The organism is Pseudomonas sp. GW821-FHT11G12 (genome assembly GCF_058808055.1).
The window spans coordinates 1-115,343 of the sequence record NZ_JBXARH010000005.1 but is presented as its reverse complement, the minus strand read 5'-3'; the positions used below and the strand labels follow the sequence as shown (position 1 = coordinate 115,343).

The following is a 115,343-nucleotide window of genomic DNA, read 5'->3' as shown; positions in this document are numbered from 1 at the left end:
CAGGAAGCCAACAATCAGCTGGAGCGTCGGATTACCGAACGCACCGCCGACCTGCGCGCCAGCAATGACCGGCTCAAGAGTCAGATCCGCGAACGCCGTCAGGCCGAAGAAACCTTGCGCCGCGCCCAGGACGAACTGGTGCAGGCCGGCAAGCTCGCGGCCATCGGCCAGATGTCCACCAGCATCGCCCACGAACTGAACCAGCCATTGGCAGCGATGCGCACCTTGTCCGGCAATACGATTCGCTTTCTGGAACGTGGTCAGCTCGACGTCGCCAGCACCAACCTGAAAACCATCAATGACCTGATCGACCGCATGGGTCGGATCACCGCCAGCCTGCGCTCGTTCGCCCGGCGCGGCGACGACAAGGGTCGCGCCAGCCTCGGCAAAGCCGTGGACGCCGCGCTGCAAGTACTCGGTGCCCGTGTCGAAAAAGCCGCCCTGCAAGTGCATCGTCAGTTCATTGATGAGCAAGTGCAGATCGACCAGACACGGCTGGAGCAGATTCTGGTCAACCTGATCGGCAACGCCCTCGACGCCATGCAGGCACAACCGCTGCCGGAGCTGTGGCTGGAGGGCGAAGAATTCGACGGCAAATATCGCCTGCGAGTACGCGACAACGGCCACGGTATCGACGCTGAAGCGCGCAAGCATCTGTTCGAGCCGTTCTTCACCACCAAACCCGGCGAACAGGGTCTGGGCCTCGGCCTGACTCTCTCCGCCAGCCTGGCCGCCGCCACCGGCGGACACCTGGGTGTCGAACACCCGGCCAGCGGTGGTACCACCTTCGTCCTCAGTTTACCGTTGGTAAGCCCTACTCCTGCCGAGCCAATATGAACAACGACCTTAGTGTGCTGATCGTCGAAGACGATCCCCATGTGCTGCTCGGCTGCCAGCAGGCCCTGACCCTGGAAGACATTCCCTGCATCGGCGTCGGCAGTGCCGAAGAAGCGCTGGAGCGGGTCGGCGACAATTTCGCCGGCATCGTCATCAGTGACATTCGCCTGCCCGGCATCGATGGCCTGGAACTGTTGACCCGTCTCAAGCAACGCGACCGCAGCCTGCCGGTGGTGCTGATCACCGGTCACGGCGACATCTCCATGGCGGTCGGCGCGATGCAGAAAGGCGCCTACGACTTCATGGAAAAACCGTTCTCCCCGGAACGGCTGGTGGACGTCGCCCGGCGTGCGCTGGAGCAACGCAGCCTGGCTCGCGAAGTCTCGTCTCTGCGCCGGCAACTGGCCGAGCGCGACTCCCTTGAAGGACGGATCATCGGTCGCTCGCCAGCCATGCAGAACCTGCGCGAACTGATCGCCAACGTCGCCGACACCTCGGCCAACGTGTTGATCGAAGGCGAAACCGGTACCGGCAAGGAACTGGTCGCCCGTTGCCTGCACGACTTCAGCCGCCGCCACACCAAGCAATTCGTTGCGCTGAACTGCGGCGGCCTGCCGGAAAACCTGTTCGAAAGCGAAATCTTCGGCCACGAGGCCAACGCCTTCACCGGCGCCGGCAAGCGGCGGATCGGCAAGATCGAACACGCCGACGGCGGCACGCTGTTCCTCGATGAAGTGGAAAGCATGCCGCTGCCACTGCAGATCAAATTGCTGCGGGTGTTGCAGGAGCGCACCCTCGAACGCCTCGGCTCGAACCAGAGCGTGGCGGTGGATTGCCGGGTGATCGCGGCGACCAAGTCCGACCTCGACGAATCGAGCAAGGCCGGGGAATTCCGCAGCGACTTGTACTACCGCCTCAACGTCGTGACGCTGGAGCTGCCGCCCCTGCGCGAGCGCCGCGAAGACATCCTGCAACTGTTCGAACACTTCACCCAGCAATCGGCCCTGCGCTTCGACCGCGCACTGCCGGAGCTGGACAACCAGACGCTGTCGAGCCTGATGAGCCACGACTGGCCGGGCAACGTGCGTGAACTGCGCAACGTCGCCGAACGCTTCGCCCTCGGTTTGCCAGCGTTCAAGAAGTCCGGTGCCAGCAGTGGCGGCCAGGGCCTGGCGTTCGCCGAAGCGGTCGAAGCCTTCGAACGCAATCTGCTCAGCGACGCCCTGCAACGCAGCGGCGGCAACCTGACCCAGGCCAGCCTGGAACTGGGCATGGCCAAGACCACGCTGTTCGACAAAGTGAAAAAATACGGCCTGAGCCATTAAGCGAGAACGATGTGGATCTGATTTTCAAGGCAATGATCGGTGCGGCGGTGGTGGTGATCCTCGCCATGCTGGCCAAGACCAAAAACTACTACATCGCCGGCCTGGTGCCGCTGTTTCCGACCTTCGCCCTGATCGCCCATTACATCGTCGGCAAGGGCCGTTCGGTGGAAGACCTGAAGACCACCATCGTGTTCGGCATGTGGTCGATCATTCCGTACTTCGTGTACCTGGCGACGCTGTACGTGATGGTCGACCGGATGCGCCTGGAAGCTTCATTGGCCGTGGCGGCTGTCGCGTGGCTGATGGCGGCGACGGTGCTGGTCAGCGTCTGGGTACGCCTGCACGCCTGACGGCCGCCGTATGGGAGAGGGCCTGGCCCGTCCCTTGCATTTACCCCCGAAAGCCCGCCCGGCCGGCGCTCATGTTCGATGAGGCCGGTGTCTGGGAGGGTCTGCCAAGGGTGAATTGCGACCTTGAACATTTTAGATCTCGACCACAGCCTGACCGGTCAGGCGTCCATCGCGCGGCTGCTCGACAGCGGCCGCGCCCAACGCCTGGACCTGCTCGACCTCGGCCCGAAACTGCGGCTCTGGTCCAGCGAACGGACCTTTCGCCGCTTTACCGAACGCCTGCGTGAGCGGCCCCGGCACAGCGGCCCTGCACCGGAAATCTTCTTCGTCGGCTCCGGCGACTATCACCATCTGACGCCGGCCTTCCTGACTGACCTGCCCGAGCCGGTAAGCCTGATCCACTTCGACAATCATCCCGACTGGGTTCACTTTGCCCCCCGTCGCCACTGCGGCTCGTGGGTCAATCAGGCCCTGAAACTGCCGAACATCGAACGTATCGTCACCCTCGGGCCGTGCAGCGACGATCTGCAAAATCCGCAGATCAAGGGCGGCAATCTCGGTGCCCTGAAACGCGGTGTGTTGCAGCTGTTCCCGTGGCAGCACCCGCCGTCGAAAGTCTGGGGCCGGGTCGGCGATGGCGCCGGTCATCAGCAACAGGAGAACCTGCTGCACTGGCACAACCTGGCCGATCAGGACTGGACGGCGTTTCTCGACCGGATGATCGCCAGCCTTCCTACCAAAGCCGTGTGGATCACCATCGACAAGGACGTACTGGCCAGCGAAGACGCCGCGACCAATTGGGATCAGGGCCAGATGCGCCTGAGCCACTTGCTCCAGGCGATCCGCAGCCTGGCCGCCAGCAAACGCATCCTCGGCATCGACATCTGTGGCGAGTTCGCCCGCCCGGCCTTCAGCAACGCGTTCAAACGCTGGGAAGCCAAGTCCGACCAGCCGCCGGCCGAGCGCTGGAGCGAAACCGATCTGCTGCGCAACTCGGCGACCAATCAAGCGTTGATCGAGTTGTTCGAGGAGCTGTTCCCATGACCTTGACCGTGATTTGGCTGGTGGCGTTTTCCATCGTGCTCGACGTGATCGGCCAGCTCTGTTTCAAACTCGGCCTGGACCGTTTGCCTGAGCTTGAGGGCGGATTTCGGCTGGGCGCGTTCTGGGGCCAGGTGTTCAACGCGCCGCTGTTGTGGTGCGGAATCGGCGCCTACGTGATCGAGTTTTTCGTCTGGCTCGAAGCGCTGTCCCGGGCGCCGCTGAGCCTGTTGTTTCCCGCCGCCGCGCTGGCGTATTGCGGCGTGGTGCTGGCCGGCAAGCTGTTCCTCGGCGAGACCGTCAGCCGTCGCCGCTGGATGGGCACTCTGGTGATTACGGCGGGCGTGATGCTCGTGTGTGTCGGCCATGCCTGATTCTCAACTGATACTCAAAAGGAATGGCTCGATGGATTGGCTTCACGGCCGTCTCGGCACCGTGGTGCTCTGGGCGTTGCTGATTATTCTGGAAAGTGGCGGGCAGATCGCGACCAAGGTCGGCGGCGATCAACTGGGGCAAATGGACTTCACCCTGCAATGGCTGCTCAACGTCGCCCAGGCACCGGGCGTGCTGTTGGCGATTGCCTGCTACATCGGCGCGTTCTTTGTCTGGATGTTGATTTTGCGGCGCAGCAGCCTGTCCCTGGCGTTTCCGCTCAGTTCGCTGGTGTTCGTCGGCGTGCTGCTGGGGTCGTGGCTGGGGCTGGGAGAACAGATCAGCGTGCTGCACTGGGTGGGTGTGGCCGTGATCATGGGCGGCATTGCGCTGCTGGCCGAGGGCGAGGAAAACTGAGGAAATCGACGGTGGGAGCCTGCTGGCTCCCACGTTGTGTACGGTTCAATCCTTGTGATGATCCACCAGAAATCCGAGGCCGTGGGCCACCGGAATGTCCTTCACCCCCGCCTCCCGCTGCTGCTCGCCAATCTCCCGGTGAAACGCCTTGACCCGGGTCCAATGCATTTTCGGCCGATAGTGATGCTCGGCGTGATAGCCATTGTTCATCCACAACAAGTTGTAGAGCGGGCTGTAGGCGCTGACGCCCCAGGCAATCGGCGAATCCGGGTTGCCGCCAAAATGCTCGTAGTAGCCGTTGAGCGATGACAGCGCCTGACCCAGATACCAGAACGGCAACAACACCAGCACCGCCCGCCAGTCATACGCAGCCAGCCCCAGGTAAAACGCCACTGTCACGCCGATCTCCACTTTGACCCAGCGCGCATCGTCGGGACGCTTGCGACGCATCTCGTCGTAGATCGGCTTGGGGTCGTCGCGAAAGAAACTCAAAAAGGTGTAGGCCCAGGGATTCTCGGGCTGGCCGTCCTTGCCGCGCTGGTAGATCGACAGCGGATCGATGGTCTTGCCATCCGCCCCCGGCCGGTCCGAATTGCCCCGGTGATGGCGGTTGTGGATGTCGCGGTAGAGGGTCTGGGAGAAACCGATGGTCACCGACAGCAGCAGGTCAAAGGCTCGGTTGAGCCACGCCGGCGTGAAGTAGGCGTTGTGGATCTGGTTGTGGGAAATGCTGTTGATGCTCCACGACAGGCTCACCGCATAGCCCAGCGCCAAAGGCAGCAACGCCCACCAGGACAGCGCATGAAAGGCTGTGACCAGCCACACGACAAAAGCGAAATGGGCCAGGCCGAGGGCGATGGGAATCAGGTCCCACAGCGAGTGAGCCAGCAGACGATAAACAGGGCGAGCCATGAAGAACATCCTGAAACAATGGGTTCGACACGGCTGTCTGCAAAGGCCAGACCAGTTCCCGCCTGGCTCACTTGAATTTATAGGCGATCGCCATCTGCACCTCGCCCTGATTGGTATCGCCGACGCTTTTGACAATGCTGCTGTCGGCCGCCGAGTTCGTCAGGTGAATCCAGCTGGCGCTGGCCACCAGCGACCATTGAGGCGCGATAGGGAACTCGAAACTCTGGGTCAGCGCAATATTCTGCAAGCCGCCACCAGCGTTGTAGGCGCGGATGCCGGAGGCCAGGGCTTCCTTGTCGCTGACACCGAAGAACGTGTTGTTTTGCCGGGCATTGGCGAAATGCGCGGTCAGATTGCTGCTGCCGATCACGCCGCCGCCCAGTGGATAGCCGATCTCGCCACCGACCCGACCGAGCACGCCGCCCTGCCCGCCGCCACCGCCGATGGCCTGGCCAACGGACGCGAATACCCGCCAGAAGTCGGCCGGGGCGTACTGCACGAAACCACCGGCCTCGGCCATGTCGGGCACATCGCGCAACCCGCGCAATTCGCCGTTGGAGGTACGGCCCGGCAGGTAATTCACATAAGGGCCGGCGCTGAAACCGTTGGCCTTCAAGGCGCTCCAGGTCAGGCCGTCGTCGGTGCTGAGGCTGACATCGCCCCAGTCCAGATCGAGATACGGTATCGGCCGGGTTTCATAACGGCTGCCGCTGGGATCATGAGGCTGATAACCCAGGCCCACGCCCGCCTCCCCGGTAATCCCCTGCGCCATTGCGCCTGCTGAAAAAGCGCTCAGCGCCGCCAGTAAAAGCAGTGTCTTCCTCTTCATGAGGCCATTCCTTTAATTGAACATGCGCGCATCAATCCCCGGATGCCGCCCACCGCGCAAGCACTCATGTTGTTTGTAGCAAGCTACAAAAATTGTAGCTTCGAATCGCCAAAGCACCTCATCAGCCCCGCCAACAAAGGGGCCGAAGCACTTGGCACAGTCCCTGCTCTACCCCTCGGCAAGCGCACACAACGCGCTCTGACCAATAGGTAATGCAGATGATTGACTGGCATATCGTGTGTGATTTCGACGGGACCATCACCCGCACCGACGTGATCGACAGCATTCTCGAACGCTTCGCCGACCCGAGTTGGGAAGTGATCGAAAACCAGTGGCTGGCCGGTGAAATCGGTTCCCGTGAATGCCTCAGCCGCCAGCTCTCGCTGGTCAAGGCCACGCCCGGCCAACTGCTGGAATTCTTCGACAGCATCGAAATCGATCCGGACTTCCCCGACTTCGTCGACCACGCCATCGGCCTGGGCGCATCGTTCGAAGTGGTCAGCGACGGCATCGAACAAGGCATCGCGCGGATTCTTTCGCGCAACTACGTGACCCTGCTGCCGATCCTCGCCAACCGCCTGCGACAGCTGGATCACGAAAGCTGGCGCATCGACTTTCCGTATTCCAGCGATGCCTGCCGCGCGGCCTCCGGCAACTGCAAATGCAAATCCACGCCCGGCAACAAACGGGTGCTGGTGATCGGCGACGGCCAGTCCGACATGTGCGTGTCGTCCACCGCCGACTTCGTCTTCGCCAAGGGGCGCCTCGCCGAATACTGCGAACGCAACGCGATCCCTTACGCCCGCTTCGACAGCTTCGCTGAACTGCCGGCGCTGCTGGCCCTGCTGCCGAAGGCCAGTGCCGCCAACGCCACCTCTTTCAATGCCGAAGCTTTCAACTCGGAAACTTTCAATACAGAAACACAGGAACTCTTCCACCATGTCTGATATTCGAATTGCTACTGCGGAAGACCAGATTCTTCTGGAAAAAGAAGCCAAGTACTGCTCCTACGGCGACACCGTTCACTACATCGAACCGCCGCGCATTTTCAGCCGCTGCGAAGGCTCCTACGTCTGGGACACCGAAGACCAGGCCTACCTCGACCTGCAAATGTGGTACTCGGCGGTCAACTTCGGTTACGCCAACCCGCGCCTGAACAATGCGCTGAAACAGCAGATCGACACCCTGCCGCAGATCGCCAGCCAATACCTGCACAAAGGCAAGATCGAGCTTTCGGAAATGATCGCCGTGGACGCCAAGAAGAAGTTCGGCCTCGACGGTCGCGTGCACTTCAACGTCGGCGGTTCGCAGTCCATCGAGGACTCGCTGAAAGTCGTGCGTAACGCCAGCAACGGCAAAAGCCTGATGTTCGCCTTCGAGGGCGGTTACCACGGTCGTACCCTCGGCGCCTCGTCGATCACCTCCAGCTACCGCTATCGCCGCCGCTACGGCCACTTCGGCGAACGCGCCAACTTCATCCCGTTCCCATACCACTTCCGCGGCCCGAAAGGCATGACCAAGGAAGAGTACGGCAGCCACTGCGTGCAGCAGTTCGCCCGCCTGTTCGAAACTGAATACAACGGCGTCTGGGACCCGAAAGTCGGCCAGAGCGAATACGCAGCGTTCTACGTCGAGCCGATCCAGGGCACCGGCGGCTACGTGATTCCACCGATGAACTTCTACAGCGAACTCAAGCATGTGCTGGACCAGCACGGCATCCTGATGGTGGTCGACGAAATCCAGATGGGCTTCTATCGCACCGGCAAGCTGTGGTCGATCGAACACTTCGACGTCAAACCGGACGTGATCGTCTTCGGCAAGGCACTGACCAACGGCCTCAACCCGCTGGGCGGCATCTGGGCCAAGGAAGAACTGATCAACCCGAAAGTCTTCCCGCCAGGTTCGACCCACTCCACCTTCGCCTCCAACCCGCTGGGCACCGCCGTGGGCCTGGAAATGTTCAAGATGACCAGCGAAGTCGACTACGGCGCGATGGTCATGGCCAAGGGCAAATACTTCCTCGAAGGCCTGCAGGACCTGCAGAAACGCTACCCGATCATCGGCGACGTCGATGGCCTGGGCCTGGCCCTGCGCTGCGAAATCTGCGGCCCGGACGGTTTCACTCCGGACAAGGCCACCCTGGACTTCATGGTCGAGGAAGGCATGAAAGGCGACATCGAGATCGACGGCCGCAAACTGGGCCTGATCCTCGACGTGGGCGGCTACTACAAGAACGTGATCACCCTCGCGCCATCGCTGGAAATCAGCTACCCGGAAATCGACCTGGGCATCGCCCTGCTCGACCGTCTGCTGGCCCGGGCGATGAAACGATGAACGCGGCCGGGATCGATCTGGGCGAAGGCGACGCCGGTTTCGTTCTCGGCACAGGGGAGGTCGCGGTGTTGTTGATCCACGGCCTCACCGGCACCCCGACGGAGTTGCGTCGGGTCGCCGTGGGACTGGCCAAGGCCGGTTGCACGGTGTACGTGCCGACCCTCGCCGGGCACTGCGGCGGCAATGCCGATTTGCAGGCCACCGGCTGGCGCGACTGGTACGAAGGTGTGCGCAAGACTTTCGTCGGCATCCGTCGCCAGCACAGCAAAGTGTTTGTCGGCGGCCTGTCGATGGGTGCGGTGATGTCGATGTACGTGGCGTCCGAGCATCCGGGCCAGGTGGCCGGGTTGCTGATGTATTCCACGACCCTGAAATACGACGGCTGGAGCATCCACAAACTGGCGTTCCTGACGCCGTTGCTGATGAAAATCCCGTTCGGCGTGCACATCTGCAAGTTCGAGGAGAAACCACCCTACGGCATCAAGAATGAACGCCTGCGGGCCATCGTCGAACGGCAGATGAAGGAAGGCCACAGCAGTGAGGCCGGCCTGCTGACCATGGAGGGTGTGACCGTGCGCGAATTGCACCGGATGAACGCCGTGGTGCGCAAACGCATGCCTTCCATCACGGTGCCGGCCCTGGTGCTGCACTCCATCGAGGACGACATCACCAGCCGCTGGAACGCCGACTACGTGGAACGCAAGCTCGGTGGCGAAGTGGTGAAGATCCTGCTGGACGACTGCTATCACATGATCACGGTCGACCTGCAGTACCGACGCGTCGTGGAACTGAGTGTGCAATTCATCCAGAACCACCGCACCGACCTGCCGCTCACCGCTCCCTCCCTGTCGGCCGAGGAATACCGGCAGCGGGCGTGAGTCGACTGCAAAAACGATACGCCTTGCCGGTTAAGGAAACGACGTGATCACGGCCCAAGCCTTTTCAACCATCGAAGCGATTGATCGCGACGCATGGAATGCCTGCTTTCCCGAGGAGCTCGAAGACTGGGCCTATTATCGCGCCGTTGAACAGGCCGGCATCGACGGCTTCCAGTGGCGCTACCTGGCGCTGTTTGAAGACAACCACCTGATTGCGGCGGTCGTGGCCTTCACGACCGCCTATTCGCTCGACACCACCCTGCAGGGCACCGGCAAACGCTTGAGCCAATGGCTGCGCAGTTGCTGGCCGGGGCTGTTCGACATCCGCCTGTACGCCCTCGGTTCGCCGGTGGCGGAGCAGTGCCACGTCGGCACCCTCCCGTCTATTGATCCGACCCGCTGGCCTGACCTGTTCGCGCGCCTGCTGAAACTGGCTCGCGAGGACGCGGACCAGGCCGGAATCGGCCTGCTGGCGGTCAAGGATGCTTCCCACCGCAATCCGCAATGGCTCCAGGCCTGTCGCGAGGCCGGGTTGCAGAGCATGCCGGGGTTGCCCGGTGCCGAGCTGCCGATCACCTTCGCATCGGTCGACGCCTACCTCGGCACCCTGGGCAAATCCACCCGCAAGGACTTGCGCCGGACCCTGCGTGGTTCGGGCCCACGCATCGAATGGCGGCGCTCGGTCGACGACCTGCTGCCGACCATGATGCGTCTGTACGAAGCGACCCTGGCCCGCAGCGACCTGACGTTCGAGTGCCTGCCGGCTGCGTACTTTCGCCAGGTGCTCGAACACCTCGACGAGCGTGCCGCCTGCGTTTTGTACTGGGTCGGCGATGAGCTGGTAGCGTTCAACCTGGTGCTGCTGGACGAGCAAAGGCTGGTGGACAAGTTTTTTGCCCATGATCTGGCCCGGACCCGCGAGCACAAACTGTACATGCGCAGCTGGCTGGCCAATGTCGGCTACTGTATTGAACACCGCATCCCGATCTACGCGTGCGGCCAGGCCGGTTATGCCAGTAAGCTGCGCCTGGGTTGCTCGTTCGTCGGCAACACCGTGTTTTTCCGCCACCGCCATCCCGTGCTCAATCAACTGCTGCGGCTGGTGAAGTTATTCATCCGCCCGGATCGTACCGACCCGGCCATGGCGACTGCGATAAGCGAACAACAATAAGCGAGCATGATGATCAACGACCGACGCGCCACCGCCCGACCCTTCGCCCTCTCCGGCTGGAGCCTGCAACGCAAACTGGTGCTGGCGTTCTGGCTGGTCAGCGTGATCCCGACCATGATCGCCGCGGAACTGGCGGCCACCACCCTGTCGCAGATTTTCGACAGCAACGTGCGGATCTGGCTGCAGGAATCGACCAAGATCGTCGAGGACGAGATTCGCGAGATCGTGCGCGACAACGCCCGCGTCGCACAGTTGTTCCTGCGCTATACCCGCCCGCCCACGGACCGGCAGTCGTCCAGACGCGACAAGCTCACCGCTGACATCGCTGACTCCATGGGCATCGACGTGGTCGCCCTGGTGCGCAACAGCGATCACAAAGTGGTATTCAGCACTGCGGCCGATGACATCGTGCGGCAAATCAGCACCGCGCCCAAAGCCGTGCTGCAGACTCTGCAGGTCGGCGGCGTGGCGACCGGCGCCGTGGTTTCAACCTTCGAAAGCGATCAGGACGGCACCGACTACAAACTGATTGTCGTGACCTACCTCGATAACAGTTTCCTCACCAGCGTCGCCGACGTGCACTCTCTGGATCTGCGCCTGTACCTGGCCAAGGACGCCGACTTCTCGGAAATCTTTTCCACTCAGCGCTTTGAAGATCACCCGGCGATCGTGCCTGCAAAAATCGAGGACCAACTGCGCAGCACCAAGTTGCCGATCGAGCAGTCGACCAACCGCTACAGCGGCATCTACCGACCGATTCTCAACGAAAACGGTGAACTGCAAGGCGTGGTCTTCAGCGGTCTGCTGCGCCACACGACACTGGTCGGGCTGGTGAACCAGAGCAACCTGTTCATCCTGATCTTCATCCTCAGCTCGGCGGCTTCGCTCGCGGTGGGCTGGCTGGTATCCCAGCGCCTGACCATGCCGCTGCGCGGTCTGGCCAAAGGCGTGCAAGCGGTGATCGCCGGGGACTACCGTCAGCGCCTGCCCGTCACCGGCGGCGATGAACTGGCGGAACTGAGCAGCACCTTCAACCACATGAGCGAACGCCTCGGCGAGTTGCAGCACCTGGAATCGCAACTGCGACGCCGCGACCGCTTGCATGCGCTGGGTGAGGTCGCGATGGGCCTGGCCCATGAAATCCGCAACCCGCTGGGCATCATCAAGACCGCCACGCAGTTGCTGCACCGGCGCGCCGACCTGCCGGAGACCGACAAGCGTCATCTGGAATACGTGGTCAGCGAAGTCAGCCGCATCAACGACCTGATCACCGAATTTCTCGACTTCGCCAAACCCAGTGCACCGCTGCGCTCGACCCAACTGGCGCGGCCGCTGGTGGATGAGCTGGTGGGCTTCTGCGCCCCGGAACTGGCCAGCCACAATATCGATGTGCGGATCGACGACCGCGCCCCCGCCGCCACCCTGTATGCCGATGCCCGGCAACTCAAACAGGCCGGCCTGAACCTGATCGTCAACGCCATCGATGCCATGCCCGACGGCGGTCGCCTGACCCTGGGCATCCACAGCGATAAGCACAATACGGTCATCAGCGTCAGCGACACGGGCCAGGGTATCGAAGCAGACATGCTCGAGCGGATCTTCACGCCGTTCGTCACCACCAAGGCCTCCGGCACCGGGCTCGGCCTGGCCAAGGTGTACTCGATCATGGAAAGCCATGACGGGCGCATCGAATGCGTCAGCGAAAAAGATGCCGGGGCCACGTTCAGCCTGTACATTCCGGCCAACGGTGAAGATTTCGACGAGGACAGCGATGACACATAACGTACTGGTGGTCGACGACGAGCCCAAGCTCTGCGACTTGCTGGCATCGGCCTTGAGTCAGAACGACATTGTGGTGTTCACCGCCGGCAACGGCCTGCACGCGCTCAAGGTGCTGGAAGCCGAAGACATCGATCTGGTGATCAGCGACTGGCGCATGCCCGGCATGGACGGCCCGCAACTGCTGGCGGAAATCAAAAACCGTTTCCCGCAGTTGCCGGTGATCGTCATGACCGCCTACAGCACGGTGAAAAACGCCGTGCAGTCGATGCGCAACGGCGCCTTCGACTACATCGCCAAGCCCTTCGATATCGATGAACTGGACATCACCGTCAGCAAGGCCCTGCAATTTCGCGACATCCTCAAAGACAACCAGCGCATGCGCGCCGAGCTCGACGAACACCAGCAGATCGACAGCCTGGTCGGCGACAGCCCGAGTTTTCGCCGGGTGCTGAGCGCAATCGATTCGGTGCGTGAAAGCAACGCCACCATCCTGCTGACCGGCGAAAGCGGCACCGGCAAGGAAATGGTCGCCCGGGCCATCCACAAGCACGGCAACCGCGCCGACAAGCCGTTTGTCGCGGTCAACTGTGCGGCAATCCCGGAAGGTTTGCTGGAAAGTGAAATGTTCGGCCACCGCAAAGGCGCGTTCACCGGTGCGGTGGCGGACCGGGTCGGGCGCTTCCAGCAGGCGGACAAGGGCACGCTGTTTCTCGATGAAATCGGCGAGATGCCTTTGGCGCTGCAAGCGAAAATCCTCCGTGCCTTGCAGGAACGCATCATCGAACCGGTGGGCGATCCGCGCGAGCGCAAGGTCGATGTGCGGGTCATCGCCGCGACCAACAAGAACCTGCTGGATGCGGTGGCCAACAAGGAGTTTCGCGAAGACCTGTATTACCGCCTCAACGTGTTCCCGATTCCGTTGCCGGCCCTGCGTGAGCGGGTCGAAGACATCGCGCCGCTGGCCCGGCATTTCGCCCATACCCTGGGCGCTGCGGCGGGCAAACGCTTTACCGGGTTCAGTGCCGAGGCGTTGCAGGCGATGGCCCGCTATTCGTGGCCGGGCAATATTCGTGAACTGCAGAACTGCGTCGAACGCGCGACCATCGTGGCGTCCGGCGCAGAGATTGAAGAGCAGGACTTGCCGGCCTATCTGTTTGCCTCACAGCCGACCGAGCCCGGCGCCCTGGTCGCTGAAGGCAGCGTGCCGGCCGACCTGGAAGCGGCATTGGCCGAGGTGGAAAAAGCCTACATCCTCGCCGCGCTGGCACAGAGCAACGGCGTGCAGGCTGCGGCAGCGCAGTTGATCGGGATTTCCGAGCGCAGTTTCTGGTATCGACTGAAAAAACTGGGGATTCACGTGGACAAGATCGTCCGCTAGCCACGGTTCCCGGACAGTGCCCGGGAACCCTCGCAGCATCAGTTCACCGTGCCGCCCTTCGCCTCGCTCATGATCTGCCGGATCGCCCCGACAAAGGTCTCGACCGGCTGCCCGCCACTGACCGCGTATTGCCCGTTGAACACCACGGTCGGCACCGAGCTTACGCCGCGCGACAGCCACAATTGCTCTTCTTTGCGCACGTCGCTGGCGAATTCGTCGGATGCCAGAATCGCCTCGGCACGCTGTCGGTCGAGGCCGACGCTTTCGGCAATCTGCGCCAGTTGCGAGTGATCGGACGGGTTGCCGCCATCAGTGAAATACGCCTTGAACAGCGCCTCTTTCAACGGCAGCTGCAAGCCCTTCTCCCCGGCCCAGTGCAGCAATCGATGAGCATCGAAGGTGTTGTAGATGCGGCTGTTGGAATCGGTGCGAAAACTGAAACCGACATCGGCACCACGGGAGCGGATCACTTCACGATTCTTCTGTGACTGCTCTGGCGTCGATCCGTATTTTTCATGGATATGTTCGCCGATGTTCTGCCCTTCCGGCCCCATCTTAGGGTTCAGTTCGAACGGCTGGAAACGGATCTCGGCCTGCACCTCGTTGCGCAGAATCTCCAGCGCCCGCAGCAGACCGTACAGACCGACGACGCACCACGGGCAGGACACGTCGCTGACAAAATCGATTTTCAGGGCAGAACTCATGACTCACCTCGCGCGTTCAATCGTGGCCAAAGACCTGCACGATACACCCGCTAGAGCAGATTGCGCTCGGTCACCGGTTCGATCTGCGCCCAGTGCGAAGTGTCTTCACGGTGTTGCTGCAAATACGGCAACACCGCCGCCAGCAACGGCGCCTTGAACGCCTCCTGAAAGCGATGGGCCAGGCCCGGAATCAGCTTCAACTGGCTGCCGCGAATGTGCGCCGCCAGATGCACGCCGTGCATCACCGGCAGCAATGGGTCAGCCGTGCCATGAACCACCAGCGTCGGCACCCGCAATTGATTGAGCAATGCCACGCGGCTCGGCTCGGCAAGAATCGCCATGATCTGACGCTTCACGCCTTCGGGGTTGAACGCCCGGTCATAGGACACCGCCGCCTGATGCAACAGCATCTGACGATCATCGGTGACCGTCGGGCTGCCCAGCGCTGCCAGCAGATCGGCCTGTTGCTCCAGCGCCACTTCGCGATTGGGCGCGCCGCGCCGAGACAACAATTGCACCAGCGCCGCGCTCGGTGCCGGCAGGCCTTCGGCACCGGAACTGGTCATGATCAGCGTCAGGCTCTCGACCCGTTGCGGCGCCATGGCCGCCAGGTGCTGGGCGATCATCCCGCCCATGCTCGCGCCGAGTACGTGGAATTGCTCGACGTGCAACGCGTCCATCAGGCCCAGCGCATCCTCGGCCATGTCGGTCAGGCTGTAAGGCGCCGCTACCGGCAGACCGAGTTTATAGCGCAGCACTTCAAACGTCAGATTGGCCTCGGCCGGTGCCTGGCGCCAGGTCGAAAGACCCACGTCACGATTGTCATAACGAATCACCCGAAAACCCTGCTGACACAGGGCGATCACCACTTCGTCAGGCCAGTGAATCAACTGCCCGCCCAGCCCCATCACCAGCAACAACGCCGGATCCGACGCACGACCGATGCTTTGGTACGCCAGGCTCACCTGCTCCAGATCGACCCGTTCGGTCGGTACATTGACGTCGCAACGCGACGCCGCATAAGACGCCTGCCCGAAAAAAACCGCGGCCAACAACGCCGCGATTGCAAAAAATCCCTTGAACATGAAAAACACCGAAACGTAGAACCCCAGTAGAGCGCGAGTCTGATGAAGTTTGTTCAAGCGCGCTGCCACAGTTCGATGACAGTTTGATGAAGAGTGCCGAGCGGTCGAACCTGCGGGAGCGAAAAGACTCGCTCCCGCAGGGTTATGGGTTACGCCAACTGACTGCGCAGTTGCCGCGCTGCCGCGACCATGTTGATCAGTGCCGCTTCAGTCTCAGGCCACGCGCGGGTCTTGAGGCCGCAATCGGGGTTGACCCACAGACGCTCTGCCGGGATTCGTTTCACGGCTTTGCTCATCAACTTGACCATTTCGGCCGTGTCCGGCACCCGTGGCGAGTGGATGTCGTAGACGCCCGGGCCGATGTCGTTCGGGTAGTCGAACGCTTCGAAGGCTTCGAGCAGCTCCATGTCCGAGCGCGAGGTTTCGATGGTGATCACGTCGGCGTCCATGTCGGCGATGGCCTTGATCACGTCGTTGAATTCGCTGTAGCACATGTGGGTGTGAATCTGGGTTTCATCCTTCACGCCCGAGGCCGTCAGGCGGAACGCGTCCACGGCCCAGTCGAGGTATTCCTGCCATTGCTCACGGCGCAGCGGCAGGCCTTCACGGAACGCGGCTTCGTCGATCTGGACGATCTTGATCCCGGCGTTTTCCAGATCCACCACTTCGTCACGCAGGGCCAGCGCCAGTTGCTGTGCCTGGACTTTGCGCGACACGTCTTCGCGGGGGAACGACCACATCAGCATCGTCACCGGGCCGGTCAGCATGCCTTTCATGACCTTGTCGGTCAGGCTCTGGGCGTAGGTGATCCAGTCCACGGTCATGGCGTTCGGACGAGACAGATCACCATAAATCACCGCCGGTTTGACGCAACGGGAACCGTAGCTCTGGACCCAGCCGAACCGGGTGAACAGGTAACCATCGAGCTGCTCGGCGAAGTACTCGACCATGTCGTTGCGCTCCGCTTCACCGTGCACCAGCACATCGAGGCCCAGACGTTCCTGGACTTGCACCGCATGGCGGATTTCGCTGCGCATGGCATCGTGGTAATCGTTGGCCGACAGCTTGCCCTGCTTGAACGCCTGACGGGCCAGACGGATCGAGCCGGTCTGCGGGAACGAACCGATGGTGGTGGTCGGGAACGTCGGCAATTTCAGACGCGCCTGTTGTGCGGCGATGCGTTTGGCGAACGGCGAATGGCGCTGGCTGTCGCTGGCGCCGATCGCGTTGATCCGCGCCTGCACGTCGGCCTTGTGAATACGTGGCGAGCGGGCGCGGCTTTCTTGGATGGCGCGGCTTTCGGCCAGTGCGCGTTGCACTTTCGGCGCTTGCGGATCGTTCAGCGCATCACGCAAAACCGAGATTTCGCTGCACTTCTGCACGGCGAAGGCCAGCCAGCTTTTCAGTTCCGGATCGAGCTTGTCTTCACGCTCGACATCCACCGGGCTGTGCAGCAGCGAGCAGGAACTGCTGACCCACAGGTTGTCGCCAAAACGCTCCTGGGCCGGTTGCAGTTGTGCCAGCGCCTGTTCCAGTTCGCAGCGCCAGACATTGCGACCGTTGACCAGGCCCACCGAAAGAATCTTGTAGGTCGGCAGGCGATCCAGCACCTGACCGAGCTGATCCGGCGCACGCACCGCATCGATGTGCAGCCCTTGCACCGGCAAGCCGACGGCGAGGCCGAGGTTGTCTTGCAGACCGCTGAAATAGGTCGCCACCAGTTTCTTCAACGGCGAGTACTGAAGGATGTGATAGGCGCGTTCGAACGCACTTTTCCACGCCTGCGGCAGGTCGAGGGTCAGGATCGGTTCGTCGATCTGCACCCACTCCACGCCCTGCGCGGCGAGGCGACCGAGGATTTCGTTGTAGACCGGCAGCAGGCGCTCGAGCAGGTCGAGCTTGTCGAAGTCGTTGCCTTTCGCCTTGCCCAGCCACAGGTAAGTCAGCGGGCCGATGATCACCGGTTTGACGTTGTGACCGAGGGCCTTGGCTTCTTCGACTTCATCGAACAGCTGTTCCCAGCTCAGCTTGAACGACTGGTCTGCGGTGAATTCCGGGACCAGGTAGTGGTAGTTGGTGTCGAACCACTTGGTCAGTTCTTGCGCATATTGGGTCTTGCCATGTTCGCCGCCACAGCAGGAAGTCGTGGCGCCACGGGCCATGGCGAAGAGTGTGTCGAGGGTCGGCAGGCCGCGTTCATCGCGCACGCCATCGAAGCGCTCGGGGATCACACCGAAGGTCAGCGAATGGGTCAGCACCTGGTCGTACCAGGCAAAGTCGCCGACCGGCAGCAGATCGATGCCGGCATCTTTCTGCAGTTGCCAGTGTTTGGCGCGCAGCTCACGGCCGACCTGATTCAAAGCGGCCTGATCAAGATCGCCTTTCCAGTAGGCTTCGAGGGCTTTTTTCAGTTCGCGGTCAGCGCCGATGCGCGGGAAACCTAGGGTGTGGGCCACGGCCATGTCGAGTGTTCTCCATTGCGTAAAAGATGGCGCCATTGTCGACAGCCAGGGCAACATGAGACAAACTCAACCTTTTCGTGTTGATCACAAATTTTCCTCATGGAGCCTGCGGTGCTTGAGATCCGTCACCTGAAAACCCTGCACGCCCTGCGCGAAGCCGACAGCCTGGTCGATGCGGCCGACCGCCTGCACCTGACCCAGTCGGCGCTGTCCCACCAGTTCAAGGAACTGGAAGAACGCATGGGCATGCCATTGTTCGTGCGCAAGACCAAACCGGTGCGTTTCACCAGCGCCGGCCTGCGCCTGCTACAACTGGCGGACGCGACCCTGCCGCTGCTGCGCGGTGCCGAACGTGATATCGCGCGCCTGGCCGGTGGCACCGCCGGGCGTCTGCACATGGCGATCGAATGCCACAGCTGCTTCCAGTGGCTGATGCCGACCATCGACCAGTTCCGCGATGCGTGGCCGGAAGTCGAACTCGACCTGGCCTCGGGTTTCTCCTTCGCACCGCTGCCGGCGTTGGCCCGGGGTGACCTGGATCTGGTAGTGACGTCCGATCCGTTGGAAATTGCCGGCATCACCTACGTGCCGCTGTTCACCTACGAAGCGATGCTCGCGGTCGCCAACCAGCACGCATTGGCGAGCAAACCGTACATCGTCCCCGAAGACCTGCTGACCGAAACCCTGATCACTTATCCGGTTGAACGCGACCGGCTGGACATCTTCACCCGCTTCCTCGAACCGGCCGACATCGAACCTGCGCAGGTGCGCACGTCAGAGCTGACGGTGATGATGATGCAACTGGTGGCCAGTGGTCGTGGCGTGTGCGGCATGCCGCACTGGGCGCTGCATGAATACAGCTCACGGGGTTACGTGAAGGCCAAGCGGCTGGGCGAGAAAGGTCTTTTTGCGACGCTGTATGCGGCGATCCGTGCCGACATGCTGGACGCGCCGTACATGCGCGATTTCCTGCTGACGGCCAAGGACACGTCGTTCTCGACGCTGGATGGGGTCAGCGCGGTTCGTTGAGGCTGGCGGTTGGCACGAAAGGCGCGCACCACATGTGGATCTTGTCGAAGTAGTCCTCGCCGACCCGCACCGCCATCGGCTCCAGGCCGAACTGGACGAAGCCGCAGCGCTGGTACAGATGAAACGCCGCCTCGTTGCCGGCAGTGACGGTCAGTTGAATGACTTTCAGTGCCGGATGCTGCTGCGCTTCCCCCAGCACGGCCTCCATCAGTTTCAGGCCCAGCCCGCGCTGACGAAAGTCCGCCGACACATACATGCCGAAGACCGTTGCCTTGTGCCGGGCCTTTTCCCGAGGCTCGAACGCCAGGCCAACGATGCCCGCCAGCCGGCCTTCTTCGAACGCGCCGAACACCGCATCAAGCTTGCTGGTCAGGCGCGATTCCCACCAACTCAAGGGCATCGCCGCGCGCTCGCGCACGCTGGAGGTGAACGCCTGCGGATGCCGGTCATAGGCTTCCAGCATCAATTCGCGATAGGCCAGCGCATGACTGGCGTCCAGCCGTTCGATCCACATGTTCAAGCCGACCGGCGTTGTTCAAGCATCAGCCGTACGGCCAGACCGCCGAGCACAAACCCCATGAAATAACGCTGCGCCGCCAGCCACGTCGGGTTGCTGACGAACCACGAAGCGATGCCCGCCGCGAACAGCGCGATCAACAGATTGACGCTGAAACTGACGCTGATCTGGGTCAGGCCGAGAATGATGCTTTGAGTGAACACCGAGCCGTGTTCCGGGGTAATGAACTGCGGAAATACCGAAAGGTAGAACACTGCGATTTTCGGGTTCAGGGCACTGGTGAGAAAGCCCATGGTGATCAGTTTGCGCGACGAATCCGCCGGCAGTTGCTGCGCCTCGAACGGCGAACGCGCGCCGGGCTTCACCGCCTGCCAGGCCAGCCACAGCAGGTAGAACGCGCCGGCCCATTTCAACACTTCATAGGCCATCGGCACCGCGAGAAACACCGCGGTCAATCCGGCCGCCGCCGCGAACAGATGCACGAAGAACCCTGCCACCACGCCGAGCAGAGAGGTCACTCCGGCCTTGCGTCCCTGACAGATCGAACGGGAGATCAGGTAGATCATGTTCGGCCCCGGCGTCAGTACCATCAGCAGTGCAGCGGCAGCAAAAATCAGCAGGTCTTGAAGCGGGATCATGACGAAGTCCTTTGTACGAATGATCAGGCGATCGCAGTCAGCGAGGCTCGATAAAACGGCAGGATCAGGTCACGTGTCAATGGGGCGAGAACGACATCGCCGTCGGTGGCCGGATCGATCCAGATCACCTCTTCGATCTCGGCGGCCGGGGAGACGTCGGCGTCGATGGTCAGTTGAAAGATCTCGGCCTGCACGACAAACCCCGGCTCGTTGGCAGCCGGTGCCGAGAACTGGCCGAGAAAAGTCGCCTGCGCCGTATCGATCACCAGCCCCAGTTCTTCCTCCAGCTCACGGGCCAGCGCATGTACCGGCAGCTCATGGGCCTCGATCTTGCCGCCGGGCTGCATGAACGCCGTGGTGTCGCGCTTGCGCACCAGCAGGGTCTGGCCGTCGGGGTTGAGCAGCAGCGCGGCGGCAATACGAATGATGCGGGGGGAAACAGCGGATACAGAGGTCATGGGACAGCCACCGGCCTTGAGAAAAACCGCAAGGATCCCATGCCGGCGGCGCCAGCGTCACCTCATACGGTCTCAAGACTGGGCCAGAAGCGCCGCCTCGCCCTCCTCCGGCACTTTTACGAACACCTTGTATTTGCCACCTTCCATGGCTTCGAAACTGATCAGTTTGTCCACCAGCAGTGCACTCAGCACCTTGCCGGCATTGAGCAGCAACATGCCGTTATCGGCATTGAGGTTGCGCGCCAGCATCATCCCCGCCGCCAGTTCCCGGGTGCCCAGCACCTTGACGCTCGGATCGGTCAGGGTGATGTCGCTGACCATCGCGCACACCTTGATGAAATCCTCGATCAGCTCGGGATCATAGAGTTTGCCCGCGTACTGACGCAGGTACAGCAACGCTTCATCGCTATTCATCTGCCGCTCGAGAATCAACCCGCGCTGCAACTCGACAAAATCCACCGCCAGTTTCAACAGCCGCGAGCCCAAGGGAATCGCCTCACCCTTGAGCCGGTCGGGAAACCCGCTGCCGTCCCAATGCTCCTGATGGTGCAGGATCAGCCGCGCGGCATCCTTCATCGGGTCCAGGGTCATCAGCAGCGACTCACTCTGCTTCGGATAACCCCGATAGCGGTCGCGTTCGGTGCTGTGCAGCAGGTCCGAGGGGGTGGTCATCATGCTGTCGGTCCAGCTCAGCTTGCCGATGTTGTAGAGCGCGGCGGCCATGGTCAGGTCGCGGCTGGCGGCTTCGTCCAGCCGATGCACCTTGCAGTAGCCGCGCACCAGTTCAATGATCTGCCGGTTGGTCTGCTTGGCTGGCGGCAGGCGCAGGTTGGCGAGCAACGAGAACACTTCGGTGCCGGTCACATAGCTGTGCTTGAGCTCCTCGTAGGCCAGGTCGAGCATGTCGGCGGTCTGTTGCAGCTCGGCGGTACGGGCGCTGACATGTTTTTCCAGGGTGCTGTTGAGCAACTTCAACTGATCGTTCTGCACCCGGGTCAGTTGCTCCAGGCGCTCGCGCTCCCGGGCCAGATGTTGATGTTCCAGCGCCTGGCGCAGGATCAGGAGCATTTCTTCGTCGTTCCAGGGTTTGCTGATATAGCGGTCGATCTGCCCTTCGTTGATGGCCTTGATGATCGCCGAAGGGTCGGCATACCCCGTCAACATGATCCGCGTGGTCGCCGGATACAGCTGGTGAACGTTGGCCAGCAAGGTGGCGCCGTCCATGTTGGGCATCCGCGCGTCACTCATCACCAGATCGACCGGGCGTTGCGCCATCATTTCCAGTGCCTGGGTACCGCTGGTGGCGAGCAACACGTCATAGGGCTGGCCACGCAGCAGGCGGCGCAGGCTGTTGAGGATCGACTCCTCGTCATCGACCAGCAACACGGTGGGCCGGTGGGTCAAAGTCGGGGCGGATTGCTCTTCCATGGCGAGGCCTCACGGGAAACGGTGGACATGACAGGCGTCTCGGCAGACCTCCTCGCTTGCCCGCGCCTCAGTGACAGGCTAGATGATTTTTTCGCGCAGACCGCACAAATCATCGGGTAAGGCGAAGTGCCGAAGGGGCAACTATGCTCAAGTCGCTGGACGACACCATCGGCCTGCGCGCAGGCGTGTGATGAGGGGAAAAGGATGCTCCCGATGACGAACGTGCGTGAACTTGCGGGTATTGCGCCATGAGTGCGCAACTCGGGCAAATCAATCGTCGCGTACTGATCGTCGACGATACGGCGTCGATCCACGGCGATTTCGAGAAAATCCTCAAACCCGCCACGATTGAAGACGACAGCCTGGACGAAACCGAAAGCCTGCTGTTCGGCACCCCGTCCACCGCGTCTGCCACGCAGAAAGAACACTTCGAGCTGGATTCGGCCTTTCAGGGGCGCGAGGCCCTGGACAAGGTCGAGGCCGCCCTGGCCGCTGGTCGTCCTTACGCCATGGCCTTCATCGACATGCGCATGCCACCGGGCTGGGACGGCCTGGAAACCATCGAACGGCTCTGGCAGGTCGATCCCAAGCTGCAAGTGGCCCTGTGCACCGCCTACTCCGACTACTCCTGGGAAGACATCGACGAGCGGTTGCCGCTGAACGATCGCCTGCTGATCCTGAAAAAACCCTTCGATGCGATCGAAATCCGCCAGATGGCCAGCGCTCTGACCGTCAAATGGCAAATGACCGAAGACGCCGCGCTGAAGATGAACCTGCTGGAACAAGCCGTGCAGGACCGCACGCGGGAGCTGTCCGACGCCAACATCATCGTGCAGAACAGCCCGACCATCCTTTACCGCTTGCGCGGCGAGCCATCGTTTCCGCTGATGTACATCTCCCACAACATCACCCGCTACGGGCATGTCGCGGCCGATCTGGTGGGGGCGGCCAACTGGGCGCAGGTGCTGATCCATCCGGACGATCAGGCCAATGTCGATGCCGCCATGGCGCGGGTGCTGGACCGGCATGCCCTGGGCGCTTCGATCGAGTTTCGCCTGCGCACCGGCCAGGGCACGTGGCGCTGGGTGGAGAACCGCTACATCCCGGTGCGCGACCACGACGGCCGGCTGCTGGAAGTGGAAGGCATCATCCTCGACATCACCGAACGCCGGGTGGCCGAGGAGAAAATGGCCCAGCTGGCCCGTACGGACGGCCTCACCGGGCTGGCCAATCGCGCCACACTGATCGAACGCCTGCATCAAGCCTTTGCCGCCGCACGTCGGGGGGCGGCGCCATTCGCGGTGTTTTACCTGGACCTGGATCACTTCAAGCGAATAAACGACACCCTCGGTCATCCGGTCGGCGACCTGCTGTTGCAGCAAGTGGCACAACGGATCAAATCCGGCGTTCGGGAAAACGATGTAGTGGCGCGTCTGGGCGGCGATGAATTCGCGATCCTGCAACTGGACGTCAGCGAACCGACCCAATCCGCCGCCATGGCCACCAAGATCCTTGAGGCTCTGCAGGTGCCCTATCAACTGGCCGGCAACGCCGTGCGCATTTCGGTCAGCATCGGCATCAGCAGCTACAGCCCCGCCAGCTTCGATGCCGACAGCCTGTTGGGACAGGCCGACATGGCGCTGTACCGCGCCAAGGAATCCGGACGCAATCAGTATCACTTCCACTCCGAGGAAATCACCCGGGAGGTGGCCGAGCGCATGGTCCTTGCCGAAGAGTTGACGACGGCCCTCACCCAGGGAGGGCTGAAGCTCGATTACATGCCGGAAGTGGACCTGCACAGCGGCAAGATTCTCGGCATGGCCGCGCAGGTCAGTTGGCAACATCCCAGGCTTGGCCTGCTGCCGGCGTCGGCCTTCGTACCGGCGGCGGAAAAGACCGGCGCAATCATTCCACTCGGACGCTGGATCCTCGATCACGCCTGCTGGCAGATGCGTCAGTGGCAAAACGAGGGAGTGGCGCCACCGGTGATGGCGATCAAGATTTCCCTGGCACAGCTCAAGTCCGGTCCCGAACTGATCTACGACGTGTTGCGCACCACGGCCCGCTGGGAGCTGGCGCCATGGGATCTGCGTTTCGATGTCACCGAAGCCACACTGGCCCAGACCCAATGGACACACAACGATGCGTTGCCGCGCCTGCGCGAGTTGGGTGTGACCATCGCCATCGATGATTTCGGCACCGAATACTCATCGTTCGATTACCTGAAAACCTACCGGGTCAATCACCTCAAACTCGCCCAGTCCCTGATCGACAATGCGGCTCAGGATGAAGACGGCGCCAATCGGCTGCGGGCGATCGTCAATTTCGCCCGGGACCTGGCGATCGACATCAGCGCCGAAGGCGTCACGCCTGAGGATCAGGGCAGTGCCCTGGTGTCCTGCGCGCCGTTGAAAAACGTGCAGGGCTTCAGCTTGAGCGAAGCGGTCAGCCCTGAACAGGCAGCCCGACTGCTGAAGGACTGGAGTGCGGCCGCCCCGCTGCCCAAGGAGGATGAAGGATGAAAACGCCTTTTCCCCAGACCAACCGGCGCATTCTGATCGTCGACGATACGCCGGCGATCCATGCCGACTTCCGCAAGATCCTCGCCCCCGAGAGCGGTGGCGAAGCGGATCTGAGCGGTCTTGAACAAACGCTGTTCGGTACCCGCCAGTCGCCGCATCTGACCTTCCAGCTCGACTCTGCCTACCAGGGCCAGGAAGCCTTGAAACTGGTGCAACACGCGCTGGACGAAGGCCGTCCCTATGCCCTCGCCTTCACCGACATGCGGATGCCGCCCGGCTGGGACGGTCTGGAAACCATTGAAAAACTTTGGGAGGTCGATCCCAACCTGCAAATCGCGCTGTGCACCGCCTACTCCGACTACAGCTGGGAAGCCATGGCCGAGCGCCTGGAGTTCGGCGATCAGTTACTGATCCTGAAAAAACCGTTCGACACCCTGGAAATCCGGCAGATGGCCAATGCCCTGACCTGGAAATGGCAACTGGCCCAGGACGCGGCGCTGAAGATGCTCAGCCTCGAACAAACCATCGAGGCGCGCGTGCACGAGTTGCTCAAGGTCTCGCATCTGTTGCAATACGACAGCCTCACGGGCCTGCCCAACAGCACCTTGCTCGGCGACCGTCTGACCCAGTCACTGGCCGCATGCCGGCGCCATGACAAACAACTGGTGGTGATGTTTCTCGGCCTGGATCGTTTCAAGCGCATCAACAATGCCCTGGGCCATCCGGCGGGCGACGAGATGCTCAAACGGGTCGGCCAGCAACTGCTGGCCTGCGTGCGCGAATCGGACTCGGTCTTTCGCTATGGCTCCGACGAGTTCGTGGTGATGCTCAGCGACATCAACCACCCGCAGCAGACGCGCAGCATCGCCGAAAAACTGCTGGCGGCCATCCGTGAGCCACAGACGATTGTCGGTCACGACGTCAGTGTCACCGCCAGCGTGGGCATCAGTATTTATCCGGACGACGGACTGGAAGCCATCGACCTGATCAAAAAAGCCGAAACGGCCATGCGCAATGCCAAGGAAAGCGGCCCGAACGAGATCGGTTTCTTCATCGAGGCCATGAACCAGCGTGCCCGGGAACAGCAAGGCATCGAGTCGGGCATCCGCCAGGCCCTGCAACGGCACGAATTCGTCCTGCACTACCAGCCGAAAATCGATCTGGGCAGCGGCCGGGTGGTGGGCGCCGAAGCGCTGGTGCGCTGGCAAAAACCGGGACATGGCTGGGTGTATCCATCGGAGTTCATCCCGGTGGCCGAAGACAGCGGCCTGATCGTGCCTCTGAGCAAATGGGTGCTGGGCGAAGCTTGTCGTCAGACGCGAGACTGGCAAAAAGCCGGGCTGCCGCCGATCCGCATGTCGGTCAACACCTCGGCCATCGACTTTCGCCAGCGCCTCTTTGTCGAGGGCATCGAACAGGTGCTGGAAGAGACCGGGCTGGATCCCGTGCTGCTGGAACTGGAGATCACCGAGGGCGTGCTGATGCAGAACGTCGACGCGACCATGAGCGCGTTGAACCGCTTGAAAGCGTTGGGGGTCAAGCTGGCCATCGATGATTTCGGGACCGGGTATTCCAGCCTGAGTTACCTGCGGCGGTTCCCCATCGATGTGCTGAAAATCGATCAGTCGTTCATTCGCGGCCTGAGCCATGACAGCAGCGATGCCGCGCTGGTCGGCGCGATCATCAGCCTGGGCAAGAGCCTGAACCTGAACGTCATCGCCGAAGGGGTGGAGACCGCGCAACAGTTGGCTTTTCTCAGGTCCCACCACTGCGAGGAAGGCCAGGGCTACTACTTCAGCAAGGCCCTGCCGGCGGACGCCTTCGCCCGCCTGCTGATGACCGGGTTGCCGGGGCCATGGAGCGCATCATGAACACGCCGCCGAGGTGCCCGTCCCGCAGCGTTCTGTTCCTGCTGCTGTTCGTTCCCTGCGCCAATACCGTTGCCGCGCCGCTGGACGAGCCGCTGAAACCCTTGCCCGAGATTCCGAAACAGGACCCGAAACGCGTCGAACTGGGTCGCCAGCTTTTCCACGATCCACGGCTATCGGTCAACAACACCCTGTCCTGCGCCAGTTGCCATCAACTGGACAAGAACGGGGCCGACAGCCGCGCCTTTTCCCCGGGCTTCGATGGACAACCGGTAGCGGTGAACACGCCGACCGTGCTCAACGCCAGCCTCAATTTCCGCCAGTTCTGGGACGGTCGCGTCGAAACGCTGGAAGAGCAGACCAATGTCGTCATCACCAGCCCCCACGAAATGGGCAGCGACTGGAAAACCGTTGTGCAACGGATCGCCGACGAACCCGACTATCGCCAGTCTTTCAGCGCCGCCTACCCGGATGCCGTGACGAAAGCCAATATCCAGAACGCCCTGGCGGCCTACGAACGCACGCTGCTGACACCCGACTCACGCTTCGATCAGTACCTTTTGGGCAACACGGACATCCTGACCCTGGATGAAAAGTACGGCTATCAGCGCTTCAAGGACTACGGCTGTATCGCCTGCCATCAGGGGGTGAACATCGGCGGCAACATGTTCCAGAAGTTCGGGGTGTTCGGCGACTACATCGCCGATCGCGGCAACCCGACGCTGGCCGACCAGGGCCGGTTCAACGTGACCGGCGACGAAGACGATCGCGCCGTGTTCAAGGTGCCGAGCCTGCGCAACGTCGCGCTGACCGCGCCGTACTTTCACGACGGCTCGGCGCCCACCCTCGAGCGGGCCGTGGATGTGATGTTCCAGTATCAGTTGGGCCGTATGCCGAGCGAGGAAGACAAGGCGCTGATCATCGAGTTTCTCAAGACCCTGACCGGGCACTGGGAGGGCAAGCCATGATGAAGATGTCACGCCGGGTCAGCCTGATATTGCTCGGGCTTGTCGCCGTGCTGCTGGCCTCGACCCTGATTTTTCTGTACCTCAAGTCCAGCTCCGAGCAGACCACGACCTACACCGAATCCCGGGACCTGATCCGCCAGATCAAGCAACAGGACGCCCTGTGGGAAAGCGAAATCCTCAAGGCCCGGGTGGCGATCTCGCACAATTACGACCCGCTGGTTTCACCGATGAACGAGATGAACCGCCTGTGGGCACGCTTCGACACTATGGAGTCCGGGCACGGGCGCAACGACTCCACGCAATGGGATGAGGCCCACGAAGGGTTCCTGAAAGCCATGCAGGAAAAGACCCGTCTGGTCGAACAGTTCAAGTCGCACAACGCGTTGTTGCGCAACTCCCTGGCGTTTCTGCCGACCGCCGAGGATGACATTCAGGCGCAGCTGACCAATCTGTCCGACCTCGACAAGATTCAATTGCAGAACATCGTCACCGACACCTATGACCTGCTGCTCAGCGCACTGGAATTCGCCCAGGTCGCCTCCGACGACAAGGCGGCCGATATCGAGCTGGGTTTGAACAAACTGACGGTGAACGCGCAACGCTTGCCCCGGGACTTCCAGACGCCGATCAGGATCCTGAGCAATCACATCACCCTGATCCTGCGCGAGCAGCCGATCGTCAACCGCCTGCTCGACCAGATCGAAGCCATTCCCGTGGCCGAGCGCCTGGACACCATCACCAACATGCTCGATCAGGATCAGCAGCGGGTCGAAAAGATCGACCAGAAATACCATTTCTACCTGCTGCTGTTTTCCGTCCTGCTGATGTTGTCACTGCTGTGGCTGGCCATCCGCCTGATCCGCAGCTTCGCCGAGATCAACCGGGTCAACGCGGCCCTGCAAACCGCCAACGATGTGCTGGAACAAAGGGTCGATGAACGGACCCGCGAGCTCAAGAACGTCCAGAGCGAATTGCTCGACGCCGCGCGCCAGGCCGGCATGGCCGAAATCGCGACCAACGTGTTGCACAACGTCGGCAACGTGCTCAACAGCGTGAACATTTCCTCCGACCTGATCTCGCGAAAACTGCGCAGCAGCAAGGCCCTGGGATTGGGCAAGGCCATGCAACTGATCAACGAACACCCGGACGACCTCGGGCCATTCCTGACCGAGGACGCCAAGGGCAAGTTGCTGCCCGGCTATCTCAACCAACTGGTAGGCGCCATCGCCCAGGAACAGCAGGAAATGGCCGACGAACTGGCCCAGATGAACAAGAGCGTCGATCACATCAAGGACATCGTCGCCACCCAGCAATCCTATGCCGGGGCCAACAGCATGACAGAGCCGCTGTACATCAACGAGCTGCTCGAAGACGCCCTGCGCATGAATGCCGGCGCACTCACCCGGCACCATGTCACGGTGGTCAAGGAGTACGGCGACGTGCCTCAGGTGATGGGCGACAAACACCGTTTGCTGCTGATCCTGATCAACCTCATCAGCAACGCCAAGTACGCGATGTCCGACCTCAGCAACCGCCCACGGACCATGACCCTGGGCGTGAAGATCGTCGACGAGAGTTTTCTGGAAATCAGCGTCAGGGACGATGGCGAAGGCATCGCCCCGGAAAACATGACACGGATCTTTGCCCACGGCTTCACGACCCGCAAGGAGGGTCATGGCTTCGGCCTGCACAGCTGCGCCCTGGCGGCCATCGAGATGAACGGCCATCTCACCGCCCACAGTGACGGGCCGGGGCTGGGCGCCATGTTCACCCTGCAGATTCCGCTGATCACCGTAACGGAGAACGCATGAGCGAACTGTCGAACCGCCGCATTCTGCTGATCGACGACATGCCGTCAATCCACGAAGACTTTCGCAAGATCCTCGCCCCGACACAGGCGCAGTCAGCGGAACTGGACGAGATGGAAGCGGCCCTGTTCGGCGCACCTGCCAAGCCCCGGCGAGCAACGTTCGAACTGGACTCGGCCTATGGCGGTGAAGAAGGTCTGGCCAAACTCAACCTGGCCTTGCAGGAGCAGTGCCCGTACGCCCTGGCCTTTGTCGACATGCGCATGCCCGACGGTTGGGACGGGGCGAAAACCATCGAGCATCTCTGGCAACAGGATCCGCAATTGCAGGTGGTGGTGTGCACCGCTTATTCCGACTATTCCTGGGACGAACTGCTGGATCGCCTGCACGCCCACGACCGGTTGCTGATCCTGAAAAAGCCGTTCGACAACATCGAAGTCCAGCAGATGGCCAACACCCTGCTGACCAAATGGCAGATGACCGAACGCGCGTCGCTGCAAATGCATCACCTGGAACATTTGGTTGACCAGCGCACCGCCCAGTTCAAGCAGGCCAGCGAAGCCTTGCAGCGAGAGATCGACGAACGCAAGCAACTGGAAGGCCAGTTGGTGCAGTCGGAAAAACTCGCCTCGCTGGGGCAACTGGCGGCCGGGGTTGCCCATGAAATCAACAACCCGATCGGGTTCATTTCCTCCAACCTCGGCACGCTCGACGGTTACTTCCAGCAGTTGCTGGCCATGCTCGGCGCCTATCACGCCGCCGGGCAGACCCTGGCCGCCGAGCCTGCTGCGCAGTTGCAGCAACTGCGCGAACACCTCGAAGTGGATTTTCTGCTCGAAGACATTCCGGTGCTGATCCGCGAATCCAAGGAAGGCATCGGCCGGGTCGGGCAGATCGTCAAGGACCTCAAGGACTTCTCCCGGGTCGATACCCAGCAGCAATGGCAGTGGGCGAACCTGCAACAGGGCATCGACTCGACCCTGAACATCGTCGCCAGCGAACTCAAGTACAAGGCCGATGTGGTCAAGGAGTATCAGGACCTTCCGGACATCGAATGCCTGCCCTCGCAGATCAATCAGGTCATCATGAACCTGGTGGTCAACGCGGCGCAGGCCATGGGGGCGGAACGCGGCACCATTACCCTGCGCACCGCTGTGCAGGGGGAGTCGGCGATCATCGAAGTGGCCGACAACGGCTCGGGCATCGCGCCCGAGACCCTGCAGAAAATCTTCGACCCGTTTTTCACGACCAAACCCGTAGGCCAGGGGACAGGGCTGGGGTTGTCCCTGTCCTATGGCATCGTGAAGAAACACGGCGGGGACATTTCCGTCAGCAGCACGCCGGGGGCCGGCACAACGTTTCGCGTGCAACTGCCTTTGCGCCAGACCCGGCCTGCGGCCTGATGTCAGGTCAGTTCAGGTCGCTTCCTGGAAATCCATTTCCGGTGGCTGGCGACGGAAGCCGCCGGTCAGCACCGCCAGATACACCACGCCAATCGCCAGCCAGCTCAGGCCCAGGTACACCGCCAGGTGATCGAGACTGACCATCAGCCACAAGTCCGCGACCAGGCCGATGAACGGGAAGACCAGAAACAGCACCAGTTCGCGCAAGCCTTTCTTCTCGCCGCCAATCCAGTAATGGAAGATCACCGACAGGTTGACCAGACTGAAGGCCAGGAACGCGCCGAAGTTGATGAACGAGGTCGAGGTGGTCACATCGAGTTTCAGCGCCAGCAACGCCACCACCGCGCAGAGCAGGATGCTGTTGACCGGCGTGCCGAAGCGCTCGTGCAAGGTGCCGAAGAACGACTTGGGCAACACGCCGTCACGACCCATCGCGAACAGCAGCCGCGAACCACTGGCCTGGGCGGACAGGCCCGAAGCGAACTGACCGACGATCAGGCCGATGAGGAAGATCGAGACGAACAGGTCACCACCGATATTGCGCGCAATTTCGTAGGCCGCCGAATCGACGTTGTCGAACTGGAACGACGGATGCGCAATCTGCACGAAGTACGACACACCGACGAAAATCAGCCCGCCGATCAGGGTGATCAGCATGATTGCTCGAGGGATGGTGCGGCGCGGGTCGCGAGTTTCTTCGGTGAGGGTGCTGACCGCATCGAAACCGAGGAACGAGTAGCAGGCGATGGCCGCGCCACTCATGATCAGCGGCATCTGCATGTCGCCGTTGAAGAACGGTTTGATCGACCACAGCGGTGTGCTGGCATCACCGCCGATGTAATGCACGCACAGGGCGACGAAAGCGACCAGCACCAGGAACTGCACCAGCATCAGCAAGGCGTTGATGCCGTTGGCCAGTTTCAGGCCGATGATGTTGATCGCGCTGGTGATGCCGATGAACGCCAGCACCCAGATCCACTGCGGGATCGACGGGAAGGCCGAAGCGAGGTACGCGGCGCCGATCAGCCAGATCGCCATCGGCAAAAACAGGTAATCGAGCAGCACCGCCCAACCGGCGATGAAACCGAGTTTCGGGCTGATGGCCTTGCGCACATAGCTGTAGGCCGAACCGGCCACCGGAAACGCGGCGGCCATGTGGCCGTAACTCATGGCGGTGAAGAACATCGCCACCAGTGCCGCCAGATACGCGGCCGGCACCATGCCGGCGGTGGATTGGGCGAGGATGCCGAACGTGCCGAGGACAATGATCGGCGTCATGTAGGCGATGCCGAACAGCACCACCGACCCCAGCGAAAGGGTGCGTTGCAAACGAGCCATGGGCGACTTACTCCGGATTTTATTGGATTTATGGCAGAGGCCGAGTTCGGCGAATGTTTCGGGTGTTGCTGATCGTTCCCACGTCGAGGCGTCGAACCGTCCGCGTGGGAATGCCTCAATGGACGCTCTGCGTCCGCTCTTGGGACGCAGAGCGTCCCGGGCTGCATTCCCACGCAGAGCGTGGGAACGATCGGGTAAAACGGGTCAAGGGATCAGCAGCTCTCGTACTCCCGAGGCGTGTTCAACCACCTCCCCCGGCAACCTCAACCGCTGATCATCCAGATAGCGGTAATCCTTGCGCGCCAGTTCCAACTGGCCGAAATCCAGTTCAACGCCGAACCGCCCTTCCTCACGCCCGGCCTCGAACAGCACCGTGCCCAGCGGATCCACCAGCGCACTGCCGCCGGCAAACATCAACCCGTCATCCCCGGCTTCCACACGGTTGACCATCAGCGCAAACGCCTGGTTTTCCTGGGCCCGGGCCATGATCGCGGTGCGGTGAGTCGGCCCGTACGGATCCATGTTGCCGTTGGTGACGATCAGCAACTCGGCGCCCAGTTGCGCCAGGGCGCGGGCCGATTCCGGGAACTCGATGTCGTAGCAGATCAACAGGCCGACCCGCACGCCGTTCCACAGGCAGGTGGCGTAACGGTCGCCGGCCTCAAACACACCGCGATCCGACGCCCAGAGGTGGGTCTTGCGGTATTTGAGGGCGATGCCTTCGGGGGTGATCAGCAGCGTGGTGTTGTAGAAACGGCCGTTGTCGTTTTCGGCCATGCCGATCACCACAGCGATGTTGCGTTCGCGGGCAGCGGCCTGCACGGCGCTGACGGTCGGACCGTCTACCGCTTCGGCGATCTGCGCCACGGTGTCAGCGGTCGGAAAGCCCATCAGGTGGGTCTCGGGGAACACGACCAGTTGCGTGTCGGCCGGGCACGCGGCAATCGCCGCCAGGGCGCGTTCGAGATTGTACGCCGTGTCTTTGTCACGGCCCGCCAGTTGGGCGAGTTCGACTTTCATGGGGAGTCCTTGTTATGAGCGCCGGGCGCCGAAAGATTGCCCGGCGGCTGTCTGTGGGCCAGTATGCTTCGCATTCGACTGGCCAGGGAATTACGCGGCCGGGGTAACCCGATAGGGGTAGAGGCATGACTCTTTCGTTTGACGACATCACCTGGCACCGCGCCGTCGGGCAGTTGATCGACGCCCTCGACAAGCCGAATTTCTGGGCGCAACTGGTGCGCCTGCTCGACCAGTACGTCCTGTTCGATAGCTGGGTGGCGCTGCTGTTCAGCGCCGACCGTCACCCTCAGGTGTTCGCCGAATGCCCGGGCGAAGACGGCAGTCCCGACCAGTTGTTCCAGGATTATCTGCGCGGGTTGTACCTGCTCGACCCGTTCTACATCGCCTGTCGCGAGCAATCGCGCACCGGGTTGTATCGCCTGTCGGAGGTCGCGCCGGAGCATTTCGAGCTGACCGAGTATTACCAGCGATACTTTCGTCTGAATGTGGTGGCCGACGAAATCCAGTTCAATTGCCAGCTCGAAGGCGACCGCACGCTGTGCCTGTCACTGGGCAGCAAGCAGCGCTTCAGCGGCGAGCAGATCGCCCTGCTGTCGCTGATCCAGCCGTGGGTGCTTGGCCTGTTGCGCCAGCGCCTGCCCTACGAAATCAATGAAATCGTCGCCCTCGCCCCATCACCGGCGCAACCGGACTGGCGGGTGCAACTCGAAGCGTCGGTGCAGCAACTCAAGGGCGCGCAACTGACCGCCCGGGAACTGGATGTCGGGCGTTTGATGCTCAGCGGTTGCTCCAGTAAAGAAATCGCCCGTAAGCTGGAAATCTCTGTTGAAACCGTGAAAGTCCATAAGAAACACATGTACAGCAAGCTGGGGATCAAGTCCCAGTCGGAGCTGTTTTCGATCTTTCTGCAGGCGCAGAACGCCTGACTGCCGCAAAAAAACCGTCCGAACCAAGGAAACCGTATGAGCCTGTCACTCCTGAGCCGCTACGCCTTCTTTGCCGTCTGCGTGATTTTCACCCTCGCCAGCCTGCCCTTTCTCGACCATGACTGGTTGTGGCCGATCACCGCCGTCACTGGCGTGCTGAGCCTGATCGGTCTGTTTGACCTGATGCAGAGCCCGCACGCGGTGCGCCGCAACTACCCGATCCTGGGCAACATCCGTTATCTGGTCGAGGGTATTCGCCCGGAAATCCGCCAGTACCTGCTGGAATCCGACAGCGACGCCCTGCCCTTTTCCCGCGCCCAGCGTTCGCTGGTGTACTCGCGGGCCAAGAATGAAAGCGCCGACAAACCGTTCGGCACCCTGATCGATGTGTATCAGTCCGGTTTCGAGTTCATCGGTCACTCGATGCGCCCGGCGCCGTTGAGCGACCCGAACAGCTTTCGCGTGACCGTTGGCGGCCCGCAATGCACCCAGCCGTACTCGGCGTCGGTGTTCAACATTTCGGCCATGAGTTTTGGCTCCCTCAGCGCCAACGCGATCCGCGCGCTGAACCAGGGTGCGAAACTCGGCAACTTCGCCCACGACACCGGTGAAGGCAGCATCAGCCCGTATCACCGCGAAAACGGCGGCGACCTGACCTGGGAACTGGGCAGCGGCTACTTCGGCTGCCGCACCAGCGACGGCCGTTTCGACCCGGAACGTTTCGCCGCCCAGGCGCAGACCCCGCAAGTGCGGATGATCGAAATCAAGATGAGCCAGGGCGCCAAACCCGGCCACGGCGGGATTCTGCCCAAGCACAAAGTGACCCAGGAAATCGCCGACACCCGCGGCATTTCCATGGGCGAAGACTGCATCTCACCGTCCCGCCACAGCGCGTTCTCCACGCCGATCGAGATGATGCATTTCATCCAGCAATTGCGTGAACTGTCCGGCGGTAAACCGGTGGGCTTCAAGTTCTGCCTCGGCCATCCGTGGGAGTTCATGGGCATCGCCAAGGCCATGCTGGAAACCGGCATCCTCCCGGACTTCATCGTGGTCGACGGCAAGGAAGGCGGTACTGGCGCCGCGCCGGTTGAGTTCACCGACCACATCGGCGTGCCGATGCGCGAGGGTCTGTTGTTTGTGCACAACACGCTTGTGGGCTTGAATCTGCGGGACAAGATCAAACTCGGTGCCAGCGGCAAGATCGTCAGTGCGTTCGACATCGCCAGCGTGCTGGCCATCGGCGCCGACTGGGCCAACTCGGCGCGCGGCTTCATGTTCGCCATCGGCTGCATCCAGTCGCAAAGCTGCCACACCAACAAATGCCCGACCGGTGTCGCCACTCAGGACAACCTGCGCCAGCGCGCGCTGGTGGTGCCGGACAAGGCGCAGCGGGTCTACAACTTCCACCGCAATACGTTGAAGGCGCTGGCAGAAATGCTCGCCGCCGCCGGCCTCGAACATCCATCGCAACTGTCGGCCAAGCATCTGGTTCGGCGCATGTCGGCGACCGAGATCAAACTGTTCTCGCAGCTGCACGTGTTCCTGAAACCGGGGGAGTTGCTCACCGGGGAAGTGAACGGCGAGTTCTATTCGCGGATGTGGCAGATGGCTAGAGCGGACAGTTTTGAGCCGCAGGAAATAGCGGCCGCCTAGTCATTGACCGAGGCGCCAGTCCGATCAGGCTGGCGCCCTCAGGTATGACGTTCGCGAAACAGCACAAAGCGGAAAAAGCAGTACCCCAGAAGCGCATTCACCAGTGAAAACACCGCGACCGTCATCAACCCCGGCAGATGGCGGGCATCGGCGACCCACCCGACGCCGTAACTCAGGATGCTCATCACACCGATAAACGCCAGGTACACCCATAAGGGCGTTTCAAGCTCGAACGTATACAGCGCATTCATGTAGAACGAGAACGCTGCGGCGAAACAGAATGCCGCGAAGTTGCTCGCCGATTGATCAAACTCAGCGGCAGTGATCAGTACGAAAAAGATCTGCCAGTGGATCAGCATGCTGGCGAGGCCAATGATCATTGGCGCGGAAAATCCCTTCCACAAGACATTCATCGCAGATCCCTGTTGTTGCGGTTCAAGGCGGGATTTCACGCTAGGGCAAGGCGCGGGCGGGGTCTACTGTCAGAAATTACAGGTCGGTAGTGGTTTCTGACCAACGGTCACCATTGCAGCAACCGGCCGTGAGGCGGCTCTTTCATGACGATGAAACCGTAATCTCCGATCAGGTAGATGCGGTAATAGAGTCGATCCACCAACGCTGGAAACCCCTGATAGCCGACGCGGGTGGCGTTGCGCCGTTCGCGTTCCGCGACCACGTTGGTGATACCGGCCGACGGCAGGTTTTCCGCGAGCATGAAGTAGTCGATGTTCAGCAAGTAGCGCAGCACCGGCAGCTGCCTGAAGGTGCCCTCCGCACCCGCCAGCCAGCGGTCGGAGTAAGTCACTGACAGATAAATCCGTTTGGCTTCGCGCAGTTCGCGATGGGAGGAAATGTCCTGGCTGAGGCTGTACAGGGCGCTATTGGCGAAGGTTTTTTCCATCATCAGCACCCGCCCGTAAGCGAAGGACAGCGACAACGTTGCCAGAAGCGGAACTGCCAACAACAGGGGCAGCCGCGAGTGCAGCGACGTCAACCCGACATAGGCCAGATAGAACAGCAAGATCAGCAGCACGCCGAACCCCATCAGGGTTCGCGCACCTTCGTTGAAGTCGCGAAACAGCAGCGTCATACCCGGCACCAGCAGCACAATCAACGGCAGCGTCAGCAGGCAGATAAATCCCAGGAGCAAACCTTGTGCGGTGGGCTCATTGCGCAGGCGAATCTGCCGTCCCAACCGCACACCACCGATCAGTGCACACAGCACCAACACAATAAACACCGTTGTGTAGCCGCCGTGAAACAGCAGCGCAACTTTCTCCATCACCCGACCGATATTGATGCCGATCTGCAACAGCGGATCAGCGCTACCGTTGAGCAACTCCGTGCGCCCGGATTCCGTGAACGGATAGGCCGTGACCGCATAGATCAGCACCGCCAGCACCAGTTGCGCCAGCCTCCATCCCGACAGGCGCCAGAACTCCGCCCACGGCACTCGCCGATGAACATTCCTCAGCAACTCCACACAACACAGCCCGAGAAACACATTGAGACTGACCTGATACAACCCGATCGCCAGCGCCAGTAACACCGACGGCACCAGCCATCGCTGTATTTTGGAATTACCACAAAAAGTGATCGCATAAATCACCGCGACCAGACTCAGGGCCATGCCGGCCCCGTCGTATTGATAGGACAGGTTCTGCAACAGGAACGGGTTGTACCAGAGCGGCAACGGCACCAGGCAACAGGCCAGTGTCGGTTCAGGGAAATAGTGAAAGGTCAGACGAGTAAGGGCCAAAGACATGGCCACCGTGGCGAGCAACAACGGCAAAGGAAAGATGTTCGGCGCAGCGCCGGTGAACGTCAGCGCCTGATACAGCCAGTCCATGAACAACCGCCCCTGCCCGGCCCAGACATTGCCGGCAGCCAGGGTGCGCCAGTTGTCGTCGATGTAGGGGAAGTCGGCGAGGATCAGCGGCAGGATGTACAGCGTCGTGGCGAGCAGGAAAAACAGCACGACCTGACGGCGGCCGAGTTCTCGTACGAGAAAATCGCTCATCCTCATTTCAGTGCCTCTGTTCACTGCTGTGCTGATTTCGACAGTGATAAAGCTTGGAACATGACAAAGGATCAGAAGTCGTTTTCACCGGTCTTTCAGACCAGCGGTTTTAAACCTGCACCAACGAAAAAGCCCCGGCCAATCGACCGGGGCTTTCGCGTTTCAGCACTGGCGTTTTACGACGCCGAACGCACCGCGCCCCGGGACGCATCGCTCGGTTGCAGCTTGAACACGTAGAACAACACGGTCAGCAGCACCAGGAACGCCGGGCCGACATACAGCGCCACGCGAGTGTCCGGGAAGTACGCCATCAGACCTACCACCAGCACCAGGAACGCCAGCGCCAGATAGGAACTGACCGGGAACAGCCACATCTTGTACTTCAGGCCGGCACGTTCGCTGGCGCTCAGGCCTTTGCGGAATTTCAGCTGGGCCAGCAGGATCATCACCCAGGTCCAGATCGCACCGAAGGTGGCGATCGAGGTGACCCAGACGAAGACTTTTTCCGGCACCAGATAATTCAGCAGCACACCCAGCAGCAGGGCGAAAATCGACAGCAGCAACGCCCGACGCGGCACGCCGTTGCTCGACGTGCGGGCGAAACCGGCCGGCGCCTGACCGTTCTGCGCCAGGCTGTAGAGCATGCGCCCGGTGCTGAAGATGCCGCCGTTGCACGACGACAGTGCGGCGGTGATCACCACGAAGTTGATGATGCCGGCGGCGGTCTTGATGCCCAGACGCTCGAAGGTCATCACGAACGGACTGCCCTGAGTGCCAATTTCATTCCACGGGTAGATCGACAGGATCACGAACAGCGCGCCGACGTAGAACAACAGAATCCGCCAGAACACCGAGCCAATCGCATTGGGAATGGTCTTCTGCGGGTTCTTCGCTTCACCGGCGGTCAGGCCGATCATTTCCACACCGAGGTAGGCGAACATCACCATTTGCAGGGACATCAGCACGCCCGTCACGCCGTTGGGCATAAAGCCGCCGTGGGCCCACAGGTTGGAAATCCCCAGCGCCACGCCGTCGTTGCCGAAACCGAAGGCGATGATACCGATGCCGCCGAGTACCATGGCGATGATGGTGACGATCTTGATCAGGGCGAACCAGAACTCGAACTCACCGAAGGCCTTCACCGCGATCAAGTTGATCGAGCCCATGCTGATCAGCGCCGCCAGCGCCCAGATCCAGCGCGGCACATCGGGGAACCAGATGCCCATGTACACCGCCACCGCGGTGATTTCCGCGACGCAGGTCACCAGCCACAGGAACCAGTAGTTCCAGCCAGTCAGAAAGCCCGCCAACGGGCCGAGATAATCCTGTGCGTAACGGCTGAAGGAGCCGGCGACCGGGTTGTGCACGGCCATCTCGCCGAGGGCGCGCATGATCACCAGGATCGCCAGACCACCGATGATGTAAGACAGCATGATCGCCGGGCCGGCCATTTCGATGGCCTTGGCCGAACCGAGAAACAGACCGACACCGATACAGGCGCCGAGCGCCATCAGGCGAATGTGCCGTTCGCCGAGTTCGCGTTTGAGCGGGCCGCCTTGAGCGGTCTCGCCATGAGGCAGGTGATTGCCTGTTGGCATTTGGGGACATCCTCGTCTTGTTATTGGATAGACCACCGTGTGTCGAAGCGTCGGCCGGTAGGCCTTGGCTTCCCGACACCGCGCCTGCCTCGTGGGCAGATGCGTCCTGCAGGGCCAGACCTGGAGGATCAGCGGGCTGGCAGTATAAAAAGCTTCCAGCAGGAAATTTCACTCTAAAAGACGCGATATTCAGCGACATAATTCGCCAATCATCGGACTTTCGAGATAAACACTCCTGAAAAAACCGGATTATTCACTGCCGAAATGGGCGCCGAGTATTGCACAGCAATGGTGCAGCGTCATGCCCCTACCCAAGTCGTATTTACCCGCGCACTGCTCTAATCCGGCCCTGTCGGGCTTGCAGTCCAGCATTGCGAAGCGACTGCCCGGTTTGCAGATTTGTTCAGGCTCGCCCCTTCACAATTTTTTCACCCGCGCCAACCACCGACTAAGCTTCAGACAAGTCCGATCAATCTGCGTGAATGGATCAATCGACTATGGGCGCTTTGTGGCAAACCGATTCGAGTGAAAAAGTGGTTCCGACTGAACGTGTGGATGAAGCGCCTGCACCTGAGAAACCCCGTCGTAATCGGCATGGGTGGAAGGCTTTCTGGCTATTGCTGTTGATCATTGCAATTGTGGTGGGCCTGGCCGCGACCAAGGAAATGCGCACCTCGCGCTTTCAATCCCGCGAGGTCAGCCAGTACGCCGCCAGACTGACCTATGAACTGCAACCGGGCCCCAGCGAAGCCATTCGTTATCCGGGCAACGGGCCGTTCGATCTGCGTCTGGGCTACAGCTCGCTGGACGAATTTCTGCCTCGGTTGCTCAAGCGCAATTATGTGATCACCGAACAGACGCGCTTCTCGCCAGCGCTGCTCGGCTATACCGACAAGGGCCTGTTCGTGCCCTACTCCGAGAAAATCCAGGCCGGGCTGTCGATCACCGATTGCCGGGCCGCGCCGCTGTATCAGTACAACTATCCGCAACAGCTGTATTCGAGTTTCGAGTCAATTCCGCCGGTGGTGGTCAACAGCCTGCTGTTCATCGAAAACCGCTTCCTGCTCGATCCCAAACAGCCGATGGCCAACCCGGCGGTGGACTGGCCGCGCTTCGGCATGGCCGCGTGGTCGCAAGTCGCCAAGCTCCTGCACCTGCCCGGGCAGTCGGCCGGCGGCAGCACCCTGGCCACGCAACTGGAAAAGTATCGTCACTCGCCTGACGGACTGACGGTGAACGGTGCCGAGAAAATCCGCCAGATGATTTCCGCCAGCGTGCGCGCCTATCAGGCCGGCCCGGATACCTTGCCGGCGCGGCGCAACATCATTCGTGACTACCTCAACAGCGTGCCATTGTCGGCGGTGCCGGGGCATGGCGAAGTCCATGGCATGGCCGAGGGGCTGCGGGTCTGGTACGGCGCCGACTTCAATGAAGCCAATGCAAAACTGGCAAGCACTGCGACTGATCCGAAGACCCTGGCGGACAAAGGCCTGGCCCTGCGCGAAATGCTCTCGCTGATGATCGCCCAACGCCGCCCTTCCCATTACCTGACCAAGGGCCGCGAAGAACTGGCCGACCTCACCGACAGCCACTTGCGCCTGCTCAAGCAGAACGGTGTGATCGACGCGGCGCTGGCCGATGCGTCCCTGGCCAGCAAGGTCACCTACCGCGACTGGCAGACCCAGCCGACCATCCAGCCGATCGAGACCAACAAAGGCATCAGCGTCGCGCGCAGCCGTCTGGCCTCGATGCTCAATCGTCCGCTGTACGACCTCGACCGCCTCGACCTCTCGGCCACCAGCACCCTGCAAGGCGAGCTGCAAACCCAGGCCACCGCCTACCTGAAAAAACTCGCCGACCCGGCCTATGCAACCGAAGTCGGGCTGATGGGCGAGCGCCTGCTGACGCCCACCAGCACCACTCAGGTGCGCTACAGCTTCACCCTGTTCGAGCTCACTCCGGACGGTTCGCGAGTGCGGGTGCAGACCGACAGCACCGACCAGCCGTTCGACATCAACGAGGGCAGCAAACTGGAACTGGGCTCCACGGCGAAGATGCGGGTGCTGACCACCTACCTGCAAATCATCTCGGAACTGCATGACAAGTACGGCGCCATGACCGTGCCGGAACTGAAGAAAGTCGACGTGCCGGATCAGGATCGCCTGACCCAGTGGGTGATCGATTACCTGATCCAGAACAAGGATCACGATCTGTCGAAAATGCTCGGCGCCGCCCTCGACCGCAAATATTCCGCCAGCCCCGGCGAAGCGTTTTTCACCGGTGGCGGCCTGCACGTGTTCCACAACTTCCGCAAGGAAGACAACGGCCGCATGCCGACCTTGCGCGATGCCCTGCGCGAGTCGATCAACCTGCCGTTCATTCGCCTGATGCGCGATCTGGTGCGTTACACCACCTATTCCGGCCCCAACAACAGCGCCGAATTGCTCAAGGACGACCGCGACCCGCGTCGTCAGGAATACCTCGCTTCGTTCGCCGACCGCGAAGGCACCTCGTTCCTGCTCAAGTTCTGGAAGAAGTACAAGAACAAGGACACCCAGGCCCGGCTCGATACGTTCCTCGACAGCATGCGCCCGACGCCGATCCGCATGGCCGCCGTGCACCGCTATCTGCTGCCCAACGCCAGTCAGGAAGACTTCAACACCTTCGTGCGCTCGCACCTGAAGGGCGTCAAAATCACCGAAAAGCTCACCGACGAGCGCTTGGAACGCCTCTACCTCGCCTACGGTCCCGGCACCTATGATTTGCCGGATCAAGGCTTCATCGCCAAGGTCCACCCGCTGGACCTGTGGCTGATCGGCTACCTGCTCAATCACCCGGACGCGACCTGGGGCCAGATCGTCAAGGCCAGCCAGTTCGAGCGTCAGGAAGTCTACAGCTGGCTGTTCAAGAGCAAGCACAAGGGCGCCCGTGACAGTCGCATCCGCACCATGCTGGAGATCGAGGCGTTCCTCGATATCCATCAGCGCTGGCAGAAAGTCGGCTATCCGTTCGATCACCTGGTGCCGTCGCTGGCCACCGCCATCGGCAGCTCCGGCGACCGCCCCGCCGCGCTGGCCGAGTTGATCGGCACCATCCTCAACGACGGTGTGCGCATGCCGACGCTGCGCATCGACAGCCTGCATTTTGCTGCCGGCACGCCTTACGAAACCAAACTGGTCAACGACCCTCATGTCGGCAAACGGGTGATGCCGTCCGAAGTCGCCACGGCGATGCGTGAAGCGCTATCGCAAGTGGTGGATTCGGGAACGGCCAAACGTGTTTCCGGCAGTTTCAAACTGAACGATGGAACACCGCTGACCATGGGCGGTAAAACCGGCACCGGCGACAACCGTATCGAAGCCATCGGTTCTGGCGGACGCATTTTGAGTTCCAAGTCGATCAACCGTACGGCGACCTTCGTGTTCTACATCGGCGACCACCATTTCGGCACACTCACTGCGTTCGTACCGGGACGCTCGGCGGAGAACTTCAAGTTCACCTCGGCCCTGCCAGTGCAGGTGCTCAAGGGCATGGCGCCGATTCTGATGCCCTATCTGCAACCGGGCAGTGATTCGCAATGTCGGCCACCGCAGGTTCCCCAGGTGGCCCTGATGAACCTGCCATCGCTTAACCCCGATTGAAGTTGTGGAGGCAATAATTAATTATTTTATGCATTCCAATATTCAATGATTTGCCTGCCAGGCTCGCACTCGAACAGCAGGCTTTTGAACTAATTCTCTGCACTCTTGAACGTTAGGCTGAACCTTCCTGACTTATTCAAGGCTGTACCCATGACCGCAACAACTGAATACAAAGGGCAACATAACGAATTAATCAAATCGCGGATCGATCCGGTATTTATCGATATGAAGCCGCAACACGGCGAAGCGTTGAGAATGATCAAACCTCGTCGTGAATCGTGGATGACGCCGCAACTGGCCAGGGTCAATAAAAACGCCTGGGCAGCCCGTAACAGCGCCGACAAGGCACTGACCCGACTGAAAGACGTTCACTCGTTTGCCGAACCGCTGCTCAAGGCCCGTTTACGGGAAAAAACCGGCATTGATGTCGACACCGGAAATACGTTTCTGATGCTATATCGCGAAGCCACATCGCCTTGGTACGTGATAGGGACATTAGGGGGTTCAACTACAAGAAAAGTGTCATTACTCGAAGCCGCGTTGAACAACTTTTCCTATAACGAAACTTACGCATCGAATTCCGCGTTTCTCGTCAAAAGAGAACATGTGGATGATCAGTACGATATTTCGCCACTTGATCGACTGATGACCGTTGCCCAGTTCCAGACGCTGTGTCGGGAACTGGATATCGGCAAACTCTATCAAGCGCACCTGCAGGAAATGCTGTTGAACGACGAGCCGGTGGCGCGCAGTTATGTGCAGTCACGGGTTGTACAGAGTCACAAGGCCACGCTGCAGGCAGCCGCGCACATGGCGTTGGCGAAAAAAGAGATCAGCCGCGAAGGTTTTCAACTGATTCGCGCCCTGCTCGATGGTCGCGTGGCACTCAAGCTTGGCCAGCAGCCGATGCAGGCGTGCGAACTGAACATCATGGATCTGAAGCTGACCAGCATCCTGATCCTGCGTCCCGATCCCGCTCAGCCGCTGCATTCCTCGCGAGTCATCGTCTACGTCCCGCACGACCCCGAACATCCGTTGAAGGAATACGACTCCCACCTCGCCTTTCTCAAGGAACTGACCGGTCAGTTGCAGAGGAACGAAACCCTGCCCTCCAGCAGTGGCAATTACTGGCAGTTCTTCAGCCAGTTCGTCGATCACCATGAGCGCGGGCACTTCTTCGCCGATCTCAAACAGCGTCTGACGCATGTGAAATGGTATCCACACGAACGCGGAGACTCGCGTCCGTCCTGGCGCGAAACACCGATCAGCAACCCGAACCTGCAATACGGCGCGACAGCCATCACCGGGCCATTGTGGGAATCTCTCTATCAGCGGCAGCTCGACAAGATCCTCAACGATGCACGCAACATTGCCGTGCCTACCGCCGATGCGGACAAGAGCGCGCGCGCAGACTGGTGGGCGAACGTCTTCAAGATTGTCCAGGACATCCTGAACGTGGCGGTGATGGTGGCTGCGCCCTTTGTGCCTGTCGTCGGCCTTGCAATGCTTGGCTACACCGCCTGGCAATTGACCAATGAAGTCATCGAAGGTGTGGTGGATCTGACGCTGGCCCATTGGGAAGAAGCCGCGGAGCATGTGGTGGGGGTGGTCAACGATGTTCTTCAACTGGCGGCTTTCGCCAGTGGCGCCCTGATCGCCAAGCCGTTGCTGCTGAAGCTGTCTCCCTTGATTGAAAACATGAAAGCGGTGCGTTCGTTCGATGGCAGCACGCGCTTGTGGCACCCGGATCTCAAACCGTACGAGCAGTCGCAACTGACGCTTCCGGTTGGCTCCAGACCGGATGCCCTGGGTCTGCACCAACACGCCGGCAAGTCTGTACTGCCGCTGGAGGGCAGGCACTATGCGGTCAGGCTCGATCGCAACAGTGGTCACTATCGTGTCGAGCACCCTTCCCGACCGCAGGCTTATTCACCACGACTGCAGCACAACGGCCGGGGGGCCTGGACTCACGAGGCCGAGTCCCCCCATGAGTGGGAAGGCACACGCCTGATGCGCCGAATGGGTCACCCGGTCGACGGTTTGAGTGACGCCGAGCTGGAACGAATACGCCGCATCAGTGGCACGCCGTTCGACTCGCTGCGCCGGATGCATGTGGAAAACACCCCGCCACCGCCGTTACTGGACGATACGCTCACCCGCTTCAAGACCTGGCAGGAAGCCAAAAATGTCGGCGAACTCATTCGTACCGGACAGCCGCTCTATCCAGAATCGCACTGGTTCGACCGGATAGTCCCTGACATGCCGGGCTGGCCTGCCGACAAGGCCCTGAAGGTCTGGCAAAACAACGATCTGACCGGTGCTTACAGGCAATACGGCAATCCCCAGGCTTCTGACGGTCAGACACTGTCCATCGGCATTGCCGATGTAATGGCCAACAAACTCCCTGAGCGGCTGGTGGACTTTCTCGACGACGTCGACATGCAATCCCTGCTCGGCGGGAACTACCCGAAGGCCGAACGGGTGCAAGTGTTGCGCAACCAGTTGGCCGAACTCGCGGTTACCCGGCGAATGGAGATTTTCGACTATCAGTACAACTTCAAGAATCGCACGCCCGATACCGGGGCCCAGTTGATCCAGCGCCACTTTCCGCGGTTGCCTGCACGGCTCGCCGAATCGGTGGCAGGCGAGGCGACAGCTGCCGAACACAGCATCATGACCGACCAGCAACGCCTCCCGCTGCGCCTGAAGAGTCAGGCTCGCGAAATCGAATTCGAGGTTCTGGCGACCCGGGCCAATGAGGGCGTGCATGATCCGGCACTGCTGATACCCGACACCGAACGCCTCGCCCTGAATGCCTTGAAGATCCACACCGACACTTACCAGGACTGGCGCATCGAGGTGCGCGAAGGCACGGACGACGGCCAGCTGCGCTGCAGCGCGGGCCCTAATGCTGCCACCACGGTGCGCAGGCTGATCAGGGACGAACACGGCCGCTATGAGGTGCATGACGCAGCTCACAACAGACTGCACGAGGCTGCCGGTTTCTACGACGCCGTACTGTCAGCCTTGCCCTCAGCCAAGCGCACGGCCCTTGGCTATCGCATCGGTGAAGGGCGAATGTTCAGGCAATGGGTGATGCTCATGAGCGAGACGCCGGCCGAACGCAGGACATTGCTGGCCCGCCCCTCCGTCCACCCATTCGTCCCGCTGGAAACGGAACTGCTGTTGCGCGGCCCGAGGCTGTCCAAGGGGCCGCTGACCGTGGAAGAGAAAGTCGGAAATCTCTACCCGCATTTCAGCGAAACAGAAGTGACGGCGTTCACCCGGTCATTGCACGGCACCGGCGATGCGCACTGGAAAGTCGAACGGCTGGAACGTGAACTCAAAGCTTTGAAGGAAATACTAAAATCCTGGGAACATAAACTCCGGGCAGAGAGTGCGCCGGTTGACTACGAGAGCATGGGGGTGCCGCAAACCTATTGGGCATATCAACACAAGGGCGGACGCTTTATCGCCGACCGTCTTCTGGAGTGTTTCGAACGCAGATCCGAGGTGTTCCAGGAGCGCAGCACCAGCCTTGAGAGTGGGTACGCGCTGGACCTGTCGAAAGAGATGCTGCCCCATGACCTTCAGGATTGGTGGAGGCAGTTGCCCGAAGGTCTCAAACCCTGGCTCGATCAGGTCACGACACTGAACCTGGACGGTCAGGGGTTCTCTTCGGCCTCGAACGGGCTGTTGAAGGATTTCCCTCAGTTGCGACAACTGAGCGCCAGACGCTGCGGTCTCAAGACCCTGCCGGCCAGTATCGGTCAGATGCAGCGTCTGGAAGCCCTGCGTCTGAACGACAACCAGCTGCAACTGACACCCGCCAATGCGCAGCAATTGAACACGCTGACACGCCTGGAAGTCCTGAGGCTGGACAACAATCCCGTCAGCATGCCCCTGTCGGTCGGGCGCATGCCAAGGTTGCGGATCCTGAGCCTGATCAATACGCAGATCGACGCCTGGCCGCTGGGCCTGTTCGATGTTTCCCGCTCCCGAGGATTCTTTCTCGATCTGGGCAACAATCCGCTCAGGTACATCCCCGAAGTGGCGCCCGGTTCCAATGAAGCACGACTGATCGCCCGTACTCGCGTCCATCTGGATCAACTCACCAGACGAGCCCGCTCCACCTACGAGCAATATCGAAGGTCAGTGGGTATGCGCCCTTCGCAAAGCTACGCGACCATTGCTGAAGATTTGCTGGAGCAATGGCCGGTTTCCGTGGACACCGAACTGGCTGATGAAACGCCCGGCATCGGGGCTCTTCGTCCAGAAGCGTGGCACGAACTGGCAAGCGAGCCTGGTTCCGATGGTTTTTTCAGGGTACTGCAAGACCTGACCCGCTCTGCCGACTACCAACAGGGTGGCGAGGCCCTGGATCAGTTGACCGACCGTGTCTGGCGAATGGTCGACGCCATGGACATCGACACCCGGCTGCGCGAAGAGCTGTTCCTGATGTCCACCGATCCCGAAGGTTGCGAAGATGCCGGGGCCCAGTTGTTCAACAGCATGGGAATACGCGTACTGGAGTCGGAGGCACGCACCTTTTCCAGCTCTCCCGAGGAGCTTGAACGGCGATTGGTGACACTGGCCAAAGGCGCTGCACGACTCAAGCAAGTGAACGAGATCGCCCGAGCCGATATCGCGGCCCGAGAAGGCGAACCGGACGAGGTTGAAGTCCATCTGGCCTATGAAACAGGCCTGGCCAGACGCCTTGAACTGCCCTGGCAGTCCGAGGCCATGAAATTCCGTCAGGTTGCCGGGGTCAGCGATGAAACCATTGATGCCGCCTACGACAGCATTGTCGATGATGAAGCCGGTGACGGTCTGATCGACCAGATGCTCGACCAACCCTTCTGGGATCAGTATCTGCGTGAGACCTGGCCGGGAGAAATCGAAACCAACACTCGTGCGCATCAGGAAAAGGCCGATCTGCTGATCGATTTGCGGGCAGCCCAGGCGAGTTGGGTCGAATCCGCTGATCGTTCACCGCCACTCAGGCGGGCACTCGCCGAACTGGGGCGCAAACTCTCCATACCGGACGCAGCGGTCTTCACGCCGGAAAAAATGAGCCAGAAGACTTACGACGAGTTGCTTGAAGGCATTGGCCGGCAGGAGAAAACGTTGAAACGAAGACTGACTCGCGAGGCCATGGCCCGCGCAAGGATCTGACCCGACCGGAGTCACCTGAAGGCAACCGGACCGGTTGCCTTCAGGGTGGGCGTCAGACCTCTGAATCCCAGATCACCGTGACATTACCGGCGTACCGCCTGGCCTGGCCGGGCTGCAGCATCTGCTCGACGTAGTCCCTGGGTATTTCGAAATGCAACGTGCCCGCTGCCCGTTCCAGAAACCGGCCCGGCTGAAATCCCGGGGCATCGGGGCTGGACGTCAACGGCCGACGACGCACAGGCTGGCCCGCGCTGTCGGTGATGCTGTCGGGCAGGCTGACACTCACGAACACTTGCGCATCGGTCACGCCCCCCTCGGCATCCCGTAGCCCACAGGACTGCACGCCGCCGTACTGGCATTCGACAAACATCTTGAATCGCGACGACGACGAAATGTTGAAGGTCTGATCGCGGAACAATCGCACCGGTTTGCGCCCCTGTTGCAGCCAGGCCTGCCAGCCGCCTTGCGGTACCAGTACGACCTTGTTGCCGCCGGGGGGAATGTCGACCTTGAGCACATGCTGCACATCCAGCACGAACCTGAAGGTCACGGCCGAATTGTCCGGCAACAGATTGTCGCCAGTGTCCATGTCCATCCCGGGGCCGACGCCATAGGTCAATGCGCCTGTATACAGGCCGGCCGACATCTGCAGCGGATTCGGCGTACGCAGTTCATAGGCCACGTCCAGATAACCGTACGACATCCACGGAATCATGAATGCCGTCTGTTTGGCGCACGTCCCTTCGGCAGGTGTTTTCCAGAAGAAGCGATAGAAGTCCGGCCCGTACGATGACATCGCTCCGGCGCGGCAAGGTAACGGCGCAAATCCCCAACTGGTTCCCCAGAGTTTGAAATGCGCCTGCTGATCATCGGTTTCGCCCGTCAGGCTGGCGGCTGTGTCGCTCAGCACATACTGGGAACCAAATCCGCCGATGCGCATTTCCACCGTTGCCGATTCACCGGTGAACACATTGGTGACCACCAGGCTGCGCCATTGCGCCGGCATCCTGAACATCGCGCCGTTACGCTCGGACGCACCCGGTTCGATCGCTCGTATTGAAGCGAAACGCAGTGGCAGGCGAACACCCGACATGGGTTTGCAATCGTTTGGATAAGTGCCGCAGTAGCCGCTCTGGGGTGTCTGGTTGATGAAGGTGTTGGTCTGTGGATTGGCCGGATCGGGAATGTAGACCGCACGGATTTCCTGAGACACTCCGTACGCGGCGCTCGACAGCAACCACCCGCATACCCCGCCCCACCCAATTGCCTGATTGAATCTGTGGATCTTTCGCAACCCTGAAACCATTACCAACTCCTTGCTCAGCAATCGGTCTGTTGTGTTTCAAGCGTTCAACCCGCCGGGGCCGCCACGTTGAAAATGATGTTGACGCTGCCGTAGTAGTCTCCCGGCGTATACCCGTCCGGGTGCACACGGGGTTCGATTTCAAGGCTCACCCGCTTGCCCGCCACCGCCTCCTCGCGGGACACGACCTGACGCGGTACCGGGTTGTGGTTCAGTTCGACGCCGTTGAAGGTGACGCGCAGGCTGATGTCATCCCGCGAGTCCTGGCCGCTGGAAAGAATGGCGAAACTTTCGAGACGGGCTTCGATGGCGCTGCTGTCGGTGCGTACATCGAAGTTCTTGCGCAGACCACCGAGGGTGGACGTCCTCAGGTCCCAGGGCAGCGTCTGCTGATGGTGGATCCAGTCCGATTCGCTGGGTATCACATAAAATTCCAGGGTCGGAATGTCCACCGAGACTTCAAAGATGTGTTTCTCCTGCGCCGCGAAAACGCCTCCGGACATCGGCGTCGAAACGCCCACGGACACGGCAATGACCGCTTGCTTGATCATGTCACTTCCCTTTGCATCGATAAAAAGCCGCCTCCCTGGCGGCTTTGTGGCAGGTGTTGACTGCGACCTTTCATGTTCCGTAAACGAAGAACGGACGCCGGTCGTCACCACTTATTCGCCTGGGGCCCTGGCGTTGAACAGCACCAGGACGTTGCCGACGTATTCGCCGGCCTTGTAACCGCCCACCGGTGTGATCGGGTCTATCTCCAGCGGAACACGTTTGCCTGTCACGGCCTCCTCTTTTGACAGCACCTGACGAAATGCCGGATCGGCACTCAGCTCTACATTGTTGAAGCGCACGCGCAGGTCGATGTTTTCGCCAGGCCTGCCATTGGACAGGTACGGCGCACTTTCCAGGCGAGCCTCGATGGCACTGGTGTCATGCCGCACATCGAAGTTCTTGCTGAAGCCGCCAAGTGTTGAATCCGGGTAGTTCCAGAGCAGAACCTGTGGCCGATGAATCCACCCCGGTTCCGACGGCAGGATGTAGAACGATCGGCTGGGGATCGTCAGCGTGACTTCGAACTGCAGCGTTTCCCGGGCCGCCCACGCCGTGGTGCAAGACAATGCGCTGATTGCTGCCAGTGTGACGGCCATAAAATGTCTGTTCATCGGGTTATCCGTATTCAGCGGCTGACGACCTTGAGATCCTGCCTGCGCTCGCCTTCGACGAGCTTGAAGCGGTATTCGCGGCCTTTTTCCTTATCGAAACCGAACGTACGGCCGGCCATGACGTGGTGTTTGACGGTCGCACCGCAATCGGTTTCCTTGTCCAGCGAGCAGCTCTTGAACTCGTCGACCACCACCACCGTGTTGCCGTTGTTGCGCACTTCATACCGACTACCGGTGTCATTGAGGACGGTGTCGTAGCGGGCATCTTTCGGGCGCACGAAAAACACCGTGCCGAATCCGGTCATCACATTGACGCCGGCCGACAGCGTCTTCTTGTAGTCTTCGCGCTCCTCGCTGGAAATCACGAAGTCGTCCTCCTTCTCCGGTACCACCGGCACGAATCGCACCCGGAAATAGCGCTCGCGATCGCGCTCGCCCATGTACAGCAAGCGCGTACCCTGCATGCCCTGGGCCGGGATGATCAGCCGTGCCGGGCTGGCCATCAGGCCGTTGCGCGACGCACCATCAGCGGCATTGGTGACCGGGATTTCCTTGGGCTGACCGTCGCTGTCGTAAACGATCTCCAGCACGTTGACCTTGACGAACGCGGTGCTGTCGCCGCTGTTGAACACCCGTTTCAGGTAGGTGCTCTTCTCGCCGTCCAGGTAGTCGTACACCGTCCCCACATTGATCTGCGGCCCGGCGTTGGCCGTTGTCCAGAAAACCGCGCACAGCAATAGCAAAAACAGACGTGTCATCGTTTCAACCTCATGAAAAACCGGAATGGCCGCGTATCGGGCACTCATACTTCCGAATCGAAAATGATCGTGGCGTTGCCCGTCAGCGTGCCGTTCATGCCGGGCCTGAGAAAATCCATGAATCGGGGGGAAATGAAGAAGCGCAGCATTCCCTGTTTGCGGTCGATGTACCGGCTGGGTTCGAACGGGCCGATCCACGTGTTGTGGCTTAGAGTGCTGGACCAACCGTCTTGATTTCCGGGTCCCACGATGCCCGGCGGTACCGTGAGCCGGACCTGAAACTTGGAGTAACCCACCTGGTTATTGCCAATGTCGCAGTCCGCCCCCCCCAGAGAGCTGCATTGCAGCATCACCTTGAATCGCGAAGACGAGGACAGGAAAAACGGCTGATCACGAAAGATCTCTGTCGGCCGGCGACCGCTGTCGATCCAGCGTTGCCAGCCTCCGGCGGGCTCCAGCGCAATCTTGTTTCCACCGGGCGGAAGATCGACTTTCAGCGTGTGTTGCACGTCCAGTACGAAGTCCAGGGTCAGATTGCCGTCATCCGGCACCATCATCGACCCCATCTGGAAGTCGCCGGTGGGACCGAGTGTGTAGGACAGCGATCCGGTGTACAGCCCGGAGGACATGCCCAGAGGATTGGGTGTACGCAACTCATAGGCAAAATCGAGGGTGTCGAAGGACATCGACGGGATTCGGTAGGCGGCCACTTTGGTACACGCGGCCTCTACGGGTGCCTTCCAGAAAAACCTGTAGGCCGCAGGGGAATAGGCACCTACGCCACTGTATGCACAGGGTGACGGAACATAGACCCAACTGCTGCTGGTCCAGAGTCTCTGATGCCCTTCAAGGATGTTTGTCACCCCCACCAGATTGGCAGCCGAATCGCTCAGGATAAAGTTGGACCCTATACCGATGATTCGCACTTCAACGGTTTCGGTTTCCTGTGTGTCCCGGTTCGTGACCATCAACCGCCGCCAATTGGCCGGTGCCCTCACTCCCAAACCATCGCCAGGCGCAATGGCGCGTGTGGATTCGAACCGCACCGGAATCTGAATGCTGAACATATTGCTCACGGAGCACTGACCGGGATAAGTCGCGCAATAACCGCTGTTCGGTGTTTTGTTGACGAACACATTTTTGTTCGGCTGCGAGGAATCGGGCTGGAACAGCGCCCGGATTTCCTGATTGACCGCCTCGGCCGATGGCAGGCTCAGCGCTGCCAGCAGGCCCAGCCAGTACGGAGATCTTTTCATGGTCTCAACCCGCCTTCTGTTCGATGGATGCGAGATCGGCCAGGGTGTCCGGCGTGCAGCGCAGGTCGCCGATCATCAGCACGCTGTTTTCACTTCGATGGTCTTTTTCGTTGAGACGGAACTGGCACAGCAGGTTGTTATCGCGGCGCACTTCCAGGGTCGGGGAGCCGGCGTTCATTTCCATCGAGAAGAACCCGTCGACTTCCGTCACCCCGCGACTGGCGTGGTTGATCACGTGATGCCCCTTGAGTGGCCGGCCCTGTTCATCGATCAGGCGGCCGAGCACGGTCAGGGTTTTCATCACCCGGATCTGCCGGTAATCCACGCCACCCTTGTTCAGGTGATAGCGGGTCCGGGCCGGGGTAATGGTCGCGGCGGGCACATGGTTGCCTTCGAAGTCGAAGCTCACGGAGCTGTTCTGGTACGCAGTCAGCGGAATGAAATTGCGCCCCGGTTTCAACGCCGTACCACCGCCACTGAGGTCATCGGCCCGCAGGACAATGCCGTCGATGTCCGACTCCACGTCGACGATCATGCCGGCGCCGCGCATCTCGTATTCGCTGGTCATCAGCATCTTTTGTCCGCCGACCACCAGGGTGCTGTCGAGGTTGAGGCCACCGGTAAAATTGTTGTTGTAGGACGAACGCTGAACGAAACCGTCGCCATTGACCGTGTCGGTGCGGAAATTGGCCAGGCTCGACAGGCCCATGCCGTAGGTGTCGCTCAATGCGGTGACCGAAACGTTTTGCAGCACGTGATCCTTGAAGTCCTTGCGCCAGCCGATCGAGGCATTGTTGTCGCGTCCGCCGTCACGGTCGGTACGAGAGCCGATGCTGCCGGTCAACTGCTGGCCTGGTGCGCCGATGGCCAGGTTCAGGCTCAGATCGACACCACGGTTGCGATCATTGCCGCTGCTGAAACTGCCCGGCCGGTCGAACAGCGACAGGCGCCAGTTGGCGTCGTTGCCGAACAGCACCGTGCGCCGGTTCCAGCCCAGATCCACGCCGACGCCTTCGACGTTACCTTCGCTGTGAGAAACCCGGGCGTTGAGGGAGTTGCGCTGATCGAGCCGATGGTTGATCGCCAGTGACGAGTTGCTGGTCTGGCCGACGAACACGTTGCGTTGTCGCACACGGGTGCCGTCAGGCAGGGTGTCGTAGAGGTTGGTAGTGTCCAGCCAGCTTCGGTTGTGGCTGAGGATCAGGCTGCCGGCGCCATAGTTGTAAAGACTTTGCAGATCCAGCCCTGTGCCGTAATCCCGAGTCTGGTAGACGTTGGCGTACAGGCTGAGGTGGTTGGCCAGGGTCCAGTCGATGGACGTGCCGTATTGCAGTTTTTCCCGGATCTGACGCGCCGAGAGTCCAAGAATCACCCGAGGGTGCGCCAGGTAGTTGATCGATGCTCCAGCCGTAGGACTGCCGCTGGCCTGTTGATCCCAGTTGCTGAGCAGCTTGCTCTCTTCACCGGCGAACAGGTTGTAGCGCCAGCGCTCGTCGAGGTTGCGCCAGTTGTTCGGCTTGTAGACCAGTTCCTGAGTGCTGGAAGTTATCTGCCCGTCTTCGAGCAGCCGCACTTCCACTTCATAGATGCCGCCGGGCAGTGGCCGGGTATCCAGGGTCTGCAACCCGGCGGGCACCGACTGGGTGTTGATCAGCAGGCCGTCGCGATAGATCTCCACCGAACCCTGACGGTTGGCGGTGACATAAATCGGGTAAACGCTGGGCATTGCATTGTTGATGGCCAGACTGTCGGAGCTGCCGTACATCACACCGACAGCCGTGTCAGGGCTAGTGCCGAATGTACGCGGCTGACGGGTCAGGCCTTCGGAATTGGGGGTGAAATAGCCCAGGCGAAAGAAGCTGCCTTGCAGCTCGCGCTGGGTGTAAAGCTCGTGCACGGCGTGGTAAAGCTTGTCGTCGGGGCCGCCCATGCGTGCCAGTTGCATGTTGAACGTCTGGCTCCAGTTGCCCAGGCTGCCACTGGCCTCCAGGCCATAGCGCCCGCCCAGGTCCTGATCCTGACCACCATTGAGATTGAGCTGGTTGCGCACCATCAGACCGCTGCTGCCTTCCAGAGGCTGGTCGTGATAACGCTTGGCCTCGAGATCGCGCTCGGCATTGCGGGTGAGGATCGAGACCAGGGAGTTTTCCAGGTTGTAGTGCACCGCCAGCACATCATCCGGACAAGATCCGGAGCAATCGCCCAGCGGCACACCTGGCTTGAGGAAAGCAGCCCACTTTTCCCGCTCGGCGGGGCCGTAGCGGTTCTCGCTGGTATCGGTGAATTCAAGCAGGGTGATGCGATCATCGCGCGACAGCACCACCAGGGCCTCGCCCAGCGGTTGCTGGTCAAGCTCGACCCGCACCGCCAGGGGTACGTCGAAGAAATGCTCCTCGAAATCCGCCGGCAAACCTTTGGCTTGCGCCAGCAGACTGCGAGGTGTCGTACCCGCAGGAGCAGGGGCCGCCATCGCACCGGCACAAAACAGCAGTGCAAGCGCAACCGCGATGGGTGTCATCGGGAACATGAACTCTTACTCTGATTTCGAACAAGTTGAAGTCCGGCGGGACAAATCGGGGAGGGGTTGTCCCGCCGGGAAACGCTACCGGGCAGTCAGCGCAGATTCTTGATCAACGCCCAGCCACCGGCGGTACGGCATCAAAGGTCATTGCGACAGTACCGGTGTAATCACCCGGGTTGAACGTGGTGCCCTTGGCGCTGATTTTCAGCGGAGCTCTATAGTTCACATCGGACTCGGACTCACCCACGACCATTTGCGGAGTCTGGGTCAGCACTTTGTTATTGAACAGTACTTCCAGTGCGATGGTTTCGTTCCCGTAGATCAACTGCGGAACACTTTCAAGGCTGGCATGAACCGAACCGTTATTGTTGCGTACATCGAAGAAACCATTGATTTCGCGCATCTTGCCGGTGCTTGGCTGGAAACTCATGTCCTGGTCCTTGTTGACCAGATCTGCATCGGTCGGCACCACGTAGAAACCATTGGTAGGTACGTGGGCGATGAGGCTGATGGAGTGACGCGCTTCACCGGCGGCGAAGGTCACGGAGGAGCTCAGGGCCAGGGCGGCGAGAGAAGCGGTGATTGCGATTTTCTTGAACATCGGTCAGTACCTGTTTTCTTTTAAGGAATCGAAACATTGAAGTTCATGTCATACCGGTCGATAAGAACCGAAACATGAAAGTTCAACGCCGGGGCATGATCGACTCTTGGCTCAAGAATGTAAGCAGGCAACTTCCCACGAGCTCGTAGTTCAACAACCTCGTGACACGAAAGAAAAAACATCAAAATATCAAAATATATAAAAGCGACTGTAAGCAATACCCTACCCACAGTTAAAAAGAAAAAACATTACAACATCTAGAGTACGGCGAGACGGCACTTTCTATTGTTTTTAGAATATAAGCTCAAGCATTAATAGAGTGTGAGCTTTAACCTTATGGTTATTCTTGTCTGGATGAACAAGTAACCCATATTCGTCCGGCTGCGCTCCTTTTGCACCTGCTGACCACTCGTCAGCTGCCATTTCTTCTCGGGCAAAAAGACCTTGCCCAGCCGTAAAGATATATCTTAAGTTGTATCTAAACACGACGAGAGAAGACTGAAATGAGAGACCATCATTCCCCCCACCGCGACCACGGCGATAGCCGTGACGGCTTCGAAAAACGCCACGGCCGTGAACGCGGCGGGCGCGGCCCCCGGGTATTCGCACCGGGTGACCTGAAATTGCTGTTGCTGGCATTGATCGCCGAACAGCCCTGCCACGGCTACGACCTGATCCGCCAGATCGAAACCATGTTCGACGGCGCCTACAGCCCCAGCCCCGGCGTGATCTACCCGACCCTGACGTTTCTCGAAGAAAGCGAAATGATCACCGGCGATGCCGAGGGCGGCAAAAAGCGTTACGCGGTCACCGATGCCGGTCGCCAATCGCTGAGCGAACAGGCGGTGGCCCTCGACGGCGTGCGCATGCGCATCGATGTCAGCAAGCGCTCATTGCGCGGCCACGACCGGCCGCCGGAAATCCATGAAGCGGTGCATAACCTGCGCCACGCCCTGCAAATGCACCACGGGCGCTGGAGCCCGGAAGAAATCCTGCGGGTGCGTGACCTGCTCAACGACACCGCCAAAGCCATTGTCGACGGCCCCGCCGTTCAATCTGCTCCGGAGAAAGCCGAATGACTGAAGTACAGACCCAAGGCATCCACCGTGTGATGCATGAAATCAAACGCCGCCGCCTGGAAGTGCTGCGCGTGATCGATCTGACCCCACGCATGCGCCGCATCACCCTCGGCGGGCCGGAACTGGCCGGGTTCATCAGCCTCGGTACCGACGACCACGTCAAACTGCTGTTCCCGCAGAACGCCGAACAGGCCGCCGCGCTGGAAACCCTGGTGCTCGGTGCCGGCAAGAGCGACGTACCGATGCCGGAAATGCGCGACTACACCCCGCGTCGCTATGACCTCGACAAGCTTGAGCTGGACATCGACTTCGTCCTCCACGGCGACGGCCCTGCCTCGACCTGGGCCGAACAGGCCCAACCTGGGCAGTTCCTGCACATCGGCGGCCCGCGTGGTTCGATGATCGTGCCGGACATCTTCGACAGCTACCTGCTGATCGGCGACGAAACCGCCCTGCCCGCCATCGCCCGCCGCCTCGAAGGCCTGACGGCCAATCGCAAGGCGCTGGTGGTGATCGAAGTGGAAAACGGCAAGGAGCAGCAAACGCTGGAAAGCGCGGCGCAGGTCAATGTGATCTGGGTATTGCGCGGAGACAACAAGGACAGCCTGCTGACCACCGTGAAACAGTTGCAGGTGCCAAAGGGCAATCTGTATGCGTGGGTAGCGACAGAAACGAAAGTCTCGCGGCAGATCCGCCGGGTGCTGCTCGATGAGCACGGGCTGGACGAGCAGTTTGTCAAAGCCGTCGGTTACTGGCGCGCCGAAGGCTCCGAAGAAGAGTGAAACGAGCGGCGGCGCTGCTAAAGGCGCCGCCCCTTCCAGCGATCAATCCCGATCACCAGCAACGCAATCAGCACAAAACCCAGCAGAATCCCTCCTGCATTGACGAACACCTGTGGATAACCCAGCAGTGCCACGTCAATGAACGGATACGCGTAAGCCCCCAGCAGATGCCCGCGCAACAGCGCATAGGCGAAGTACACCAGCGGATAGATCAGCCACAGCGGCAGGTGCTTCAGACGCAAGCTGCCCTTCGGCACGCAAAACCACCAGTAAGCCAGGAACAGCAGCGGCATCACGTCGTGCAGCAATTCGTCGGCGAGAAACTGCCAGCCCTGCGGATGCCACAGATGCCGCAGCAAAAGGCTGTAGGCCAGGCCCACCACGGCAATGCTGACGGCAATCCCGCTGCTGACCCAGGGTTGCAGAAACCAGCGGCGCGCAGCGGATTCGCGATTCGTTACCGCGCAGGTCAGCACCACCGCCACCAGGGTGTTGGTGATCACGGTGAAGTAACTGAAGAAACTCACCAGCCCGCCCAGCAGACTGGCGCCAACGCTCAGGCGAGCGAAGAAAATCAGGTACAGCTGAATCCCCAGCCCGGCCCAGCCCAGCACCGCGGCCGAAGTGATCAGGTGTCGCCGCCGCACGGCGTTCATCTCAGAGCGGGCGCTTGGTGCGCATCAGCTTCACGTACAGGCGTTCGACTTTTTCCCGTGCCCATGGCGTCTTGCGCAAAAAGGTCAGGCTCGACTTGATGGTCGGATCGCTCTTGAAGCAACGGATGTCGATGCGCTCGGCCAGGCCCGACCATTCGTAATGGGTCACCAGCGCATTGAGGATCTGTTCGAGGGTTACGCCGTGCAGCGGATCGGGGTTGTGGTCGTTCATGCCGGGCCCTTGGGCGAAGTGAAAATGCAGAAGCCGCGCACCTTAGCCGAGGGGCTGTGCCGGTGGAAGGCCTTCCTTCAAATGTAGGTGAACCGTGCAAGATCGCAGGCTCGATCAACCCCGGCAATGTGATCGATTGCCGCACTGTTACCGAATCCGAAAGGGTTCATGTCTGCAAAAGCACTTTGTGTTTTTGTAACGGGACATTATCCTGCCGCCCTTCTGCTGAATCGCTTCACTGCCTGCGTCAAATCGTAGCGGTCAGCCCATCCCCCCAAAAAGATCAAGAAAGACCCATTTCATGCCTGATTTTCCGTTCTCCCGAGACAGCGCTATCTCAACCCTGCGCCTGATCGGCGGCTGCACCGCCCTTGGCCTCGTCACCTGCACCCAGGCCGCTCCGGCCTTCGACAGTGAATCACCGTATATGCTCGGTGACTGGAACGGCACCCGCAGCGAACTCTCGGCCAAAGGCATCGACTTCAAGCTCGACTACACCGGCGAAATGGGCAGCAACCTGCACGGCGGCTACGACCACGACCGCACCGCACGCTACAGCGATCAATGGGGTCTGGGTACGCATCTGGACCTGCAAAAACTGCTGGGCTGGAACGACGCCGAATTCCAGTTGACCGTGACCAAGCGCAGCGGCAACAACATCAGCAATGACCGCATCAACGACCCGCGCGTCGGCGGCTTCACCTCGGCCCAGGAAGTCTGGGGCCGTGGCCAGACCACCCGCCTGACGCAGATGTGGTATCAGCAGAAATTCTTCGACCAGAAGCTCGACATCAAGGTCGGCCGCTTCGGCGAAGGCGAAGACTTCAACAGCTTCCCGTGCGACTTCCAGAACCTGGCGTTCTGCGGCTCGCAGGTCGGCAACTGGGTGGGTGGCATCTGGTACAACTGGCCGGTCAGCCAATGGGCGCTGCGCGTCAAATATCACCTGACACCAGAGTTGTACGCGCAGGTCGGCGCCTATGAGCAGAACCCGTCTAACCTCGATCGCGGCAACGGCTTCAAACTCAGCGGCAGCGGCACCCAGGGCGCGATCCTGCCGATCGAACTGGTGTGGACGCCGAAACTGAATGGCCTGCCGGGCGAATACCGCGCCGGTTACTACTACAGCAACGCCAAGGCCACTGACGCCTATAAAGACAGCAACGGCCAGCCGGCGGCCCTGAGCGGCGAGGCCTATCGCAGCGCCTCGAGCAAACACGGCGTGTGGCTCAGCGTGCAGCAGCAGATCACCAGCGTCGCCAGCGACAACTCCCGCGGCTTGAGCGTGTTTGCCAACGGCACGATGCACGACAAGAAGACCAACGCCGTCGACAACTACGTTCAGGCCGGCGTGGTCTACAAAGGCCTGTTCGACGCCCGCGCCAAGGACGACATCGGCTTTGCCCTGGCTCGCGTCCACGTCAACCCGGCCTACCGCAAGAACGCCGAAGCGACCAACCAGGCCCGCGCCGTCTACGACTACGACGATCCGTCCTACCTGCCGCCGCAGGACACCGAATACAGCGCCGAACTCTATTACGGCGTGCACGTCACCAATTGGCTGACCGTGCGCCCGAACCTGCAATACATCCGCCATCCGGGGGGCGTGGACAAGGTCGATGACGCGCTGATCGGCGGGATCAAGATCCAGTCGTCGTTCTGACCGGTACCCGCAGAAGATTCACTTAGCTGAACAAGTTTTATATGAACCATGCCCGCGCCCAATCGTCATCTACAGTGACTACAGCGCGGGACTACTTGAAACGTCACGGAGAACCACACTATGAGCACCGAAAGTGCTTCGAGTCGAGGCCGTCTGCTTCCGAGCCTGCTCGGCATTCTGCTTCTACTGATGGGCCTGGCCATGCTGGCCGGGGGAATCAAGCTGAGCACGCTCGGCGGCTCGCTGTACTACCTGCTGGCCGGTATCGGCATCACGCTGACTGGCATTCTGATGCTGATGCGTCGCCGCGCAGCACTGGGCCTGTACGCCATCGTGCTGTTCGCCAGCACCGTCTGGGCGCTGTGGGAAGTCGGTCTGGACTGGTGGCAACTGGTGCCGCGTCTGGCACTGTGGTTTGTCCTCGGCTTCGTGATGCTGCTGCCGTGGTTCCGTCGTCCGCTGCTGCTTAACGGCCCGGCGCCGATGGGCACCGGCGGCCTGACCGTGGCCGTGATTCTGGCCGGCGTCACCGCTCTGGCCAGCCTGTTCACCCACCCGGGCGAAACCTTTGGCGAACTGGGTCGCGACACCGCCGACACCACCAGCACCGCGCCAGCCATGCCCGATGGCGACTGGCAGGCCTATGGCCGCAGCGAATTCGGTGACCGCTACTCGCCACTGAAGCAGATCACCCCGGCCAACGTCGGCAAGCTGCAAGAAGCCTGGCGCATCCAGACCGGCGACCTGCCGACTGCTGATGACCCGGTCGAGCTCACCAACGAAAACACTCCGCTGAAAGCCAACGGCATGCTCTATGCCTGCACCGCTCACAGTAAAGTGCTGGCGCTGGACCCGGACACCGGCAAGGAACTGTGGCGCTTCGACCCGCAGATCAAAAGCCCGGTCGGCTTCAAGGGCTTCGCCCACATGACCTGCCGTGGCGTGTCGTACTACGACGAAGCCGCGTACGCAAAGTCTGCAACTGCCGCTTCCGCCGTCATCTCCGAGGCCGGCAAAGCCGTCGCCCAGGCGTGCCCGCGTCGCCTGTACCTGCCGACCGCCGATGCCCGCCTGATCGCACTGAACGCCGACACCGGCAAGATCTGCGAAGGCTTCGGCAACAAAGGCGTGGTTGACCTGACCCAGGGCATCGGCCCGTTCACCCCGGGTGGCTACTACTCCACCTCGCCAGCCGCGATTACTCGTGATCTGGTGATCATGGGTGGCCACGTGACCGACAACGAATCGACCAACGAGCCGTCCGGCGTGATCCGCGCCTACGACGTTCGCGACGGTCACCTGGTGTGGAACTGGGACAGCAACAACCCGGACGCCACCGAACCGTTGGCCCCGGGCCAGATCTACAGCCGCAACTCGGCGAACATGTGGTCGCTGGCCAGTGTTGATGAAAAACTCAACATGGTTTACCTGCCACTGGGCAACCAGACCCCAGACCAGTGGGGCGCTGACCGCACCCCGGGCGCCGAGAAATTCAGCGCCGGCGTCGTCGCCCTGGACCTGACCACCGGTAAAGTGCGCTGGAACTACCAGTTCACCCACCACGACCTGTGGGACATGGACGTTGGCAGCCAGCCAACCCTGCTGGACATGAAAACCGCCGACGGCATCAAGCCTGCGCTGATCGCCCCGACCAAACAGGGCAGCCTGTACGTCCTCGACCGTCGTGACGGCACGCCGATCATCCCGATCAAGGAAATCCCGGTTCCGCAAGGCGCCGTGAAAGGCGACCACACCGCACCGACCCAGGCCCGTTCGGACCTGAACCTGCTGGCCCCGGAATTGACCGAAAAAGCCATGTGGGGCGCCAGCCCGTTCGACCAGATGCTGTGCCGCATCCAGTTCAAGGAACTGCGCTACGAAGGCCAATACACGCCTCCGTCGGAACAGGGCAGCCTGATCTATCCGGGTAACGTCGGCGTGTTCAACTGGGGCGGCGTCTCGGTCGACCCGGTTCGCCAGATGCTGTTCACCAGCCCGAACTACATGGCCTTCGTCTCGAAAATGGTGCCACGCGAAAAAGTCGCGGCCGGCAGCAAACGCGAGAGCGAAACCGCTGGCGTGCAACCAAACACCGGCGCGCCTTATGCGGTGATCATGCACCCGTTCATGTCGCCACTCGGCGTACCGTGCCAGGCCCCGGCCTGGGGCTACGTCGCCGGTATCGACCTGACCACCGGCAAAGTCGTCTGGAAACGCAAGAACGGCACCAGCCGCGACAGCTCGCCAATCCCGATCGGCTTCACCCTGGGTGTGCCAAGCATGGGCGGCTCGATCGTCACCGCTGGCGGCGTCGGCTTCCTCAGCGGCACGCTGGACCAGTACCTGCGTGCTTACGACGTGAACACTGGTAAAGAACTGTGGAAATCGCGTCTGCCTGCGGGCGGCCAAGCGACTCCGATGACCTACACCGGCAAGGACGGCAAGCAATACGTCCTGCTCGTTGTGGGTGGTCACGGCTCGCTGGGCACCAAGATGGGTGACTATGTGATTGCGTACAAACTGCCGGAATAAGTTGTAACGGCGGTAAAGAGAAAGGCGATGCCCTGTGAGGGGTGTCGCCTTTTTTGTGGGCTGCGTTTTTACACGGGGTGTGTATGTCCTACAGACAGGGTGTTTGGAGGGGATGTTTCTGACATGTCGCGTCGGTTGTCGCTCGGAAACGGGATGGATAGGCTTTCGAGGTCGCTGCAAATTCAGCGAACGGGCGTCGCGGCCCGACTTCTGAGGCATAATTGCCGCCGCTTAACAGCAGCACCTCAAGTGCTTGTTTATGGTGGCTGTGCGCGGGATACCTTCGGGTATGCCGAATGCCTCAGGTCGGTCCGCGAACCCGCGTACAGCTGCCACCCCTCTTTTTGCGTCGCGGCAATTAGAGGAATGGACCAATTCCTGAGGAGTAAAAAATGAAAAAACCAACACCCAATCCCCCCGAATCAAACGACGCATCGCCCTACGAATCGCCAGACTCCAAAAAACTCCACGACGCTGCCGAGCGCGCGCTCGACCACTACCTGAAACCCAACGCCACCACCCTGCGCTTCCATAAACCCAGCACCATGTTCCAGGTCGCACCCGATCAGGACAGCGAAAGCCTGCTGGTCCACGCCTGCGAATCACTGGCCCAGGCCAGCCTCATGACCAGTGACATCGCCTCACACATCGACCTCCCGCAGCGGCGGACAATTCTGGCCATTCAGCAAATCATCATGCTGGCTGAACTGGCGGTGAATCGGGTGCTGGATAACGTCGAAGTACAGCGCTACCCAACACACAGCTGAGTCGCCCTGACGAAATCGACCTGCCAGCCACAGACCACATTCGCTGGCAGATCGATTGGGACGCGGAGCGTCCCGGGCTGCATTCCCACGCGGAGCGTGGGAACGATCACGTTACAGCCATGCGCGGGAGGGCCTACGCCCTGCCAGGTTCCATTCCCCGGTCGACCAACCCGCGCATGGCTCCCCCAAACAAACCGGATGAGCGTTAGCTCGACGACGCTTTTGATCTTGATCCACCCGCCCCTTCGGAAGGCTGAGTGGAGGTGTTCATCCGGGGATTGGCGCGCAGCGCCGTTTGGCGAAGCCGAACTCATCGACGAAGTCGATGCCCCCGGAGGGACGCCGGAGCGAAGGGACTCGAGCTTGCGAGGGCCGAACGCCGGGGCGAGACCTTTTGGTTCCTTTTGGGGCGTTTGCCAAAAGGGACTCGCCGTAAGGGCGAAACCGCCAGCCGCAGCACCCGAAGCAACGGATATTCACCCAAAACACCCAGAGCATGGTCGGCCCAAAGGCCGCCAAGCCAAAAGCCCAAACCCTGTCAAAACCCTGAACACACAACCAGAAACACCCCACCCCATTGAAACCACCAAAACCCTGCCCCATCTAACACCCATACCCCATTGCGCAGGTGCCCCATGAGCGACCAGCAAGAATTCCCCGAGAACCCCGACGACATCACCGAAACCCAAGCCGAACACATCGAACACCACGTCCCCGGCAAAGGCCTCGCCCTGCCCGGCCAGAACCTGCCGGACAAGGTCTACATCATCCCGATCCACAACCGCCCGTTCTTCCCGGCCCAGGTCCTGCCGGTCATCGTCAACGAAGAACCCTGGGCCGAAACCCTCGAACTGGTCAGCAAATCCGACCACCACTCCCTGGCCCTGTTCTTCATGGACACGCCCCAGGAAGACCCGCGCCACTTCGACACCAAGGCATTGCCGCAATACGGCACCCTGGTCAAGGTGCACCACGCCAGCCGCGAAAACGGCAAACTGCAATTCGTCGCCCAGGGCCTGAGCCGTGTGCGCATCAAGACCTGGCTCAAGCACCATCGCCCGCCGTATCTGGTGGAAGTCGAATACCCACACCAGCCCACCGAGCCGACCGACGAGGTCAAGGCCTACGGCATGGCGCTGATCAACGCGATCAAGGAACTGCTTCCGCTCAACCCGCTGTACAGCGAAGAGCTGAAGAACTACCTCAACCGCTTCAGCCCCAACGACCCGTCGCCGCTGACCGACTTCGCCGCCGCCCTGACCTCCGCCACCGGCCCCGAGCTACAGGAAGTGCTCGACTGCGTGCCGATGCTCAAACGCATGGAAAAAGTCCTGCCGATGCTGCGCAAGGAAGTCGAAGTCGCGCGCCTGCAGAAAGAAATCTCCGCCGAAGTGAACCGCAAGATCGGCGAGCATCAGCGCGAGTTCTTCCTTAAAGAACAGCTCAAGGTCATCCAGCAGGAACTCGGCCTGACCAAGGACGACCGCAGCGCCGACCTCGAACAGTTCGAGCAGCGTCTGGAAGGCAAAGTCCTGCCGACGCAGGTGCAAAAGCGCCTTGAAGAAGAGATGAACAAACTGTCGATCCTCGAAACCGGATCGCCGGAGTACGCGGTCACCCGCAACTACCTCGACTGGGCGACCTCGGTGCCGTGGGGCGTGTACGGCGAGGACAAACTCGACCTCAAGCACGCGCGCAAGGTCCTGGACAAACATCATGCCGGCCTCGACGACATCAAGGACCGCATCCTCGAATTCCTCGCGGTCGGTGCCTACAAAGGCGAGATCAGCGGTTCCATCGTGCTGTTGGTCGGCCCGCCCGGCGTGGGTAAAACCAGCGTCGGCAAGTCCATTGCCGAATCCCTCGGCCGGCCGTTCTACCGCTTCAGCCTCGGCGGCATGCGCGACGAAGCCGAGATCAAGGGCCATCGCCGCACCTACATCGGCGCGCAGCCGGGCAAACTCGTGCAGGCGTTGAAAGACGTCGAAGTGATGAACCCGGTGATCATGCTCGACGAGATCGACAAGATGGGCCAGAGCTACCAGGGCGACCCGGCCTCGGCGCTGCTGGAAACCCTCGACCCGGAACAGAACGTCGAATTCCTCGACCACTATCTGGACCTGCGGATGGACCTGTCGAAAGTCCTGTTCGTCTGCACCGCCAACACCCTGGATTCGATTCCCGGCCCGTTGCTTGACCGGATGGAAGTGATTCGCCTGTCGGGCTACATCACCGAAGAAAAAGTCGCCATCGCCAAGCGCCACCTGTGGCCGAAACTGCTGGAAAAGGCCGGCGTGTCCAAGGGCAGCCTGAGCATCAGCGACACGGCGCTCAAAGCCTTGATCGACGGCTACGCCCGTGAAGCCGGCGTACGCCAGCTGGAAAAGCAGATGGGCAAACTGGTGCGCAAAGCGGTGATGAAGCTGATTGATGACCCGAAAGCGGTGATCAAGATCGGGCCGAAAGACCTCGAAGCGTCCCTCGGTCATCCGGTGTTCCGCAACGAGCAAGTGTTGTCCGGCACCGGCGTGATTACCGGTCTCGCCTGGACGAGCATGGGCGGCGCGACCTTGCCGATCGAGGCCACACGGATTCACACCCTGAACCGAGGTTTCAAACTTACCGGGCAATTGGGCGATGTGATGAAGGAGTCGGCGGAGATCGCCTACAGCTACGTCAGTTCGCACCTGAAATCCTTCGGTGGCGATCCGAAATTCTTCGACGAGGCTTTTGTCCACCTGCATGTGCCGGAAGGCGCCACGCCGAAAGACGGCCCGAGCGCCGGCGTGACCATGGCCAGTGCCCTGCTCTCCCTCGCCCGTAATCAGCCGCCGAAAAAAGGCGTGGCAATGACCGGCGAACTGACACTGACCGGGCATGTACTGCCGATTGGCGGGGTACGTGAGAAGGTGATCGCGGCGCGGCGGCAGAAGATTTTCGAGTTGATTCTGCCGGAGCCGAATCGGGGTAACTTCGAGGAACTGCCGGATTACCTGAAGGAAGGGATCACCGTGCATTTCGCCAAGAAGTTTGCGGATGTGGCGAAGGTGCTTTTCTGATTTCGTCTTGAGCTATCGAGGGGGCAGCCATCGCTCCCCCCTCACCCCAGCCCTCTCCCCGAGGGAGAGGGAGCTGACCGTGCGATGCTTCAGCCATACGCCGACCTGAACGTTATGCGTTGAATCCATAATCAACTCGATCTTTCAGGTCGATGTACCCCAAAAGACACCTCGGTCGGTCCCCTCTCCCTCTGGGAGAGGGTTAGGGTGAGGGGTGGCGCTGTCACACTTTGTCTCATCTTCAGTTATGCTCGCCGTTCGTCGCCAACGCCGGAGCCACTGAATCCATGTCCCCCCTTCGCCTGTTTGTCCCGCTGTCCCTCGCCCTGCTGGCCGCCTGCGCCACGCAACCGAAAACCAACGTGACCGTGGAAAAACAAAGCGAATGCCCGGTGCGACTGACCAACGGGCAAAACCTGACCGTCATGCTCCCGAGCAACCCGACCACCGGCTACCGCTGGGCCATTCAAGACTCGGCCGGCGGCGTGCTGCATGCGCTGAGCCCCGAGGTTTACAGCAGTCCGAAAGATTCCGGCATGGTCGGCGCGGGCGGTTTCTCCACCTGGCGCTTCCAGGCCTTTGCTCCCGGCACCGGGCGCTTGCGCCTGACGTCGCAGCAACCCTGGGAGCCTGAAGTCGAGCCGGTGGAAACCTTCGACTGCGCGATCTCGGTGAACTGACCGTGGGCTGGCTGATCCTCGCGCTGATGGGCGCAGCGACCTTTCTCTATGGCGTGAGCACCCACGCGGCGTTGCTCTGTCTGCTGGTCAAACCGCTGCCGGTACTGGCGTTGCTGGGCTGGCTGCATGATGCACCGCCCAGCGACTATCGCCGCTGGATCAGCCTCGGTCTGATTTTCTCGTTGATCGGCGATGTGTTGCTGGCGTGGCCGGGGGATCTGTTCGTGTTCGGCCTCGGTGCGTTTCTGGTCGCGCATCTGGCGTATCTCAAGGCTTACCTCAGCGATTGCCGACGCTTGGCCCTGCTCCCGCTGATCCTGGCGCTCAGCGTCGGCGCCGTGCTGTTGGGCATATTGATCGGCAGCGGACTCGGGCCGTTGACCGTGCCGGTGATCGTCTACGGCACCGCCATCAGCGCCATGCTCTGGCGCGCACTGGCCCGACTCGGCAGCGGCGTACCACAACGTTCGGCACTGCTGGCGGCGGGCGGGGCAGTGGCGTTCGTGTTCTCCGACAGCGTGATCGGCATCAACCGGTTTGTCTCACCGTTCAACGCGGCGCCCTACATCATCATCCTCAGTTACTGGCTGGGGCAGTGGGGGATTGCAGCGTCGGCATTCAATCAGAAATCAAAATGATGAGAACGCTGCTTTCATCTATCGCTAAAAGCTCTTAAAAACTGTCATATCTGACAGTACCCCCGCCTCCTCCTGCGGAATTAGGATTCGAGTGGCGTCATCAACCACCTCTCTAACCCAAGGAAGAACAACATGAGCTTTTTTCAAAGCAACAAAAAACGGGGCGCTGCTCAGCGTTTCATTACTGTCAGCGCAGAAACCACTGCAACGGTTTCCAACCGAGTAGATCTTAGTACTCAGGTTGTTCAGTTCGAGGCTGACGAACACAGCAACAATGTTGTGTTCGCTTCACGGGCCAATACTGGCGATTACTCCGAGCGAAACAAAAAAGGCATCGTGCTTGTATTGGATAAAGATACCCCGACCGGCCAGTACTCAGCGACAGATCCAAAATTCCCCTCCCTTTACTATTTTGAGACGGGTGAAAATGAGAACTTCACGACTTCATATCAGTATCACGCCAAAAGCGGTTCCCTGACGTTGGAGGTCGTGGAAAACAGTACAGACAAGCTGCATTTAGAACTCGATTTTGATTTCAAGGGTGAAGACAGTAGGACAGAGGAGCTCAAGATCACCGGCAAATCGGTCTTTATCGTCCTGTTCAACGACAAATGATTCACGCTTGAATCCTGAGTGGCCAAACATCTTTATCCGTTGTTTGGCCACCCAATCATTTTTTTGAGTCATCACGCTTCGCCATCCCCTCGTTTTATCAGACACCCAAGCACCCGCGCGCTACTTTGGCTAAAATGCCGGCCTTTTCATCGACACCGCCGGAACCGCCGTGAGCAAAGAACCCGATCGCATTTTCGCCCAGCCGATGGCCCAGGTGCCTGACTTCGCCTTCAACGAAGACGTGGTGCGGGTGTTCCCGGACATGATCAAGCGTTCGGTGCCGGGCTACCCGACCATCGTCGAGAACCTCGGCGTGCTTGCGGCGCAGTTCGCTCAGCCAAACAGCGTGCTCTACGACCTCGGCGCTTCGCTGGGTGCCGTGACTCAGGCCCTGCGCCGACATGTACGCACAGACGGTTGCCGGGTGATCGCGGTGGATAACTCGGCAGCGATGGTTGAGCGCTGCCGTGAATACCTCAACGGTCAGGATTCGATGTTCCAGGAGTTGCTACCGGTCGAGGTGATTGAAGGCGATATCCTCGCCCTCGACTTCAAACCGGCCTCGGTGGTGGCGCTGAACTTCACCCTGCAATTCATCGCCCCGGAGCAGCGTACGGCGTTGCTGTCGCGCATTCGCCAATCGTTGCTGCCGGGCGGCGCGCTGATCCTGTCGGAGAAGCTGCGCTTCAACGATGCCGAGGAACACGCGCTGCTGACCGACCTGCACGTCGCGTTCAAACGCGCCAACGGCTACAGCGAACTGGAAATCGCCCAGAAGCGCAGCGCCATCGAAAACGTCATGAAGCCCGACAGCCTCGAAGAACACCGCGAACGCCTGCTGGCCGCCGGGTTCTCGAAAGTCGTGCCGTGGTTCCAGTGTCTTAACTTTGCCTCGTTGATTGCCTTGCCATGATTGATCTGTCCCCCCTCGCCCGCCGTCTGGCCGGCACGCCGCTGGCCGAATGGGCCAACACCCTGCAAGCACAGCTCGACAAGAAAATGGAGAAGGGCCACGGCGATCTGGAGCGCTGGCAAAGTGCGCTGGACGCCTTGCCGAAAATCCAGCCGACCGAAGTCGACCTGCTCGATGGCCTGAAGCTGGACACCGATTGCGACGACGAAACCCGCGCGCAGATGCACACCGCGCTGATGGGCCTGTCGCCGTGGCGCAAGGGGCCGTTCGATTTGTTCGGCGTACACGTCGACACCGAATGGCGCTCGGACTGGAAGTGGTCGCGAGTCGCTCCGCATCTGGACCTGAAAGGCAAACGCATCCTCGATGTCGGTTGCGGTAACGGCTATTACATGTGGCGCATGCTCGGTGCCGGCGCCGACAGCGTGATCGGCGTCGATCCGAATTGGCTGTTCTTCTGCCAGTTCCAGGCGGTGCAGCGTTATCTGTCAGAGCCGAATGCCTGGCACTTGCCGTTCCCGTTTGAAGACCTGCCGCCGAATCTGGAAGGCTTCGACACGGTGTTTTCCATGGGCGTGTTCTATCACCGTCGTTCGCCGATCGAGCATTTGCTGGCGCTGAAGGATTGCCTGGTCAAGGGTGGCGAGCTGGTGCTGGAAACGCTGGTGGTCGAAGGTGACAAGCATCAGGTGCTGGTGCCGGAAGACCGTTATGCGCAGATGCGCAACGTGTGGTTCCTGCCGTCCGTGCCGGCGCTGGAACTGTGGTTGCGTCGTGCCGGGTTTACGGATGTGAAATGCGTGGACGTGAGCACCACCACTGTTGAAGAGCAGCGTGGGACCGAGTGGATGAAGTATCAGTCGCTGAGCGATTTCCTTGATCCGGAAGATCACAGCAAGACGATCGAAGGGTTGCCGGCGCCGATGCGGGCCGTAATCGTCGCGAAGAAGTAAATCTTCCGAACACTAAAAAACTGTGGGAGTGGGCATGCTCGTTCCCACAGTTTTTTATTCAGTCTGCAGGTTTCGCGCGTCGCGCCCTGAAGAACTCAGTCAGCATCGCCCCGCACTCTTCCGCCAACACCCCGCCGTCATACAGCACTCGATGGTTGAGAAAGCCCTGAGTGAAGAACTGCCCCTGGCTCTGCACAATCCCGGCCTTGGGCTCCAGCGCGCCGTACACCACCCGTGCAATCCGTGAATGCACGATCAGCCCGGCGCACATGCTGCACGGTTCCAGCGTCACGTAGAGCGTGCTGCCCGGCAGGCGATAATTGCTGACTGCCTGAGCGGCGGCACGGATAGCAACCATCTCCGCATGCGCGCTCGGATCGCTCCCCGTGATCGGGCAGTTGAAGCCACGACCGATGATCTCGCCATCCTGCACCAGCACCGCGCCCACCGGCACTTCGCCGAGGGCCGCGCCTTGGGCGGCCAACGCCAATGCTTCACGCATGAAATCGCGGTCACGGCTGCGGTCGATGATCGCCGCGGGGCGAATCTGGCGCATCACTTCACCTCGATGGCGGCCATCAGGCCGGTTTCCATGTGGTCGATCACGTGGCAGTGGAACATCCACACACCCGGGTTATCCGCCACCAGCGCCACTTGTGCGCGCTCGTTCTTGCCCAGCAGATAAGTGTCGGTGAAGTACGGCACGATCTTGTGCCGGTTCGACGCAATCACCTTGAAGCTCATGCCGTGCAGGTGGATCGGGTGCTGGTACTGGGTCATGTTCTTCAATTCGAAAATATAGCTCTGGCCCAGTTTCAGGCTGGCAATCGGCCGGTCGGCGCAAGTCTTGTCGGTGATGTCCCAGGCCTTGCCGTTGATCTGCCACAGGCTCGGCGGCTTGCCGTTGTCGACATTCACCGACACCGAACCGACCCATTCGAAATTGAAGTTGAGTTTCTCGGCATTGGCCAGGTCCGGCTCGGCGACCGGGTTGGCGGGCAATGCCTTCGGCCATTCGGTCGGCGCGTCATTGTTGGCCACCGAACGCAGAGTACCCAGACGCACCGGGCCGTTGCGCAGCGACAGTTCCTCACCGGCCGGCGGTGCCTTGATCGCCAGGCAGATGCGCATGCCCGGGCCGAGCCAGTATTCCTTGCCCAACGGCCGCGGCTCGACCGGGTTGCCGTCCAGCGCATAGATCTGCGCTTCGACACCGGGAATATTGATGCGATAGGTCAGGGTGTTGTCGAGATTGAGCAGGCGCACCCGGGTGATCTGCCCGGCCGGCAGCTCGATGACCGGCGCAGGCACGCCGTTGATGGTCGACAGTCGCCCCGCCGTACCGCCACGGGCCGCTTCGCGCGGAATGCTGAACTCGACGAAGTTGCCCTCGTCGTCGATGTGCCAGTTTTTCAGGCTCAGGGTTTTTTCGTATTTGAATCCGGTCGGTTCGCGCTCTTCGACAATCAACGGCCCGACCAACCCGCGACCGAGTTCCTCGCTGCTGCTGACGTGCGGGTGATACCAATAGCTGCCGGCATCCGGCACGCGGAATTTGTAATCGAAGTATTCGCCCGGCAGTACCGGCAATTGCGAGACGTACGGCACACCGTCCATTTCCAGCGGCAGGCGAATGCCGTGCCAGTGAATGGTCGTCGCGACCGGCAGATGGTTGATGAAACGCACACGCAGCCACTCACCCTGACGCACACGCAACTCGGTGCCCGGCGCCGACGGGCCGAACGCCCAGGCTTCGGTCTTGTGCCCTGGCACCAGCTCGACGTCCAGTGGCGCAGCGATCAACTCGTAGTCATGACCCGCGTCGGCATCGGCCATTTTGCCCAGCCAGTAACGCGACGCGCCCCCCACGCCCACACCAACGACAACAAGACCGGCCAGGCCACCGAGGATTTGGCGACGGGTAAAGGACATGAACTCAACTACCTCACGTATCTGCGGCGGGCCCGCAGGCCCGTAAAGGGCGAATACGATACACCTGCAGATGAGAAACAGTAAGGGCAGCGCGGCGACTGGCCGCAGTTCCTCAAGATGCCAAACGGGACTCAAGCGCCCATCCCCCAGAGCTTTCGTACCCTAGCCCGATCGTTTTCCCATACGCCATGCCTATTGTTCCGACACTTGATACACCCAACTGCCGACAGACCCGTCCTACGTCCCCTGAAATGATCCGGTCCCTATCCGTACCACCCTCAAGGAAAGACCGTGGACACATCTGAAAACACTGAATTACCCAACGTTGCCGACAAACTGGCACTCAAGAACCTCGTGCCCGCCCTGGTTCAGTCATGCCCCGACATGTACGAAATGGCCTGTGATGTCGCCAGAGATATCTTGCTTAAACATGGCGTGAATCATCTGGATCCCGAACAGGTTTACTGGCACCGCTTCAAGTACTCCAGCAGCAGCTGGAAAGCCTTCACGGGGTGGGAACACCATGGCGCCAGGCCAACCGAGTCCATGACGTTGCCGCAACTGGTGATCCAGCGTTTCCGCGTCGGTGACCAGGACAACTCCGACATGCTGGACGTCGACGGAGGCTTCTACACGGCCGGGCCGGACGTCGAGGACTTCGACGAGACCAATGAAGTGCGGTTGCATGGCAATGAGGTATTGAAGGATTTCTGGGCGACCAACTTTGCCGATCTTTTCAATCAGAAGGTCGCCTCGTTCTGGAAAAAGCACACCCGCACATTCCGCAGCCTGGCCAAGTGCACCTTTCTCGCCCAGGCCATGGAGGATCGCGAGGGAGGCCGGTTGTCGGACGATAACTTCCGAACCGTAATCAAGGCCGTCGCCGGCAATGTAAGCTGGCCCGTCACGCTACAGATGCTGGAAGAGGATGCGGCGCCCGCCAAGGGGATGAGTCTCAGCCTGCTGAAAGTCGGCGGTTACGTGGCGACCGATATCCTGTGCATCGCCGACGGCAATGGCCGCAAGATCCTTTACACCCCGGGGGAAGTGTGGGGTCTGCACGCCTTCGAGACGGCCAGGGACCTGCATTGGTGGGTGCTGTCGCAAACCCGAAAACCGGCAGACCGCAAACGTTTCCTCGCGCACTTTCAGGTGGCCGACCACGATGTCATGGAAGACACCTCATGGCGCGATGCCGCGAAATCGAGCTGGCTCTCGGTCTTGAATCCCGGGGTTAATCTGGTCGTCGAGATATTCCGCCCACCGCATGTCGAAAACGTCGGACTCAATCATGTCCTGGATCTATTGGTCAGCACCTGGGACTGCGCCGATCACTCTCTGATCGAACACACGAGCGACACGCTCAAGAACGATGCCTTCACCTTCCTCGCCAGCGCCACGCACACCCGAATGATCAGCGACGCCACGTTCATGATGCACACCAATGGCGATCTGCGGAAAAAACTGTGGGTCGGCTATCTGAATGCTTTCGGTCGCATGTTCGGCCCGATGGCCGCTGTCGGCTGGCCCGTGGCGCTGGCTGTCGTGGGTGCCGGCATTGCCAACGTCGGGCTGCAGATTGATCAGGCGGTCAATGGCAAGACACCCGGCGAGCGCAAGGCTGCCGTGACGGGCGCCATCTTCGCGACAATCGATACCCTGTTCAACGCCACCTTCCTCAAGGGCAGTGGCCGTCTGCCAGAAATAGCCGAGGCCAGTACGGTCTTCGAACCGGAAGAAAAACTCGCCGAAGCGGTGCTTGCCCGTCCCTCTCTGCCCCCGCTGGAGGAGATCGCCCCGACACGTATCCTGCCCGCGCAGCCAGAGGATTTTCTCGCCTCATTCAAGACTGAGATCACGGAGGGCACCCGCGTCGAAACCGGCGATCCCAAATTGCAGGAGATCATCCTGGCCGCGTCGGGCAAACGGTACATTTACATGCGCCGCGTGGGGAGAGACGGCTTTTACCAGGTGCGCTATGTCGAGCAACTACGCGGCTGGGTGATTGTCGATCCCGCCAATCCTTTCTCGTTTTACCGCAATGTCCCGGTCCGTTTGAACGAAGCACTCAGATGGGAACCCGTTGCCCGCCCTGGCCTCAAGGGCGGCATGAAGATTTTCGGCAAGTGGCCCTTCGGACACACCGCCGACCCGCTGCCCGAAGTGGAGGTGCAGCCGCTGGCGTATGACGTCCCGCAGACCTCACGGCCGGCGTTGCAACCTGTTGCCGAAGCGCAGGTGGACGATTTCCCCCTGGATCCTCAGGACAGCAGCGACCGCCTCTACCAAGACTTCAAAACCTTGCGTCGCGGCCTGTACGACGATGCCATCGGCGCCTATGCCAGCGCCGAGTTCCCGCCGCGGCCGCTGGTTCCAGCCTTCAAACCCACGACACCGTTCACTGAAATGACCAAGCGTCTGTTCAAGGACGGCACCGGTCTGGTGATCGGTCAGGACAGCTCGGTGATCGGTGCCCGAAAGCTACTGGTCGAGAACCTCAAGGCACTGAACAAGCAAAAAGTCAGAACCCTTTACCTGGATCACTTGCTCACGGACTTCCATCAAACGGATCTGGATGTTCTCCATCAGACCGGCAAGATGCCGCCCGCCCTCGAACGATATCTGAAGACTTTGGACGTTCAGTTCAAGACCGATCCGGCCGGACCGCACTCCTACACCGAACTGGTAAAAAACGCACAGAAAAACCACATCCGCGTGCAAGCCATCGACAGCATGGCCAGCGGGCGTTTCCCACGGATGGAGGGCACAACCGAGGCCAGCAGCCGGAAAATGATGAACTACTACTCGGACACCGTGATTCAGGCTGACCAGGCCGCGCGGGGTTCTCATCGCTGGATAGCTCTGGTCGATGAGGCTCGTGCCAGCCGCTTCGACACGGTCGCCGGGCTGAGTGAGCTGGAAGGAACGGTCGCACTGCGTGTCGAGGAAAGCGCGCTCGGTCAGACTCAGGGACTGACCACCGACCCGGGAAAAAAGATCAAGGACATCCTGGGACGTCCCTTGGACGAGTTGAAAAGTGACCTGCGCCTGCAACTGGGCGCCCCGCCACCGACGGCAACCGCTCGCTCACTGGAGGAGGCGTTGCCCAAGCCTGGCATGTTCATGGTGCAGGAGCCTTCCACCCTTGTTCACCGAAGCGGCGATGGCAGCCTGGTGCGCACGCCGATCCAGCAGGACACCGCCGGTTTCTCCATCCTCCGGCCTAAGTGGTCAGCCGTCAGCGGACGTCACTTCGACAGCCTGCATGAATTGCTGGAAGCCATTGAACATGAAGGTCTCACACAGGTACGCGTGCGTATTGACCCAACCGCCACGCCCGGTCAGTTGCCAGACATTCAACCGTCCATCCCGGTGACAGAAGCGCCGCCCGCCCCGGACTTGATGGTCAAGGATCCACCTCGCTTTACCTCGCCGTATGAGATTCCGGTGCAGGCGCGGGCGGAACTGAAAAATGTTGCCCGGGGCAACGACAGCCATCTGCTGGGCGACGCCTTCAAGTCATGGAGCGGCAACTCGCCTCTCGATACTTTCAAGACGCTGCGAGGGCAACTGCACGAGGCGGCGGTGCGCTTCTATGCCGAATTGCGCCTGCCGGTGCGTCCGTCGATGGATTCGCTGACAGCAGGACTGTCGGGGCAAACATTCATCGAGCGGGTATTCGCAGAATTTCGTGGGCTGGTCATCGGCGAAAGTCATTCCGGTGTCGGCAGCAAACAATGGCTGATCGACAATATGCAAACCCTGGCCAACAAAGGTGTGAAGACCCTCTACTCCGAGCACCTGCTCACGGACTTCCATCAAGCCGCACTGGACAACTACGCCAGGACGTCGGTCATGCCGCGGGATCTGGAGAACTACCTGATTCAGCTCGACAGCGGTCACATGACCGATCCGCTGCAACGCTACACCTTTCTCAATCTGGTCAAGGAAGCCAATCGCAACGGAATACGCGTTCAGGCCCTCGATTGCCTGGCCAGCTATCGGGTTGAAGGAATGAGAACGGCTGACCTGTCGGCGCGCCAGAGAATGATGAACTACTACGCTCACACCGTGATCGAGGCCGACCAGGCGGCTCGTGGGCCGAATAACTGGGTGGCGCTGGTGGGAAATTCCCACTCCAACACCTTTGAAGGCGTTGCCGGTGTCAGTGAGCTGGAAGGCGCCGTCGGTCTGCGCGCCGAAGATGTCGCTGAAGGTCAGTCCGGTGGTATCGAAGCGGATCCCGGTAAAAGTCTCGGCGATCAAATGGGCAAGAATGAAGCGCTCGTCAAAGGCGACCTGCGCCTGCAAGTCGAAACGCCGTGGTATGCGCGGACGAACTCAGAGATTGAACAGTTACTTTCCCGACCTGGCATGTATACCTTGACCAAGAAGCTGCGCAACACACTCCTGGTTCATCGCAACCGCACCAACCTGATCGTGGAAACTGATATTCGCTTCGAATCCGACCGCGTATTCATTGAACGGCCCGAATGGCCCACCGTGCATGAAAAACGCTTCGCCAATCTCCAGGCGCTGCTGAAGGCCCTCGATGAACGAGGCATGAAACTGGCCGGCTGGTCCAAACCGTTGTAATCGACGTCTGATCGCCAGAAACAGAAAAGCCGCGTGAAACATTGTTTCACGCGGCTTTTTGTTGATCCCTTGCTTCAAACCATCATGGCTTGTGCGGGATCACTCCCACTCAATGGTCGCCGGCGGCTTGCTCGACACGTCGTAAGTGACGCGGGAGATGCCTTCGATTTCATTGATGATGCGGCCGGAGACGGTTTCCAGCAGTTCGTAAGGCAGGTGTGCCCAACGTGCGGTCATGAAGTCGATGGTTTCCACGGCACGCAGGGCCACGACCCAGGCGTAACGACGGCCGTCACCGACAACACCAACCGACTTGACCGGCTGGAACACTACGAAGGCCTGACTGACCTTGTGGTACCAGTCGGCCTTGCGCAGTTCTTCGATGAAGATGTGGTCGGCGCGACGCAGCAGGTCGGCGTATTCCTTCTTCACTTCACCGAGGATCCGCACGCCCAGACCCGGGCCCGGGAACGGGTGACGGTAGACCATGTCGTACGGCAGGCCCAGTTCCAGGCCCAGACGACGCACTTCGTCCTTGAACAGTTCGCGCAGTGGCTCGACCAGTTTCAGGTTCATCTCTTCCGGCAGGCCGCCCACGTTGTGGTGCGACTTGATCACGTGAGCCTTGCCGCTTTTCGCGCCAGCCGACTCGATCACGTCCGGGTAGATGGTGCCCTGAGCCAGGTACTTGATGTTGTCCAGCTTGCAGGATTCGGCATCGAACACGTCGATGAAGGTACGGCCGATGATCTTGCGCTTCTTCTCCGGATCGGCTTCGCCGGCCAGGTTGTTCAGGAACTGGTCTTCAGCGTTGGCGCGGATCACCTTGACGCCCATGTTCTCGGCGAACATGGCCATCACTTGCTCGCCTTCGTGCAGACGCAGCAGGCCGTTGTCGACGAATACGCAAGTCAGTTGATCGCCGATGGCCTTGTGCAGCAGCGCCGCAACCACCGAGGAATCCACACCGCCGGACAGGCCCAGCAGCACGTTGTCGGTACCGACCTGCGCGCGGATGTTGGCGATGGCGTCTTCGGCAATCTTCGACGGGGTCCACAGCGCTTCGCAACCGCAGATGTCGAGGATGAAGCGCGACAGGATGCGACCGCCCTGCTTGGTGTGGGTCACTTCCGGGTGGAACTGCACGCCGTAATAAGCGCGCTCGTCGTTGAACATGCCGGCGATCGGGCAGCTCGGGGTGCTGGCCAGGATGTGGAAGTCTTCCGGCATCTTGGTGACCTTGTCACCGTGGCTCATCCACACGTCGAGGCCGAACAGGCCGTCGGCGTCGATGTGGTCTTCGATGCCGTCGAGCAGGCGGCTCTTGCCGACCACGTCAACGCGGGCATAACCGAACTCACGCAGCTCGGAACCTTCAACCTTGCCACCCAGTTGCTCGGCCATGGTCTGCATGCCGTAGCAGATACCGAAGACCGGTACGCCCAGGTCGAACACGGCTTGCGGGCAGCGCGGGCTGTTGGCTTCGTGCACGGACTCGGGGCCGCCGGCGAGGATCACGCCTTTTGGCGCGAATTGGCGAATGGCTTCCTCGTCCATGTCGAACGGATGCAGTTCGCAGTACACGCCGATCTCGCGCACGCGGCGAGCGATCAGTTGGGTGTACTGCGAACCGAAGTCGAGGATCAGGATGCGGTGAGCGTGAATGTCGAGGGCCATGATTCAGTCTCGTCTAAGTAATTCAGAAACAGTCTTGATTCAGAAACGACTCGGGGCTGAATAAAACAGCCCCGGTCATTTAACGTTTTGCTTGAAGCCTCAACCTACGCGGTAGTTTGGCGCTTCTTTGGTGATCTGCACGTCGTGAACATGGGATTCGGCCATGCCGGCACCGGTGATCCGCACGAACTCAGGCTTGGTGCGCATTTCTTCGATGTTGGCGCTGCCGGTGTAACCCATCGAGGAACGCAGACCGCCCATCAACTGGTGAATGATCGCGCTCAGGGTGCCCTTGTAAGGAACACGGCCTTCGATGCCTTCCGGAACGAGTTTCTCGGCGCCTGCCGAGGAGTCCTGGAAGTAACGATCGGAGGAACCTTGAGCCTGGGACATGGCGCCCAGCGAACCCATGCCGCGATAAGCCTTGTACGAACGGCCCTGGAACAGTTCGATCTCGCCCGGCGCTTCTTCGGTACCGGCGAACATCGAGCCCATCATCACGCAGGAAGCACCGGCAACGATGGCCTTGGACAGGTCACCGGAGAAACGGATGCCGCCGTCGGCGATCAACGGAACACCGGTGCCTTCAAGGGCAGCGGCGACGTTGGCGATGGCACTGATTTGCGGAACGCCGACACCGGCGACGATACGGGTGGTGCAGATCGAGCCAGGGCCGATACCGACCTTGACGGCGTCGGCGCCGGCTTCGGCCAGGGCCTTGGCGGCTGCGCCGGTGGCGATGTTGCCGCCGATCACCTGCACTTCAGGGAAATTCTCCTTGACCCAGCGAACGCGGTCGATCACGCCTTTGGAGTGACCGTGAGCAGTGTCGACCACCACTACGTCCACACCGGCATTGACCAGCGCTGCAACGCGGTCACCGGTGTCTTTACCGGTACCGACCGCAGCGCCGACACGCAGACGACCTTGGTCGTCCTTGCTGGCCAGCGGGTAAGCCTTGGCTTTTTCGATGTCTTTGACGGTCATCATGCCTTTGAGGGCAAACTTGTCGTCGACGATCAGGACTTTTTCCAGACGGTGCTTGTGCAGCAACTCGCGGACTTCGTTCTTGTTGGCGCCTTCGCGAACAGTGACCAGACGCTCTTTCGGCGTCATCACTTCACGAACGGTGGCTTCCAGACGAGTTTCGAAACGCACGTCACGGGAAGTGACGATGCCGACCAGGTCGCCATCGTGCAGCACCGGAACGCCGGAAATGTTGTGCATGCGGGTCAGTTCGAACAGATCACGAACCGTGGCGTCAGCCTCGATGGTGATTGGGTCCTTGACCACACCGGCTTCGAACTTCTTGACCTTGCGGACTTCGGCAGCTTGCTGCTCGATGGTCATGTTCTTGTGGATAATGCCGATGCCACCTTCCTGAGCCATGGCGATTGCCAGACGGGCTTCAGTAACGGTGTCCATGGCGGCAGAAACCAGAGGAATATTCAGTTCGATGCCACGGGTGAGGCGGGTCTTGAGACTGACTTCGTTAGGAAGCACCTCGGAATAACCAGGCACTAAAAGAATGTCGTCGAAGGTCAGAGCTTCTTGGCTGATACGCAGCATCGCGGGGGCTCCCGAGCGGGAAAATGGAAGCGCGCCATTATAGTCAGACACCCCTTCGGGTTCAATGTAAAACTTGTCTTATATCAATGTTGCTGATGTACGGGAAAAGCGCACCCTACAACTCGACCTTGACCCAGCTCACCGGTTGATCCAGCCAGTCGGCGAATTCGTCGATGAAACTCTGCTTGAACCCCGCCTCCAGCCAGTTGTTGAAGATGAAACCGAGGTTGGAAAACCCGCACTCCTGCAAATACAGAAAACCGTTGATGTCATCTTCATGCCCGCACTCGGGGCAGGTGAAGTTGTCGGTGCGACCCGGCATCCAGTCTTCCAGGCTTTCGAACAGCGCTTCGCCGATTTCCTGGCGACACTCGGCACAACCGGCTTCTTCGAGAAAGCCCTTGGCCGGGGTGTAGATGCAGCGCTTGGTGACGACCTCCAGACCATTGATCGGCTCACCGAACGGCAGCGCCTCGGGATGCAGCACCACCGCGCGGGCGCCATCGGCGATGGCGTAGGCCATGCGATTACCGGTGCGCCCGCAGGTGCTCAGCTCTTCCTTGATGATGTTCTTGCGCACCAGCCAGCGCAGGATCGCCCGGGCCCGGGGTTCGTGCACCGGCAGGTTGGAGATTTTCGGGACGATGATGCTTTGGGAATTCATGGTGCAAGCCTGCTGCGTCAAAGGATGTTCTGCGACGAACGCGGCCGGCAGCTTAATCCCTGAGACAATCCGGTCAAGTGCTTAAATAGCGGCCGATCAGCGCCAGGCCGCTCGCCAGCACCAGCCAGGTCACCAGCCGCACGAAGGCCTCGCGGGACAAGCGCATGGTCAGCCGCCGTCCAATCCACAGTCCCAGCGCCATGGCCGGCAACAGACACAACGCGAGCATCAACAAGGGTAGCTCGGCATACACCCCGGCGATGGCGAACAGGCTCAAACGCACCACCGTGCTGCAACTGATCAGCGCACTTTGCGTGGCCCGGGCCGCGTCTTTTGGCAGTCGGCTGTTGAGGTAGATCGCATAAAGAAAGCCGCCACTGCCGAACAACGCCCCGAACAGCCCGCCCACCGTGCCCATCGGCAACGCCCACATCGCGGACAACTGCGCCGGCCGGGCCTTGATCCACAAGCTGTAAACCGCGTAGGCACTGATGAACAGCCCCATCAACAGCAACAACAGGTCGGACTTGAGGTTAAGCAGGAAAATCACCCCCAGCGTGCAACCCACCGCCATGCACGGCAGCAGCCGCAGCAATTCCGGTTTCGCCACATCGCGCCGCGACGGCAGCAGATTGCCGAACGCGGCGACGAAATCCAGCAGCACCAGCAACGGCACGATCTTCGACAACGGCATGAACAGAATCAGGATCGGCCCCGCCACCAGCGCCGTACCGAAACCGGCAATGCCGAACACGATGTAGGCCAGCGCGATCGCCAGTCCGATCACCACCCAGCCCTGCACGCCCCACGACCATTCGCTCAACAACCCCGCCACACTCATTCGCTCGCTTCCTATATAAGCCTGCGATGACTTTAGCCAGCGCCGAGGGTTGCGACTAATATCATCGAAACCGCCAAGCCATCTCGAAAAGGCATGTCTCGTGCTTTCAACCCGTCAATTGCGTTACTTCGTGGAAATCGCCGAGAGCGGCAGCTTCAGTGCCGCAGCCGAACGCCTGTTCATTGCCCAGTCGGCGCTGAGTCGGCAGATCAAGGACATGGAAACCCGCCTGCAAACGCCGCTGTTCGAACGCACGGCGCGCCAGCCCCGGCTCACCGCCGCCGGCGAAGCGTTCTTGCCCCGGGCGAAAAATCTGCTCAACGAATTGAACAAGGCCAGCACCCTGGCCACGGAAATCGGCCAGGGCCAGCGCGGCACCTTGCGCCTGTCTCACTCCAGCACCGTACCGATCAGCGGCCGACTGTTGCGCGACATGAGCACTTACCTGGAGCAACAGCCCGGGGTTTCGCTGGACATCGGCACGTTGTCTTCGGAGGCACAGCTTGAAGAACTGGCCGAGGGCCGGCTCGATATCGGCCTTCTACGCCTGCCGGTTTTGCGTCAGCGCGAGGGCGTTCAGGTTGTGCCGCTCTACACCGAACGCTTGCTGCTTGCCGTGCCGGCGGAGCACCGACTGGCTTTGGCGGAGGCAGTCGATCTGGCGCAATTGAAGGACGAAGCGTTCATCTCCATCCCCCATCCGCAACGGGGCGGGCTGAGCTATTTGTGCGCGGACCTGTGCATGCGTCACGGCTTTTTCCCTCAGGCTGCGCGAGTGATGTCGCGCAAGACCACACAGTTGCAATTGATCCAGGCCGGATTCGGCATCGCTCTGCTGCCGGAATCGATGCAGGACATCGCGCCCCCCGGTGTGAGATTTCTGCCACTGACCGGCGATTGCCAGAGCACCGTCGCCCTCGCCTTTCGGCAGAATCCCACACCGTTGGTGCAACACTTCCTCCAGACATTCACCGGCGAATGCCTTTAAACTGCGCCCCATGATTAAAGATCCCTTTGCAAGACTCGGCCTGGACCGCGAAGTCCTGACCGTCAGCCAGCTCAACGGCCGCGCGCGGGTGTTGCTCGAAGACGTGTTCAGCAACATCTGGGTCGAAGGCGAAATTTCCAACCTCGCCCGCCCGGCGTCCGGCCACGTGTACTTCACGCTCAAGGACAGCGGCGCCCAGGTGCGTTGTGCGCTGTTCCGCCAGAATGCTGCTCGCGTGCGTCAGGCGCTGAAGGATGGCCTGGCGGTCAAGGTGCGTGGCAAGGTCTCGCTGTTCGAAGGACGTGGCGACTATCAACTGATCCTCGACACGGTAGAGCCTGCCGGCGACGGTGCGCTGCGCTTGGCCTTCGATGCCTTGAAGGAAAAGCTCAGCGCCGAAGGCCTGTTCAGTGCCGAACGAAAAGTCCCGCTGCCAGCCCATCCGCAGCGCATCGGCATCATCAGTTCGCCGACCGGCGCGGTGATCCGCGACATCATCAGCGTGTTCCGCCGCCGTGCGCCGCAGGTGCAACTGACGCTGATTCCCACCGCCGTTCAGGGCCGCGAAGCCACCGCGCAGATCGTCCGCGCCCTGAAACTCGCAGATGCCCGTGGCTTCGACGCGCTGATTCTTGCCCGTGGCGGCGGCTCGCTGGAGGATCTCTGGTGCTTCAACGAAGAGGCCGTGGCCCGGGCAGTGGATGCCTGTGTGACGCCGATCGTCAGTGCGGTCGGGCATGAAACCGATGTGTCGATCAGCGACTTTGTGGCTGACGTTCGCGCACCGACGCCCTCTGCGGCGGCCGAATTGCTCGCCCCAGATTCCAGCCACCTGATCCGCCAGGTCGAAAGCCTGCATCGCCGGCTGGTGATGCGCATGCGTGACCGCCTGATGCGTGATCGTCTGCGTCTTGAGGGCATGGCTCGTCGTCTGCGCCATCCCGGCGAGCGACTGCGCCAGCAGGCACAACGCCTGGATGACCTGGACATGCGCATGCGCCGGGCGTTCGAGCGCCAGCTCAACACCCGCCGCGAACGCCTGATCCGCCTGGAAACCCGCCTCGCCGGGCAACACCCGGGGCGCCAACTGGCCCTGTTGCGCCAGCGTCTCGACAGCCTCGCCGAGCGCCTGCCACGCGCAATGAACGAAGGCCTGAAACGGCGCCGTTTACAGTTGCAAAGCCAGATGCAGACCCTGCATGTGGTCAGCCCGCTGGCGACCCTTGGCCGTGGCTACAGCATTCTGCTCGACGAACGTGGCAACGCGATCCGCGACGCGGCGCAAACCCACACCGGCCAGCGCCTGAAGGCCAGACTGGGCGAAGGCGAACTGCAAGTGCGCGTCGAGGACAATCACCTGACGCCCGTCACCCTCTCTTTACTGGACTGATCCATGCCGCGTTTTCTCGCTCCGCTGTTGTTGCTGTGCCTGACCCTCAACGCCCACGCCGACAGCTACATCACCCGGCTGCTGAACAAACCGGTGCCGGGCGGCGTTGCTGTCGTCGATCTGGGCAGCGCCGCGCAAGCGCCGAAAGCCACGTATCAGGGCAAACCGGTGCTGGTGGTCAAGGAACAGAACAACTGGCTGGCGATTGTCGGCGTACCGCTGACCGTCAAACCCGGCATCCAGCAGATCAGCAGCGGCGGCCGAAACCTGAATTTCAGCGTCGGCAACAAGAAATACCCGGAACAGCACATCACCCTGAAGAACACTCAGCAGGTCAATCCAAACCCGGCGAACCTGAAGCGCATCGAGGGCGAACTGGCCGAGCAGATCAAGGCCTACCGCAGTTTCAGCCCGAACACGCCGAGCAACCTATTGCTGGACAAACCGGTCAACGGGCCGCTGTCGAGCAAGTTTGGCGTGCGCCGTTTCTTCAACGGTGAAGAGCGCAACCCTCACGCCGGCCTCGACTTCGCGGTGCCGGCCGGCACACCGATCAAGACCCCGGCGGCGGGCAAGGTGATCCTGATCGGCAATTACTTCTTCAATGGCAACACCGTGTTCGTCGACCACGGCCAGGGCTTCATCAGCATGTTCTGCCACATGTCGAAGATCGATGTGCAGAACGGTCAGCAACTGGCGCGCGGTGCGGTAGTCGGCAAGGTGGGTGCCACAGGTCGGGCGACAGGGCCGCACATGCACTGGAACGTCAGCCTGAACGACGCGCGGGTTGATCCGGCGATTTTCATTGGTGCATTCCAACCTTGATTCCGGGCTGAGCCTCCTTCAGCAGGGATTGCGTACGACGAATGGTCTGCGCAATCCCTGCCAACAATTACCGCCATATCAAGAATAAAATCTCGGAAAAAACCGCTTTCCGGGTATTCCTCTCAATTTTTTTCGACTGCTTGCCATCCTCATCCCCCGCGGTTAGGGTTGAAGGCATGAAAACCTCTCACACCCTTATTCAGCTTCGCCAGCACCGCAGCCTGTGCCTCGTCAGCGCACGACTGCCGGGCTGAATCGCTGCGCCTCGTCCCAAGCTTCTCCCCGAACATTCGTTCCACCGGCAGGCCGCCTCTTTTCGGCCCAGACAATAAGGAATTTCCCGATGAGCATGCTCAAAGACCCGTCTTCGAAATACCGCGCGTTTCCTGTGATCAACCTGCCGGATCGCACCTGGCCGTCGAAAACCATCGATGCCGCGCCGATCTGGTGCAGCTCCGACCTGCGTGACGGCAACCAGTCGCTGATCGAGCCGATGGACGCGGTGAAAAAGCTGCGCTTCTGGAAAACTCTGGTGCAAGTGGGCGTGAAGGAAATCGAAGCCTCGTTCCCGGCCGCTTCGCAAACCGACTTCGACTTCGTGCGTGCCCTGATCGAAGAAGGCCACATCCCGGACGACACCACCATCCAGGTGTTGACCCAGGGCCGTGAAGACCTGATCGAGCGCACCTTCGAATCCCTGCGCGGGGCGAAAAAGGCGATTGTTCACCTGTACAACGCCACCTCCCCTTCTTTCCGTCGCATCGTGTTCAACCAGGACAAGGACGGGATCAAGGCCATCGCCGTGAACGCCGCCAAGCTGTTCGTCAAATACGCAGCCATGCAGCCGGACACCGAGTGGACCTTCGAATACTCGCCGGAAACCTTCAGCGCCACCGAGCTGGAATTCGCCAAGGAAGTCTGTGACGCCGTGATCGAGGTCTGGAACCCGACGCCTGAGCACAAGATCATCCTCAACCTGCCGGCCACCGTTGAATGCGCGACCCCGAACGTCTACGCCGACCAGATCGAGTGGTTCCACCGCAACATCAACCGTCGTGACAGCGTGATCATCAGCCTGCACACCCACAACGACCGTGGCACCGGCGTGGCCGCCACCGAGTTGGGCCTGATGGCTGGCGCCGACCGTGTCGAAGGCTGCCTGTTCGGCAACGGCGAGCGTACCGGTAACGTCGACCTCGTCACCGTGGCACTGAACATGTACACCCAGGGCCTCGACCCGCAACTGGACTTCTCCGACATCGACGGCGTGCGCAAAGTCGTCGAAGAGTGCAACCAGATTCAGGTTCACCCCCGTCACCCGTACGTCGGCGACCTGGTGCACACCGCATTTTCTGGCTCTCACCAGGACGCAATCCGCAAGGGCTTCGCCCAGCAGAAATCCGACGCACTGTGGGAAGTACCGTACCTGCCGATCGACCCGGCCGACATCGGTCGCAGCTACGAGGCGGTGATCCGCGTCAACAGCCAGTCGGGCAAGGGCGGCATCGCCTACCTGCTGGAGCAGGAATATGGCATCAGCCTGCCACGTCGCATGCAGATCGAATTCAGCCAGGTCGTGCAGCGTGAAACCGATCGCTTGGGCCTGGAGATGACCGCCAAGCAGATCCACTCGCTGTTGATCAGCGAATACCTGCAAGCCAACACTCCGTACGCGCTGGTCAGCCATCGCCTGCAGGAAGAAAACGGCAACAGCGCCGTCGAAGTCGAAGTCGCGAGCAAGGGTCAGGGCGAAACCAACCTGCACTGGCGCGGCAAGGGCAACGGCGCGCTGGAAGCGCTGGTGGCCGGTCTGCCGATTCCGGTGGAGATCATGGACTACAACGAACACGCCATCGGCGCGGGCACCAACGCCAAGGCTGCGGCCTACATCGAACTGCGTGTGAACGGCGAACGTGCGGTGCACGGCGTGGGCATCGATGAAAATATCACCACGGCCAGCTTCAAGGCCCTGTTCAGCGCGCTGAACCGCTCGCTGAACCAGCCGGAAGCGAAAGCGGCGTAACTGATCGCTGAAACACAAAAGGCCCCGGGGTTTGCACCTCGGGGCCTTTTTCGTTCTGATTGCGATTATCAGGTGAATTCGAAGGTATCTGCATCCAGATTCGCCGGGAACCGCTCTCGGTAAGCGGCCAGCGATGCTGCTTCCAAAACTACCTTGAACACCCCGTCCGCCTCCCCCGCCGCCAGCAACGTTTCGCCCTGGAAATCCAGCACCTGACTGTCGCCGGTATACGCGAAACCCTTGCCATCGGTTCCCACCCGGTTAACCGCCGCCACATAGCACAGGTTTTCGATGGCCCGGGCCGGCAGCAGCCGGTTCCAGTGCTGACGCCGTGCACCCGGCCAGTTGGCGGTGTACAGCAGCAGGTCGGTGTCTTGCGCATCGCGGCTCCACACCGGGAAGCGCAAGTCGTAGCAGATCAACGGACGCACACGCCAGCCCTTGAGTTCGAACTGCACCTGGCGTTCGCCGGGGGTGTAGTGATTGTGCTCGCCGGCCATGCGGAACAGGTGGCGCTTGTCGTAATGCAGTACTTCGCCGTCCGGTCGCGCCCACAGCAAGCGGTTGCGGTGGCTGCCGTCGGCGGCCTGGATGATCACGCTGCCAGTGACCACGGCATTCAGTTTCGCCGCCTGAGCCCGCAGCCATTTGCTGGTCGGGCCGTTTTCGGCTTCGGCCAGGGTTTCGGATTCCATGGAGAAGCCGGTGGTGAACATTTCCGGCAGGATGATCAGATCCGCACCGCGCGCCTGCTCCAGCAAAGCGTCGAAATGCTCAAGGTTGGCCTGACGATCATGCCAGGCCAGGCTGGTCTGGATCAGCGCCAGATTGAGATCGGGTAACGCACTCAGATCACGCATAGTTTTGCCGCCGCTTCCCGCAGCGTCTCCTCGCGTTTGGCAAAGCACAGACGCACCAGGCGCTGGCCTTCGGGTGGATTCTGGTAGAACACCGACACCGGGATACTGGCTACGCCATGCTCGCGGGTCATCCACATCGCCATCTCGACATCGTTCAAGTCAGGACGGATCTGCGAGTAATCGACCAGTTGGAAATAGGTGCCGGTGACCCGGGTGAAGCTGAATCGCGAAGGCTCCAGCAAATCGCAGAACAGATCGCGCTTGGCCTGATAGAAACCCGGCAGTTCTTCGACGTGTTCCGGATGCTCGGCCATGTAATCGGCCAGGGCGTACTGCAGCGGTGTCACACCACAGAAGCTCACATATTGGTGCACTTTTCGCAGCTCCGCCGTCAGGGCCGGCGGTGCTACGACGTAGCCGGTTTTCCAGCCAGTGACGTGATAGGTCTTGCCGAACGAACTGACCACGAACGCCCGCTGATACAGCTCTTCATGAGCCAGCACACTGACGTGCGGCACACCGTCGAACACCAGGTGTTCGTACACTTCGTCGCTGATCACATAGATGTCGCGGTCGCGGATCAACGCCGCCAACTGGTCGAGCTCGGCGCGACTGATCAGCGCGCCGCTCGGGTTGTGCGGGGTGTTGAGGATGATCATCCGCGTACGCGGGCTCAGGGCTGCACTGAGCTTGTCAAAGTCGATGGAAAAATCATTCAGGCCCAACTGCACATGCACGCAGCGCCCGCCGGCCAGCTCCACCGACGGCTCATAGCTGTCATAAGCCGGGTCGAACACGATGACTTCGTCGCCGCTGTGGATAACCGCCTGGATCGCACAGAAGATCGCCTGGGTCGCACCGGGGGTCACGGTCACTTCAGTGTCGGCATCGACATTGGCGCCATAGCTGCGAGCGATTTTGGCCGCGATCTGCTGACGCAACGCCGGCAGGCCGGTCATCGGCGAATACTGGTTATGGCCACTGGCAATGTGCCGACCGACCGCATCGCGCAGCGACTGCGGGCCGTCGAAATCGGGAAAACCCTGGGACAGGTTGATGGCTCCGGTCTGTGCCGCGAGCTGAGACATCTGCGTGAAAATAGTGATGCCGACATTCGGCAGCTTGCTGGTAATCATCGGGGTTCCCTGCTCTGCCCCGGCACTGACGACGGCGCGGGAGAGCCCGAGGATAGCCCATCCGGCGCCCATAAAAAAAGGGCGCCAAACGGCGCCCCTTCTCTCTCGATGATCGTTCCTGTGCTGTGCATGGAAACGATCAACGGGCAGCGACCTTACTTCTTGTCGCGGCGCTTCTTGCTGGCCTTCTTGTTGTGCGACATCAAACGACGCTTCTTGTTGACCTGGCGGTCGGTCAGCGTGTTCTTGTTGCCTTCGTACGGGTTCTCGCCACCCTTGAACTCGATACGGATCGGCGTACCGACCAGTTTGAGCACACGGCGGTAAGTGTTTTCCAGATAGCGCACGTAGGACTTCGGCACTTTCTCGATCTGGTTACCGTGGATCACGATGATCGGCGGGTTCGCGCCACCCAGGTGAGCGTAACGCAGCTTGATCCGGCGGCTGTTGACCATCGGCGGCTGGTGCTCGCTGACTGCGTCTTCGAGGATCTGGGTCAGGCGGCTGGTCGGCCAGCGGGTGACCGCGGACTTGAACGAGTTCTGCACCGAAGCGTAGAGGTTGCCCACGCCGGTACCGTGCAGTGCCGAGATGAAGTGGATGTCGGCGAACTCGACGAAGAACAGGCGACGTTGCAGCTCGATCTTCACGAAGTCGCGCTCGCTCGGCGTCATGCCGTCCCACTTGTTGATCGCGATCACCAGAGCCCGACCGGCTTCAAGGGCGAAGCCCAGCAGGTTGAGGTCGTGATCGACCACGCCTTCGCGGGCGTCCATCACGAAGATCACCACGTTGGCGTCTTTGATCGCCTGCAGGGTTTTGACCACGGAGAACTTTTCGACTTCTTCGTGGATCTTGCCGCGCTTGCGCACACCGGCGGTGTCGATCAGCGTGTACTTCTCGTCGTTACGCTCGAACGGGATGTAGATACTGTCGCGGGTGGTGCCGGGCTGGTCATAGACGATCACCCGGTCTTCACCGAGCATGCGGTTGACCAGCGTCGACTTGCCAACGTTAGGACGACCGATGATGGCGATCTTGATGCCGTCTTTTTCGCTCGGGCCAGGAATGCGCTTGGCTTCCTCACCTTCGGCAACGATCTCTTCCTCTTCGCCTTCCGCCGGTTCGTCATCATCGCGCGGGAAATCGCTCAGGGCGGCTTCCAGCAATTGAGTGATGCCGCGACCGTGGGCGCCAGCGATCGGGATCGCGTGGCCCATGCCCAGCGGGGCGAATTCGGCGCGGGCCATTTCCGGGTCGATGTTGTCGACCTTGTTGGCGACCACGTGGGAACGCTTGTTACGTTTGCGCAAGTGTTCGGCGATCATCTGGTCGGCGGCGGTGAAACCGGCCTTGGCATCTACCAGGAACAGAACGACATCCGCTTCTTCAATGGCCAGCAGCGACTGCTCGGCCATTTTTTCGTCCATACCATGTTCGTCACCGGAGATACCGCCGGTGTCGATCAGAATGTAGGAACGCCCTTGCCACTTGGCCTCACCGTACTGGCGATCACGGGTCAGACCGGACAAGTCGCCGACGATGGCGTCGCGAGTCCTGGTCAGGCGGTTGAACAAGGTGGACTTGCCGACGTTCGGTCGGCCCACCAGGGCGATTACGGGAACCATGCGGCTCTCCACTTCGTTATTTCAGAAAATACAAAAGCCGCTGCGAGGCAGCGGCTGGTGCTCGGGGCAACGCCAGAAAGCGCTGCAAGCCCCGGAATACCGGGGCCGCCTGGGGTTTTAACCCCAAGCATAGCTAAAGGGCCTGCGCTCGATCATGCGGCGTTAAAAATCAGCTCGGGATGCTCATTGACTAAAGTCAACTCCGCTCCCTCGCTGATTTTTGCCTTGCCTGATCTTCGCTCGGCTCCTTTAGTGAATTGTTACTTGATGGTCAGGGCTTCCAGTTTGCCGCTGTTGCCATACACATAAATCGTGTCACCCACCACCAGCGGACGGGCACGCAGGCCGTCGCTGTCGATGCGCTCGCGGCCGACGAAACGACCGTCCACCTGACTCAGCAGATGCAGGTAACCTTCCAGGTCACCGACTGCAACGTAGCTGGAGAACACTTCCGGTGCCGACAGTTGACGACGGGCCAGCGAATCGTTGGTCCACAGTGCAGTGGTCGAACGCTCGTCGACGCCTTCAACGGTGCCCGAAGACAGGCTCACGTAAACGTTGCCGAAACCCTGGGCGATACCGGCGTAGCTCGACGCGTCGCGCTGCCACAGTTGACGACCGCTTTCCAGGTCCAGTGCCGCAACGCGACCCTGATAGCTGGCAACGTACAGCGTGCCGCCGGACAGCAGCAGACCGCCATCGATATCGACCACGCGCTCCAGTTCCGAACGACCTTGTGGAATCGCGATCCGTTGTTCCCAGACCGGCACGCCGTTGGAAATGTCCAGAGCAATCACTTTACCGGTCGACAGGCCAGCCACCGCGAGGCGGTTGGTCACGAGCGGTGCACTGGTGCCTCGCAGAGTCAGCACGGCTGGCGTGCTGTCGTACACCCAACGCTGTTGACCGGTGGAGGCATCCAGACCGATCAGACGATCGTCCTGGGTCTGCACGACCACGATGTCACCGTTGTTGGCAGGTGGCGCCAGCACTTCACTGGTCACGCGAGCACGCCATTTCTCTTCACCGTTGATGGTGTCGAGTGCAATGACTTCGCCTCGCAGCGTGCCGACCAGCACCAGACCGTAACCCACGCCAACGGCGCCGGAGACAGGCAGGTCAAGTTCCTTTTTCCACTTCACGTCGCCGTTGCTGCGATCCATGGCCATTACGATGCCGGTAACGTCGGCCGCGTAGATGGTGTCACCATCGATTGCCGGCACCAGCATGTTGTAGGTTTCGCCCTGACCGTCACCGATCGAGCGGCTCCACTGCTTGTGCAGAACCACTTCTTCCTTGAAATCGGTCAGTTCGGCCGGTGGCAGTTCTTTTTTGCTGTTGCTGCTGCAACCCGCGGCCAGAAGGGCCAGAGCCAGCAATGCTGCATGCTTCCAACGGATCACGTCACGCATCCCCTTTGGCCAGGTCGTCCAGCTTGATTTGAAGGCCACCGACCGCCGCTTCATCCGACAGTGCCGCCTTGGCTTTTTGATACGCCGTGTTCGCTTCATCAGTGCGGCCCAGCTGTACCAGCAGGTCGCCCTTGAGTTCTTCGCGAGTGGCCAGGAACGACTTGTCGGCATCGCCTTCAAGCAGTTTCAGAGCCTCATCAGCCTTGTTCTGTGCACCCAGCACCTGCGCCAGACGCTGACGGGCGATTTCGCCCAGTGCGGCGTTGGCCGGTTTGGCAACGATGGCTTTCAGCTCGGTCGCCGCGTCGTCCAGCTTGCCGCTGTCGACCGCGACCTTGGCCACGAACAGGCTGCCGTACTGCGCGTAGGCAGTCCCGCCGAATTCGCTGTTGAGCTTGCCGGCCAGATCCGCAACGCGCGCGGCATCAGGCTTGCCATCCGGGGTCAGCGTGGTTTCAAGCAATTGCTGATAGAGCACCGAGGCGCCTTGCGACTGGTTGCTCTGATACTTGTGAAAAGCCTGCCAGCCGAACACGATGACCAGCGCCAACAGGCCGCCAGTGACCAGAGGTTTGCCGTTGCGTGTCCACCAGTCCTTCAAATCCGCCAACTGTTCGTCTTCGGTACTCGACACCCCAATACTCCTTAATCGCTAAATCGGCTGTTTAGACAGCTTCAACCCTGCACGACGCAGGTGGCCAGGTGTGCAGCGAGCGCATCCCAGGCAATGCTTTGTTGTTCGCCCTGGCCACGCAGGGGTTTGAAACCTACCACTTGCTGGGCCATTTCGTCGTCACCGAGGATCAGTGCGTACAGCGCACCGCTCTTGTCGGCTTTCTTGAACTGGCTCTTGAAGCTGCCGGCGCCGGCATTGACTTGCAGGCGCAGGTTGGGCAGTTGGTCGCGTACACGCTCGGCCAGAGCCAGACCGGCCAGCTCTGCTGCTTCGCCGAAGGCGCAGAGATAGACGTCGACCTGACGGGAGATTTCTTCCGGAATCTGCTCCAGGGTTTCCAGCAGCAACACCAGACGCTCGATCCCCATGGCGAAACCGACGCCCGGGGTTGGCTTGCCGCCCATCTGCTCGACCAGACCGTCGTAACGGCCGCCCGCGCACACGGTGCCCTGGGCGCCGAGCTTGTCGGTGACCCATTCGAATACGGTTTTGCTGTAGTAATCGAGGCCGCGTACCAGTTTCGGGTTGAGCACGTAAGGAATGCCGACGGCATCCAGACGGGCCTTCAGGCCTTCGAAGTGGGCACGGGATTCGTCATCCAGGTAGTCGGCCATCTTCGGCGCATCGACCAGTACCGCCTGCGTGTCGGCGTTCTTGGTGTCGAGCACGCGCAGTGGGTTGGTCTTCAGGCGACGCTGGCTGTCTTCGTCCAGTTTGTCGTGGTGCGCCGAGAGATACTCGACCAGCGCTTCACGATAACGGCCACGGGACTCGCTGGTGCCCAGGCTGTTGAGTTCAAGCTTGACCGCATCGCGGATACCCAGCTCGCCCCACAGGCGCCAGGTCAGCACGATCAGTTCGGCGTCGATGTCCGGACCGTCGAGATTGAAGACTTCCAGACCGATCTGGTGGAACTGGCGATAACGGCCTTTCTGCGGACGCTCGTGACGGAACATCGGGCCGATGTACCAGAGTTTCTGCACCTGGCCACCGCCGGTGATGCCGTGCTCGAGCACTGCACGCACGCACGCTGCCGTGCCTTCCGGACGCAGGGTCAGGGAGTCGCCGTTGCGGTCGTCGAAGGTGTACATCTCTTTTTCGACGATGTCGGTCACTTCACCGATCGAGCGCTTGAACAGCTCGGTGAACTCGACGATCGGCATGCGGATCTGCTTGTAACCGTAGTTATCCAGCAAACGCGAAACAGTACCTTCGAAGTAGCGCCATACCGGCGTCTGTTCCGGCAGGATGTCGTTCATGCCACGAATGGCTTGCAGAGACTTGCTCACAGAAATTCCTTAATTCGTTCGATCAGCCGCGCGCGATAACCGCTGCGTCAGCTTCGACCTTCTCGGCCGCTTTCTCGCGGATCAGCCTTTCGAGCTCGTCCACCAGATTGTCATTCGTCAGTTTCTGCGACGGCTTGCCGTCGATGTAAATCAGGTTTGGCGTACCGCCGGTCAAGCCAATATGGGCTTCCTTGGCTTCGCCGGGGCCGTTGACCACGCAACCGATCACCGCGACATCCAGCGGCACCAGCAGGTCTTCAAGGCGCCCTTCCAGCTCGTTCATGGTCTTGACCACATCGAAGTTCTGCCGCGAGCAGCTCGGGCAGGCGATGAAGTTGATGCCACGGGAACGCAGATGCAAAGACTTGAGAATGTCGTAACCGACCTTCACTTCCTCGACCGGATCGGCCGCCAGCGAGATGCGGATAGTATCGCCAATCCCCTCGGCGAGCAGCATACCTAGGCCCACGGCGGATTTCACTGTACCGGAGCGCAATCCACCGGCTTCAGTGATGCCCAGGTGCAGCGGCTGGACGATTTCTTTCGCCAGCAGGCGGTAGGCTTCGACGGCCATGAACACGTCGGAAGCCTTCACGCTGACCTTGAAGTCCTGGAAATTCAGGCGTTCGAGGTGCTCGACATGACGCAGTGCCGACTCGACCAGCGCGGCCGGGGTCGGTTCGCCGTATTTCTTTTGCAGGTCCTTTTCCAGGGAACCGGCGTTGACGCCGATGCGGATCGGAATCCCGCGGTCACGGGCGGCATCGACCACCGCACGCACACGGTCTTCACGACCGATGTTGCCCGGGTTGATCCGCAGGCAATCGACACCCAACTCAGCCACGCGCAAAGCGATGCGGTAGTCGAAGTGGATGTCGGCAACCAACGGCACCTTGACCAGTTGCTTGATCTTGCCGAATGCCTCGGCCGCGTCCATGTCCGGCACCGAAACCCGCACGATGTCGACACCGGCGGCTTCAAGGCGATTGATCTGGGCGACGGTGGCAGCGACGTCATTGGTGTCGCTGTTGGTCATGCTCTGCACAGCGATAGGCGCATCGCCGCCGACAGGCACGTTACCGACCCAGATCTTGCGGGATTCGCGACGTTTGATTGGAGATTCGCCGTGCATGACTTATTGACCCAACTTCAGGCGAGCAGTCTCGCCACTGGTGAACGGAGCGATATCGACCGGTTGGCCGTTGTAGCTGACCTGCGCGGCCCGGGCAACGCCCAGACGAACAGCCAGCGGTGGCTTGCCAGCCACGGAGACGCTGTCGCCCTTGTGCTTGAGACCGCTGAACAACACTTTGCCGCTGCCGTCAGTGACCTGAGCCCAGCAATCGGCGGTGAATTGCAGTTGAACCTGGCCCTGGCCGGCAACCGGAGCTGCCGGGGCAACTGGCGCGGGTGCTGGAACAACAGCGGTCGGAGCGACAGGAGCCGTGACGACAGGTGCTGGTGTAGCCGGAACGTTTGGCGCAGGCGCGGCAGGAGCAGCCACCACCGGAGCTGGCGTGTGAACCGGAGCAGGAGCGGTTACGGCTGGAGCAGGCGTCACCGGAGCTGTTGCTGGAGCAGCAGCCTCGGCCCCCGTCGACTCAGCGGCGGTTTCCGCTTGTGGCAGTGCCAGGGCGGTTGAGCCCTCGGCTTCGCCTTCCGCGACGGCCTGGTCTTCCGGCTCGTCCAGCGGGTGAATCTGGGTAGTGCCGTCAGCGCCTTCGACTTCGACGTGCTCAGGCGCCAGCGTGGTCAGATCCTTGGTCCGCAGCGAGGTCTGATCCTGCCACCAGACGAAACCGCCGCCGATGACCGCAATCAGCAGCAACAGGCTGACGATCCGCAAAATGGTGTGGGAAACCCGGACCGGCTCTTCGATACGACCCAGGGCGTGGACGTTGCTGCCCTGGGAGTCGGTGCCGGTGGACTGGTCGAACTGCTGGACCAGGACCGCCTGATCCATGCCGAGCAATTTGGCATAGGCGCGAATGTAACCGCGAGCGAAGGTATGCCCCGGCAGCTTGTCGAACGCACCGGCTTCGAGGTTGGTCAGGGAAGTCACGGTGAGGTTGAGCTTGAGGGCCACTTCGGCCAGCGACCAGCCATTGCTTTCGCGGGCCTGGCGCAAGGTCTCACCGGGGTTAACGCGATTCGCTGCTACAACTTCGGGATGCGCCGCTTTCATCATTGCTCCGACAGGTATTGCTGATATTCCGGCGTACCGGGATAGAGTCGTTTTAATTGCAGGCCCGCACTGGCGGCCTTGTCGCGATCTTCAAACACTTTTGCCAACCGAACCGCGAGCAACAGACTACGTGCATTTTGCTCGGACAGCTGGCTGAAACGATCGTAATAGTCACGCGCGGGCACATAATGCCTGTCTTCGAATGACAACTCAGCCATTTCCAGCAATGCCCGTGGTTGCTGACGGTTCAAACGCAATGCTTTTTCCAGTTGCTGCTGGGCCAGATCACGCTGACCAAGCTTGGACGCCGTCATGCCGAGGTTCTCGAACACGCGCGAACGCTCAGGATACAGGGTATCGGCGGCGGCCTGTTCAAAACGCTCGTAGGCTTCCTTGTAACGCTTTTCTTCGTAGAGAAAACTGCCGTAATTGTTGAGGATGCGGGCATCGGCGGGACGGGAGGACAGCGCCTTGCGAAAGTGCTCATCCGCCAGTGCAGGCTCCATCTCGGACTGGAAAACCAGCCCGAGGGCCGCGTTGGCGTCAGGATCCGAACTGTCCAGCTCGAGGGCCTTTTTCAACGGCACCTTGGCCCGTTCGGTCATGCCTTGCTGCAAGTATCCCAGTCCCAGCTGCACGTAGGCAGCCCGCGCTTCATCGCGGCCCTTGCTGGTCTTCATCGGGTTGTAATCGCCCGACAGGACACAGCCAGCACACAGGCTGGCCAACAGCAACAGCAGCGCAAAGCGCAGGGACATAGAGATCCTCTCTTAGTTAGTGTTCGCGGCGTTCTGTGCCAGATCGCTGTCGGCGCTCAATTCGCGCACGGCGATGTAACGTTCGCTACGACGGGTGCGATCCAGCACCTGCCCTACCAATTGACCGCAAGCCGCGTCGATGTCTTCACCACGGGTGGTGCGCACGGTCACGTTATAGCCTGCCTGGTGAAGCTGATCCTGGAACCGGCGGATGGCGTTGTTGCTCGGCCGCTCGTACCCGGAATGCGGGAACGGGTTGAACGGAATCAGGTTGATCTTGCAGGGAATATCCTTGAGCAGCTCGATCATTTCCACGGCGTGCTCAAGCTTGTCGTTGACGTCCTTGAGCAAGGTGTACTCGATGGTCAGCACGCGCTTCTCGCCCAGTTCGGACATGTAGCGCTGGCACGACTCGAGCAGCATCTTAAGCGGATATTTCTTGTTGATCGGCACCAATTGGTTACGCAATGCGTCATTCGGTGCGTGCAGGGACAACGCCAGGGATACGTCGATGTGCTTGGCCAGCTCATCGATCATCGGCACCACACCCGACGTGGACAGGGTCACGCGGCGCTTGGAGATCCCGTAGCCCAGGTCATCCATCATCAGATGCATGGCGGCCACGACGTTGTCGAAGTTCAGCAGCGGTTCGCCCATGCCCATCATCACCACGTTGGTGATGGCGCGGTCGATGGTAGCCGGAACACTGCCGAAGGATTTGTTGGCAATCCACACCTGACCGATGACTTCGGCGGCGGTGAGGTTGCTGTTGAAGCCTTGCTTGCCGGTGGAGCAGAAACTGCAGTCCAGGGCACAGCCTGCCTGGGACGAAACGCACAGAGTGCCGCGTTTGCCCTGGGGAATGTAAACGGTCTCGACACAGCTGCCGGACGCCACGCGCACCACCCACTTACGAGTGCCGTCGCTGGAGATGTCCTCGCTGACCACTTCGGGACCACGGACTTCAGCAATAGCCTTGAGCTTGTCGCGCAAGGCCTTGCTGACGTTCGTCATGGCGTCGAAATCATCCACGCCAAAGTGGTGAATCCATTTCATTACCTGACCGGCACGGAAACGCTTCTCCCCGATTGAGTCGAAGAATTTTTCCATTTCCGGCTGGGTCAGACCCAGCAGGTTGGTTTTAACAGTCGATGTAGTCATGGATTCACCTTCACTCTTTAAGCCAATGCTTAGCGAGTGGTTACTTCAGTAGCTGCGAAGAAGTACGAGATTTCACGAGCAGCAGCGGCTTCGGAGTCCGAACCGTGTACAGCGTTGGCGTCGATGGAATCAGCGAAGTCAGCACGGATGGTGCCGGCAGCAGCTTCTTTAGGGTTGGTAGCGCCCATCAGCTCACGGTTCAGAGCGATAGCGTTTTCGCCTTCCAGAACCTGAACAACAACAGGACCGGAGATCATGAAGGCAACCAGGTCGCCGAAGAAACCACGAGCGCTGTGCTCAGCGTAGAAGCCTTCAGCTTCGGCTTTGGACAGTTGCTTCAGTTTCGAAGCTACAACGCGCAGGCCTGCTTTTTCGAAACGAGTGGTGATCTCGCCGATGACGTTTTTTGCAACAGCGTCAGGCTTGATGATGGAGAAAGTACGTTGAACAGCCATGGTGTAACTCCAGAAACGGTAATTTGCGAAAAATTAAACCCGCGAATTATACGCGGGTTCTTGGGTATTGCCTAACCTGCAAGGACGATCAGTCTACTTCTTCGATCCAGAGGGCCTGGACCGCTTCCAACACTTTCTCGCCGACACGGCCAGAGGTGTTGTCGAAATCAGGCAGTTCCATGATCCATCGCTGCAGGTCGACGAAATTGACAGAGAGCGGATCGACATCCGGCTTGGCTTCGGCCAGCTCTTCTGCAATACGTTGAACATCATTCCAACCGTAGCTCATGACAGTCTTACCAGTCAGTGCGGCGCTTCGGCCGCATGGTTAAGCGAATATTTCGGGATTTCGACGGTGATGTCTTCTTCACCCACGATAGCCTGACAGGCCAGACGCGACTGCGCCTCCAGACCCCACGCACGATCAAGGAAATCTTCCTCCAACTCGTCGGCTTCTTCCAGCGAGTCGAACCCCTCGCGGATGATGCAGTGACAAGTGGTGCAAGCGCAGACGCCGCCGCAGGCGCTTTCCATCTCGATATGGTGTTCGTGGGCCAGATCGAGAATCGATGTGCCGGGCTCAGCCTCGACAACCATGCCTTCAGGGCAGAACTTCTCGTGTGGCAGAAAAATGACCTGCGGCATCAGATATCCTCGATTTCATTCAGATTGCGCCCCGACAGAGCGGCCTTCACCGTCTGATCCATACGGCGAGCAGCAAAAGCATCGGTCACTTGCGACAGACGCTTGGTCTGCTGCTCGATGGCGTAACCATCGGTACCTTTCATCAGTTCGGCCAGTTCCTGCACCTGCAGATCGATGACCAGGCGCTCTTCGGCGTCGAGCAAACGCTCGCCATCCGCCTCCAGAGCGCCCTGCACCGCTTCGATCAGGCGCTGGGCATCAACTTGCTGCTCGCGCAAAACGCGGGCGACCTTGTCGTCATTGGCGTGCTGGAACGAATCTTTCAGCATCTTGGCGATTTCGCCGTCGGTCAAACCATAGGACGGCTTGACCTGGATGCTGGCTTCAACGCCCGAACCCAATTCACGGGCGGAAACGCTGAGCAGACCGTCGGCATCGACCTGGAAGGTCACGCGAATTTTCGCCGCGCCTGCGACCATTGCCGGAATGCCGCGCAATTCGAAGCGAGCCAGGGAGCGGCAGTCGCTGATCAATTCGCGCTCGCCCTGCAACACGTGGATCGCCATGGCCGACTGGCCGTCTTTATAAGTCGTGAAGTCCTGGGCGCGAGCGACGGGAATGGTGGTGTTACGCGGAATCACCTTCTCCATCAGGCCGCCCATGGTTTCCAGCCCCAGGGACAGTGGAATCACGTCGAGCAGCAGCAGTTCGCCGCCATCACGCTTGTTGCCAGCCAATGTATCCGCCTGGATCGCGGCACCAATGGCCACCACTTGATCCGGGTCGATTTCAGTCAGTGGCTGACGACCGAAGGCTTCGGCGACGGCTTCGCGAACGCGTGGAACGCGAGTCGAACCGCCCACCATGACCACGGCGTGCACGTCTTCCAGCTCGACGCCGGAATCGCGGACGGCGCGGCGGCAGGCTTTCAGGCTGCGGGCGACCATTGGCTCGATCAGTACATCGAAAGCTTCGCGGGTCAGTTGTGCTTTCCAGTCGCCGTAGGCCACTTCAACACTGTCGGCATCCGTCAGGGCTTCTTTGGCTGCGCAAGCGGTTTGCAGCAGGCTGCGCTGTGCGCCCGGATCGAGGTCGGCGGACAAACCGGCGCTCTCGATGATCCAGCCGGCAATCGCGTGATCGAAGTCATCGCCACCCAGCGCGCTGTCGCCGCCGGTTGCCAGGACTTCGAAGACACCGCCGGTCAGACGCAGAATCGAAATATCGAAAGTGCCGCCACCCAGGTCATAAATCGCGACCAGGCCTTCGGCATGCTGGTCCAGACCGTACGCCACCGCCGCCGCCGTCGGCTCGTTGAGCAGACGCAGCACGTTCAGACCGGCGAGCTTCGCCGCATCCTTGGTAGCCTGACGCTGAGCATCGTCGAAATACGCCGGAACGGTGATCACCGCACCCACCAGCTCACCACCCAGGGTCGCCTCGGCGCGCTGACGCAACACCTTGAGGATATCGGCGGACACTTCGACCGGGCTTTTCGGACCCTGCACGGTGTCGATGAACGGCATGTGCGATTCGCCGCCGACAAAGCGGTACGGCAGTTGATCGCCCAATTGCTTGACGTCGGACAGACCACGGCCCATCAGGCGCTTGACCGACAGCACGGTATTCAGGGGATCGGAGGACGCGGCCAGCTTGGCCGACTCGCCGACTTCGACGCGATCGGCGTGATAGCGCACGGCAGAAGGCAGGATGACCCGCCCTTCGGCGTCGGCCAGCGGCTCGGAAAGACCACTGCGCAACGCAGCGACCAGCGAATTGGTAGTGCCCAAGTCGATCCCCACAGCCAGACGACGCTGGTGCGGTTGAGGACTTTGGCCGGGTTCGGCGATCTGCAGTAGGGCCATCGTGATCAGGACTTATCTGTATATCAGGCGTGCGACCGGAGCGGCACTGGGTTAATCGTCGAGGCGCTCTTCTAACTGGCGCACTTCGTAGGTGAGCTTGTCGAGGAACTGCATGCGCCGCATCAGGCGTTCGGCCTGTTCGCGTTGCGCTGCATCATCCCAACAGGCTGCGAAGCTTTCGTTCAGCTCGTCCTGGGCGGTTTTCAGGCGACGCTTGAAGGCCGCGACACCGTCCAGGTCGGCACTGTCCTGCAGATCTTCGAGTTCTTCGCGCCATTGCATCTGCTGCAGAAGAAACTCGGGATCGTGGACCGTGACTTCCATCGGCACTTCATGCCCGCTGATGGTCAGCAGGTAACGTGCGCGCTGGGCCGGACTCCTGAGCGTCTGATAGGCGTCGTTGAGCCGCGCGGACTGCTCAAGAGCGGAGCGCTGCTCGCGCTCGGAAGCGTCGGCGAAGCGGTCAGGGTGAACGCCGCGCGCCAGCTCGCGATAGCGCGTGGCCAACTGTTCGAGATCCAGACGAAAGCCCGGTTGCAGCTCGAATAAAGCGAAATGACAAGGAATACCCACGACAAGCCTCAGATGTTGAAGCTTTCGCCGCAGCCACATTCACCGCGCACGTTGGGGTTGTTGAACTTGAAGCCTTCGTTCAACCCTTCCTTGACGAAATCGAGCTCGGTGCCGTCGAGGTAAGCCAGGCTTTTCGGGTCGATAATCACTTTTTCGCCGTGACTTTCGAACACCTGATCTTCTGCAACCACCTCGTCGACAAACTCCAGCACGTAGGCAAGGCCGGAACAGCCCGTGGTGCGAACACCCAGACGAATCCCTTCACCCTTGCCGCGCCCGTCGAGGGAGCGTCGCACGTGTCGAGCAGCCGCTTCTGTCATGCTGATAGCCATCGTTGACTCCTTACTCGTCGCCCAATGCTTAGATCAAGCCTTTCTTCTGCTTGTAATCGCGAACAGCCGCCTTGATGGCGTCTTCAGCGAGTACCGAGCAGTGGATTTTCACTGGTGGCAGGGCCAGTTCTTCGGCCAGCTGGGTGTTCTTGATGGTTTCAGCTTCGTCCAGGGTCTTGCCCTTCATCCACTCGGTGGCGAGGGAGCTGGAGGCGATAGCCGAACCGCAGCCGTAAGTCTTGAACTTGGCGTCTTCGATAACGCCCTGATCGTTGACCTTGATCTGCAGACGCATCACGTCGCCGCATGCCGGGGCGCCGACCATGCCGGTGCCGACATCCGGGTCTTCGGCATTCATCTTGCCGACGTTACGCGGGTTTTCGTAGTGGTCGATGACCTTTTCGCTGTAAGCCATGATTCTCAATCCTCACTCATCAGGGCCGCTCTTGAGACCCTGCAACTGCGCTGCGTAAACCGCCGCGTCGCTACAGGATCTGTATCCGGCGGCTTCTATATTTAGTGTGCCGCCCACTCGATCTTCGAGATATCGACGCCGTCTTTGTACATGTCCCACAGCGGCGACAGAGCGCGCAGCTTGGTAACGGCCTCGCAGACTTTCTGCGCGGCGTAGTCGATTTCTTCTTCGGTGGTGAAACGGCCGAAGGTGAAACGGATCGAGCTGTGTGCCAGTTCGTCGTTGCGGCCCAAGGCGCGCAGTACGTACGAAGGCTCAAGCGACGCCGAGGTGCAGGCCGAACCGGACGACACCGCCAGATCCTTGAGCGCCATGATCAGCGACTCGCCTTCAACGTAGTTGAAGCTCAGGTTCAGGTTGTGCGGAACGCGGGCGGTCAGGCTGCCGTTGACGTACAGCTCTTCCAGGTGCTCGACCTGCTTGTAGAAGCGGTCGCTCAACGCCTTGATGCGGACGTTTTCGGCAGCCATGTCTTCCTTGGCCACACGGAACGCTTCGCCCATGCCGACGATCTGGTGGGTCGCCAGGGTGCCGGAACGCATGCCACGTTCGTGACCGCCACCGTGCATGGTCGCTTCGATGCGCACACGCGGCTTGCGGCTCACGTACAGCGCACCGATGCCTTTAGGGCCGTAGGTCTTGTGGGCAGAGAACGACATCATGTCGACTTTCAGCTTCTGCAGGTCGATCTCGACCTTGCCGGTGGACTGAGCGGCGTCGACGTGGAACAGGATGCCTTTCGAACGAAGCAGTTCGCCGATGGCGGCGATGTCGTTGACGGTGCCGATTTCGTTGTTCACGTGCATTACCGACACCAGGATGGTGTCTTCACGCAGTGCAGCTTCGATCATGGCAGGCGTGATCAGACCGTCTTCGGTCGGATCGAGGTAGGTCACTTCGAAACCTTCGCGCTCCAGTTGGCGCATGGTATCGAGGACCGCCTTGTGCTCGATCTTGGAGGTGATCAGGTGCTTGCCCTTGGAGGCGTAGAAATGTGCCGCACCCTTGATTGCCAGGTTGTCGGACTCGGTGGCACCGGAGGTCCAGACGATTTCACGCGGGTCGGCATTGACCAGATCGGCCACCTGACGACGAGCGTTTTCGACGGACTCTTCGGCCTTCCAGCCGAACACGTGGGAACGGGACGCCGGGTTACCGAAGTTTCCGTCGACCAGCAGGCATTCACTCATTTTTTGCGCAACGCGCGGATCGACCGGGGTGGTCGCAGAGTAATCAAGGTAAATCGGCAATTTCATGGACTATCTCCTAAATCAGGCTGGCTGGCGTGCCGCTAGCTCTCTGGCTGTCATTCGACGGCGGACGCTTCAATCTTGTCCAGGCGCGGCGCCTTGCCATTGCAACGACGCTGATCCTGACGCTGGGCCACTTCCTGCACCTCACGGCGAGTTACGAGGTCGGCCAAGCTGATACCGCTGAGAAATTCGTGAATCTGCAGGCTCAGGTCGCACCACAGGTGATGGGTCAGGCAGGTGTCGCCGGAATGGCAATCGCCCTGGCCCTGGCATTTTGTTGCATCGACCGATTCGTTCACCGCATCGATCACCTGAGCGACCTGGATGCCCTGCATGTCGCGGGACAACTGGTAGCCACCGCCCGGACCGCGAACACTGGAAACCAGGTTACTGCGGCGCAGCTTGGCGAACAGCTGTTCGAGATAGGACAGGGAGATGCCTTGGCGCTCGGAGATATCGGCCAGGGACACCGGCCCGTGCTGCGCGTGCAACGCCAGGTCAAGCATGGCGGTCACGGCGTATCGGCCTTTTGTAGTCAGTCGCATGGACAATTACCACGGAGTTCGGAATGGACGGGAGTATGCAATTCCCGAGCATTTAAGTCAACTATAAGACCTAGTGCTTTAGTCGGGTTTACCCGCAAAAGAGCGCGCGAATGATAGCAGGGTCTGCGGCTTAATGGCACACCGGTCAGCAGCAGCCCCTGCCGGGACGTCAGTGGAGCTTGGATTCGTCCTTGCCTTTGACGCAGGCGAAGTCTTCTTCACGCAATTCAGGCAGATCTTTCGCACAATAATTGCTGCCCAGATCCTTCAACGCACCGCACATCCCTTCCAGACGGCCATCCACCGCCTGAAGGTGATCCAGCAGTTGACCAATGGCACGCGCCACCGGGTCCGGCATGTCCTCGCTCACACCGTAAGCATCAAAACCGATCTTCTCGGCCATCGCTTTACGCTTGGCGTCGGCTTCATCATCGGACTTGACGATGATCCGGCCCGGGATGCCCACCACCGTGGCACCTGGCGGCACTTCCTTGGTCACTACGGCATTGGAGCCAACCTTGGCACCGGCACCGACCGTGAACGGGCCAAGCACTTTCGCGCCAGCCCCCACGACTACGCCATCACCCAGCGTCGGGTGACGCTTGCCCTTGTTCCAGCTGGTGCCGCCAAGGGTCACACCCTGATAGATGGTGACGTCATCGCCGATTTCAGCGGTTTCGCCAATCACGATGCCCATGCCATGGTCGATGAAGAAGCGACGACCGACCTTGGCGCCCGGATGAATCTCAATACCGGTCAACCAGCGACCGAAGTTCGACACCAGCCGCGCCAGCCATTTCAGATCATTGCGCCAGAGCATGCCGGCCAGTCGATGAATCCAGATTGCATGCATGCCGGGGTAGCAGGTCAGGACTTCAAAAGCGTTACGCGCCGCCGGGTCTCGGTGGAATACGCTCTGGATATCTTCACGCAAACGCTCGAACATCATTAATCCTTCCGTTTAAGGAGCTCGCCACGGGCCGCTTTCTGGGTTTCCGTGAGGATGCCACGCAAAATATTCATTTCCGCCCGGCTGACCGAGCTGCGTCCGTACAACCGGCGCAGGCGCGCCATCAAGTGCCGCGGTTTTTCCGGATCGAGGAATTCGATGGCCACCAGGGTCTGTTCCAGGTGCTCGTAGAATCGCTCCAGCTCATCCATGGTCGCCAGCTCGGCGCTTTTCACGGAGGCCACTTCTTCCTTCTCGATCTTGGTCGGCTGACCTTGTGCGGCCAGCCAGGCCATGCGCACTTCATAACTCAACACCTGCACCGCCGCCCCGAGGTTCAGCGAACTGAATTCAGGATCGGAGGGAATGTGCACGTGATAGTGACATCGCTGCAGCTCGTCATTGGTCAGGCCGGAATCTTCACGACCGAACACCAGTGCGATTTCCGCGCCCTGCCCGGCCTCCTCGACCACTTTGGTTCCGCACTCGCGCGGGTCCAGCAATGGCCAGGGAATGCGCCGGTCGCGAGCACTGGTGCCGAGCACCAGATTGCAGCCGACCAGGGCGTCTTCCAAGGTGGCGACGACTTGTGCGTTTTCAAGGATGTCACCGGCACCGGAGGCACGAGCGTCGGCTTCGTGATGCGGGAAAACTCGCGGATCAACCAGCACCAACCGCGACAGGCCCATGTTTTTCATGGCGCGCGCGGTCCCGCCGATGTTTCCCGGATGGCTGGTATTGACCAGGACGACACGAATATTTTGCAGCACGGCGGGCGCTCTCGGACTCGGCAAAGGGGTGCAAATCTTACAGAACAGCCTACCGTTAAGCTATGAAAGCGAACAGCGACCTTCACCTGAAGAAAAGTTCTGATAGAATGCGCGGCTTTCTTTAACAACCTTAGGTGACACATCCATGCAGCCCATGCTGAATATCGCGCTGCGCGCCGCCCGCAGCGCCAGTGAACTGATCTTCCGCTCCATCGAGCGCCTGGATACCATCAAGGTCGACGAAAAAGACGCCAAGGATTATGTATCCGAGGTCGATCGCGCCGCCGAACAGAAAATCATCGATGCTCTGCGCAAGGCTTACCCGAATCACTCGATCATGGGTGAAGAGACCGGCATGCACGCCGGTAGCGGTATCGAAGGTGAAGAATACCTGTGGATCATTGACCCACTGGACGGCACCACCAACTTCCTGCGCGGCATTCCTCACTTCGCTGTCAGCATTGCCTGCAAATACCGTGGTCGCCTGGAACACGCCGTTGTTCTGGATCCGGTTCGCCAGGAAGAATTCACCGCCAGCCGTGGTCGCGGCGCTCAACTGAACGGTCGTCGCCTGCGTGTCAGCGGTCGTACCAGCCTGGACGGCGCTCTGCTCGGCACCGGTTTCCCGTTCCGTGACGACCAGATGGACAACCTCGACAACTACCTGGGCATGTTCCGCGCCCTGGTTGGCCAGACTGCCGGCATCCGCCGCGCCGGTTCGGCGAGCCTGGACCTGGCTTACGTGGCCGCCGGTCGTTTCGACGCGTTCTGGGAGTCGGGCCTGTCCGAGTGGGACATGGCCGCTGGCGCCCTGCTGATTCAGGAAGCTGGTGGCCTGGTGAGCGACTTCACCGGCGGTCACGACTTCCTTGAAAAAGGCCACGTCGTTGCCGGCAACACCAAATGCTTCAAGGCAGTTCTGACGGCGATCCAGCCGCACCTGCCGGCTTCGCTGAAGCGCTAAGCTTTTCGCGAAACCCAAAAAAGCACCCTTCGGGGTGCTTTTTTTATGCCTCTAATTCGATCCCCCTGCATTTCTCGCTCAAATCGCAGACATAAAAAAGCACCCCGAAGGGTGCTTTCTTATCAGCTTTCAGCAGATCACTGCCCCGGCTGCGCCTGAGACAGGATCAGCTTGCCTTCCTTGTCAACCGGAATCTGGTTGCCCGGATCACGATCCATCCGCACTTTGCCTTCCTTGCCGTCCAGCGAGTAACGAACGTCATAGCCTACGACCTTGTCGCTGATGTCATTCACCGTATTACAGCGAGTCTGCGTGGTGGTGTAGGTATCGCGATTCTGCATGCCTTCCTGCACCTTGTTGCCGGCATAACCGCCACCGACCGCACCGGCCACCGTGGCAATCTTCTTGCCGGTGCCGCCGCCGATCTGATTACCCAGCAAACCACCTGCCACGGCACCGATGGCGGTACCGAGAATCTGGTGTTGATCCTTGACCGGCGCCTGCCGGGTCACAGCGACATCCTTGCACACTTCACGTGGAGTCTTGATCTGTGTCTTGACCGGTTCGACGGCCAACACTTGCGCATACTCAGGGCCGCTTTTAACCAGGCTGTAGGTGGCAACAGCACCCCCGGCAGTCACACCGACAGCACCCAATACCGCACCAACCAGTAACGACTTGTTCACATGAACCTCCTGACCATCACATGCGGGACAAGCCCGCGCTTCTCCCAGCCTTGGAGCAAAAAAAAAGACGCGAGTTCAACTCGCGTCTTTTTTGTCTAGTACCACCGGGAGAATGCTATGGAAGCAGAGCCTCAAGGACGGTCGTCGACTTCCTTCTCGGTGTTGGCCGGAGGAATCAGGTCTTCGGTAGACAGGTTCAGCCAGATCAGCACCACGTTGGCGATGTAGATCGACGAATAGGTACCCGCCAGAACACCCACCAGCAGCGCCAGGGAGAAGCCGTACAGGTTGTCACCGCCGAAGAACAGCAGCGCCGCGATTGCCAGCAAGGTCGAAACCGAAGTCGCGATGGTCCGCAACAGGGTCTGGGTGGTCGAGATGTTGATGTTCTCGATCAGCGTAGCCTTGCGCAGTACGCGGAAGTTCTCACGCACCCGGTCGAATACGACGATGGTGTCGTTCAGCGAGTAGCCGATGATCGCCAGTACTGCCGCCAGCACCGTCAGATCGAAGGTGATCTGGAAGAACGACAGGATACCGACGGTCACGATCACGTCGTGAATCAGCGAAACGATGGCGCCGACCGCGAATTTCCACTGAAAGCGGAAAGCCAGGTAGATCAGGATGCCGCCGAGTGCCAGCAGCATGCCGAGGCCACCCTGGTCACGCAGCTCTTCACCGACCTGCGGGCCGACGAACTCGACGCGCTTGACCGTCGCCGGGTTGTCGCCACCGACCTTCTGCAGCGCTTGCGCTACCTGATGACCCAACTGCGGATCTTCACCCGGCATGCGCACCAGCAGATCGGTGGTAGCACCGAAGTTCTGCACGATAGCTTCGTGATAGCCGGCGGTGGTCAGTTGATCACGCACCTTGGTGACATCGGCCGGACGCTCGTAGGTCAGCTCGATGAGCGTACCGCCGGTGAAGTCCAGACCCCAGTTCATGCCCTTGTGGAATACGCTGAAAACAGCCAGCAAGGTCAGGAACACTGTGACGCCGAACGCGAAGTTGCGGACGCCCATGAAGTTGATTGTACGTAACATGGCAGCCCCTTAAATCCACAACTTCTTGAAGTCACGACCGCCGAAGATCAGGTTGACCATCGCGCGGGTGACCATGATGGCCGTGAACATCGAAGTCAGAACCCCGAGGGACATGGTTACTGCGAAGCCCTTCACCGGGCCGGTGCCCATGGCGAAGAGAATGCCGCCGACCAGCAATGTGGTCAGGTTGGCGTCGAGAATCGCAGTGAATGCCCGACCGAAGCCTTCGTTGATTGCACGCTGCACGGTCATGCCGGCGGCGATCTCTTCACGGATCCGCGAGAAGATCAGCACGTTGGCGTCGACCGCCATACCCATGGTCAACACGATACCGGCGATACCCGGCAGGGTCAGCGTGGCACCCAGCAGCGACATCAGTGCCAGCAGCAGCACCATGTTCACCGCCAACGCGACGGTCGCGATCAGGCCGAAGAAGCGGTAGATGGCGATGATGAACAGCGAGACGAACAGCATGCCCCACAGCGATGCATCGATACCCTTGGTGATGTTGTCCGCACCCAGGCTAGGGCCGATGGTGCGTTCTTCAGCGAAGTACATCGGAGCAGCCAGACCACCGGCACGCAGCAGCAGCGCCAATTCGGACGACTCGCCCTGGCCGTTCAGGCCGGTGATACGGAATTGCGCACCCAGCGGCGACTGAATGGTCGCCAGGCTGATGATCTTCTTCTCTTCCTTGAACGTCTGTACGGCAACGTCTTTCTCGACGCCGTCGACCATTTGCTTGGTGTACGTGGTCACCGGACGCTGTTCGATGAAGATCACCGCCATGCTGCGACCGACGTTGCTGCGGGTCGCGCGGCTCATCAGTTCGCCACCGTGGCCATCCAGACGGATGTTCACTTCAGGGGTGCCGTGCTCACCGAAACCGGCCTTGGCGTCAGTCACCTGGTCACCGGTGATGATCAGGCCACGCTCGATCTGTGCAGGAGGACGCTTGCCTTCGCGGAACTCGAAAGTCTCGGAAGTGGCTTTCGAAGCACCCGGCTCGGCGGCCAGGCGGAACTCGAGGTTGGCCGTCTTGCCGAGGATACGCTTGGCTTCGGCAGTGTCCTGTACGCCCGGCAGCTCAACCACGATACGGTTGGCACCCTGACGCTGGACGATCGGTTCGGCAACACCCAGCTCGTTGACGCGGTTACGTACCGTGGTCAAGTTCTGCTTGATGGAGTATTCACGGATTTCCGCCAGCTTGGCCGGGGTCATCGCCAGACGCAGCACCGGTTGACCATTGAGGTCGGCCGGAACAATGTCGAAATCGTTGAAGTTCTTGCGGATCAGCACACGGGCCTGTTCGCGGGAGTCTTCATCGCTGAAGCCCAACTGAATGGCACCGCCCAGTTGCGGCAGGCTGCGATAGCGCAGTTTTTCTTTACGCAGCAGGCTCTTGACGTCGCCTTCATAGACTTTCAGGCGTGCATCGAGGGCTTTTTCCATGTCCACTTCCAGCAGGAAGTGCACACCACCGGACAAGTCCAGACCCAGCTTCATCGGGTGCGCGGCCACGCTGCGCAGCCATTGCGGGGTGGTCTGTGCCAGGTTCAGCGCGACGACGTAGTCATCACCCAATGCCTTGCGCACAACGTCCTTGGCCGGCAGCTGGTCTTCAGCCTTGGTCAGACGGATCAGACCGCCCTTGCCGTTTGCAGCCAGGCTCGAGGCCTTGACGTTGATCCCGGATTCCTTGAGCGCGGTGCTCACGCGATCCAGATCGGCCTGATTGACCTGCAGGGCCGTGCTGGCACCGCTGATCTGAATGGCCGGGTCATCGGGGTATAGATTCGGAGCGGAATAAATCAGACCGATCGCCAGCACCGCCAGGATCAGAATGTATTTCCACAGAGGATATTTGTTCAGCATCACGCCGCCCGTTATGAACGCGGGGCGCCTTGCGCGCCCCGTCGATTGAGTAGAAGTTGGAACCTTAGATCGCTTTCAGCGTGCCTTTTGGCAGCGTGGCGGCGATGGCGCCCTTCTGGAACTTCATTTCCACGGTGTCGGAAACTTCCAGAACCACGAAGTCGTCGGCCACTTTGGTGATCTTGCCGGCGATGCCGCCGGTGGTAACCACTTCGTCACCCTTCGCCAGGCTGCTCAGCAGGTTCTTCTGCTCTTTGGCGCGCTTGGCCTGTGGACGCCAGATCATCAGGTAGAAGATGACCAGGAAGCCAACCAGGAAAATCCACTCGAAGCCGCCACCCATTGGGCCGGCTGCTGCCGGTGCAGCCGCGTCAGCCATGGCATTAGAGATAAAAAAGCTCATTTAGCACTCCAGTTGCAAATGTTGAATCTTGGGGTCAGAAAACTCAGTCCAAAGGCGGAACGGGAAGCCCGCGTTTGGCGTAGAAGGCATCGACAAAGGCGGCCAATGTACCCTGTTGAATAGCCTCGCGCAAACCAGCCATCAGCACCTGATAATGGCGCAAATTGTGGATGGTATTGAGCATGCTGCCGAGCATTTCGCCGCACTTGTCCAGATGATGCAGATAAGCGCGCGAGAAGTTCTGGCAGGTATAGCAATCGCAGGTCGGATCCAGCGGCGAATCATCATGGCGATGGAACGCGTTACGGATCTTCAGCACGCCAGTATCAATGAACAGATGCCCATTGCGGGCATTACGGGTTGGCATCACGCAATCGAACATGTCCACACCGCGGCGCACACCCTCAACCAGATCTTCCGGTTTGCCAACGCCCATAAGGTAACGAGGTTTGTCAGCCGGCATCATGCCCGGCAGATAATCCAGCACCTTGATCATTTCATGCTTGGGCTCGCCCACCGACAGGCCGCCGATGGCCAGACCGTCGAAGCCGATCTTGTCCAGGCCTTCCAGAGAACGCATGCGCAGGTCCTGGTGCATGCCGCCCTGAACGATGCCAAACAGCGCTGCTGTGTTGTCGCCATGGGCATTCTTCGAACGCTGGGCCCAGCGCAACGACAGCTCCATGGAAACACGGGCAACGTCTTCGTCGGCCGGGTACGGGGTGCATTCGTCGAAGATCATCACGATGTCCGAGCCCAGATCACGCTGGACCTGCATCGACTCTTCCGGGCCCATGAACACTTTCGAGCCGTCGACCGGGGAGGCGAAGGTCACGCCCTCCTCCTTGATCTTGCGCATGGCGCCGAGACTGAACACCTGGAAGCCGCCAGAGTCGGTGAGGATCGGGCCTTTCCACTGCATGAAATCGTGCAGGTCGCCGTGCTCTTTGATCACTTCGGTGCCAGGGCGCAGCCACAGGTGAAAGGTGTTGCCCAGAATGATCTCAGCGCCCGTGGCGACGATGTCACGCGGCAACATGCCCTTGACCGTGCCGTAGGTGCCAACCGGCATGAAGGCCGGGGTCTCGACGGTGCCACGGGGGAAGGTCAGGCGACCACGACGAGCCTTGCCGTCGGTGGCCAGGAGCTCGAAGGACATGCGGCATTGGCGACTCATTCTGTTTCCTCGGGGCCTGTTTCTTTAGGGGCAGTAGGTGCGGGATTACGGGTGATGAACATCGCATCACCGTAGCTGAAAAAGCGGTATTCGTTTTCGACGGCGGCCTTGTAGGCAGCCATGGTTTCCGGATAGCCGGCGAACGCCGAAACCAGCATCAACAACGTGGATTCGGGCAAATGGAAATTGGTGACCAAGGCGTCGACCACATGGAACGGCCGGCCCGGGAAGATAAAGATATCGGTGTCGCCACTGAACGGTTTGAGCACGCCATCACGAGCGGCGCTCTCCAGCGAACGCACGCTGGTGGTGCCTACGGCAATCACCCGACCGCCACGCGCACGGCAGGCAGCGACTGCATCGACCACGTCCTGGCCGACTTCCAGCCATTCGCTGTGCATGTGGTGATCTTCGAGCTTTTCGACACGCACCGGCTGGAACGTACCCGCACCGACGTGCAACGTAACGAACGCGGTCTCGACACCCTTGGCGGCGATCGCTTCCATCAGCGTCTGGTCGAAGTGCAGCCCGGCGGTCGGCGCTGCCACCGCGCCGAGCTTCTCGGCGTACACGGTCTGATAACGCTCACGATCCGAGCCTTCGTCCGGGCGGTCGATATAAGGCGGCAGCGGCATGTGCCCGACGCGGTCGAGGAGCGGCAGCACTTCTTCAGCGAAACTCAACTCGAACAGGGCATCGTGGCGAGCCAGCATTTCGGCTTCGCCTCCACCGTCGATGAGGATCTTCGAACCCGGCTTGGGTGACTTGCTGGAGCGCACATGGGCCAGCACGCGGTGCGTGTCGAGCACTCGCTCGATGAGGATTTCCAGCTTGCCGCCAGACGCCTTCTGACCGAACAGCCGTGCCGGAATCACCCGGGTATTGTTGAACACCATCAGATCGCCCGGGCGCAAATGCTCAAGCAGATCAGTGAATTGACGGTGTGCCAGGGCGCCGCTGACACCATCCAGGGTCAACAGGCGACTACCGCGACGCTCGGCCAAAGGGTGGCGGGCGATCAGCGAATCAGGAAGCTCGAAGGTAAAGTCAGCAACGCGCATGATGGAGTTCGTCTAGCAGGGCCGGAAAGTCTAGCGGAAATATCGAAAATTGACCATGAAACGTGATTGACCAACGGTAGGTACCTCTCTATACTTCGCCGCCATTGAGCCCTGATGGCGGAATTGGTAGACGCGGCGGATTCAAAATCCGTTTTCGAAAGGAGTGGGAGTTCGAGTCTCCCTCGGGGCACCAAAATTAAGAAAGGTCTTGCTTTGCAAGGCCTTTTTTTTCGCCTGCCGGAAAGTGGCTGCTGTTGTCGGAGCCGCCGAAGGCTGCGATCTTTTGATCTTCCCTGTAACAACAACAGGACACCTCAAAGGATTCACTGCATGGAAACGTCACTGGAAACCGTCGCCCTGTTCTCCCTCAAACTCGCGTACGAGGAAGAAGGCCTGAGCCCGATTCTGCGGGATGACATGGTCATGGGCGACTATCAGAAAGACGTATTCGAATTGCTGGTGCGCCGGGGTGATGTCGAGACGATCCAGTTCAAGATGAACGAGTGCCTGGCGCTGGCGATGGATGCGCTGGGTGGCTTCGAGAAACCGCTGGGGCGGGAACTGCACAAGTTGTCGACCGACCTCAGTCAGGCGCAGTCGCTGGAACAACTGGATCAGCCGCTCCTCGCGCTCAAGGGTTATTTGAAGGACATTCTGTAATCAGACACGCGATCTGAAGGAACAGCCCTCGGATTACTTGCGCACTTTTACCACTTGAATGTCGATGGGGAACCCACCTGCCCCTTCCAGTTTCTTCCATCCCACGTATTGAAAAATCGCGTCCCGATCGATGGTATCGCCCCTCTCCACCATTGCTCCGCCCAGCACCGCAACCTCTCTATAGATTGCGCAGCTGCCCTCATCGGGATAGGCGGTGTAGATCACATAGGGTTTGTCGTATCGCACGGCACGAAAATGTCGGCCGCAACCCCAGTCGACCGTGATCATCAATGTCTTCAGTAACGCTTCGCCATCCGTTTCCGAATCCTCGGCGATCTCATGGAGTTTGCCGAGTTTGCCGACGTCACTAAAGCCCAGAGCGCGGGCGCGCTTGTATTCCGGGGACTCCAAATGTTCGGCCTCAGCCTTTAAGGCTTGCTGCAGAATCTCTTTGTCCTGGACGTTATGTTCGTTGTTCCAGATCTCGGTTGCTTGGGCAATGACGTTTTCGCAACGGGCATAATCGGAAGAGGCAAGGCTCGCGTGGGTGAGGTGCTCGCGATGGACGAAAACAGGTCGCATCAAGCTATCGACGCGGAACATCGCATCCCTGGCAGTAATTGTCCCGCTTTGAACGTTGTTCAACACTTGCTGAAAACGTTCACAATCGGAGAGGTATCCCTTCCAGGCGGCCTCCGGGGTTTCGGCGGCAAGCGCCGGAGCCATTACGATGGCGAGAAGGAAAGCGCCGAGCAGGCGCGAGACAGAAGAAACGCCAAGCATGTGTAGTCCGTTACGCAGATGAAGAAAGTGGCGCGAAGCTACTATTTTGATATCTTGCCGTCCACTCTCGCTGGAGGCCTATCAACCGCCTCTGTTATCACGCACTCGGGAATAAACCAATGGATGCTTTGCTGTGCTTGATGGTGATGGCCGGAACCTGGTGGTGGGTGGTGAAGCAACGGGGTGAGTGGAACTTGTTACTTGGCAACCTTGCTGGCGCCGGAAGTAGCGTGGTAACCGGTATTGTGTTCACGCTGATATACGACGGGGTCATTGGTACGACGATGGCGACACCCAACCTGGATCGCAGTCTGGTGGTGTTCATCACAAGCGCGAGCGTTCTGGCGGGGGTATGGTTGTGGATTGCCAATCGTCGCCAACCGGCACATCCGGCTGCACGTCAGTTGCTGGGCGCCGTGTGTGGGGTTGCCGCCGGCGTGGCGACCCTGCTGTTTCTTGCGGTGAATTATTTCCCCAACATGTGATCGGACGGCGTGACTGTTCTGCTATCTCGCCGCCCATCGTTAGCGTTCACTTCGCAAAAAATGAATCAGCCCCCTTTTTTCCAGCCTTCCCTCAAACTCGCTTATGAGGAAGACGGCCTGAGCCCGCCCCTGCGCGATGATCTGGCCATGGGTGATTACCAAGGGGCTTTTGCTGCCTGGGATAATGTCACCATCTCTTCTAGACAGCTCCACCCTCATCTTTCGAGACAGTCTCAACGACAGCTTATCGATTTCTTGTTACCAAGCCCCTAGCAGCTTGGCGGCATCATCGTTGACTGCAAAACCATCGCGATACATCCAGCACTGGCAAGGCCGAGAGAGCGCCGTAACCAGCCGCCATTGCGACTCAACCCAACAAGTCTCACAAGGTAGTCCAGCTCTTCAGGGGCGCCCTGGAGGGCCTCTCATGAGATACCGACACCCTGGCGGCAAATGGCCGTCAATCGCACCGTGTCCGGCATGAAGGCTTCCTTGGAAAAGTACAAAAGCTAGGGCTGAACCTTAGCATTGTCGGCAGGCGAGGACAGCCGCAAGGCGTCCGAGAATGTCGTACGAACTTTCCTGCGGGCAAAACAAAACCCCAACTGCTTTCGCAATTGGGGTTTCGGAATTTAATCTTGACGATGACCTACTCTCACATGGGGAA

At 60.5% G+C, this 115,343-nt stretch carries 98 protein-coding genes and 1 tRNA gene (1 of these 99 running past the window's edge); 42 read left to right on the top strand and 57 right to left on the bottom strand.

Going from position 1 to position 115,343, the window contains the following annotated elements; genetic code table 11:
* The 6 genes from aauS to AC1RR7_RS16760 form a co-directional block, all read left to right on the top strand.
* On the top strand, positions 1-837 hold the 3' end of the coding sequence (gene aauS / locus AC1RR7_RS16785; protein WP_096818478.1) for a two-component sensor histidine kinase AauS. The gene continues 1,065 nt to the left of window position 1, outside the view; the window shows 837 of its 1,902 coding nt (coding positions 1,066-1,902); the start codon falls outside the window, past its left edge; it ends in the stop codon at positions 835-837.
* Positions 834-2,162, top strand: a complete 1,329-nt coding sequence (aauR, locus tag AC1RR7_RS16780) for a two-component response regulator AauR (RefSeq protein WP_102620771.1) — start codon at positions 834-836, stop codon at positions 2,160-2,162. Before aauS ends, aauR begins: the two co-directional genes overlap by 4 nt.
* 20 nt (positions 2,163-2,182) lie before the next feature.
* Entirely contained in the window at positions 2,183-2,512 is a 330-nt protein-coding gene (locus AC1RR7_RS16775; protein ID WP_273539863.1) for a GlpM family protein, read from the top strand.
* 123 nt (positions 2,513-2,635) lie between these two features.
* Positions 2,636-3,556: an arginase family protein gene (locus AC1RR7_RS16770; protein ID WP_493158028.1), complete on the top strand. Its 921-nt coding sequence runs from the start codon at positions 2,636-2,638 to the stop codon at positions 3,554-3,556.
* Positions 3,553-3,927, top strand: coding sequence for a DMT family transporter (locus AC1RR7_RS16765; RefSeq protein WP_493158027.1), 375 nt, complete (start codon positions 3,553-3,555; stop codon positions 3,925-3,927). Before AC1RR7_RS16770 ends, AC1RR7_RS16765 begins: the two co-directional genes overlap by 4 nt.
* Positions 3,928-3,958: 31 nt before the next feature.
* On the top strand, positions 3,959-4,342 hold the full coding sequence (locus AC1RR7_RS16760) for a DMT family transporter (protein WP_373874115.1): 384 nt from the start codon (positions 3,959-3,961) through the stop codon (positions 4,340-4,342).
* 45 nt (positions 4,343-4,387) lie between these two features.
* Here AC1RR7_RS16760 and AC1RR7_RS16755 read toward each other — a convergent pair whose 3' ends face one another.
* On the bottom strand, positions 4,388-5,254 hold the full coding sequence (locus AC1RR7_RS16755) for a fatty acid desaturase family protein (RefSeq protein WP_493158026.1): 867 nt from the start codon (positions 5,252-5,254) through the stop codon (positions 4,388-4,390).
* Between the two features lie 67 nt (positions 5,255-5,321).
* Entirely contained in the window at positions 5,322-6,083 is a 762-nt protein-coding gene (locus AC1RR7_RS16750) for a MipA/OmpV family protein (protein WP_096818491.1), read from the bottom strand.
* Between the two features lie 218 nt (positions 6,084-6,301).
* Between AC1RR7_RS16750 and AC1RR7_RS16745 the strand changes: the two genes are divergently transcribed.
* The 6 genes from AC1RR7_RS16745 to AC1RR7_RS16720 are packed head-to-tail and all read left to right on the top strand — an operon-like array spanning position 6,302 to position 13,626.
* A complete protein-coding gene (locus tag AC1RR7_RS16745) occupies positions 6,302-7,030 on the top strand; it encodes an HAD-IB family phosphatase (RefSeq protein WP_096818663.1) in 729 nt (242 codons plus the stop codon).
* The gene (locus AC1RR7_RS16740; protein WP_096818493.1) at positions 7,023-8,417 is read left to right on the top strand and encodes an aspartate aminotransferase family protein; all 1,395 of its coding nucleotides are present in this window, start codon (positions 7,023-7,025) and stop codon (positions 8,415-8,417) included. Before AC1RR7_RS16745 ends, AC1RR7_RS16740 begins: the two co-directional genes overlap by 8 nt.
* Entirely contained in the window at positions 8,414-9,295 is an 882-nt protein-coding gene (locus tag AC1RR7_RS16735) for an alpha/beta hydrolase (RefSeq protein ID WP_493158025.1), read from the top strand. Before AC1RR7_RS16740 ends, AC1RR7_RS16735 begins: the two co-directional genes overlap by 4 nt.
* Positions 9,296-9,338: 43 nt before the next feature.
* Positions 9,339-10,466 carry a GNAT family N-acetyltransferase gene (locus tag AC1RR7_RS16730; protein WP_192558889.1) on the top strand — a complete coding sequence of 376 codons (1,128 nt, stop codon included), beginning with the start codon at positions 9,339-9,341 and terminating at the stop codon, positions 10,464-10,466.
* Positions 10,467-10,475: 9 nt separating this feature from the next.
* Entirely contained in the window at positions 10,476-12,248 is a 1,773-nt protein-coding gene (locus AC1RR7_RS16725; RefSeq protein WP_493158112.1) for a sensor histidine kinase, read from the top strand.
* Complete coding sequence (locus AC1RR7_RS16720; RefSeq protein WP_273536745.1) at positions 12,238-13,626, top strand: sigma-54-dependent transcriptional regulator; 1,389 nt, start codon at positions 12,238-12,240, stop codon at positions 13,624-13,626. The genes AC1RR7_RS16725 and AC1RR7_RS16720 overlap by 11 nt, the downstream gene beginning before the upstream one ends.
* A 38-nt stretch (positions 13,627-13,664) precedes the next feature.
* Here the strand turns inward: AC1RR7_RS16720 and AC1RR7_RS16715 are convergent, their stop codons facing one another.
* From AC1RR7_RS16715 to metE, 3 genes are all read right to left on the bottom strand, one after another.
* On the bottom strand, positions 13,665-14,330 hold the full coding sequence (locus AC1RR7_RS16715) for a DsbA family oxidoreductase (RefSeq protein ID WP_493158024.1): 666 nt from the start codon (positions 14,328-14,330) through the stop codon (positions 13,665-13,667).
* 50 nt (positions 14,331-14,380) lie between these two features.
* Entirely contained in the window at positions 14,381-15,415 is a 1,035-nt protein-coding gene (locus tag AC1RR7_RS16710; RefSeq protein ID WP_096818505.1) for an alpha/beta fold hydrolase, read from the bottom strand.
* A gap of 149 nt (positions 15,416-15,564) precedes the next feature.
* Positions 15,565-17,877: a 5-methyltetrahydropteroyltriglutamate--homocysteine S-methyltransferase gene (metE, locus tag AC1RR7_RS16705; protein ID WP_493158023.1), complete on the bottom strand. Its 2,313-nt coding sequence runs from the start codon at positions 17,875-17,877 to the stop codon at positions 15,565-15,567.
* A 111-nt stretch (positions 17,878-17,988) separates the two neighbouring features.
* On the opposite strand from metE, the gene metR reads away from it, so the two are divergent.
* The gene (metR, locus tag AC1RR7_RS16700) at positions 17,989-18,906 is read left to right on the top strand and encodes a transcriptional regulator MetR (RefSeq protein ID WP_096818509.1); all 918 of its coding nucleotides are present in this window, start codon (positions 17,989-17,991) and stop codon (positions 18,904-18,906) included.
* Here the strand turns inward: metR and AC1RR7_RS16695 are convergent.
* The 4 genes from AC1RR7_RS16695 to nosR form a co-directional block, all read right to left on the bottom strand.
* Positions 18,890-19,420 carry a GNAT family N-acetyltransferase gene (locus AC1RR7_RS16695; RefSeq protein WP_102620781.1) on the bottom strand — a complete coding sequence of 177 codons (531 nt, stop codon included), beginning with the start codon at positions 19,418-19,420 and terminating at the stop codon, positions 18,890-18,892. The genes metR and AC1RR7_RS16695 overlap by 17 nt on opposite strands.
* Before the next feature lie 2 nt (positions 19,421-19,422).
* Positions 19,423-20,061, bottom strand: a complete 639-nt coding sequence (locus AC1RR7_RS16690; RefSeq protein ID WP_102620782.1) for a LysE family translocator — start codon at positions 20,059-20,061, stop codon at positions 19,423-19,425.
* A 23-nt stretch (positions 20,062-20,084) separates the two neighbouring features.
* Complete coding sequence (locus tag AC1RR7_RS16685) at positions 20,085-20,519, bottom strand: NUDIX hydrolase (RefSeq protein ID WP_102620783.1); 435 nt, start codon at positions 20,517-20,519, stop codon at positions 20,085-20,087.
* 72 nt (positions 20,520-20,591) lie between these two features.
* Complete coding sequence (nosR, locus tag AC1RR7_RS16680; protein ID WP_096818516.1) at positions 20,592-21,947, bottom strand: response regulator c-di-GMP phosphodiesterase, NosR family; 1,356 nt, start codon at positions 21,945-21,947, stop codon at positions 20,592-20,594.
* 248 nt (positions 21,948-22,195) lie between these two features.
* Here nosR and AC1RR7_RS16675 point away from each other — a divergent pair, with 248 nt between their 5' ends.
* Genes AC1RR7_RS16675 through AC1RR7_RS16655 form a run of 5 tightly spaced genes read left to right on the top strand, consistent with a single transcriptional unit; the run spans position 22,196 to position 30,516 of the window.
* Complete coding sequence (locus tag AC1RR7_RS16675; protein WP_493158022.1) at positions 22,196-24,469, top strand: GGDEF/EAL domain-containing response regulator; 2,274 nt, start codon at positions 22,196-22,198, stop codon at positions 24,467-24,469.
* On the top strand, positions 24,466-26,340 hold the full coding sequence (locus AC1RR7_RS16670; RefSeq protein WP_493066038.1) for a putative bifunctional diguanylate cyclase/phosphodiesterase: 1,875 nt from the start codon (positions 24,466-24,468) through the stop codon (positions 26,338-26,340). Before AC1RR7_RS16675 ends, AC1RR7_RS16670 begins: the two co-directional genes overlap by 4 nt.
* A complete protein-coding gene (locus AC1RR7_RS16665; RefSeq protein ID WP_102620786.1) occupies positions 26,337-27,305 on the top strand; it encodes a cytochrome-c peroxidase in 969 nt (322 codons plus the stop codon). Before AC1RR7_RS16670 ends, AC1RR7_RS16665 begins: the two co-directional genes overlap by 4 nt.
* Positions 27,302-29,116: a DAHL domain-containing protein gene (locus AC1RR7_RS16660; protein ID WP_493158021.1), complete on the top strand. Its 1,815-nt coding sequence runs from the start codon at positions 27,302-27,304 to the stop codon at positions 29,114-29,116. Before AC1RR7_RS16665 ends, AC1RR7_RS16660 begins: the two co-directional genes overlap by 4 nt.
* The gene (locus AC1RR7_RS16655; protein WP_493158020.1) at positions 29,113-30,516 is read left to right on the top strand and encodes an ATP-binding protein; all 1,404 of its coding nucleotides are present in this window, start codon (positions 29,113-29,115) and stop codon (positions 30,514-30,516) included. Before AC1RR7_RS16660 ends, AC1RR7_RS16655 begins: the two co-directional genes overlap by 4 nt.
* Positions 30,517-30,528: 12 nt before the next feature.
* On the opposite strand, the gene AC1RR7_RS16650 is transcribed toward AC1RR7_RS16655, so the two are convergent.
* Positions 30,529-31,854, bottom strand: coding sequence for an APC family permease (locus tag AC1RR7_RS16650; RefSeq protein WP_096818526.1), 1,326 nt, complete (start codon positions 31,852-31,854; stop codon positions 30,529-30,531).
* A 204-nt stretch (positions 31,855-32,058) separates the two neighbouring features.
* Positions 32,059-32,874: a carbon-nitrogen hydrolase family protein gene (locus AC1RR7_RS16645; protein WP_493158019.1), complete on the bottom strand. Its 816-nt coding sequence runs from the start codon at positions 32,872-32,874 to the stop codon at positions 32,059-32,061.
* Positions 32,875-32,999: 125 nt separating this feature from the next.
* Between AC1RR7_RS16645 and AC1RR7_RS16640 the strand changes: the two genes are divergently transcribed.
* Together AC1RR7_RS16640 and AC1RR7_RS16635 are read left to right on the top strand one after the other, a co-directional pair.
* Entirely contained in the window at positions 33,000-33,800 is an 801-nt protein-coding gene (locus tag AC1RR7_RS16640) for a helix-turn-helix transcriptional regulator (RefSeq protein ID WP_493158018.1), read from the top strand.
* A gap of 36 nt (positions 33,801-33,836) precedes the next feature.
* On the top strand, positions 33,837-35,456 hold the full coding sequence (locus tag AC1RR7_RS16635; RefSeq protein WP_096818530.1) for an FMN-binding glutamate synthase family protein: 1,620 nt from the start codon (positions 33,837-33,839) through the stop codon (positions 35,454-35,456).
* A gap of 38 nt (positions 35,457-35,494) precedes the next feature.
* Here AC1RR7_RS16635 and AC1RR7_RS16630 read toward each other — a convergent pair whose 3' ends face one another.
* The 3 genes from AC1RR7_RS16630 to AC1RR7_RS16620 form a co-directional block, all read right to left on the bottom strand.
* Positions 35,495-35,869, bottom strand: a complete 375-nt coding sequence (locus tag AC1RR7_RS16630; RefSeq protein WP_493066042.1) for a GtrA family protein — start codon at positions 35,867-35,869, stop codon at positions 35,495-35,497.
* A 107-nt stretch (positions 35,870-35,976) separates the two neighbouring features.
* Entirely contained in the window at positions 35,977-37,482 is a 1,506-nt protein-coding gene (locus tag AC1RR7_RS16625) for a glucosyltransferase domain-containing protein (protein WP_493158017.1), read from the bottom strand.
* A 170-nt stretch (positions 37,483-37,652) separates the two neighbouring features.
* Entirely contained in the window at positions 37,653-39,074 is a 1,422-nt protein-coding gene (locus tag AC1RR7_RS16620; protein WP_102620793.1) for an amino acid permease, read from the bottom strand.
* 497 nt (positions 39,075-39,571) lie between these two features.
* Between AC1RR7_RS16620 and AC1RR7_RS16615 the strand changes: the two genes are divergently transcribed.
* Both AC1RR7_RS16615 and AC1RR7_RS16610 read left to right on the top strand, forming a co-directional pair.
* Positions 39,572-42,715 (top strand): transglycosylase domain-containing protein, encoded by a 3,144-nt coding sequence (locus tag AC1RR7_RS16615; protein WP_102620794.1) that lies wholly within the window; start codon positions 39,572-39,574, stop codon positions 42,713-42,715.
* A 150-nt stretch (positions 42,716-42,865) separates the two neighbouring features.
* Complete coding sequence (locus AC1RR7_RS16610) at positions 42,866-47,890, top strand: NEL-type E3 ubiquitin ligase domain-containing protein (RefSeq protein WP_493158016.1); 5,025 nt, start codon at positions 42,866-42,868, stop codon at positions 47,888-47,890.
* 52 nt (positions 47,891-47,942) lie between these two features.
* Here the strand turns inward: AC1RR7_RS16610 and AC1RR7_RS16605 are convergent, their stop codons facing one another.
* From AC1RR7_RS16605 to AC1RR7_RS16575, 7 genes are all read right to left on the bottom strand, one after another.
* Positions 47,943-49,103 (bottom strand): hypothetical protein, encoded by a 1,161-nt coding sequence (locus AC1RR7_RS16605; protein ID WP_493158015.1) that lies wholly within the window; start codon positions 49,101-49,103, stop codon positions 47,943-47,945.
* Between the two features lie 137 nt (positions 49,104-49,240).
* Positions 49,241-49,744, bottom strand: coding sequence for a CS1 type fimbrial major subunit (locus AC1RR7_RS16600; protein WP_102620797.1), 504 nt, complete (start codon positions 49,742-49,744; stop codon positions 49,241-49,243).
* 111 nt (positions 49,745-49,855) lie between these two features.
* Positions 49,856-50,356, bottom strand: a complete 501-nt coding sequence (locus tag AC1RR7_RS16595) for a CS1 type fimbrial major subunit (protein ID WP_493158014.1) — start codon at positions 50,354-50,356, stop codon at positions 49,856-49,858.
* Between the two features lie 14 nt (positions 50,357-50,370).
* Positions 50,371-51,114, bottom strand: coding sequence for a molecular chaperone (locus AC1RR7_RS16590; protein WP_493158013.1), 744 nt, complete (start codon positions 51,112-51,114; stop codon positions 50,371-50,373).
* Positions 51,115-51,158: 44 nt separating this feature from the next.
* Positions 51,159-52,370 (bottom strand): hypothetical protein, encoded by a 1,212-nt coding sequence (locus AC1RR7_RS16585; protein WP_493066046.1) that lies wholly within the window; start codon positions 52,368-52,370, stop codon positions 51,159-51,161.
* 4 nt (positions 52,371-52,374) lie between these two features.
* The gene (locus AC1RR7_RS16580) at positions 52,375-54,897 is read right to left on the bottom strand and encodes a TcfC E-set like domain-containing protein (RefSeq protein WP_493158012.1); all 2,523 of its coding nucleotides are present in this window, start codon (positions 54,895-54,897) and stop codon (positions 52,375-52,377) included.
* Positions 54,898-55,000: 103 nt separating this feature from the next.
* A complete protein-coding gene (locus AC1RR7_RS16575) occupies positions 55,001-55,492 on the bottom strand; it encodes a CS1 type fimbrial major subunit (RefSeq protein WP_102620802.1) in 492 nt (163 codons plus the stop codon).
* A gap of 503 nt (positions 55,493-55,995) precedes the next feature.
* Here AC1RR7_RS16575 and AC1RR7_RS16570 point away from each other — a divergent pair.
* Both AC1RR7_RS16570 and AC1RR7_RS16565 read left to right on the top strand, forming a co-directional pair.
* Positions 55,996-56,571, top strand: coding sequence for a PadR family transcriptional regulator (locus AC1RR7_RS16570; protein WP_011335784.1), 576 nt, complete (start codon positions 55,996-55,998; stop codon positions 56,569-56,571).
* Positions 56,568-57,353, top strand: coding sequence for a siderophore-interacting protein (locus tag AC1RR7_RS16565; RefSeq protein ID WP_493158011.1), 786 nt, complete (start codon positions 56,568-56,570; stop codon positions 57,351-57,353). The genes AC1RR7_RS16570 and AC1RR7_RS16565 overlap by 4 nt, the downstream gene beginning before the upstream one ends.
* 17 nt (positions 57,354-57,370) lie before the next feature.
* Here AC1RR7_RS16565 and AC1RR7_RS16560 read toward each other — a convergent pair whose 3' ends face one another.
* Together AC1RR7_RS16560 and AC1RR7_RS16555 are read right to left on the bottom strand one after the other, a co-directional pair.
* The gene (locus tag AC1RR7_RS16560) at positions 57,371-58,009 is read right to left on the bottom strand and encodes a Pr6Pr family membrane protein (RefSeq protein WP_493158010.1); all 639 of its coding nucleotides are present in this window, start codon (positions 58,007-58,009) and stop codon (positions 57,371-57,373) included.
* A gap of 1 nt (position 58,010) precedes the next feature.
* Entirely contained in the window at positions 58,011-58,241 is a 231-nt protein-coding gene (locus AC1RR7_RS16555) for a VF530 family protein (RefSeq protein ID WP_007956650.1), read from the bottom strand.
* A 301-nt stretch (positions 58,242-58,542) separates the two neighbouring features.
* On the opposite strand from AC1RR7_RS16555, the gene AC1RR7_RS16550 reads away from it, so the two are divergent.
* The 9 genes from AC1RR7_RS16550 to cmoB all read left to right on the top strand — a co-directional run bounded on the left by AC1RR7_RS16550 (position 58,543) and on the right by cmoB (position 70,061).
* On the top strand, positions 58,543-59,904 hold the full coding sequence (locus AC1RR7_RS16550; RefSeq protein ID WP_493158009.1) for a carbohydrate porin: 1,362 nt from the start codon (positions 58,543-58,545) through the stop codon (positions 59,902-59,904).
* A gap of 120 nt (positions 59,905-60,024) precedes the next feature.
* The gene (locus AC1RR7_RS16545) at positions 60,025-62,436 is read left to right on the top strand and encodes a glucose/quinate/shikimate family membrane-bound PQQ-dependent dehydrogenase (protein ID WP_493158008.1); all 2,412 of its coding nucleotides are present in this window, start codon (positions 60,025-60,027) and stop codon (positions 62,434-62,436) included.
* Positions 62,437-62,828: 392 nt separating this feature from the next.
* Positions 62,829-63,203 carry a DUF6124 family protein gene (locus AC1RR7_RS16540; protein ID WP_248742658.1) on the top strand — a complete coding sequence of 125 codons (375 nt, stop codon included), beginning with the start codon at positions 62,829-62,831 and terminating at the stop codon, positions 63,201-63,203.
* Positions 63,204-63,838: 635 nt separating this feature from the next.
* A complete protein-coding gene (lon, locus tag AC1RR7_RS16535) occupies positions 63,839-66,262 on the top strand; it encodes an endopeptidase La (protein WP_493158007.1) in 2,424 nt (807 codons plus the stop codon).
* A gap of 287 nt (positions 66,263-66,549) precedes the next feature.
* Complete coding sequence (locus AC1RR7_RS16530; RefSeq protein ID WP_493158006.1) at positions 66,550-66,942, top strand: protease inhibitor I42 family protein; 393 nt, start codon at positions 66,550-66,552, stop codon at positions 66,940-66,942.
* A gap of 2 nt (positions 66,943-66,944) precedes the next feature.
* Entirely contained in the window at positions 66,945-67,580 is a 636-nt protein-coding gene (locus tag AC1RR7_RS16525) for a lysoplasmalogenase (RefSeq protein ID WP_493158005.1), read from the top strand.
* Positions 67,581-67,712: 132 nt separating this feature from the next.
* On the top strand, positions 67,713-68,195 hold the full coding sequence (locus AC1RR7_RS16520) for a hypothetical protein (protein WP_102620812.1): 483 nt from the start codon (positions 67,713-67,715) through the stop codon (positions 68,193-68,195).
* A 205-nt stretch (positions 68,196-68,400) separates the two neighbouring features.
* A complete protein-coding gene (cmoA, locus tag AC1RR7_RS16515; protein WP_219737186.1) occupies positions 68,401-69,108 on the top strand; it encodes a carboxy-S-adenosyl-L-methionine synthase CmoA in 708 nt (235 codons plus the stop codon).
* Positions 69,105-70,061, top strand: coding sequence for a tRNA 5-methoxyuridine(34)/uridine 5-oxyacetic acid(34) synthase CmoB (cmoB, locus tag AC1RR7_RS16510; protein ID WP_493158004.1), 957 nt, complete (start codon positions 69,105-69,107; stop codon positions 70,059-70,061). The genes cmoA and cmoB overlap by 4 nt, the downstream gene beginning before the upstream one ends.
* A gap of 58 nt (positions 70,062-70,119) precedes the next feature.
* On the opposite strand, the gene tadA is transcribed toward cmoB, so the two are convergent.
* The gene (tadA, locus tag AC1RR7_RS16505) at positions 70,120-70,617 is read right to left on the bottom strand and encodes a tRNA adenosine(34) deaminase TadA (RefSeq protein ID WP_493158003.1); all 498 of its coding nucleotides are present in this window, start codon (positions 70,615-70,617) and stop codon (positions 70,120-70,122) included.
* Positions 70,617-71,993 carry a multicopper oxidase family protein gene (locus tag AC1RR7_RS16500; protein WP_493158002.1) on the bottom strand — a complete coding sequence of 459 codons (1,377 nt, stop codon included), beginning with the start codon at positions 71,991-71,993 and terminating at the stop codon, positions 70,617-70,619. The genes tadA and AC1RR7_RS16500 overlap by 1 nt, the downstream gene beginning before the upstream one ends.
* A gap of 291 nt (positions 71,994-72,284) precedes the next feature.
* Between AC1RR7_RS16500 and AC1RR7_RS16495 the strand changes: the two genes are divergently transcribed.
* Positions 72,285-76,589 carry a membrane-targeted effector domain-containing toxin gene (locus AC1RR7_RS16495; RefSeq protein WP_493158001.1) on the top strand — a complete coding sequence of 1,435 codons (4,305 nt, stop codon included), beginning with the start codon at positions 72,285-72,287 and terminating at the stop codon, positions 76,587-76,589.
* Between the two features lie 99 nt (positions 76,590-76,688).
* Here AC1RR7_RS16495 and guaA read toward each other — a convergent pair whose 3' ends face one another.
* The 4 genes from guaA to AC1RR7_RS16475 form a co-directional block, all read right to left on the bottom strand.
* Complete coding sequence (gene guaA, locus AC1RR7_RS16490) at positions 76,689-78,266, bottom strand: glutamine-hydrolyzing GMP synthase (RefSeq protein ID WP_096818575.1); 1,578 nt, start codon at positions 78,264-78,266, stop codon at positions 76,689-76,691.
* 99 nt (positions 78,267-78,365) lie between these two features.
* The gene (gene guaB, locus AC1RR7_RS16485; RefSeq protein ID WP_085709413.1) at positions 78,366-79,835 is read right to left on the bottom strand and encodes an IMP dehydrogenase; all 1,470 of its coding nucleotides are present in this window, start codon (positions 79,833-79,835) and stop codon (positions 78,366-78,368) included.
* A 115-nt stretch (positions 79,836-79,950) separates the two neighbouring features.
* Positions 79,951-80,499, bottom strand: a complete 549-nt coding sequence (locus AC1RR7_RS16480; protein WP_096818577.1) for a sugar ABC transporter ATPase — start codon at positions 80,497-80,499, stop codon at positions 79,951-79,953.
* Between the two features lie 73 nt (positions 80,500-80,572).
* Entirely contained in the window at positions 80,573-81,340 is a 768-nt protein-coding gene (locus AC1RR7_RS16475; protein ID WP_096818578.1) for a sulfite exporter TauE/SafE family protein, read from the bottom strand.
* 100 nt (positions 81,341-81,440) lie between these two features.
* On the opposite strand from AC1RR7_RS16475, the gene AC1RR7_RS16470 reads away from it, so the two are divergent.
* The 4 genes from AC1RR7_RS16470 (at position 81,441) to leuA (ending at position 86,566) form a co-directional block, all read left to right on the top strand.
* Positions 81,441-82,328, top strand: coding sequence for a LysR family transcriptional regulator (locus AC1RR7_RS16470; protein ID WP_493158000.1), 888 nt, complete (start codon positions 81,441-81,443; stop codon positions 82,326-82,328).
* 10 nt (positions 82,329-82,338) lie between these two features.
* Positions 82,339-83,718 (top strand): exodeoxyribonuclease VII large subunit, encoded by a 1,380-nt coding sequence (xseA, locus tag AC1RR7_RS16465; protein ID WP_493066055.1) that lies wholly within the window; start codon positions 82,339-82,341, stop codon positions 83,716-83,718.
* Between the two features lie 3 nt (positions 83,719-83,721).
* Positions 83,722-84,543: a peptidoglycan DD-metalloendopeptidase family protein gene (locus AC1RR7_RS16460; protein ID WP_493157999.1), complete on the top strand. Its 822-nt coding sequence runs from the start codon at positions 83,722-83,724 to the stop codon at positions 84,541-84,543.
* A 343-nt stretch (positions 84,544-84,886) separates the two neighbouring features.
* Positions 84,887-86,566, top strand: a complete 1,680-nt coding sequence (gene leuA / locus AC1RR7_RS16455) for a 2-isopropylmalate synthase (protein WP_493157998.1) — start codon at positions 84,887-84,889, stop codon at positions 86,564-86,566.
* Positions 86,567-86,634: 68 nt separating this feature from the next.
* Here leuA and AC1RR7_RS16450 read toward each other — a convergent pair whose 3' ends face one another.
* From AC1RR7_RS16450 to trmJ, 21 genes are all read right to left on the bottom strand, one after another.
* Complete coding sequence (locus AC1RR7_RS16450) at positions 86,635-87,426, bottom strand: amidohydrolase (protein WP_064383905.1); 792 nt, start codon at positions 87,424-87,426, stop codon at positions 86,635-86,637.
* Entirely contained in the window at positions 87,414-88,562 is a 1,149-nt protein-coding gene (locus tag AC1RR7_RS16445; protein WP_096818588.1) for a pyridoxal phosphate-dependent aminotransferase, read from the bottom strand. Before AC1RR7_RS16445 ends, AC1RR7_RS16450 begins: the two co-directional genes overlap by 13 nt.
* A gap of 155 nt (positions 88,563-88,717) precedes the next feature.
* The gene (gene der, locus AC1RR7_RS16440) at positions 88,718-90,190 is read right to left on the bottom strand and encodes a ribosome biogenesis GTPase Der (RefSeq protein WP_096818590.1); all 1,473 of its coding nucleotides are present in this window, start codon (positions 90,188-90,190) and stop codon (positions 88,718-88,720) included.
* A 260-nt stretch (positions 90,191-90,450) separates the two neighbouring features.
* Positions 90,451-91,602, bottom strand: a complete 1,152-nt coding sequence (gene bamB, locus AC1RR7_RS16435; protein ID WP_096818592.1) for an outer membrane protein assembly factor BamB — start codon at positions 91,600-91,602, stop codon at positions 90,451-90,453.
* Positions 91,595-92,236 (bottom strand): tetratricopeptide repeat protein, encoded by a 642-nt coding sequence (locus AC1RR7_RS16430; RefSeq protein WP_457382484.1) that lies wholly within the window; start codon positions 92,234-92,236, stop codon positions 91,595-91,597. Before AC1RR7_RS16430 ends, bamB begins: the two co-directional genes overlap by 8 nt.
* Positions 92,237-92,277: 41 nt before the next feature.
* On the bottom strand, positions 92,278-93,567 hold the full coding sequence (gene hisS / locus AC1RR7_RS16425; protein ID WP_096818596.1) for a histidine--tRNA ligase: 1,290 nt from the start codon (positions 93,565-93,567) through the stop codon (positions 92,278-92,280).
* A gap of 22 nt (positions 93,568-93,589) precedes the next feature.
* Positions 93,590-94,699, bottom strand: a complete 1,110-nt coding sequence (gene ispG / locus AC1RR7_RS16420; protein ID WP_020795607.1) for a flavodoxin-dependent (E)-4-hydroxy-3-methylbut-2-enyl-diphosphate synthase — start codon at positions 94,697-94,699, stop codon at positions 93,590-93,592.
* A gap of 3 nt (positions 94,700-94,702) precedes the next feature.
* Positions 94,703-95,752 carry a RodZ domain-containing protein gene (locus tag AC1RR7_RS16415; RefSeq protein ID WP_096818598.1) on the bottom strand — a complete coding sequence of 350 codons (1,050 nt, stop codon included), beginning with the start codon at positions 95,750-95,752 and terminating at the stop codon, positions 94,703-94,705.
* A complete protein-coding gene (gene pilW, locus AC1RR7_RS16410; protein ID WP_096818600.1) occupies positions 95,752-96,510 on the bottom strand; it encodes a type IV pilus biogenesis/stability protein PilW in 759 nt (252 codons plus the stop codon). The genes AC1RR7_RS16415 and pilW overlap by 1 nt, the downstream gene beginning before the upstream one ends.
* Before the next feature lie 12 nt (positions 96,511-96,522).
* Positions 96,523-97,671, bottom strand: coding sequence for a dual-specificity RNA methyltransferase RlmN (gene rlmN, locus AC1RR7_RS16405; RefSeq protein ID WP_096818602.1), 1,149 nt, complete (start codon positions 97,669-97,671; stop codon positions 96,523-96,525).
* Positions 97,672-97,700: 29 nt separating this feature from the next.
* Positions 97,701-98,126, bottom strand: a complete 426-nt coding sequence (gene ndk, locus AC1RR7_RS16400; protein WP_007916882.1) for a nucleoside-diphosphate kinase — start codon at positions 98,124-98,126, stop codon at positions 97,701-97,703.
* An 88-nt stretch (positions 98,127-98,214) separates the two neighbouring features.
* Positions 98,215-98,415: a Fe-S cluster assembly protein IscX gene (iscX, locus tag AC1RR7_RS16395; RefSeq protein ID WP_027619659.1), complete on the bottom strand. Its 201-nt coding sequence runs from the start codon at positions 98,413-98,415 to the stop codon at positions 98,215-98,217.
* A gap of 14 nt (positions 98,416-98,429) precedes the next feature.
* Complete coding sequence (fdx, locus tag AC1RR7_RS16390; RefSeq protein WP_003227897.1) at positions 98,430-98,771, bottom strand: ISC system 2Fe-2S type ferredoxin; 342 nt, start codon at positions 98,769-98,771, stop codon at positions 98,430-98,432.
* Positions 98,771-100,636, bottom strand: a complete 1,866-nt coding sequence (hscA, locus tag AC1RR7_RS16385) for a Fe-S protein assembly chaperone HscA (protein WP_102620822.1) — start codon at positions 100,634-100,636, stop codon at positions 98,771-98,773. The genes fdx and hscA overlap by 1 nt, the downstream gene beginning before the upstream one ends.
* Positions 100,637-100,687: 51 nt before the next feature.
* Positions 100,688-101,209, bottom strand: a complete 522-nt coding sequence (gene hscB, locus AC1RR7_RS16380; protein ID WP_493157997.1) for a co-chaperone HscB — start codon at positions 101,207-101,209, stop codon at positions 100,688-100,690.
* 8 nt (positions 101,210-101,217) lie between these two features.
* Positions 101,218-101,541 carry an iron-sulfur cluster assembly protein IscA gene (gene iscA, locus AC1RR7_RS16375; protein WP_003227904.1) on the bottom strand — a complete coding sequence of 108 codons (324 nt, stop codon included), beginning with the start codon at positions 101,539-101,541 and terminating at the stop codon, positions 101,218-101,220.
* A gap of 28 nt (positions 101,542-101,569) precedes the next feature.
* Positions 101,570-101,956: a Fe-S cluster assembly scaffold IscU gene (gene iscU / locus AC1RR7_RS16370; protein WP_003227907.1), complete on the bottom strand. Its 387-nt coding sequence runs from the start codon at positions 101,954-101,956 to the stop codon at positions 101,570-101,572.
* A 101-nt stretch (positions 101,957-102,057) separates the two neighbouring features.
* A complete protein-coding gene (locus AC1RR7_RS16365) occupies positions 102,058-103,272 on the bottom strand; it encodes an IscS subfamily cysteine desulfurase (protein ID WP_007956689.1) in 1,215 nt (404 codons plus the stop codon).
* 50 nt (positions 103,273-103,322) lie between these two features.
* Entirely contained in the window at positions 103,323-103,814 is a 492-nt protein-coding gene (iscR, locus tag AC1RR7_RS16360) for a Fe-S cluster assembly transcriptional regulator IscR (protein ID WP_007956690.1), read from the bottom strand.
* A gap of 169 nt (positions 103,815-103,983) precedes the next feature.
* Complete coding sequence (cysE, locus tag AC1RR7_RS16355) at positions 103,984-104,760, bottom strand: serine O-acetyltransferase (RefSeq protein ID WP_007956691.1); 777 nt, start codon at positions 104,758-104,760, stop codon at positions 103,984-103,986.
* A 2-nt stretch (positions 104,761-104,762) separates the two neighbouring features.
* Positions 104,763-105,533, bottom strand: a complete 771-nt coding sequence (trmJ, locus tag AC1RR7_RS16350) for a tRNA (cytosine(32)/uridine(32)-2'-O)-methyltransferase TrmJ (protein WP_007956692.1) — start codon at positions 105,531-105,533, stop codon at positions 104,763-104,765.
* A gap of 145 nt (positions 105,534-105,678) precedes the next feature.
* On the opposite strand from trmJ, the gene suhB reads away from it, so the two are divergent.
* Entirely contained in the window at positions 105,679-106,497 is an 819-nt protein-coding gene (gene suhB, locus AC1RR7_RS16345; RefSeq protein ID WP_085709393.1) for a type III secretion system regulator SuhB, read from the top strand.
* Between the two features lie 137 nt (positions 106,498-106,634).
* On the opposite strand, the gene AC1RR7_RS16340 is transcribed toward suhB, so the two are convergent.
* The 6 genes from AC1RR7_RS16340 to queA form a co-directional block, all read right to left on the bottom strand.
* Complete coding sequence (locus AC1RR7_RS16340) at positions 106,635-107,183, bottom strand: glycine zipper 2TM domain-containing protein (RefSeq protein WP_085709392.1); 549 nt, start codon at positions 107,181-107,183, stop codon at positions 106,635-106,637.
* Between the two features lie 131 nt (positions 107,184-107,314).
* Positions 107,315-108,229, bottom strand: coding sequence for a protein translocase subunit SecF (gene secF, locus AC1RR7_RS16335; protein WP_102620824.1), 915 nt, complete (start codon positions 108,227-108,229; stop codon positions 107,315-107,317).
* A 9-nt stretch (positions 108,230-108,238) separates the two neighbouring features.
* Positions 108,239-110,107 carry a protein translocase subunit SecD gene (gene secD / locus AC1RR7_RS16330; protein WP_096818611.1) on the bottom strand — a complete coding sequence of 623 codons (1,869 nt, stop codon included), beginning with the start codon at positions 110,105-110,107 and terminating at the stop codon, positions 108,239-108,241.
* A gap of 64 nt (positions 110,108-110,171) precedes the next feature.
* Entirely contained in the window at positions 110,172-110,510 is a 339-nt protein-coding gene (yajC, locus tag AC1RR7_RS16325; protein ID WP_003227923.1) for a preprotein translocase subunit YajC, read from the bottom strand.
* Positions 110,511-110,553: 43 nt separating this feature from the next.
* Positions 110,554-111,669: a tRNA guanosine(34) transglycosylase Tgt gene (gene tgt / locus AC1RR7_RS16320; RefSeq protein WP_161794909.1), complete on the bottom strand. Its 1,116-nt coding sequence runs from the start codon at positions 111,667-111,669 to the stop codon at positions 110,554-110,556.
* A gap of 14 nt (positions 111,670-111,683) precedes the next feature.
* On the bottom strand, positions 111,684-112,748 hold the full coding sequence (queA, locus tag AC1RR7_RS16315) for a tRNA preQ1(34) S-adenosylmethionine ribosyltransferase-isomerase QueA (RefSeq protein ID WP_102620826.1): 1,065 nt from the start codon (positions 112,746-112,748) through the stop codon (positions 111,684-111,686).
* Between the two features lie 108 nt (positions 112,749-112,856).
* Here queA and AC1RR7_RS16310 point away from each other — a divergent pair.
* Both AC1RR7_RS16310 and AC1RR7_RS16305 read left to right on the top strand, forming a co-directional pair.
* Positions 112,857-112,941, top strand: a tRNA-Leu gene (locus tag AC1RR7_RS16310).
* A 137-nt stretch (positions 112,942-113,078) separates the two neighbouring features.
* A complete protein-coding gene (locus AC1RR7_RS16305) occupies positions 113,079-113,408 on the top strand; it encodes a hypothetical protein (RefSeq protein WP_096823087.1) in 330 nt (109 codons plus the stop codon).
* 33 nt (positions 113,409-113,441) lie between these two features.
* Here AC1RR7_RS16305 and AC1RR7_RS16300 read toward each other — a convergent pair whose 3' ends face one another.
* A complete protein-coding gene (locus AC1RR7_RS16300; protein WP_493157996.1) occupies positions 113,442-114,191 on the bottom strand; it encodes a hypothetical protein in 750 nt (249 codons plus the stop codon).
* Positions 114,192-114,310: 119 nt separating this feature from the next.
* On the opposite strand from AC1RR7_RS16300, the gene AC1RR7_RS16295 reads away from it, so the two are divergent.
* A complete protein-coding gene (locus tag AC1RR7_RS16295) occupies positions 114,311-114,676 on the top strand; it encodes a hypothetical protein (RefSeq protein WP_102620828.1) in 366 nt (121 codons plus the stop codon).
* Positions 114,677-115,343: the final 667 nt, after the last annotated feature.

Excerpts from the sequence above, each read along its gene's own strand:
- aauR (WP_102620771.1), top strand. The coding sequence starts at position 834 with ATGAACAACGACCTTAGTGTGCTGATCGTCGAAGACGATCCCCATGTG.
- AC1RR7_RS16765 (WP_493158027.1), top strand. The coding sequence starts at position 3,553 with ATGACCTTGACCGTGATTTGGCTGGTGGCGTTTTCCATCGTGCTCGAC.
- AC1RR7_RS16760 (WP_373874115.1), top strand. The coding sequence starts at position 3,959 with ATGGATTGGCTTCACGGCCGTCTCGGCACCGTGGTGCTCTGGGCGTTG.
- AC1RR7_RS16755 (WP_493158026.1), bottom strand. The coding sequence starts at position 5,254 with ATGGCTCGCCCTGTTTATCGTCTGCTGGCTCACTCGCTGTGGGACCTG.
- AC1RR7_RS16750 (WP_096818491.1), bottom strand. The coding sequence starts at position 6,083 with ATGAAGAGGAAGACACTGCTTTTACTGGCGGCGCTGAGCGCTTTTTCA.
- AC1RR7_RS16745 (WP_096818663.1), top strand. The coding sequence starts at position 6,302 with ATGATTGACTGGCATATCGTGTGTGATTTCGACGGGACCATCACCCGC.
- AC1RR7_RS16740 (WP_096818493.1), top strand. The coding sequence starts at position 7,023 with ATGTCTGATATTCGAATTGCTACTGCGGAAGACCAGATTCTTCTGGAA.
- AC1RR7_RS16735 (WP_493158025.1), top strand. The coding sequence starts at position 8,414 with ATGAACGCGGCCGGGATCGATCTGGGCGAAGGCGACGCCGGTTTCGTT.
- AC1RR7_RS16725 (WP_493158112.1), top strand. The coding sequence starts at position 10,476 with ATGATCAACGACCGACGCGCCACCGCCCGACCCTTCGCCCTCTCCGGC.
- AC1RR7_RS16720 (WP_273536745.1), top strand. The coding sequence starts at position 12,238 with ATGACACATAACGTACTGGTGGTCGACGACGAGCCCAAGCTCTGCGAC.
- AC1RR7_RS16715 (WP_493158024.1), bottom strand. The coding sequence starts at position 14,330 with ATGAGTTCTGCCCTGAAAATCGATTTTGTCAGCGACGTGTCCTGCCCG.
- AC1RR7_RS16710 (WP_096818505.1), bottom strand. The coding sequence starts at position 15,415 with ATGTTCAAGGGATTTTTTGCAATCGCGGCGTTGTTGGCCGCGGTTTTT.
- metE (WP_493158023.1), bottom strand. The coding sequence starts at position 17,877 with ATGGCCGTGGCCCACACCCTAGGTTTCCCGCGCATCGGCGCTGACCGC.
- AC1RR7_RS16695 (WP_102620781.1), bottom strand. The coding sequence starts at position 19,420 with ATGTGGATCGAACGGCTGGACGCCAGTCATGCGCTGGCCTATCGCGAA.
- AC1RR7_RS16690 (WP_102620782.1), bottom strand. The coding sequence starts at position 20,061 with ATGATCCCGCTTCAAGACCTGCTGATTTTTGCTGCCGCTGCACTGCTG.
- AC1RR7_RS16685 (WP_102620783.1), bottom strand. The coding sequence starts at position 20,519 with ATGACCTCTGTATCCGCTGTTTCCCCCCGCATCATTCGTATTGCCGCC.
- nosR (WP_096818516.1), bottom strand. The coding sequence starts at position 21,947 with ATGGAAGAGCAATCCGCCCCGACTTTGACCCACCGGCCCACCGTGTTG.
- AC1RR7_RS16675 (WP_493158022.1), top strand. The coding sequence starts at position 22,196 with ATGAGTGCGCAACTCGGGCAAATCAATCGTCGCGTACTGATCGTCGAC.
- AC1RR7_RS16670 (WP_493066038.1), top strand. The coding sequence starts at position 24,466 with ATGAAAACGCCTTTTCCCCAGACCAACCGGCGCATTCTGATCGTCGAC.
- AC1RR7_RS16665 (WP_102620786.1), top strand. The coding sequence starts at position 26,337 with ATGAACACGCCGCCGAGGTGCCCGTCCCGCAGCGTTCTGTTCCTGCTG.
- AC1RR7_RS16660 (WP_493158021.1), top strand. The coding sequence starts at position 27,302 with ATGATGAAGATGTCACGCCGGGTCAGCCTGATATTGCTCGGGCTTGTC.
- AC1RR7_RS16655 (WP_493158020.1), top strand. The coding sequence starts at position 29,113 with ATGAGCGAACTGTCGAACCGCCGCATTCTGCTGATCGACGACATGCCG.
- AC1RR7_RS16650 (WP_096818526.1), bottom strand. The coding sequence starts at position 31,854 with ATGGCTCGTTTGCAACGCACCCTTTCGCTGGGGTCGGTGGTGCTGTTC.
- AC1RR7_RS16645 (WP_493158019.1), bottom strand. The coding sequence starts at position 32,874 with ATGAAAGTCGAACTCGCCCAACTGGCGGGCCGTGACAAAGACACGGCG.
- AC1RR7_RS16640 (WP_493158018.1), top strand. The coding sequence starts at position 33,000 with ATGACTCTTTCGTTTGACGACATCACCTGGCACCGCGCCGTCGGGCAG.
- AC1RR7_RS16635 (WP_096818530.1), top strand. The coding sequence starts at position 33,837 with ATGAGCCTGTCACTCCTGAGCCGCTACGCCTTCTTTGCCGTCTGCGTG.
- AC1RR7_RS16630 (WP_493066042.1), bottom strand. The coding sequence starts at position 35,869 with ATGAATGTCTTGTGGAAGGGATTTTCCGCGCCAATGATCATTGGCCTC.
- AC1RR7_RS16625 (WP_493158017.1), bottom strand. The coding sequence starts at position 37,482 with ATGAGGATGAGCGATTTTCTCGTACGAGAACTCGGCCGCCGTCAGGTC.
- AC1RR7_RS16620 (WP_102620793.1), bottom strand. The coding sequence starts at position 39,074 with ATGCCAACAGGCAATCACCTGCCTCATGGCGAGACCGCTCAAGGCGGC.
- AC1RR7_RS16615 (WP_102620794.1), top strand. The coding sequence starts at position 39,572 with ATGGGCGCTTTGTGGCAAACCGATTCGAGTGAAAAAGTGGTTCCGACT.
- AC1RR7_RS16610 (WP_493158016.1), top strand. The coding sequence starts at position 42,866 with ATGACCGCAACAACTGAATACAAAGGGCAACATAACGAATTAATCAAA.
- AC1RR7_RS16600 (WP_102620797.1), bottom strand. The coding sequence starts at position 49,744 with ATGATCAAGCAAGCGGTCATTGCCGTGTCCGTGGGCGTTTCGACGCCG.
- AC1RR7_RS16595 (WP_493158014.1), bottom strand. The coding sequence starts at position 50,356 with ATGAACAGACATTTTATGGCCGTCACACTGGCAGCAATCAGCGCATTG.
- AC1RR7_RS16590 (WP_493158013.1), bottom strand. The coding sequence starts at position 51,114 with ATGACACGTCTGTTTTTGCTATTGCTGTGCGCGGTTTTCTGGACAACG.
- AC1RR7_RS16585 (WP_493066046.1), bottom strand. The coding sequence starts at position 52,370 with ATGAAAAGATCTCCGTACTGGCTGGGCCTGCTGGCAGCGCTGAGCCTG.
- AC1RR7_RS16580 (WP_493158012.1), bottom strand. The coding sequence starts at position 54,897 with ATGTTCCCGATGACACCCATCGCGGTTGCGCTTGCACTGCTGTTTTGT.
- AC1RR7_RS16575 (WP_102620802.1), bottom strand. The coding sequence starts at position 55,492 with ATGTTCAAGAAAATCGCAATCACCGCTTCTCTCGCCGCCCTGGCCCTG.
- AC1RR7_RS16570 (WP_011335784.1), top strand. The coding sequence starts at position 55,996 with ATGAGAGACCATCATTCCCCCCACCGCGACCACGGCGATAGCCGTGAC.
- AC1RR7_RS16565 (WP_493158011.1), top strand. The coding sequence starts at position 56,568 with ATGACTGAAGTACAGACCCAAGGCATCCACCGTGTGATGCATGAAATC.
- AC1RR7_RS16560 (WP_493158010.1), bottom strand. The coding sequence starts at position 58,009 with ATGAACGCCGTGCGGCGGCGACACCTGATCACTTCGGCCGCGGTGCTG.
- AC1RR7_RS16555 (WP_007956650.1), bottom strand. The coding sequence starts at position 58,241 with ATGAACGACCACAACCCCGATCCGCTGCACGGCGTAACCCTCGAACAG.
- AC1RR7_RS16550 (WP_493158009.1), top strand. The coding sequence starts at position 58,543 with ATGCCTGATTTTCCGTTCTCCCGAGACAGCGCTATCTCAACCCTGCGC.
- AC1RR7_RS16545 (WP_493158008.1), top strand. The coding sequence starts at position 60,025 with ATGAGCACCGAAAGTGCTTCGAGTCGAGGCCGTCTGCTTCCGAGCCTG.
- AC1RR7_RS16540 (WP_248742658.1), top strand. The coding sequence starts at position 62,829 with ATGAAAAAACCAACACCCAATCCCCCCGAATCAAACGACGCATCGCCC.
- lon (WP_493158007.1), top strand. The coding sequence starts at position 63,839 with ATGAGCGACCAGCAAGAATTCCCCGAGAACCCCGACGACATCACCGAA.
- AC1RR7_RS16530 (WP_493158006.1), top strand. The coding sequence starts at position 66,550 with ATGTCCCCCCTTCGCCTGTTTGTCCCGCTGTCCCTCGCCCTGCTGGCC.
- AC1RR7_RS16520 (WP_102620812.1), top strand. The coding sequence starts at position 67,713 with ATGAGCTTTTTTCAAAGCAACAAAAAACGGGGCGCTGCTCAGCGTTTC.
- cmoA (WP_219737186.1), top strand. The coding sequence starts at position 68,401 with ATGGCCCAGGTGCCTGACTTCGCCTTCAACGAAGACGTGGTGCGGGTG.
- cmoB (WP_493158004.1), top strand. The coding sequence starts at position 69,105 with ATGATTGATCTGTCCCCCCTCGCCCGCCGTCTGGCCGGCACGCCGCTG.
- tadA (WP_493158003.1), bottom strand. The coding sequence starts at position 70,617 with ATGCGCCAGATTCGCCCCGCGGCGATCATCGACCGCAGCCGTGACCGC.
- AC1RR7_RS16500 (WP_493158002.1), bottom strand. The coding sequence starts at position 71,993 with ATGTCCTTTACCCGTCGCCAAATCCTCGGTGGCCTGGCCGGTCTTGTT.
- guaA (WP_096818575.1), bottom strand. The coding sequence starts at position 78,266 with ATGGCCCTCGACATTCACGCTCACCGCATCCTGATCCTCGACTTCGGT.
- guaB (WP_085709413.1), bottom strand. The coding sequence starts at position 79,835 with ATGCTGCGTATCAGCCAAGAAGCTCTGACCTTCGACGACATTCTTTTA.
- AC1RR7_RS16480 (WP_096818577.1), bottom strand. The coding sequence starts at position 80,499 with ATGAATTCCCAAAGCATCATCGTCCCGAAAATCTCCAACCTGCCGGTG.
- AC1RR7_RS16475 (WP_096818578.1), bottom strand. The coding sequence starts at position 81,340 with ATGAGTGTGGCGGGGTTGTTGAGCGAATGGTCGTGGGGCGTGCAGGGC.
- xseA (WP_493066055.1), top strand. The coding sequence starts at position 82,339 with ATGATTAAAGATCCCTTTGCAAGACTCGGCCTGGACCGCGAAGTCCTG.
- AC1RR7_RS16460 (WP_493157999.1), top strand. The coding sequence starts at position 83,722 with ATGCCGCGTTTTCTCGCTCCGCTGTTGTTGCTGTGCCTGACCCTCAAC.
- leuA (WP_493157998.1), top strand. The coding sequence starts at position 84,887 with ATGAGCATGCTCAAAGACCCGTCTTCGAAATACCGCGCGTTTCCTGTG.
- AC1RR7_RS16450 (WP_064383905.1), bottom strand. The coding sequence starts at position 87,426 with ATGCGTGATCTGAGTGCGTTACCCGATCTCAATCTGGCGCTGATCCAG.
- AC1RR7_RS16445 (WP_096818588.1), bottom strand. The coding sequence starts at position 88,562 with ATGATTACCAGCAAGCTGCCGAATGTCGGCATCACTATTTTCACGCAG.
- der (WP_096818590.1), bottom strand. The coding sequence starts at position 90,190 with ATGGTTCCCGTAATCGCCCTGGTGGGCCGACCGAACGTCGGCAAGTCC.
- bamB (WP_096818592.1), bottom strand. The coding sequence starts at position 91,602 with ATGCGTGACGTGATCCGTTGGAAGCATGCAGCATTGCTGGCTCTGGCC.
- ispG (WP_020795607.1), bottom strand. The coding sequence starts at position 94,699 with ATGCACGGCGAATCTCCAATCAAACGTCGCGAATCCCGCAAGATCTGG.
- AC1RR7_RS16415 (WP_096818598.1), bottom strand. The coding sequence starts at position 95,752 with ATGAAAGCGGCGCATCCCGAAGTTGTAGCAGCGAATCGCGTTAACCCC.
- pilW (WP_096818600.1), bottom strand. The coding sequence starts at position 96,510 with ATGTCCCTGCGCTTTGCGCTGCTGTTGCTGTTGGCCAGCCTGTGTGCT.
- rlmN (WP_096818602.1), bottom strand. The coding sequence starts at position 97,671 with ATGACTACATCGACTGTTAAAACCAACCTGCTGGGTCTGACCCAGCCG.
- ndk (WP_007916882.1), bottom strand. The coding sequence starts at position 98,126 with ATGGCTGTTCAACGTACTTTCTCCATCATCAAGCCTGACGCTGTTGCA.
- iscX (WP_027619659.1), bottom strand. The coding sequence starts at position 98,415 with ATGAGCTACGGTTGGAATGATGTTCAACGTATTGCAGAAGAGCTGGCC.
- fdx (WP_003227897.1), bottom strand. The coding sequence starts at position 98,771 with ATGCCGCAGGTCATTTTTCTGCCACACGAGAAGTTCTGCCCTGAAGGC.
- hscA (WP_102620822.1), bottom strand. The coding sequence starts at position 100,636 with ATGGCCCTACTGCAGATCGCCGAACCCGGCCAAAGTCCTCAACCGCAC.
- iscA (WP_003227904.1), bottom strand. The coding sequence starts at position 101,541 with ATGGCTATCAGCATGACAGAAGCGGCTGCTCGACACGTGCGACGCTCC.
- iscU (WP_003227907.1), bottom strand. The coding sequence starts at position 101,956 with ATGGCTTACAGCGAAAAGGTCATCGACCACTACGAAAACCCGCGTAAC.
- AC1RR7_RS16365 (WP_007956689.1), bottom strand. The coding sequence starts at position 103,272 with ATGAAATTGCCGATTTACCTTGATTACTCTGCGACCACCCCGGTCGAT.
- iscR (WP_007956690.1), bottom strand. The coding sequence starts at position 103,814 with ATGCGACTGACTACAAAAGGCCGATACGCCGTGACCGCCATGCTTGAC.
- cysE (WP_007956691.1), bottom strand. The coding sequence starts at position 104,760 with ATGTTCGAGCGTTTGCGTGAAGATATCCAGAGCGTATTCCACCGAGAC.
- suhB (WP_085709393.1), top strand. The coding sequence starts at position 105,679 with ATGCAGCCCATGCTGAATATCGCGCTGCGCGCCGCCCGCAGCGCCAGT.
- secF (WP_102620824.1), bottom strand. The coding sequence starts at position 108,229 with ATGTTACGTACAATCAACTTCATGGGCGTCCGCAACTTCGCGTTCGGC.
- secD (WP_096818611.1), bottom strand. The coding sequence starts at position 110,107 with ATGCTGAACAAATATCCTCTGTGGAAATACATTCTGATCCTGGCGGTG.
- yajC (WP_003227923.1), bottom strand. The coding sequence starts at position 110,510 with ATGAGCTTTTTTATCTCTAATGCCATGGCTGACGCGGCTGCACCGGCA.
- tgt (WP_161794909.1), bottom strand. The coding sequence starts at position 111,669 with ATGTCCTTCGAGCTCCTGGCCACCGACGGCAAGGCTCGTCGTGGTCGC.
- queA (WP_102620826.1), bottom strand. The coding sequence starts at position 112,748 with ATGCGCGTTGCTGACTTTACCTTCGAGCTTCCTGATTCGCTGATCGCC.
- AC1RR7_RS16305 (WP_096823087.1), top strand. The coding sequence starts at position 113,079 with ATGGAAACGTCACTGGAAACCGTCGCCCTGTTCTCCCTCAAACTCGCG.
- AC1RR7_RS16300 (WP_493157996.1), bottom strand. The coding sequence starts at position 114,191 with ATGCTTGGCGTTTCTTCTGTCTCGCGCCTGCTCGGCGCTTTCCTTCTC.
- AC1RR7_RS16295 (WP_102620828.1), top strand. The coding sequence starts at position 114,311 with ATGGATGCTTTGCTGTGCTTGATGGTGATGGCCGGAACCTGGTGGTGG.